Genomic DNA, 81653 nt, shown 5'->3' with positions numbered 1-81653 from the left:
CGACTGTTTGGGGTTGTATAGTCAAGTAATTAAGTGCATGTGGTGGATGCCTTGGCAGTCAGAGGCGATGAAAGACGTAATAGCCTGCGATAAGCTCCGGGGAGGCGGCAAATATCCTGTGATCCGGAGATTTCTGAATGGGGAAACCCACCTGTCATAAGGCAGGTATCGTATGATGAATACATAGTCATACGAGGCGAACGAGGGGAAGTGAAACATCTCAGTACCCTTAGGAAAAGAAATCAATTGAGATTCCCTCAGTAGCGGCGAGCGAACGGGGAAAAGCCCATTAAGTCATATAAGTTCTAGTGGAATGCTCTGGGAAGTGCAACCATAGTGGGTGATAGTCCTGTACACGAAAGGGCTTATATGATGATGTCGAGTAGGGCGGGGCACGTGAAACCTTGTCTGAATATGGGGGGACCATCCTCCAAGGCTAAATACTCCTGACTGACCGATAGTGAACCAGTACCGTGAGGGAAAGGCGAAAAGAACCCCTGTGAGGGGAGTGAAATAGATCCTGAAACCGCATGCATACAAGCAGTGGGAGCCGCTTTGTTTGGTGACTGCGTACCTTTTGTATAATGGGTCAGCGACTTACATTCAGTAGCAAGGTTAACCGCATAGGGGAGCCGTAGAGAAATCGAGTCTTAATAGGGCGTTTAGTTGCTGGGTGTAGACCCGAAACCGGGTGATCTATCCATGAGCAGGTTGAAGGTTGGGTAACACTAACTGGAGGACCGAACCCACTGTCGTTGAAAAGCCAGGGGATGACTTGTGGATAGGGGTGAAAGGCTAATCAAACTCGGTGATAGCTGGTTCTCCCCGAAAGCTATTTAGGTAGCGCCTCGGACGAATACCATTGGGGGTAGAGCACTGTTTCGGCTAGGGGGTCATCCCGACTTACCAAACCGATGCAAACTCCGAATACCAATGAGTACTATCCGGGAGACAGACTGCGGGTGCTAACGTCCGTAGTCAAGAGGAAAACAATCCAGACCGCCAGCTAAGGCCCTAAAATCATAGTTAAGTGGGAAACGATGTGGGAAGGCATAGACAGCTAGGAGGTTGGCTTAGAAGCAGCCACCCTTTAAAGAAAGCGTAATAGCTCACTAGTCGAGTCGGCCTGCGCGGAAGATGTAACGGGGCTAAAACTATATGCCGAAGCTGCGGATTTGCAATTTATTGCAAGTGGTAGGGGAGCGTTCTGTAAGCCGATGAAGGTGTATTGAGAAGTATGCTGGAGGTATCAGAAGTGCGAATGCTGACGTGAGTAACGACAATGCGAGTGAAAAACTCGCACGCTGAAAGACCAAGGGTTCCAGTCCAACGTTAATCGGGGCTGGGTGAGTCGACCCCTAAGGCGAGGCCGAGAGGCGTAGTCGATGGGAAATTGGTTAATATTCCAATACTTCTATGTAATGCGATGAGAGGACGGAGAAGGTTAAGTCAGCCTGGCGTTGGTTGTCCAGGTGGAAGGTTGTAGGCATGTATCTTAGGCAAATCCGGGGTACTCTATGCTGAGAACTGATAGCAAGCTGTACTTGTACAGTGAAGTGGCTGATACCATGCTTCCAGGAAAAGTCTCTAAGCTTCAGTTACATAGGAATCGTACCCGAAACCGACACAGGTGGTCAGGTCGAGTAGACCAAAGCGCTTGAGAGAACTCTGCTGAAGGAACTAGGCAAAATGGTACCGTAACTTCGGGAGAAGGTACGCTGCCGACGGTGATAGGATTTACTCCTTGAGCTATTGGCAGCCACAGAAACCAGGCCCCTGCAACTGTTTATTAAAAACATAGCACTCTGCAAACACGAAAGTGGACGTATAGGGTGTGATGCCTGCCCGGTGCTGGAAGGTTAATTGATGGGGTTAGCGTAAGCGAAGCTCTTGATCGAAGCCCCAGTAAACGGCGGCCGTAACTATAACGGTCCTAAGGTAGCGAAATTCCTTGTCGGGTAAGTTCCGACCTGCACGAATGGCATAATGATGGGGGCGCTGTCTCCAGCAGAGACTCAGTGAAATCGAATTCGCCGTGAAGATGCGGTGTACCCGCGGCTAGACGGAAAGACCCCGTGAACCTTTACTGCAGCTTGACATTGAACTTTGATCTTACTTGTGTAGGATAGGTGGGAGGCTTTGAAGCCGAGACGCTAGTTTCGGTGGAGCCAATCTTGAAATACCACCCTGGTAATATTGAGGTTCTAACTCTGTCCCGTTATCCGGGACGAGGACCATGTCTGGTGGGTAGTTTGACTGGGGCGGTCTCCTCCTAAAGAGTAACGGAGGAGTACGAAGGTGCGCTCAGCGTGGTCGGAAATCACGCGTAGAGTATAAAGGCAAAAGCGCGCTTAACTGCGAGACCCACAAGTCGAGCAGGTACGAAAGTAGGTCTTAGTGATCCGGTGGTTCTGTATGGAAGGGCCATCGCTCAACGGATAAAAGGTACTCTGGGGATAACAGGCTGATACCGCCCAAGAGTTCATATCGACGGCGGTGTTTGGCACCTCGATGTCGGCTCATCTCATCCTGGGGCTGAAGCAGGTCCCAAGGGTATGGCTGTTCGCCATTTAAAGAGGTACGCGAGCTGGGTTTAGAACGTCGTGAGACAGTTCGGTCCCTATCTACCGTGGGCGTTGGAAATTTGAGAGGATCTGCTCCTAGTACGAGAGGACCAGAGTGGACGAACCTCTGGTGTACCGGTTGTGACGCCAGTCGCATCGCCGGGTAGCTATGTTCGGAAGGGATAACCGCTGAAAGCATCTAAGCGGGAAGCCTACCTCAAGATAAGATTTCCCTAGGACTTTATGTCCTCTAAAGAGCCGTTGAAGACTACGACGTTGATAGGTTGGATGTGGAAGCATAGTGATATGTGAAGCTGACCAATACTAATTGCTCGTGAGGCTTGACTATACAACACCCAAACAGTTGGTGTTGTGGTTCAAATCACTGCAAACAACTTGATTTAGTTATAAAGCTAAGTACAATGCGCAATGAGATAAGATAAAGCACTGCTTTAGATTATCGCAAGAAACTCAGATATACCTGTTAATGTATTCTATTTGGAACGAAGTAAGGCATAGACTGTAAGTACAGTTGAAATAAGACCCGAACAAGTCCATAACAGTTGTGCTGGCGACAATAGCAAGAGTGAACCACCTGATCCCTTCCCGAACTCAGAAGTGAAACCTCTTAGCGCTGATGGTAGTGTGGAGTTATCCATGTGAGAGTAAGTCATCGCCAGCTCATTAATTCAAATCCCCCTCCGCTTAAGGCTGAGGGGGATTTTTTTATGCGCGAAAAAGGGAAGAATAATAAGAAGAGTAGAGTGGAGAATGCGCGTTAAATTATAAAAAAATGCATTTATATAAATTAAAATTATGTGAAATATCAATTATTCATCAAAGAATTCGAAAAATGCAAATCATTTTGTGTGATTTTTATACAAATTTAGTTTAGTTTTTCCAAAAAAAAACCATTCCGATTGTTTTATTTATAGACAAAAACTGAATTATGATTCATTTTATATAAAAGTGAATTTGGATTCACTTTTTATAATAAAGCTCACAATTGGAGGTGAGGGAAAAATGACAGCGACAACAATGAATGTAAATGCTGTAATCGATCAGGCTAAGTTTAAGCCTTTTCATTTAACGGTTGTTTTGTGGTGCTTATTCGTCGTCTTGTTTGACGGCTATGATTTAGCAATTAACGGTGTGGCTTTACCGCTTTTAATGAAAGAGTGGGGCATGACGGCTGTTCAAGCGGGAATGCTAGCCAGTACTGCCCTAGCAGGCATGATGTTTGGTGCAATGCTATTTGGGATGCTGGCCGATAAAATTGGCCGTAAAAAAGTCATTATTATCTGTGTCACGTTGTTCAGTGGGTTCACTTTTGCGGGTGGATTTGCATCAAACCCGACTGAATTTGGTATTTTACGCTTTATCGCGGGTCTTGGGATTGGTGGTGTATTACCAAACTTGGTTGCTTTAACTTCGGAATATGCGCCGCAGAAGTTCCGTAGTACCTTGGTGACCGCGATGTTTAGTGGTTATGCAATGGGTGGAATTATGGCAGCACTGCTAGGCGTTGCGTTTACGCCGACCTTTGGCTGGAAGATCATGTTTTTCATTGCGGGTATTCCATTACTGTTTATTCCGATTTTATGGAAATTCTTACCTGAATCAGTCACTTTTTTAGTGAAAGACCAGCAAACAGAAAAGGCTCGTAGCATTATTCAACGTCTGGTCCCTGAAGAGACTGTAACTTCAGATACTGTTCTAGTGCTGAACGAAGCTAAAGTCCCTGATGCATCTGTCGCTGCCTTGTTTAAAAATGGCCGTGGTATGGGTACAGTTTTATTTTGGTGCTGCTTCTTCATGTGCTTATTGATGGTTTATGCCCTAGGAAGCTGGTTACCAAAACTGATGATGGCTGCGGGTTATTCGATGGGCAGCAGTTTAATGTTCCTCCTTTCCTTGAACATTGGTGCGGTGATTGGCACTGCTGGTGGTGGTGTGCTTGCGGATCGTTTCCACTTGAAACCTGTCATTATTAGCATGTTGACTGTCGGGGCATTTGCATTGGTGGGTTTAGGCTTTAATTCACCACAACCTGTAATTTATTTATTGGTTGCACTTGCAGGAGCTGCTTCAATCGGTTGTAGTATTTTACTATATAGCTATGTGGCGCAATATTATCCATTGGCTGTTCGTTCAACTGGGTTGGGTTGGGCATCAGGAATTGGCCGTGTAGGTGCAATCGTGGGTCCAATTGTCATTGGTGTATTGTTGGGCATGGAATTACCACATAAGTTGAATTTTATTGCTGTGGCAATTCCTGCGGTACTTGCTGCGATAGCAGTTTCTTTTATCCGTTTAAATAGTGCTGAAGAAGCAGTTAAAACTCAGGTGAAAGTTTCAAGTTCAATCAAAGCATCTTCTTAGTTAAATCTTAAATAAATAAAAGGCTCTCGTTGTGAGGGCCTTTATTTTTTTCAAAATAGATGTACCGTTGGATGGTATTTGATCGTGTTTGAAGGAGAGTGCTATGCTAAAGGCAGCTTTAAATAGGGCAGTACAATAACAATGATTAAGCAGCAGAAAAAACTCGAACCTGAGCAAAGTGAACGTTTATTCAACATCCTAGAACAGCGTTTTCAGCAGTACACTGAACGTCATATGCAAATTAGTTGGGCATTTGTCCGAGAAAAACTTTTGCAGTCTCCGGAAAAATTATACGCCTTACAACAAATGGAAATGAGTAGAGGTGAGCCTGATGTCGTGGTTTTACCGAATACACAAGATGTGTATTTTTTTGATTGTTCGATTGAGTCACCGAAGGGGCGACGGAGCATGTGTTATGACCGAGAGGCACTATTGAGTCGCAAGGATCATCCGCCTGAAAATACAGTGCTCGATTGGGTACAGGCGTATGGCTTAAGCTTAGTGACGGAACAACAGTATTATCTTTTACAGCAGATCTTTAATTTTGACTTGAAAACATCCAGTTGGGTTGAGACTCTAGCTGAATTACGTCAGCAAGGCGGGGCAATTTTTTGTGATCAGCGCTATGGTCGTACGTTTACCTATCATAATGGCGCTGCTTCGTACTATGCGAGTCGAGGATTTCGGACTTATATTCAGCTTTAACTGTGGAAATATAGATAAAAAGAAACCCCGACATCCTGTCGAGGTTTCTTTGTATTTCAGTGTTTAGATACAACTTCTGTCATATCTCACATCCTGATGCTCAAACTGATTATTGTTGTTTTAAGTTTGGGAAACGTCCTGTTTCCTGATGATTTAAATATACATGGCGATGGCTGTTGTTCATACAGCATTTTAACCACGCTATTTGTAAGCCTAAGCTGACAAAAGTGAATGGCTTATAATTTTTGCTTAGTGCTTTAGATCAGCATCTTTTAAATAGTCTGATGAATGCTGGATTGATCTAGTGAAACTGATGATGTTCTACGCAATGACTGGCTTTGGTGGTTTCTCTTTTAAATATAGAGCATCACTGGTATCGCGCAGTTTTAAATACAACTGCGCGATAAATACAGAACAATATTAAAAAGTTGTATGCATGCATGTGATGTTCATCAGAAAGATGATCAATCTTTCTAGATGGAGTGAATATTTGAATAAAAATGTGAAAAGTAATGTTTTTATGCAGGAGATTGATAGCTTTAGCGTTATTTACATTGATTTTTTCAGTAGGTTGAGTATCGATACAGGATCTTCAAATTTTATGCAAGAAAATAGGCGCAATAAATCATTCCAAAAATTTTGTTAATTTATAACTAATTTTGTACAATAAATAAGCTGATTAATTGAACGGTTGAATCAGCACACATTATAAAAATGGAATATTTGAAGCAGAAATTACAGAATATTTTTATAAAAGTGAGTATTGTTGAACCATATAAAAGGGAAGTTTAATCGACACACTTTAACCAAGGTTTTGTGAAAACTCCTCTGTTTGTCATTTAGAACCTTGCACCCAAAAGGTCGAAGCTAAATCAAACACTCAAGATTAATATTAAATGGTTCTTTTTTGTTGCGAGATAACCAAATAAAAAGCAATTAAAAGGGACCTAGGTTTAGGTGTTTTATGTCAGGAACTCGTGAAAACTGGACATCACGATCTGGTTTTATTATTGCAGCTGTAGGTTCGGCTGTAGGTTTAGGTAATATTTGGCGTTTCCCTTATGTTGCTTATGAAAATGGTGGCGGCGCCTTTCTTATTCCTTATTTATTGGCTTTAATTACCGCTGGTTTACCACTGTTATTTTTAGATTATGCAACGGGACATCGTAGTTCGGGGTCACCACCTAAAGCCTATCGGGCTTTGTTTAAAGGCGGTGAAACGCTGGGTTGGTGGCAAGTCTGTGTGTGTATCATCATTGGTTTGTACTATGCCAGCGTACTGACGTGGGCGGGTAGCTATGTTTACTTCTCGATTGGTCAGACTTGGGGCAGTGACCCTGAAAGTTTCTTCTTTAATACCTACTTACAAACTTCGAAAGCAACAGGTTTCGATTTACAGTTTGTAAGCCATTTATTTTGGCCAATCGTAGGAATTTGGGCGCTGACCTTAATTATTCTGTTTGGCGGGGTTAAAAAAGGTGTTGAATTATCGAATAAGATTTTCATGCCTTTATTGTTCGTTTTATTTACCATTTTAGTAGTGCAATCACTTCGTTTACCAGGTGCCGCAGAAGGCTTAAATGCATTCTTTACGCCAAACTGGTCTGCGATGATGGACTATAAAGTGTGGCTGGCGGCGTATGGTCATACCTTCTTCTCGCTTTCTGTGGGTTTCGGGATCATGGTGACTTATGCATCTTACTTAAAGCCAAAGACCAATTTGACAGGCTCAGGTTTAATCGTTGGTTTTGCCAATGCTTCAACTGAAATCTTGGCGGGTATTGGTATTTTTGCTGCATTAGGCTTTATGGCGCATGCCGCAGGCAAAGAAGTTCAAGATGTGGTGAGTGGTGGTATCGGTTTGGCATTTATTGCTTTCCCGAAAATCATTTCAAGTCTTGGTGCAGGTGCTGATTTATTCGGTCTATTGTTCTTCTCATCATTATTTGTTGCCGGTATTTCTTCTATGGTTAGTATCTTGGAAGTGCCAATTGCAGCGATGCAGGATAAGTTAAAATGGAGCCGTAAAAAAGCAGTTACCATTATCGGTGGTGGTAGTGCACTGGTTTCAGTGATCTTATTCTCAAGTGTGAATGCGATTAAATTGGTAGATATCGTGGATCACTTTATCAATAACATTGGCATTGTGGGTGGCGCGCTTGTTTCTATTCTTTGTATTACTTGGTTTAAGCGTTCAGCATTGATTGAGCTGCGTGATCACGTAAACCGTATTTCTACCATTCAACTCGGTAAGGGTTGGGCATTTACCTTGACCGTGATTACTTCACTCGTGTTATTAACGACGTTGAGTATGACGTTATTTAATTTGGTGAAAAATGGTTACGATACTTATAGCATGAGTCTGCAAGGGCTATTTGGTTGGGGCAGTGTGATTTTCTGTGCCGTCGTCGCAATCGTACTCAGTAAAGTTAAAGATCGCTAGGAGAAAAAAATGAATACTTCAGCAATCGTAATGATGGTGATTTCGATGTTGTTTGTTTGGGGAGGACTTGTGTTGTCTATTCTCCACTTGATGAAAAATCCAGAAGAGCTCGATGATGTTCTTGAAGAAGTGAAAGACCAGCATACGTTGTAATACCTGATATAAAATTTAACCCTGAAAATAGGTATTTACCTATTTAAAATAACGCCCGATGAGCTTCATTGGGCGTTATTTTTTTCTATGGAGGTAAAGTGAGTTGGCAGCTTAGATAAGCTTTTTTTGATGAGTTGATTTGGAGCTTATTGTTCACGTCCATTTGGCTCGAAATAAATAAGAATTTAAACGACCAGAAAGCACAAAAAGTATGCTGTACAAATTTTATCTAATAAATATGCAATCACAATAACAACTATGATACAAAATAGTATAGAGTTGTGACACAGTTTGTATTTTTGCTGGCTAATTCATATGAAAATTAACAAAAAGAAATTTTCTGCTCTGTCGTTTTTATTTTTTTTCATTAGAAGCACATGCATTTCCACAACCGGGAAGCTATATTTCTAACGTTGCATCTGGGGACTATACCGATGAGATGGGGAATGTTTTATTGGTCAATTCCAATCCCGTGGCATTGGAAGTGCAAAAAACGTACTCACTGACTTTAGTACAAAATCAAAACCAATATGGTGTGGTTGGTGGGGCGGTAAATCTGCCACATGTGTTAACCAATACAGGTAATACTGCTGATCGATATACATTGGGTCTAGTACAAAGTAGCACTGATAATTTTGATTTAAGTAATGTGAAGGTCTATGCAGACCGCGATAAAAATGGTTTACCAGATAATACCGAAGACTTATTGGTGGGATCAATTGAGCTCAATGCGGGTCAATCTTTAGCAGTTCTGCTTGTGGGCAGTATCTCGACCAATGTGTCTTTTAATCAGCTCAGTAGTTTAGACCTCATCTACTAGCGTCGAACCTTTGGGTTTCAGGTGGATATAACTTTGTGGGCTATCAAGATAAAGATCTGATTGATAGTGATACAACGATGGATGGAGCATATTTCCGTTTCCGCTTCAAATTTGACGAAAACTTATTTAACAAAAATAAGCCTTCAGTCAATAAAGCCTTGGAGCCTAAATAATGTTGAAACACCATGCTAAACATGTGTTGTGGCTTCTAGCTTTGGGTACTGTGGTGGCGCATGCTGCAGAGGTCCCTGTCAGCTCAAATTATCCAGTTTCGCAGCAGCAGGTGCATGAGCAATTGCACACTGCAATTGAGCAAGCGATGGACGTACGAGACAAGTACCAGTTAGAAAAAGCACGAACATGGCTGAGTTATGCTGACCATGAATATAGTGAAAAAGCGAAGCGTCAAAATATTGATCTGATCTATCAGCAGGTCTTAGACATTGTATATGCAGATCAGCGTGCAACGTTAAGTATAGAAACACCAATGCTACCGTTTTCCCAACTGATGCGCCGCGATTTATGGACGCGTGCCACAACCATAAAAACACAGACTGGATTTCAGTGTGCTTATAAAGAACTTGCATAGGCTGAAGTGAATTTGGTTTGGGCGGCTGCTGAGTACCGTGAATTAGGTTGGCATCATTCGCGTGAGATTTTTGCTTCTGCAGAACGGTTGATGGATCAAGCCACATATTTATCTGAAAACCGTGGCACACTTTAACTTAAAGCAGTTCACTTTTTAGAAAAATTGCAGTAACTGCAATCAGTACACACATGAAAAAAGGAGCCTTTCAGCCACTGCTGTCCCATAGTTAGATTTAAATAAAAAACCTGAGTCCAAAGTAGTTAAAATATAAGTGCGAACAAACACTTCAACTACAAGGATTCAGGTTTTATCACATCAAAATACTGTATTTCATCAATTACTCAAACCCATTTTAAGACAAGATTTTGAACGTCTTGCAAAACAATACCATCAAGGACAAAAATTAAGATCTGCAACACGATGGGATCAATTTATTGCTATTTTGATGTCTCAATTATCATGTCGTCAAAGCTTGAGGGATATTGAGTCTAATCTCGAATCACAACAGGAAAAGCTTTATCACCTTGGTGCCAAAAGAATTGCACGAAGTACGTTGGCAAGAATCAATGAAGAACAACCAGTTAGCTTGTATCAGCAATTGTTTATCCAATTACTTCAACATTGTGAAAATTCCAAGATTGCTCATAAATTTCGATTTAAAAATCCATTATATTCACTTGATGCGAGTCATATTGATCTTTCACTGTCATTGTGTGAATGGGCAAAAGTACATGAGTCCAAAGCCAGTATAAAACTTACAGTTGGGTTAAATCATAGTAATACCATTCCTGAATTTGTTGCGCTTGGTGATGGTATTGAAAATGACATGGTACAAGGTCTACGACTCAAATTCCCACCTGGAAGTATCATTGTATTTGATAAAGGGTATGTTGATTATCAGTGTTTTGTAGAAATGACCAACCAAAAAGTCAGCTTTGTCACTAGGCTGAGACCAAAGACAGTTTATGAGGTGAAATCAAAACAAGATGTGTTAGTCAGTAAGGGGATTCTTGCGGATGAATATATTGAGTTGAGTAGCGATTATGCTAAAAAGCGTGGTGCACCGAAGCGATTAAGACGTATAGAATTTTATGATGAAAAAAAGAAAAGAACGTTTGAGTTTTTAAGTAATAACTTTCATTTAGCTGCATCAACCATTGCTGCAATTTATAAAGATCGATGGAAAGTAGAACTATTTTTTAAAGCGATCAAGCAAAACCTAAAGTTGAAATCGTTTTTAGGCCGTAGTCGCAATGCGATACAAACACAAATATGGATTGCACTAATCGCGTATTTATTGGTGAGTTTTGCGAAACATATGGCGCAGGAAGGATGGAGTGTTCAAAGATTATTAAGAATTATTCAGGTGAATTTATTTGAAAGGAAACCATTGAAGGCTTTGTTTTTACCTGACAAAAAGTGGAATAAACAAGAAGAACCTCAACTGAGGTTCTTCTTGTGATATTTATGGGACAGCAGTGGCCTTTCAGCTCCTTTTATTTTTAAATTTTTTCAATGCGACAATAATAAAAACCATCGCCACGCCCTACTTGTGGGAGTAGTTGGCGACCATGAATCTGCTCAACACCCCAATCGGCATCAATTTTAATTTCTTTCGCATCCGTATGTTCAGCAAAGAAGTCGACCATTTGCTGTTCATTTTCGGCTTTCAAAATCGAGCAGGTGATGTAAAGCAATGTGCCGCCGACTTTGAGTTGTTGCCACATATTTTCAAGAATTTGCTTTTGCAGCTGTACTGTTTTAGCAATATCGCCCGACTGACGCAGTAAACGAATATCGGGATGGCGACGGATTACTCCAATGGCAGAACAGGGTGCATCGAGAACGATACAATCCGCCAGTTCAGGCGATGTCCATTTCACTGCATCGGCAGTGATAATGTCGACATACTTTTCATTTAAAGCCAAACGCTCTAAGTTTTCAGAGACACGTTTTAAGCGCTTTTCATCTTGGTCGAGTGCAATCAGTTTTTTCGGCTGATACATCTCTAAAATATGCGCTGTCTTGCCGCCAGGTGCTGCACAGGCATCAATTACGAATTTGCCATTTAAGTCTGGCAACAAGGTTGCACAGAGTTGCGCATGTTCATCTTGTACTGAAAAACCACCTACTTCAAAACCCGGTAGGCTTGGGATATGCAGACTGTCATCCAACACAATACCGACATTCGAAAGTTCACAGGCGTGTGCTTCAATGCCTTCATCTTCTAAAATTTCAAGATATTCGTCACGGCTGACTTGTAAGGTGTTCACTCTTAAGGTTAAGGGTGCAACTTGTTTAAGCTCATAGCTGATTTCAGCCAATTGCTCGCCCCAGTCTTTTTTCAAACGTTTGGATAACCAACTTGGCAGATTCGAGGCTTGTTCCAAAACATCGTAGAATTGTTCTGTTTCACGTGTTGCACGGCGTAAAATGGCATTCACCACACCACTTAAGCTTTCCATCCCCAATTGTTTGGCTGCTTCTACCGTTTCAGAAATCGCGGCATGCGCTGCAACGCGGGTACACAACAATTGGTATAAACCCACATATAAACAGGTTTCAACGACTTGGTTTTCCAGTGGCTTAGTCAACAACGGTAAAGTCACTTGTTTAAGTGCATGCCATTGGCGTAGGCAGCCAAGAACTAATTCATGGTACAAGGCACGGTCTTTGTCAGACACAATTGCCATGTGTTGCTGAAGCACCGATGCCAGTGATTGACCATTTTGGACAGCCAATAACGTTTTAACAACCTGAGCACGTAAGTTTAGAGTCTTACCTGAGGCGTGGGGAGATTGTTTCATTATAAAATTTGTCCAATATTCAGTTTTTGGGTTTGTAAAATTTGTACGGCATTTAGGGGTTTACCACCTGGCCATTGCAGAGAGCTTAAACACACTGCTTGTTCATCGCCACAAGCCACATGAACACCGTGTTTATCGATGGCTAAAATGGTCCCTGCAGCTTGAGCTTGGGCATTTTCTTGAGACAACATCGAACCCCAAACGCGCAGATTATTGCTTTCATCCAGTGCGATAAATGCGACAGGCCATGGGTTAAATGCGCGAATATTACGGTCAATTTGCACCGCTGTTGAAGTCCAATCAATTTGCGCTTCAGCCTTAGAGAGTTTGTGTGCATAGACTGTCAAAGCTTCATCTTGCACTTCGCGGTTGTCTAAATAGTGCTGCAATGTGCTTTCAGAGGCTAACACTTTGACCGTCGCTTCAGCCCCTTGGAGTGCCAGTTTGTCATGCAAACTTGCAGAGGTATCTGTAGTTTCAATCGGGCAGTAGGTTTTATACATCATATCGCCCGTATCCAAACCTGCGGCCATTTTCATAATGGTGACCCCAGTTTCGGTATCTCCAGTAGAAATTGCGCGTTGAATAGGCGCTGCACCTCGCCAGCGTGGCAACAGTGAACCGTGAATGTTCAAACAGCCATATTTAGGCGTATCCAAAACCACTTGCGGCAAAATCAGGCCATAAGCCGCCACCACCATCACATCTGCATTTAAGGCTTTCAATTCAGCCTGAGCCGCTAAGCCTTCTTCTGTTGAAGACTTAAAATGCAGCGGTTGATAGACAGGAATATCATGTGCTAAAGCCAACTGCTTCACGGCTGAAGCAGTAAGTTTCTGCCCACGACCTGCTTTACGGTCAGGTTGCGTATAGACGGCTACAATTTCATGTTCTGTTTTTAGGAGAGCGTCTAATGCCACAGCCGCAAATTCGGGCGTGCCTGCAAAGATGATTTTCAAGAAATACTCGGAAAAAGGAGAAGATTAAAACAATTATAGCAAAACTCGAGCAGCTACAGATTTATCCTGCATAAAAAGCCGATAGAGTAGTTCTAACTAGATGATGTACTAGAGTTTTATTCAAAGAATAGAGAAAGGACCCTTGATAGCGTATCGCTCAAAATTTGTATTTCATATAAATAAAACTCATGCAAAATTTGTATTTCATATAAATAAAACTCATGCAAAATTTAAAAATTATTCATAGAAGTTTTGTATTGCAAGGTGAGTGAACGGGTTATAGTAGTTTCCATATGCAATTGAATGTCAGCTCATCGGTTAAAATGTAGCGCGCAAACTTACTGCCTTCGGTAATTTAGGTCGAGATGCCTAAAAACGAGATTTACGCAGAATGCGAATATGCTATGTTTAAATTTTTGACAGTTTGACACTCTCAGAACTCAGATTTTAGCCAGAGTGAATGTGGACATTCATCTCAAGCACAACTATGTTGGAAAAGTACAATGCCTGACTATCGTTCAAAAACATCAACACACGGAAGAAACATGGCGGGTGCGCGTGGCTTATGGCGCGCAACGGGGATGAAAGACGAAGACTTTGGTAAGCCGATTATTGCGGTAGTCAACTCATTCACTCAATTTGTACCGGGTCATGTTCATTTAAAAGACTTAGGTCAACTTGTAGCACGCCAAATTGAGGCGGCAGGTGGCGTAGCTAAAGAATTTAATACCATTGCCGTTGATGATGGGATCGCGATGGGCCACGATGGCATGCTGTATTCATTGCCTTCACGTGACTTGATTGCGGACTCGGTGGAATACATGGTCAATGCACACTGTGCTGATGCGATGGTGTGTATTTCAAACTGTGACAAAATTACCCCGGGCATGTTGATGGCGTCTATGCGTCTAAACATTCCTGTAGTTTTTGTCTCTGGTGGGCCGATGGAAGCGGGTAAAGTAAAAATCCGTGGCAATGAACACGCGATTGACCTTGTTGATGCCATGATCGTAGCAGCAGATGACAGCTTCACCGATGAAGAAGTGGCGGAATACGAACGTTCAGCTTGTCCAACGTGTGGTTCATGTTCAGGTATGTTTACTGCAAACTCAATGAACTGTTTAACCGAAGCTTTGGGCCTATCCCTTCCGGGCAATGGTTCAACCTTAGCGACCCATGCGAATCGTAAAAAATTATTCGAACGCGCTGGTCATTTGATCGTTGAAATTACCAAACGTCATTACGAACAAAACGATTACAGCTTGTTGCCACGTTCAATTGCCACTAAAGCAGCCTTTGAAAATGCCATGACGCTTGATATTTCAATGGGCGGTTCAACCAATACCGTTTTGCACTTGTTGGCAGCTGCACACGAAGCTGAAGTTGACTTTACGATGACCGATATTGACCGTTTGTCACGTAAAGTGCCTGTGCTGTGTAAAGTTGCACCTGCAAAACAAGATGTGCACATGGAAGATGTCCATCGTGCAGGTGGCATCATGTCGATCTTGGGTGAGTTAGACCGTGCAGGTTTGCTGGATACGTCTGTACCGACTGTGCATGAAAAAACCTTAAAAGATGCTTTGGATAAATGGGACATCATCCGTACGGAAGACGAAGATGTGTATCAATTCTTCCGTTCAGCACCGGGCGGTGTACCGACGCAAACTGCATTTTCACAAGACCGTTATTATTCACGATTGGATGGCGACCGTAACAACGGTGTGATTCGTAATGCTGCGCATGCCTTCTCTCAAGATGGTGGTTTGGCTGTCCTGTACGGTAACATTGCACTTGAAGGTTGTATTGTGAAAACTGCGGGTGTGGATGATTCCATCTTGAAATTCAACGGCACGGCACGTGTGTTTGAAAGCCAAGATGCTGCGGTAGAAGCGATTCTAGGTGGCAAAATCACTGCTGGTGATGTAGTCGTCATTCGTTACGAAGGTCCGCGTGGTGGTCCGGGTATGCAAGAAATGTTGTATCCAACCAGTTATTTAAAATCGAAAGGCCTTGGTAAAGACTGTGCTTTACTCACCGATGGTCGTTTCTCGGGCGGTTCATCAGGTCTGTCTATTGGTCACGTGTCTCCTGAAGCGGCTGAAGGCGGTGCGATTGGTTTGGTTGAAGATGGTGACTGTATTGAAATCGATATTCCAAACCGTAGTATTCACTTGGCCGTGGATGAAGCAACCATGGCTGCGCGTCGTGAAGTGCAAGAAGCCAAAGGTTGGCAACCTGCTGAACAGCGTCCACGTAAAGTGTCTAAAGCCTTAAAAGCTTATGCAATGCATACTACCAGTGCGTCTAAAGGTGCGGTACGTGACATTTAATTGCTAGTCTTTGAATGATGAGAAAGAGCACTCCATTTGGGGTGCTTTTTTATTGATTGATGAAAATAGCACAGTCGCATTTGACAGTACGGTTTGCACTGTTATTGCGTAGATGAGGTTTTACTTTTGACGACACAAAAGTAACAAAATGCCTTTGTTCCCCTGATATGGCGTCCCTGCCATACAGTGAAACAGCGACATCCATGTCGCTTCATCATTTGACCTGATTTGGGTAGAACCACAATAAATGGGTTCATGTAATTCCCAGTGAGTCGCTTTCATGTCTAGCCTGCTTTCTATACAATAAAAACAGAAAAAATTGCCAAGACTGTAGAGTAATATGCAGCCATCGCTAAGGACAAATACAATGAGTAAAGACAATATCCGCGAACATTCAGCTCCTGTTTATGAAGGCATTGAAAATGCACCCGCACGTTCCATGATGCGTGCCACAGGCTTTAAAGATTCAGACTTTACTCGTCCCTTTGTCGGTATTGCATCTACTTGGGCCAATGTCACGCCGTGTAATATGCATATCGATGGTTTGGCACGTGAGGCTGAAAAAGGGGTTAATCAGGCAGGCGGTAAAGGCATTATTTTTAACACCATCACCATTTCAGATGGTATTTCTAACGGCACCGAAGGCATGAAGTATTCATTGCTGAGCCGTGAAATTATTGCAGACTCGATAGAAGCCGTAGTGGGCTGTCAGGCCTATGATGGGGTGATCGCGATTGGTGGCTGTGACAAAAATATGCCGGGTTGTATCATGGGTTTGGCGCGTTTGAACCGTCCGGGTTTGTTTGTCTATGGCGGGACGATTAAGCCGGGTGCAGGGCATACCGACATGATTTCTGTCTTTGAAGCTGTGGGTCAGCACGCCAAAGGTGAAATCAGTGCCATTCAAGTCAAGCAGATTGAAGAAGTGGCGCTGCCGGGTCCGGGTTCATGTGGTGGCATGTACACTGCAAACTCGATGGCTTCTGCGATTGAAGCTTTGGGCATGAGTTTGCCGGGCTCCTCTGCACAAGAAGCGGTTTCGGATGACAAGCGGATCGACTGTCAAAAAGCAGGTGAAGCGGTGATGAATTTACTGCGCTTAGACCTGAAACCACGCGACATTATGACCAAAGCTGCATTTGAAAACTCAATTAAAGTGCTGATTGCCTTGGGTGGTTCGACCAATGGTGTGCTGCACTTACTGGCGATGGCACATACCGCTGGGGTTGAACTGAGTTTGGATGATTTTGTCCGTATCGGGCAAGATATTCCCGTGGTGGCCGATGTGCGTCCATCTGGCAAATATTTGATGTCTGAGTTGATCGCGATCGGGGGCATTCAACCGCTGATGAAGCGAATGCTGGATGCTGGCATGCTGGATGGTTCATGTTTAACGGTAACTGGAAAGACCTTGGCGGAAAATTTGGCTGAGGTGGAAGACTATCCGGAAGGTCAGCAGATTATTTTACCGTTCGACGCGCCGATAAAAAAAGACTCTCATTTGGTGGTGCTTAAAGGTAACCTGTCTCCAACAGGTGCTGTGGCTAAAATTACCGGCAAAGAAGGTTTGTATTTCGAAGGGCCAGCACGTGTATTTGAGGGTGAAATCGGCGCGATGCGTGGCATTTTGGATGGTGAAGTTCAAGCGGGTGAGGTGGTGGTGATTCGTGGTGAAGGGCCTAAAGGCGGGCCGGGCATGCCAGAAATGTTGAAACCGACCTCAGCGATTATTGGTAAAGGACTCGGTAAATCTGTGGCGCTGATCACTGATGGTCGTTTCTCTGGCGGTAGTCATGGTTTTGTCATTGGACATGTCACCCCAGAAGCCTATGAAGGGGGGCCAATTGGTTTGGTGCAAAATGGCGATAAAATCTCGATTAATGCAGAAACTCGCGAAATGACGTGGCATGTTTCGGCAGAAGAAATTGCAGCGCGTCAAGCCGCGTGGGTAAAACCGCAGCCGAATTATCGTTATGGGGCCTTGGCCAAGTTTGCAAAACTGACCACTGGTGCGGAAAAAGGCGCGGTAACTGATCTAAATTTAGATGTCTAATTGATCATTTTGCTGTGAATTGATATAAACCCTTGTAGTACTTTCAAGGGTTTAATTTAGAGGCTTTGCTCATGTCACTGTTGCGTCGATGGTTCGATCCGATTCGATCGCGTTGGTTTTATCAAAAACCGATTCGTCAAACGGTCGTATCTACAGAACAAGGCTTGAGTATTCATTTACGCCTCGACGATGTATATAGCTATTTAGCGGTTCAGCAGTTACCACAAATTGAAGAAATTTTAGCGGATGAACTGAAGCCATTGAAGGTGGTCATTTCCAGTCAGGCTGCTGAACCTCCGAACCAAATGTCGGCTTTGGAGTGGCAAACTTATTGTTTAAATGATGCCAAAATTCTGTCGCGTCAACATCGTTTTAGCTTTCATGAAACGCCAGAACAACCCAGTCCAGAGGCATTGAGCCAAGCGGAAACCATCCTGCGGCATACCCCGCTGCGTGGGCAGGACTTTTTGTACTTGCTGGAAGATGTATTTCACATGCTGTGGCAAAAACAAGAGGGTAAGCTGCGCACCTTATATGCGATGGCCAGCCGTCATCATCAAGAGCAACACTTTCCAGAACGTATTTTTAATGATGATGCGGTACTGGCCAGTTATTTCCAGCTCGGTGACCGTCAGTATCATGCGGTCGATGATCTGCTGCGTTTAACACGCCGTTTAAAACAACAAAAATTATTTACCGATAACCCCATTTTCTTGATCAATCATATTGATTGGCGTGAGCATTTGATTAGTGATGCTGAAGAGTTAAATGAAATTCAGGCACTCGATCCAGAGTTAGACCTATACGTTGCGCTGGAAGATCCAATTTCATGGTTGTTATTGGCTTATATTAAAGAAGAACTGGCCGATTATTATAATATTCAGCTCAATGTCTACCCGCTCAGTTATCACGGTCGAGACGGGTTTGATTGGAGTTTGGCAACGCGTTTATCCAAACGGACAGAAATCAAATTCACACCGTTTTGCCGTCCGACGCAAGCAGCCACTTTGGCGATGGCACAGTTATTTTATAGCGTGCCTGAAGAGCAGCGCATTGATGCCATGTATCGGATTTTAAAAGCCGTTTGGACCCAAGGCAAAGATTTATCCTTTAAATCGCATTTTGATCAACTGATGCAAGAATTGGAAATTGCAGCATTGATCACCGAAGATGTAGAAGCCAAGCTTCAAGAAAATGACATGCTCTGTGAAATGAAGTCCCAGCCTGATTTCCCTGTGATTGAACTGCGTGTGGATGGGCAGAGCTATGTCTTTAATAGTTTGTATCGCGTCTGGATGATTGAAAGTATTTTCAGTAATGTGCTGGAAGATCAATATAAAACCGACCCTGTGGATGAAAGCGAAGGCTGAGTTTTGGATACCTCTTATTGATCAAAACAGTCCAATAACACATGAAACCTAAAGCCGATGGTGTTTTTAGGCTGAGTTATTAAAGTGCTTATTAATAATGTTAATGAGGTTTAACAATTAAATTCATTGTTAAATTTTATTAATAAATAGGCTTCCAAATGAAAATGATTATAATTGGCATTCTTTCTGTCTGTTGATTGATGTTATGCGTTTTCATATTTCTTCTTTGAGCTTATCCATTCTGGCCGTGATGACTACAGCAGCGTTTGCTCAGGGCGAGACACAGGAAACAGCATCATCCCAAGTTTTACCGACTTTGCAATTTGAAGCCCAAGATGCAGATGAAAAAGCGGCATATGCAGCAAAAACTGCATCAGCTGTTTTGCGTTCAGATGCACCGCTGTTTGAAACTGCGCAATCGATCAGCGTGATTAGTGAAAAACAACTGGAACAGAAACAAGCGAAAACACTGTCTGAAGCCTTGCAGGGTGTAGCGGGGGTCACCGCAGGACAGTATGGTCGCCGTGGTTGGGATGACTTTATTATTCGTGGTCAGGTTTCCAGCGCACAGACCTATGTCGATGGCTTGCGTATTCAAACTTCTGATAATGCCCTACGTTCAGAAGACATCAGTGGTTTACAGTCAATTGAGGTTGTCAAAGGGCCGACATCGACTGGTTTTGGCTTTGCCTTGCCGGGCGGCTTAGTTAACTTAACCACCAAACGTCCTGAGGCAAAGACTTCTTATCGTGGCAGTGTAAGCTATGGCAGCAATGCCTTTGTGGATGGCACATTTGATATCAACTATGCGCCAAATGATAGCGAAAAAGGGGCGTTTCGTGTGGTGGGTCATGTCTCTGACCAAGATGATCCAACCGATTATGTTTATTATAAAAATTATTATATTGCACCGTCTTATAATTTTGACTTAGGTGAAAAAGACGAACTGTCTGTAATTGCCAGCTATCAGCATCGGGATTTTATTCGCCAACAGGGGATTCCCTATAGTAATGGCGCTTATAAAAACTATTCACAGACCTTATTTTTTGGCGCGCCGAATCTAAGCAATACGGTCGATGTTCTGCGCTTAGGGTCGAACTATGCACATTATTTTGATAATGGCTGGAGCTTTAAGCAAAATTTTGCAGTCACTACAACCGATGCAGATAATAATCCTGTATTGGCAGCTAGTGGCGCTTTTTTACCAACCTTCAAACGGACGGTAGAAAGACAGATTAAAGATGATGTAAATTTTGCATTAGATAATAATGTGTCACGTCATTTCGACTGGGGCAAAACCCAATATGATTTGATGGTGGGTTTGGACATGATGCATGAACGCAGTGATTACGAGCGTCGAAGTGATAAAGTGAAGACTCCATTTGATGCGGATAATCCGATCTATACACCTATCGCAAAGGCGACCACGACCAAATCCCATCAAATTACAGATACCCAATATATGGGCGTATATCTGCGTAATAATTTTAAAATTGATGATCATTGGATCTTAGGCTTATCGGGTCGTCATGACTGGACACAGGTCGAAGTCGATGACCTTTTCAATGATACGACGCTGAAAAACTCGGACAATGCTTTCACGGGTAATGCGTCCTTGATGTATCAGATTAATGATAAGTTTGCTCCCTATGTGAGTTATGCAACCTCATTCTTTCCTGTGAGCGACACTGGCGCTGGCGGAACACTATTGGATCCTGAAGAGGGCGAGCAGTTTGAGGTTGGGGTTAAGTTTCAGGGGTTGAATCAACGGTTGCAAGGCTATGTGGCTTATTATGATTTAACCCGTCAGAACGTGACTGAGTCGGATTCTACCCTCGGTTATTCTGTGCAAATCGGTGAACAAAAAACCAAAGGTTTTGAAACGGAATTATCCGCCGCATTGACGGATCAATGGAACTTGACCGCAACCTATAGTTATATTCCTACCGCGGAAACGACAGAAAGTACCACCAGCAGTGATATAGGCAAACGAATTAACCATGTGCCTAAAAATGCCGCCTCTTTATCAACCCAATACTTCTTTGCGGATGAGCAACTGGGCTGGAATGTTGGTGCCAGTGCCAATTATCAAGGCGAGCGTACAGCACAACGTGGAACTTCTTATGTGCCACTATCGAGCTATATGCTGTATGACGTCAGTGCCGGTTATGAGGCGAAAAATTGGGGCGCAAAGTTCAGTGTAAAAAACCTGTTTGATAAAGAGTATTTAGTCGGAACCACACCAAATGCGCAATTGGTCAATTGGGGCGATCCACGTACTTTCCGCTTCAGCCTAAATTTCAAATACTAAGCAGAATCGCACTGCATCACATCTGGATTCAATAAAAGTTGAGTCCAGTCCATTCTTCCCAGTAAGCCTCAATCTTTGGTTGAGGCTTACTTCTAAAAACAGTGATATGAGCCCACATTTAAATTTTATAGCATGGCGCTAAGTGTTTAGAGAGAAGCGTCATGCTTGCTTTTGTTATTTTTGTTTTTGCTGTCGCAGGCATGATTAAGGGTACCATTGGTCTGGGTTTGCCCGCCGTGTCGATGGGACTTTTATCTTTGGTGATTAGCCCATTTCAAGCGGCAACTTTGCTGATTATCCCTTCCATGGTCACGAACTTTTGGCAATTGTTTGCAGAAGGGCGTGTACTGCGACTGGTACAGCGCTTTTGGCCGTTGCTGGTGGGCATGATCATTGGTTCAGTTTGGAGTGTTTTTCCTACACTTGGACATGGCGAATTTCAAAGTGAAGCGCTGTTGGGCGGGATGCTGGCTATTTACGGTCTATATGGTTTGTTTGCCAAAAACATGCCCAACTTAGCCCCGTATGAAAAATATTTATCACCGATCATGGGCTATTTGGGCGGTGCTTTGACGGTGGCGACAGGGGTGGTGGTGATTCCCGTGGTGCCGTATTTGCAGTCCTTGCATTTGAAACGGGATGATTTGGTACAATCGCTCGGCCTTGCCTTTACTGTTTCAACCTTGTGTCTGGCCACGTATTTACATCTAAATCCTGTTGAAGACACCCCAATTGACTATCAGCTGTCGTTGATCGCACTGCTGCCTGCATTGCTCGGAATGTGGTTGGGCACTAAAATTCGCTACCGCATCCCTGAGCAAGCCTTTCGTAAGGTGTTTTTTGTGGGCCTAGTCTTATTTGGCAGTTATATGGTTTTACATCAACTGGGCTGGCTTTAATGCCCAATGAGTTGGTCATGTTGGCTCAAGAGGAATTGACTAAAGCGTTGATAATCTGCGGGGAGCTGATCAAAACACCGTGCTGCTAACAGCAACTTACGGTTGGCCCATTTGCCTAAGAGTTCAATTTGCTGAAAATCATACTGTGCTTTTAAACGCAGTGCTGCCCGTTTGGGAATAATCGCAATGCCGACGCCATTGGCAACGACTTGGGCGATCGCGGCAAAGTTCGGCACCCGTAGACGATACTGGATGTCACAGCCTAAGCGTTTGGCTTGCGCTTCTATTGACTGTTGTAAGGAGTGATATTGCATGAGGCCCACAAATGGATGTTGCAGTAATTCACCCAGTTCTAGTTGTGCCGCAGTGGCAAGAGGGTGTTGGCTTGGGCAGATCAGTACCAAAGGGTCTTCAGCAAACTCTTGAGTTTCAAGCTGTCCCGCATCAAAAAAACCAGAGATCAGTCCTAACTGCGCCGTGCCTGTACTGAGGGCCTGAATGATGTCATTGGTTTCGGCTTCTTTTAATTCAATATGGAGCTTCGGATTTTCCATTAAATACTGCGGTAATAAATGTGGTAAGTACTCACTCTGTGCCGATGAGTTGCACCACAATATAATGTTGCTCGTTGCACTGTGAGCAAAGGGCAGCATGGCTTGTTGTAATTGCTGCTGTTGTTGCAGTAAGTGCTGCGCATGTTCCGCAAAGGTTTGTCCAGCAAGGGTCGCTTTTACACCCGTTGCATGGCGGGTAAATAAACTGACTTCAAAATGGTGTTCTAATTTTTTAATCCGTTCACTGGCGGCCTGTAAAGAAATGGCGGAGCGTTCTGCACCCTTGGTAAGACTGCCTGTACTCAGGATATTGATAAACAATTGCAGATCAAAAAAATCAAGGCGCATGGCAGGGTCAAAGCGGAAAAGGTTACTTTATCTTAGCCCTTTTTGCGTTTAGAGACATCCTTTTAGCGTAGTGGCATGTGTAATCGGAGCCAGAATATCAGACCAAAAAAAGCAGCCCGAAGGCTGCGATCAAAATGGATAATCAAAATATCAGGCAGATTAATCTTTTTGTCCTAAGCTGAAGAACCAGTTTAAGAACAACGCTGCAAACGTAGCAGTACCAATACCACCCAAGTTAAAGTTGCCAATTTGTAAGGCAAAATCACCTGTACCTAAAATGATGGTGACTGCTGCGACCATCAGGTTTTTGTTCTGTGAAAAATCGACTTTGTTTTCAATCCAAATTTTTGCACCCGCGATGGTAATCAAACCAAACACCACAATCGACGCACCGGTTAAAATCGCGGTCGGAATGGTATGGATGATGGCACCAAATTTCGGTGACAGACCCAAGAAAATGGCAAACACACCTGCGATGGCAAAAATGATGGTCGAGTAAACTCGTGTGACGGCCATGACCCCAATGTTTTCACCATAGGTGGTCATGCCTGGTGCGCCGACACCACCCGCTAATGTCGTTGCGACACCATCGGCAACAAACGCTTTACCAATGTGCGGATCAAGGTTTTCACCGGTCATCGCACTCACGGCTTTAATGTGACCGAGGTTTTCTGCCACCAAAATTAACGCAATTGGTGCAATAATCATCATGGCATTGGCATTAAATTCAGGCGCATGAAAAGTCGGTAAACCAAACCAAGCGGCTTGCTGAATTGGTGTAAAATTAATCGCTGTGCCATAGCCCATAACATTGGTCACGATGAAATAGACCAAGTAAGACAGTAGCAAACCAATTAATAATAAGAGACGCTGCAATAAACCACGGGTAAAGACTGCAATCGAGCCCATACATAATACGGTAACTAGTGCCATCCACATATTAAAGGAATTGCCCGCAACGCCTTTGACCGTCACTGGCGCAAGGTTGAGACCAATAATCATCACCACAGCACCTGTCACCACAGGCGGCATCAGTTTTTCAATCCACTTAGTGCCCGTTGCCATGACCATAAAACCAAACAAGGTATAGAGCACGCCGCAGGCAATAATACCGCCGCCCGCCATAGCTAAATTTGGATTGAGTGCGCCTGTGCCCGATGCGGTATAGCCCGTTGCTGCAATCACGACCCCAATAAAGGCAAAACTTGAACCTAAATAGCTTGGAACACGTCCACCCGTCATAATAAAGAACAAGATGGTACAAATCCCGGACATTAAAATAGCAAGGTTGGGATCGAAGCCCATTAAGAAAGGTGCAAGAACCGTTGCTCCAAACATGGCAAAGGCATGCTGCACACCTAAAATTGCACTTTGTGAAGCAGGGAGGTATTCACTTGTGCCAACAGGACGTGCATCGATATTGCCTTCGTACGGGCGCCATTTGGGAAACCAATTGGACATTTTTTGAGCACTCTAAAGATAAATTGTGCACATCATACTCTTGTTTTTTAGAAGATTTAATCAGTGATACAAAAAATTGTTCAAACTAATCTTATGACTTTTCAGAACTTTTTACCGTATGGTAAAACTTTTAATTTTTAAAAATAATGAAAAATCAATGTTTAATTGGTAAATTTAGCCAATCGCTCATTCATAAATATTTATGATTGGATTGATAAAAAATTATAAAAGGTTTGACCATGCGGTCAATAAAAAAGCACATCATGCTGATGTGCTTTAAATGGAGCGGGCTTAAAACTTTATCCTGTGTTACGAAGACCCGCTGCAATGCCGGCGATACTCACCATAAGTGCATGATCTACAGGTGTATTTGTTTCCTGACGCTCTTCTAGGTAGCGGCGACGACGTTTCATTAACTCTGCTTGGAGTAAATGCAGCGGCAATAAATACGGTTTGCGCACTCTCATTGACTGATCTAAAACTTCGTTACTGCTGAGGAGTTTAGACTCACCTTTAAGCGCCAAGAGGGTTTGCACTGCATACTTTAAGCGCTGACGTAGATGTTCACCGAGCACTTTCAAGTCCTCATCATCGGTCAGGTGCGACTCATAATATAGCGCTACATGAGCATCAGACTTTGAGAGCACCATTTCCAACATATCAATCAGGGTTTGGAAATACGGCCAAGCCACCAGCATTTCATCTAAGGTGGCTTTATGCCCTTGATCAATCACTTGGTTAATTGCTGCGCCTGTACCTAACCAAGCGGGTAGCATCAAACGAATCTGGGTCCACGCAAATACCCAAGGAATGGCACGTAAGGACTCAATGCCGCCAGTGACTTTACGTTTTGCAGGGCGTGAGCCAAGCGGTAACATTTGCAGTTCAAGCTCTGGCGTGACTGTACGTAAGTACTTTACGAAGTGCGGGTTTTCTCGCACAGTCTGACGATACACTTGTACCGACAAATCGGTCATGCTGTGCATCAACTCGCGCCACTCAGGTTTTGGGACGGGCGGTGGAAGTAAAGTGGCTTCTAAAGTAGCAGCGGTATAAATCTCTAAGTTTTGTAGCGCAATACCTTCTAGACCAAACTTGAAGCGAATCATTTCACCTTGTTCAGTGACTCGAATTGCACCTGAAATCGAGCCAGGTGGCTGTGAAAACAGGGCTTGTTGCGTTGGCGCACCGCCACGGCTGATGGAACCGCCACGACCATGAAATAGTGTGAGTTGTACGCCATGCGTTTTCGCAATTGCGGTTAATTCTTCTTGCGCACGGTACTGTGCCCAATTGGCTGACATAAAGCCTGCATCTTTTGCCGAGTCCGAATAGCCAATCATGACTTCATGTTTGCCCTGAATATGCTGTTTATACCAATGCATATTGAATAGGGTATTCATGGTGGCTGCGGCGCCATCTAAGTCTTTCAATGTTTCAAACAATGGCACCACACGTAGTGGATGTTGGATCCCTGCTTCTTTTTGCAAAAGCAGTACCGCCAGCACATCACTTGGATATTCAGCCATCGAAATGATGTAGGCACCTAGACTTTCTTGAGGCTGCGCCGCCAAAGTACGCATGGTGGCAAACACTTCTTGTACTTCGGGTTGTTCAATTAAACTTTGCGCAGGTTCATTTAAATGCTTGGGCAACAGCGGACGTTTGCTTTGTAGTTCTTGCAATAAGAAGTTTTGGCGTGCTTGTTCGGTCCACGTTTCAAAATTACCCAGACCCAAATATTCAGTAATGGCCGAAATCGCTTGGCGATGACGTCCTGACTCTTGGCGAATATCCAGTTTCAGCAGTTCAATCCCGAAACAGTTCACCCGATGGATAAAGTCCAGCAGTTTCCCATTGGCAATTTCAGGCAGATTGCTGGCAATTAAAGAGCGATAACACAGCAGTAAAGGCTGTAACAGTTCATCTTTGGCTTTAATCACCAAGCTGTCATCGGCATCGGCACCGCGCAGTTTTTCTGCGAGCCAATGGCGCGTAGCTTTTAAACGTTCGCGGGTATCGCGCAAATATTCACGGTAGGGTTCAGGATGGTCTTGGCCCAAGGCTTGACGCAGTTCATCGCTACAGCTTTGAATCGACAGTTCCCAACGCAAGTCTTCAATGTCACGTAAGTAAAGATCAGCCGCTTTCCAACGCGATAGCCACAGGACTTCTTGAGTAATGTTGTGTGTCACATTCGGGTTGCCGTCACGGTCACCACCCATCCATGAAGCGAAACGTACAGGTGCCACATGTAAAGGCAGACGTTGGCCACAGTGTTCAATCACCATGTCGTCTAGTTCACGCATGAACTTCGGTACGGCATTCCATAAGGTTTGCTCAATGGTGGTGAAACCCCATTTTGCTTCATCGACTGGGGTTGGACGGTGTTGACGAATTTCATCGGTCTGCCACGCCGAACAGATCAGTTGTTTTAAGTCTTCAAGGACTGTTTGGCGTTCGCGAGGGGTCAGTTTTTGCTGATCCATTTTAAATAAGGCATCGTTAATACCATCATATTTTTGGATCAGGGTACGACGGCTGACTTCAGTGGGGTGAGCGGTCAGAACCAGTTCAATATTTAAATCACAGATTTGCTGGAACAGCGTATCGGTTGAAATGTCGTTATTTTTAAATTTAGCAAAGAGGTGGTCGAGCGGATTTGGAGAAGGTGCGGTCTCATCAAATTCACTTTGACGACGGCTACGGACCACATGGTATTGCTCTGCAATATTGGCAAAGTTCAAAAAGTGGGTAAAGGCACGTGTCAGAGGTAAGATTTCATCATCTTCAAGGCTAAAAAACAATTGTTCCAGCTGTTTTTCAGCTTCGACTTGACCATCCCGTGCCCCTTTGGATAAGGCCCGAATTTGCTCGACCTGATTAAACAAATCTTGTCCTGCATGCTCCTTGAGGGTTTCACCCAATAGGTTGCCGAGTAATCGGACATCTTCACGTAGTGGAGCATCAATTTGTTGAATCATGATTATTATTCCCTCGTTGTTCTTAATTTGACTATACCCCGATTCGATGACAATCCAAGTAGGGGCAGACAAAAGTAGGGGATTAATTGCTGAATTTAGAATCAAATGAACAACTTAGGGCAAGCGATTGTTTTAACATAAAGATGATTTTTCATTATAAATATTTGAATTAATTATAAAAATATAAATTTAATTAACCGAATCTTAAGGTTTTTGTAAGGGGTATTTTAATAAAAAAATCGCAATGGCTTCTTGAATCAGTTGCTCGCGTTGTTCGGCATTGGGCACTTCATTCATCCCCAGTAACATTTCTTGGTGACGATATCCAAACAGCAAAGACATTAATAAGGTGATGACCTCGTTGACTTGTTCATACTGAAGCACGCCTAAGGTTTGGGCTTGGTCAAAGAACTGCTCCCAAATCGCCCGCATTTTGAGGTGAGAGGCTTTATAGAAGTTCTCTAGTAATGGGTTTTGTTCAGCGGCCAGCTGTAATAACAGGTGCTCCAGCTTGATGGCCTCAGGCAGGTTAATAATATGCATTGATAACGCACAGATCTGTTTGAGCATAGGCACAAAGTCTTCGGCACGTTGCAATTGAAATGAACGACCCAGCATCAGCTTTTCACAGGTTTCCTCAATTGCACAACTGAACAGATTGGCTTTGTCCTGAAAATGGTTATACACCGTGAGTTTGGTGACGTGCGCTTCCTTGGCAATATGATCCATGCTGGAGCCGTGGTAGCCATGTTGTAAAAACAACTGACGTGCCACCTCCAAAATACGTTGCCGTTTTTCTAAATCCTTGGGACGTCCTGCTGAAGCTTGCACACATTTTCCTAAAAAAAAGTTCAAAAAGTCATTTACATCTGAGCATATCTTTAATTAGTGTACTATGCAGTATAGTAATTAAAAAATAACCAAGTTAAGTCTGGATATTGTGCCTGATTAATTGGTGGTTATGGAAGAAGAGCAGACTTAATGAGCAAAATTCAGACCCTTGTGGCAAGTATGATGGTGGTGTGTAGTATCACCTTGTGGGGATGTAGCAAAGACACGACCGAACCAGAGTCGGTGCCTTTGGTAATGGTGAGCCAGCCGAATACCACGCATCTAGAACAAAAAAGCTATGCAGGCGAAGTGCAAGCCCGCCAACAAACGGCACTGTCCTTTCGTGTTGGGGGACAAGTCACGGAACGTCTGGTCGATGTGGGTGACCAAGTCAAAGTCGGACAAGTTTTAGCACGCTTAGATGTACAGGATGCCCAGTTGCAACTCAATGCAGCCAAAGCACAGTTAGAAAGTGCCCAAGCGGCTGAAAAAAATGCGCAGGATGAACTCAAACGCTTTAAGCAATTATTACCGAGTAATGCGGTGAGTCGTTCACAGTACGACAGCGTTGAAAATCAATATAAAGCCGCACTATCGAGCTTGAAACAAGCACAAGCCAATTATAACGTTACGCAAAACCAAACCAGTTATAACCAATTGATCGCCAATAAAAACGGCGTGATTACCGAGCGTAATATTGAAATTGGGCAGGTGATTTCAGCAGGGCAACCCGCGTTTCAACTGGCTATTTCAGGTGATCGTGAAGTGGTGATTGGTGTGCCTGAACAAGCCATTGCTCAGATTAAAGTTGGACAAGATGCAATCGTCACCTTGTGGTCTAAACCCGATGAACGTTTTGCTGCCTACGTCCGTGAAATTTCGCCTGCAGCAGATCAGTCACGTACTTTTAGTGTCAAAGTGGCTTTGCGTGAAGGGCAAAATACGATCCAACTGGGACAGAGTGCTCGGGTGTTTTTCAGTTCAACTGAAAGCAATGTGTTGAGTGTACCGTTAGCCAGTGTTTCCGCTGCGGGTAAAAATGCTTATGTCTGGGTGGTGAATGCTGACAACAGCATTCGTAAAGTCCCTGTCAGTGTGGGGGAGTATGGTCGAGACAGCGTTACCATTCGTTCAGGTTTACAGCCAAAGGACTATGTCGTGGTGGGTGGGGTGCATTTACTGCGTGAAAAACAAAAAATTCAACCGATTAGCCGTGACAATAAAACGGTCAAGATTGTGACAGGAGGTTAAGCATGAACTATAACCTGTCGGAATGGGCCTTAAAGAATAAGGGCTTGGTCCTTTATTTGATGTTGTTACTGGGCATCGTGGGTGTGGTGTCTTATTCCAAACTAGCACAGAGCGAAGACCCCCCTTTTACCTTTAAAGTGATGGTGGTACAGACCTATTGGCCGGGCGCAACGGCGCGTGAGGTGTCTGAACAGGTGACCGACCGTATTGAAAAAGAGCTGATGACCACGGGTAAGTATGAGCGAATTATGGCCTACTCCAGACCCGGCGAGTCGATGGTGACTTTTGTGGCACGAGATGCCATGCGCTCTAGTGAGATACCTGATGTGTGGTATGACGTACGCAAGAAGGTTGGAGACATCAAACATCAGCTGCCCAATGGGGTACAAGGACCATTCTTTAATGATGAGTTCGGCGATACATTCGGCAACATTTATGTGCTGACGGGTAAAGACTTTGATTATGCAGTGATGAAAGAATATGCCGACCGTCTACAGTTACAACTGCAACGCGTCAAAGATGTCGCCAAGGTCAACTTGGTTGGGCTGCAAGATCAAAAGATTTGGATTGAAATTTCCAACACCAAGTCGGCGCAGCTAGGCATCCCTGTGACAGCGGTACAACAAGCCCTGCAACAGCAAAATACCATGGCCAGTGCAGGTTTTTTTGAAACAGAGTCGGATCGTATTCAACTCCGAGTCACAGGGCAAATTAAGAGCGTTGAAGAACTGCAACGTATGCCTTTATTGGTGAATGGAAAAACCATCCAGCTTAGCGATGTTGCCGACGTCTATCGTGGCTTTAGTGAGCCTGCTCAACCCCGTATGCGCTTTATGGGGGAAAATGGCATTGGCATTGCGGTGTCGATGCGTAAAGGTGGCGACATCTTGGCTTTGGGGAAAAATTTAGAAACTGAGTTTTCCAAGCTGCAAAAAACCTTACCTTTAGGTATGGAGTTGAAAAAAGTTTCCGACCAGCCTGTGGCGGTGAAGCGTAGTGTCAACGAGTTCATGAAAGTTTTGGCGGAAGCGGTGATTATTGTCTTGCTGGTCAGTTTTTTCTCGCTGGGTTTCCGGACTGGACTGGTGGTGGCATTCTCCATTCCACTGGTTTTGGCCATGACTTTTGCAGGCATGAATATTTTTGATGTCGGTCTACATAAAATTTCTTTGGGTGCGCTCATTTTAGCGCTGGGCCTCTTGGTTGATGACGCCATTATTGCCGTGGAAATGATGGCGATCAAAATGGAACAAGGCTACAGCCGACTACAAGCAGCAGGGCATGCGTGGCGAACGACGGCTTTCCCAATGTTGACGGGAACTTTGATTACCGCTGCGGGCTTTTTACCGATTGCCACGGCAGCGTCCAGTACAGGTGAATACACTCGCTCTATTTTCCAAGTGGTGACCATTGCCTTAATTGTGTCTTGGTTTGCAGCGGTGTTGTTTGTGCCTTATTTGGGCGACAAACTCCTGCCCGATTTTAATAAAGAGCTGATTCAAAAAGCGCCGTGGTATAGCCGTTTGTGGGCACGTTTGCGCAAACAGCCAGAACCTCAGCCGATGGTGCATCATGCAGGTGAGCATCACGATCCTTATCAAACTAAGTTCTATCAAGGTTTTCGCCGTTGGGTCGATCTGTGTGTGACCTATCGCAAAACGGTCATTGCTACGACGGTGGCTATTTTTGTGCTCTCGGTGTTGATGTTTAAGTTAGTACCACAGCAGTTTTTCCCGCCTTCAAATCGTGCCGAAATTTTGGTCGACTTAAAGCTTGAAGAAGGTGCATCTTTAACCGCAACTGAAAATGCGGTGAAAAAAGTTGAACAGTTCCTGTCTAAGCAAGAAGGCATAGATAATTATGTGGCATATGTGGGCACAGGCTCGCCACGTTTTTATTTACCGCTCGATCAGCAGTTACCACAAGCCAGCTTTGCTCAGTTTGTGGTCTTGGCTTCTTCACTAGATGATCGTAATGAAATTCGCAAATCCTTAGACACTCAAATCCGTCAGTTATTGCCCGATGTGCGTACTCGCGTCTCTTTACTTGAAAACGGTCCACCTGTCGGTTATCCACTTCAATACCGTGTGTCGGGTGAAGACCTAACCCAAGTGCGTGCTTGGGCGGATAAAGTCGCGGCAATGCTGAGTGCTAACCCCAACACCACCAATGTGCATTTGGACTGGGGTGAACCAAGCAAGATGATCAATTTAGAGATTGATCAAGACCGTGCCCGCCAAATGGGGGTATCGAGTTTAGATTTGGCTAATTTCTTGAACAGCTCAATTTCGGGTGCCACCATTAACCAGTACCGTGAGAAACGAGAACTGATTGAAATCCGTTTACGTGGCGATCAAGCCGAGCGGGTTGAAGTGGCATCATTGGCGAGCCTTGCCGTTCCAACCTCAAATGGTGGAACAGTACCGTTGGCACAAATTGCAAAAATTGAGTATAGCTTTGAAGAAGGTTTGATTTGGCATCGTAACCGCCTACCGACCATTACGGTACGCGCAGATATTCGGACCAAGTTACAGCCTGCCACCGTGGTGGATGAAATGGCTGAGCAGATGAATCAGCTGCGTGCGGAACTGCCGAATGGTTATTTGGTTGAAGTCGGCGGCACAGTGGAAGAGTCTGCACGTGGGGGTAAATCGGTTGCAGCGGGTATGCCTTTGTTCTTGGCCGTGGTCATGACTTTGCTGATGATTCAACTGCGCAGTATGTCTCGTGCCACGATTGTCTTGCTCACTGCACCTTTAGGTTTAATCGGCGTGGTGTTGTTCTTGCTGTTGTTCAATAAACCTTTTGGTTTTGTTGCAATGTTGGGCACCATTGCCTTGTCAGGCATGATCATGCGCAACTCACTGATCTTGATTGATCAGATTGAGCAAGATATTCAAGCGGGGCATGAATCATGGGATGCGATCATCGATGCGACAGTGCGACGTTGTCGTCCAATTGTGCTGACGGCATTGGCAGCTGTTCTGGCGATGATCCCATTGTCTAGAAGTATTTTCTTTGGACCTATGGCCGTTGCGATCATGGGCGGACTAATTGTGGCGACGCTATTAACCCTGTTCTTTTTACCTGCCTTGTACGCGCAGTGGTTTAAAGTAAAAAAAATTAGCCATAAGCTGTAAATTTATGCCAATATCAGGTGCGAAACGTTGAAAATTTCAATATAGTAGCACCTGAAATTTATGGCATTTTTATAAAGCAGTTTTTTGCTACACATTAAAAAACCAACGATGTGGCAAATGGGGTTAAACGCATGATGCAAGACAATGTAACCAAGTATCGCCGCTCTATCGCGATTTCTTATGTCTTCATGTTTTTGGCTTTGTTTACTGTGATTAGTGGCGCATTTTCCTATTGGTATGCCCGAAAAGTCACGCAAATTGATCATGCCGAAGTGTGGTTACAAGCGCAAGCACTCTGGGTCATGCGCAATATTGTGATTTATAGCATTTTGGCTTTATTTGCAGCACTGTGGTTTATTCCTCTTATTTTCTTCACTTGGGACAGCGCATTGTGGGTGACTGGATGCACGGTTGCAGGTGTGGTTTTTAGCTGTATTGCATTTCTCTTCCTTCTAAATGCATGGTTTAAAGGCCTGTCTAAATTTTTGAAAAATAAAGCAGTTTTCTAATTCTACTGATTTTTTTTCAAACACCCCCTTGTAAAACTTGGTTTGAACCCAATTTCAGACCACAGTTAAGTATTAAATAAATTCCGTGAGGAGCATCGCCAGACATGGCTAAACGTGATTATTATGAGGTTTTAGGTGTTGCTAAAACCGCTAGTGATGATGAAATTAAAAAAGCCTACCGTAAGTTGGCGATGAAATATCATCCGGACCGCAACCCTGACAATGCTGAAGCTGAAGAGAAATTTAAAGAAGCGGCTGAAGCTTATGAAATTTTATCTGATGGCGAAAAGCGCAGCATGTATGACCGGATGGGGCATCAAGCCTTTGAAGGTGGTATGGGCGGCGGAGGCGGCTTCGGTGGTGGTTTCAGCGCAGAAGACATTTTCAATCAATTCGGTGACATTTTCGGTGGCGCATTTGGTGGCGGCGGTGGTCGTGGTCAACAGCGTGCACGTCGTGGTTCTGACTTACGTTATGTGATGGAACTGACGTTGGAAGAAGCAGTAAGAGGGGTGAAAAAAACCATTACTTTTACCGCACCAGCGCCGTGTGAAACTTGTGATGGTAAAGGCTCTAAAAACCCGAACGATGTTGAAACCTGTAAAACTTGTCATGGTGCAGGTCAGGTTCGCATGCAGCAAGGTTTCTTCTCTGTACAGCAGACCTGTAGCACTTGTCGCGGTCAGGGTAAGATCATTAAGAACCCATGTAATACTTGTCATGGTTCAGGCGTTAAAGACCGTCAACAAACCTTAGAAGTGACGATTCCTGCGGGCGTCGATAACGGTGACCGCGTTCGTTTAACGGGTAAAGGCGAAGCGATTCGTGATGGTCAGTCAGGCGACTTGTACGTAGAAGTGGTGGTGCGTGAGCACGAAATCTTCCAACGTGATGGTGCAGACCTGTATATGGATGTCCCTGTGAGCATTGCTGATGCTGCTTTGGGTAAAGAAATTGAAATCCCGACACTCGAAGGTCGTGTGAGTTTGAAAATTCCTGAAGGCACACAAACGGGTAAAATGTTCCGTTTACGTGGCAAAGGGGTTAAACCTGTACGCACCAGTATGCAGGGTGATTTGCTCTGCCGTATCGTGATTGAAACGCCAGTCAACTTGACGGCACGTCAACGTGAACTGTTGAAAGAGTTGCAAGAAACTTTAGATGGAGATGATCACAAATCATCACCGAAGAAAAAGTCTTTCTTTGACCGTCTGTTTGATTAATTAAATACGTTACGTCTGAATCAGTGTTGAAAAGAGCGGGAATATTTTCCCGCTTTTTTTTATGTTATTGCGCTTCTGCTGGCAACTCAGGTTGATCGATTTCTTCAACCGACACCATTTCTTCAGCCATAGGTGCAGCGGCTTGTACTTGTTGCTCGGCCTGTGCTTTGGGATGTGTACTGGTGGTGATCTTTACCTGTGACAAACTTTCTAAGGTGTCGCCCGCTTGAACAGCGGGTTCAGCCTGAACTTGTGCCCAACTGCCCCCAAAGGCCATCGCTAGAAAAAGTACCTTTGCTTTCATTCTATTTTCCTCATTTTAAAGTTGTTTTTAAACGCGAACCTAGTCTGCGTAAGATTGATTGCAAATTTGTGAAAAGCTGGAGAAATCATGTTTGAAAATAAAGCGATTTTTTCGATGAAAATGCCCAACAAACCTTAGTCTGTGCAATCAGTTTTGCTATAGTAAGAGCAATTTTGAAGCTAGATTAGGAATATGTTATGTCAGCAGCTCCACGCATTGGTGTCTTAGGTGCCGGCGGTCGTATGGGTCGCATCCTTATTCAAGCGGTACATGAAGCAGGCTATCAACTGGCTGCGGCAGTGGAACGCCCTGAAAGCTCACTGGTTGGTACAGATGCAGGTGAGCTTGCAGGTATTGGCAGCCTAGGCGTGAAGGTGGTGGGTAGTCTGGAAGCGGTAGTGAAAGATTGTGATGTGATCATTGATTTCACTGCACCAGTAGCGACCGTTCAGCATTTAAAAATTTGTCGTGAAGCTGGGGTCGCCATTGTCATTGGCACCACGGGCATGAATGACGAACAAAAAGCTTATTTGGATGACTCTGCGACTCAAACACCTGTGGTCTATGCAGCCAACTATTCTGTGGGGGTCAATGTTTCGATTAAACTGTTGGAATTGGCGTCTAAAGTCTTTGGCGACACAGTGGATATTGAAGTGATTGAAGCGCATCACCGTCATAAAGTCGATGCACCATCAGGCACAGCGTTGATGATGGGTGAGGCGATTGCGGGTGCTTTAGGTCGTGACTTGAAAACCGATGCAGTGTATTGCCGTGAAGGTCATACAGGACCACGTGAGCGTCAAAGTATTGGTTTCCAAACCATTCGTGGCGGCGATATTGTCGGTGAACATACGGCTATGTTTATTGCTGATGGTGAGCGTGTTGAAATTACCCATAAAGCGACCAACCGTATGAACTTTGCTTCGGGTGCGGTACGCGCTGCGGCTTGGGTGGTAGGACGTGAAGCACGTAAATATGACATGAAAGATGTACTGGGTTTTAACGACATTTAAGTTTAAAACCTGTTTCATTCGCCATAAAAACAAGATAAAAAACTAAAATAAGACGAAGAATAGAATGAAAAAAGTCATATATATGGCTTGTGTTGTTGCCGTGATGACGACAGCACAGGCCAAACCTATGGATCAAGCCAAACTCAGTATTCATAAAAATAATATTAAAGTTTGGACCTATCAAAATGCACAAAACCCAGTTTTTTTATATAAGGCTGAAACCACGTTTGATGTGCCGATTGAAAAAGCAGTGTCATTGATCTTAGATGTTGACCATGCGGTGAAATGGGTGCCGTATATGGGCAGTGTGAAAGTCTTGTCGCGCGATGATAAAAAAGGCGAGTTTCAACTGTATATGGTGCTGGATTTTCCTTTTCCTTTAAAAGACCGCGACTTGGTGGTGCAGGGAAAAATGACCAAGGACAGTCAGGGCATTATTAGCATTAAAAATAAAGCGATTGATAAAAACATCCTTAAAAATCCAGATTATGTGCGCCTAAATCATTATGAGGGCGATTGGACCTTTCAGAAACTGGGATCAAATAAAGTCAAGGTTTCGACCTCAGGTTATGCTAACCCTGAGGGGTCGATACCACTGAAGTTTGTGAATATGTTTGTCCAACAACAACCCTATCAAATGCTGCAAAAAATGAAAAATCAATTGCTGGAACAAGAAGACACTCCTGCCCATTTACCAGTTGCCTTACGTTAATTTTAAAGATGAAGAAGCCTGCAATGCAGGCTTTTTTATGTTTTAAAACTTAAGGCTGTTGATAGGCGCTCAGCAGCTCTAAGGTTGAAGCCTTAGGCAGGTCTAACTGGATTAAACTGAGCATGGCATCTCCTTCACCAGCGAGCGAGATCTTGAAGTTTTCAGCACTGCTTTGGTCACATTGGAACTGTAAATTTTTCTGGTGGGGCAAGTTCATCTGCATTTCACGTTCATTGTTCAACCGATATTGATAGGTTCGTTGGGTCGAGGTTTCAGTCAAGCTCGGCGCTAAACTTAAAAACTGATAATCAGTTAAATTTTGCGTTTTCAGAAACCCTTCAATCAGTGCTTTACAAATAAAATGTTGCTGTTGTACCTGCTGTGAAACATGTGGCGGTTGGCAAGCCGATAAGCTCAATAAGCAAAAGAGAGATATGATTATTTTTTTCATAAAAGTGCCTATTTATGGTTGTGAACGAATGACAGAAGCATAATTCTGTTGGCATAATGGATACAGATACATAAAAGTTAAAAAAATAGGTACAGATGAATGGCATTCCAGTATCAAAGCTTGGCTGCACAGTTGCTTGAAAAAATTCAAAATGCTGAATTACCCGCAGGGCAAAAGCTGTTGTCGTTACGCCAGTTTGCCAACTTACAAAAGGTCAGTTTGAATACTGCTAAGAGCTGTTATGAACTACTCGAGTCACAGGGGTATATTCATGTGAAAAATAAGTCGGGCTATTTTGTCAGTTATCAGAAAAATACCAGCCCATCTATTCCTGTACCGCAGCATCCTGATTTTCAGTCTCAAGCCCGTGATATTTCTAATTTAGAGCTACAGCTGGAAATTCAACAGTCTTCCATTAATAGCCGTCTCATCCATTTGGGAGCGATTCAGCTTTCGCCAAAACATGTGCCTGTAGAAGCGCTCCGCCGCTCCATTCAACGCGCCTTAAAACACAGTCAACCTGAAGACTTTTTATATAGCGATAAGCAGGGCCATATTCGCTTGCGGCAGGCCTTGTCTGAGCATTGGGCTGAAGATGGCTTCTATATTTCGCAGGATGATATCTATATCAGCAATGGCTGTATGCCTGCGTTGTCGGTGATGATCCAACACCTCAGCAAGGAGGGCGACAGCGTAATTGTACCGACCCCAAATTTTAATGGTCAGTTGCAAATGCTGGCGGGGTTAAAGCGAAAAATTATTGAAATTCCAGCTGATACTCAAGGCTTTGATCTTGAACGTTTAGAGCAGGTCATGCAAAGTTCAGGCGCAAAAGCGTGTTTACTCACGGCCAATTATCAAAATCCATTGGGGTTTTGCTTAAGCAATGCTGAAAAAGAAAAAATTGCACAACTTGCGGCGCGCTATCAATGTTATGTAATTGAGGATGATATTTATGGTGAATGTAGTTTCAGCTCGAGTCGTCCGCTGCCGATTAAGTATTGGGATCAGCAGGGTTATGTGATTTTCTGTGGTTCGGTTTCCAAGTCACTTTCAACTGCGTATCGCGTAGGTTGGTTCTGCATTCCGCAGCGCTTAGCGCACTTGAAGGCTACGTTACTGATGCAAAATATTACAGTGAATACACCCTTGCAGTTGGCACTGGCCGATCTGATTTATAGTCGTGCTTATCGGGAGCATTTACAGCAGTTAAAGCCGATTTTGAAACAGCAAGTTGAGCAATACCGATACATGATTCAGCATGCCTTTAACGGAGTTGCGTTACGTATCAATCAACCCTTAGGTGGTTATGCGCTGTGGTTACAGCTGCCCGAGTGTATTGATGGTTTAGATATGTACTATTTTGCTCAGCAGCATGGCATCAATATAGTGCCAGGAGAAGTCTTTGGTGAAGGGCAGCGTTATAAAAACTGTATCCGCCTCAATGCAGGTCATGAAATTTCAACAGATATTCGCGCGGCAGTCACTTTGTTGGCCGATTGGGTGAAAGTGCAACTCAGCAGTTCGACGTTGGTCAAACAAGCGGTATAAAAAGCGCCTCTTTTGAGGCGCTTTTGGATTAAAAATCGGCTTTGAGAACGATACGATAACGAGCTTTTCCAGAATGTAACCGTTCCAGTGCTTCATTCAACTGTGACATAGGATACAGTTCAATTTGTGGCGCAATGTTTTTACGTGCAGCGAATTTGAGTAGCTGACGTAATGCCGCAGGTGAGCCAGTGGGTGAACCCGTGATAGACTTTGCTCCACCAATCAGACTACCTGCATTTAACTTGATGGGCTCTAGAGGCAAGCCTAGCAGATGGATCGTGCCATTCGGTGCCAGTGTACTGATATAGGCAGGCCAATTGAGCGTGACATTCACCGTACTGAGCAATAGATCGAATTTGCCTCGCTGGGTTTTAAGCGCATCCACATCACGGCTATTCACCACATGATCTGCACCCATGGCCTTGAGTTCTTCCGTTTTGTCGAGGTTCGAGGTAAACGCCGTAATTTCACAGCCCCATCCTCGAAGTAACTTAATAGCCATATGCCCTAAACCACCGATGCCAATCACGCCAACATGGTGAATGGCTTGAATTTGGTGTTTTAAAATTGGATCAAAAACGGTAATACCGCCGCACAATAAAGGACCCGCGGATTCAGGATCCAGCTCTTCAGGTAAAGGAATAATCCACTGCCAACCTGCGCGGACTTTGTCGGCAAAGCCGCCTGCATGACCGACGATGGTTGCTGTCGGTCCTCCTGTACAGAGCACTTGTTGGCCCGACACACAGGGGTCACAGTGTTGGCAGCTTTCTGCCGTCCAGCCAATACCGACGCGCTGTCCAAGTTTAAGCCCTTTGGCTTCGGAGCCTAAGTGACTGATGGTGCCAATAATTTCATGACCAGCGACAACGGGATAGACCGAAGAGTTCCATTCATTGTTAATGACTGAAACATCGGAATGGCACAATCCACAATATTCGACTTGGACTTCGACCTGATGTGGTTGCAGTTCACCCGCATCGAATTGATAGGGTTGTAGTGCTGCACCTGCTTGCATTGCCGCATAGGCACGAATGGTGTTATCCGTCATATTCGAGATCCTTATTTTCCTGTTTTTTATGTACTTTTATTTAAAATGACAGCTGTTTTCATGATCATTGACCATACCAACCGCTTGCATAAAGGCATAGCAGGTGGTGGGTCCGACAAATTTAAAACCCTGTTTTTTTAAGATTTTAGACATATTTTGGCTTTGAGGAGTCTGTGCAGGTGCTGTACGGTAGTCCGGGACATCATTGTTGATTGCGTGTTGCTCGACAAAGTTCCAGAGCCACTCAACGGGGTTGATGCCTTGTTTTTTCAGGGCTTGCCATGCAAGCGCATTGTCACGAATGGCGGTCAGCTTCCCGATATGGCGAATTAAGCCGATATCTTGGACTTTTTCGGCTAAGTCTGTATCACTCAAAGCCGCAATTTGTTCAATGGAATATTGAAAAAACTGGCGATGATAATGTTCACGCTTTTTCAGGACGGTAATCCATGACAGCCCCGCTTGTTGACCTTCGAGGCAGAGCATCGCAAATAACTGCTTTTCATCATGTAGTGGTTTACCCCACTCATGATCATGGTAGTCGATGTAAAGTGGGTCTGAGGAGCACCATCCGCAGCGTTGAGTGGTCATGAACATGCTCCTGATCTTTTTATAGGGTAAAAGGTGCCCATTGGTCGTGTTGATTGTCCCAATAAAACAATTGGGCGTGTTCGAGGTCGGAAAAGTTAATCCAAACATCTTTTCCTGTTTTTTCAGCAAATCCAGTACTGATTAAAAGCGCATCTTCGGTAATTTCCATGATCCAACCTTGGTGGTTTTGTCCAGCCAAGATGATTTTTTGTTGATTGCCTGATTCAGCAAATTCGACCAGACGGTTGATCAACGCTTCTGACATGAAAAATTCCTAAAGTTAACGTAAATAAGGATAGGGATTTACTGCACCACGGCCTTTACCGTGTAAATAAAGTCCATAATGCAAATGTGGGGCTGTGTGCCGTGCATTGCCTGTATTGCCGACATAGCCGATCAGGTCGCCTTTTTTGACATAGTCGCCGACACTTAAGCCACGTTTATGGTCATCAAGATGAGCGTAGTAATGCCAAGTGCCTGCTGGCCCCATAATCCAAACCACTTTACCACCCAAATTGTTATTGCGTAAGTCTGCAACGAGACCTTCTGTGGCAGAAAAAACTTTTGTTCCACGTGGAGCCAGAATGTCGATGCCTTCATGCGTCCGTCCGCTACTGCGGGACGCTCCCCAAGTATCTGTGAGCCCGTGACGTTTAATGCCTTGGACAGGGACAGGAAGTTGTGTGGCTAAACGCATGTTTTTCAGCTGTTGGACTTGTGAGACAGGTAACTGGCTTCCACTCGGCGCAGGCGGCGTGGTACGGCAAGCTGCGAGTAACAGAATCACAAAACTTAAACTAGCAAGCGCAGAAAGGCGGGGCAAACAATTACGCACGAACAATCCTTTATTATTTCAGTGATCTAATTTTAAAGTGTCAGGGTGAACCCAATGGATCACCCAACTATGTCACAGTTGAATTGCCGAGATCAATTTTTTCATCGCAGTTGGGATGCCCATTTCTGTGACGTTTTGTATGTCTAGCCATGTGCTGGCCAATTCTATACTTAAATGTTCGAGCTGATCGGCATCGACTTCAAAGCAAAGCGCTTCCAGTTGCCAAGTGAAATGGGTGAAACTATGCGAAATGTCAGCGCGTTGCGAGACTTGTTTCAGTCCTAGACTTTGGCACAGTTGCATGAGTTCATCACGATTTTCAAAAATAGGTAAACACCATAAACCGCCCCACAGTCCACTATTGGGGCGCTGTTGCCACAGCCATTGATTGTGATGACGCAGCACCAAAACTTGGGCAGACTTCACAGGCACAGCTTTCTTGGGCTTTTTAAACGGCAATTCAGTTTCTAGCCCTTGTGCATGGGCTTTACAGTGTTGCTGCATTGGGCAGTATAAACACAGCGGTTTTTTAGGGGTACACACGGTTGCCCCCAAATCCATGATGGCTTGGGTATAGTCGTGGTTACGTTCAGTTGGACAGAGTTCAGTGGCCAGTTGCCACATACTGCGTTCATGCACAGGTTTGCTCAGATCATCCTCAATGGCAAAAAAGCGTGCGAGCACGCGTTTCACGTTGCCATCCATAATGACGCCGTACTGACGTAAACCCAAAGACATCAGCGCCCCTGCGGTAGATGGACCAATACCTGGCAGTTCAATCCAGTCCTCTAAAGTTTGAGGAAAGTGCCCCTGACGTGCCACAACCCCTGCGGCTTTATGTAGATTACGTGCCCGGGCATAGTAGCCCAGACCTGCCCAGTAGGGTGCGACCTCATCCCATGATGCTGTCCCTAAAGCTGCAACGGTTGGGAAGCGTTCGATAAAATGCTCGAAGTATTGCAGCACTGTTTTGACTTGGGTCTGTTGCAGCATAATTTCAGACACCCAGACTTTGTAGGGATCATCGGCTACTTGCCATGGCAGGTCATGTCGACCATGAACATCGAACCAAGTCAGTAACGCATCTGAAAAAGAGAAAGGAGACATCTGAGGCACAAGCAAAAAATTCGGCTTAGTATAACTGAATGTCTTTTCTGAGCCCGAGTTTTTGCGCATAAAAAATGGCGCTTATGCGCCATTTAAAACCATAAAAACTTAGTCTTTCGTCATGCCCCAACGTGCATCGAGTTTGAGCTCTTGGTCTTTGTAACGTGGAATAATATGGATATGTAAGTGTTCAGACACATTCCCAAATATTTCACCATCATTAAAACCAATATGAAAGCCTGAAGGCTGATGACGCAATTGGAGTTCATTGCGTGCCAGTTCCAGCAAAGACATTAAGCTTTTACGCTCTTTGTCGGTAATGTCAAAAAATGAGCTCACATGACGTAGAGGGATAATGACACAGTGACCTTTAGACAATGCATTGGGTTCGGGTAAAATCACCCCAAAGTCATTTTTATCAAGCACGTCATATTCATCAAAATTACAATATTGGCAGTGGGTCTCAGTCATTGTTATCTCCTCTAAAATCTAATTATGTATCCTGTTGGATCTGAAAAATCAAATATTTGAATTCTCAGCTCTAGTTAAGCACTGAGATTGCGTTCTAGCAAGTCATACATTGCATCTAGCCCTTGTCTTTCTGCTTCTAGGTTATAGCCCAAGTCTACGCCATTGGCTTTGGCACGCTCATCGGCCAATGGATTGCTAAAACCATGCTTCGCATCTTCAAAAATGATGACTTCATGGTCCACTTTTGCCGCATGCATTTCTTCACGGAAGCTAGCAACATCATCCAAAGTAACCATGCTGTCTAACTCACCATGTAAAACTAAAATTTCACCTTGAATTTGACCTTCGACCGCAGGGGCTTTCGGTGCCAATGTTGCATGGAAAGTCGCCACAGCTTTAAGTGGTGCGCCTGAGCGCGCTAAGTCTAAAACCACTTTACCGCCATAACAAAAACCAATCGCCGCCAGTTGATCTGCATTCACTTCAGGCTGGGCTGCAAGCGTATCTAAACCTGCTTGTGCACGGTTGACGATGGTGTCTGCATCGGCAAAAGTTTGCATCATCCATTCATAGGCTTGTTTCGCATCTGTGGTGACATTTTTGTCGCCGTACATATCAATCGCCAGTGCCGCATAACCGTGTTCAGCCAGTTCGCGAGCACGTTGTTCAGTATATTCATTTCGGCCCCACCATTCGGGTGCAACGATGATACCTGCATGCGGTGTTTGAGAGATTGGTGCTGCAAAATAACCAACTAAGCGTTGTCCATCGGCGGTGTTATATTGAATTTCTCGAGTTTGAATACTGATTGTCATGCTCAAATCCTGATAGATGATCTGCTCTGATTAAAGCATAAAAACTTTTACAAGGATTTGAAAAATATTCCAATGTATATGAGAAGTGTGAGAAATTATTTTTAAAGGCACACATAAAAAAGAAGGATCTGAATCCTTCTTTTTCTTTATTAATAGTCGCGTACTTTAGACTTTGCCACGGGATAAAAATCCGACAATCGCAAGAATCACAGCAATCACCAATAAAATAATCGCAAAGTCTTTGGATAAACCTGCGACACCACCAAAACCAAGTAAACTTGCAATCAGTGCAATCACTGCGAAGATAATCGCCCAACGAAACATAATTTTTCTCCATAGATGTTCTTATTTATTACTCTATTAGTATAGAAAGAAGGTTCGGACACACTGTGTTGCTTTTGTTTAAAAAGTGTTCTGTTTGTATTTTAAGTTTATGAATATGATGTAAATATTGACACTTTAGATAGCTCTGAAAGCCATCTGACTATAGGTTATAATAGTGCATTCAGTTTTATTGGCAGTGGTTATGTCCAACGAATTAAGACCAGAGTTTTGGAAGCATTATGCGCTCACTGAGCTACGTTCAGCAGAGTGGGAAGCGTTGTGTGATGGTTGTGGTCTATGCTGTCTGGTGAAACTTGAAGATGAAGAAAGCCAAGAAGTCGCCTATACCAAAGTGGCCTGTAAACTGCTGGACTGTCAAACGGCCAGTTGTCGGGATTATCCGAACCGCAAGCAGCATGTGCCCGATTGTATCCAGCTCACGCCCGAACTTTTAGACACGATTCATTGGTTACCACCGAGCTGTGCTTATCGCCGTCTGCATGAAGGTAAAAATTTGCCCAGATGGCACTATTTGAATACGGGCTCACGTCAAAGTATTCTGAAAGCCAAAAAGTCTGCAGCAGGACGCTGTATTTCTGAAGAAGAGGTTCAGGATGACGACATCGAAGACTATATTGTGCGTTGGGTTCGCTAGTCGATAAAAGGACAATCAAATTGCATGAAAAGCTTGTGTCATTTGCCTGAATTTGCCATAACATAAGCATTCGATGAACGCATGATAAGTCCTAGCCCTATGTCCGATAGCAATATTCCACTGCCTGAACGTTTACGCCCGCGTGATTTATCTGAAATTATTGGGCAGGATCACTTATTGGGTGAGCAGGCACCGCTCCGCCAAATGATCGATCAAGGGCATTTGCCATCGATCATTTTTTGGGGGCCGCCAGGCGTGGGGAAAACCACGATTGCTTTACTGTTGGCGCAAGCGATTGATCGACCATTTGTCAGTCTATCTGCGCTCAATACGGGGGTTAAAGAGCTCCGTGAGATCATTGCTGATGGCGGAGATTTAATGCCACCTGTGGTGTTTATTGACGAAATTCATCGTTTTAACAAATCGCAGCAAGATGCCTTACTGAATGCAGTGGAGAAAGGCAAAATTACCCTCATTGGTGCCACTACCGAGAATCCTTCTTTTGAAGTGAACAGCGCGCTGCTGTCCCGTTGTCAGGTCTACACCTTAAATGCGCTCGATGCTGATGCGATTCAAACTTTATTATTACAAGCGATTAAGAACGATCCATTTTTAAAAGAGCGTTATATTCAAATTGAAGAATTTGAAGCATTGGTGCAGTTTGCCGCAGGTGATGCCCGCAAAGTCTTGAATTTAATTGAACTGATTGCGGGCACCTTCGAGCCGAACCTTGAAAATATCGTGACCAATGCAATGGTGGTCAAAGTTGCACAGCAAAATATTGCCCGTTATGACAAATCGGGTGAGCAGCATTATGATTTGGTGTCGGCTTTTATTAAGTCAATTCGAGGGAGTGATCCTGATGCCACTTTGTATTGGATGGCACGTATGCTCAAAGGTGGTGAAGATCCCGTTTTTATTGCCCGTCGGATGTTGATTGCAGCCTCTGAGGACATTGGTAACTCAAACCCCAATGCACTGCTGCTTGCTGGAGAATGCTTCCGTTCTGTTCAAGCGGTGGGCATGCCAGAGTGTCGAATTATTCTTGGGCAGTGTGCGGTGTATTTGGCGACCAGTGCCAAAAGTAACAGTACTTATCTTGCGATCAACAAAGCGTTGGATTTGGCCGAGAAAACAGCGAATTTACCTGTGCCGCTGCATTTAAGAAATGCACCGACCAAGTTGATGAAAGAGCAGGGCTATGGCGTCGACTACTTGTATCCGCACAACTATCCAGAGCATTTTGTGATGCAAGAATATTTACCTCCTGAGCTCAAAGGAACCAAACTTTATGAGTCGGCACGCAATAAGCGTGAGGTCGAGGGTGAGCGTTTACAGCAACGCCGTTGGCAACAAGAACAGCAACAGCAGCAGTAATAAAAAGCCTGATGAAAAAATCAGGCTTTTGTTTTTTGAGGCTTAGGATTTAGTCACATTCATTGAGCAGTTTTTTCTTTAAGCACTGTAGCGTTTTATGTTCCGATGTGCGTATTCATCAATTTTAATGCCGCAGGTAACACAGCGGCTAATAAAGCGATTGCCATTGTGATGTTAAAGCTCAAGGCAAAGCGCGGTTTCATCAGATATTGGCGTAAGAAAAGACCACCGACTGCCCAAACCCCGACACATGGAATGGAAACTACCATTAAAATCAGGGCCGCATAAAGAATATCACTGACATGATGGTTTAAAGCAAAATAAGTGGCAATGGTGCTGATGGAGATAATCCACGCTTTGGGATTGACCCACTGAAAAAGAGCCCCTTGTAGAAAACCCATCGATGGTTTTTGTTCTAATTCGATGTTGAGTGGCCCACTGGACGCGATTTTCCATGCGAGCCACAGCATATAAGCCGTACCGATTAAACTTAAAATAAATTGGAGCTGGGGCAGGGCCAGAAACACCTGATTTAACCCTATGCCAATGGCGAAGAGTTGCACAGCCACACCAAAGGCAATACCTAAAACCAGAGTTAGAGTTTTACGGATACCAAATCGTGCACCAGACAGCATGACCAGTGCATTATTGGGTCCAGGCGTGCAGGTCATTACGACACAGAACAGTAGATAAGAGACAAACAGTGAAGCGTTCATAAAGGGGATGGCGTAATCAAATAAATATCATTTTATTGTTGATCTATCACAATTTGGTTGTATATTGATCGTTAATACTGAGTTTCATGCAACAAATGATTGAATTAGATCGATTAGACCGAAAAATATTGTGTGAGCTTGAGCGCGATGCACATTTAACCAATATTAAACTGGCAGAACGCGTGGGTTTATCGCCATCGGCCTGTTTACGACGCGTGCAAGAGTTAGAAAGAGTTGGTGTGATCCGAGGCTATAAAGCGGTGATTGACCGTTCGATTTTGGGTATCGGCTTAACGGTTTATGTGACTATTGGGCTGTCTTGTCACTCAAAAGAAAGCTTGAGTCAGTTTGAGGATGTGATCACTGCAACGGATGAAGTCACAGAGTGTCATACCATTACAGGCTCGGTCGAGTATTTGCTCAGGGTTGAAGTGGCTGACATTAAGTCTTATAAAAAGTTTCATACTGATGTTTTAGGAACGATTCCATCCATTAGCTCGATCACCAGTTTTTTGGTGATGGATACCACTAAAAATCGATATACCAATCTATAAAAGCTTAGGTGGAAAGGTAAAAAACCGAGCGAAATGGCTCGGTTTTTATCTGAGTGCATATAGTTTCGTGGGATCAGATCAAACAAGGCGCTTTATCTTTTCAACTAAGTATTGAATGTTGAATCATTGCTGCATCAAGCTCTTGAAGACTATTCAATTATTTAAAGTTACCCTCTAAAAACTGTTGCAGGCGTTCACTTTTGGGGTGAATCAAAACTTCTTTTGGATCACCTTGTTCTTCAATTTTGCCTTGATCTAAGAAAATGACATGATTGGATACATGGCGTGCGAAGCCCATTTCATGGGTGACCACAATCATGGTTCGGCCTTCTTCAGCTAAACTTTGCATCACTTTCAATACCTCACCCACCAGTTCAGGGTCTAGAGCACTGGTCGGCTCATCAAACAACATCACTTCAGGCTCCATTGCCAAGGCGCGGGCAATTGCAACACGCTGTTGCTGTCCTCCTGACAAAAAAGACGGATATTTCTTTTCGACACTTTCAGCAAGCCCAACTTTTCTTAAGTATTTTCGTGCACGCTCTTCCGCCTCACTCCGCTTTAGCCCCAAGACATGAATGGGTCCTTCAATAATATTTTCTAATACCGTCATATGCGACCACAAATTGAAATGTTGAAAGACCATCATCAGTTGGGTGCGCATTTTTTGCAGTTGTTTGGGATTTGTCGCTTTGAGATCGCCATTTTTATCTAAAGTGGTCTCTAACTGTTCACCATTGAGCTGAATGCTGCCTTGGCTTGGTTGTTCTAGAAAATTGATGCAACGAAGAAAGGTACTTTTACCTGAACCTGAGGAACCAATAATACTAATCACATCACCTGCGCGTGCCTCAAGTGAAACCCCTTTTAAGACTTCATGATCGCCAAAACTTTTACAAAGGTCTCGAATCACCAGTTTTGCTGAATTTTCCATTGTTTCTCCTAATGATTCGATGGTTTTAAAAACGCCAACCAGCGTTGTTCCAATTTACGAAAGATCCAAATGAGGATAAATGCCAGACAGGCATACAGCACAGCGGCAATGCCAAAGGCATCAAACGTGGCATAAGTGGCAGCATTGACATCCCGTGCAATTTTGAGAATATCAGGCACGGTTGCAGTGAAGGCAATGGTGGTTGCATGCAGCATCAAAATGACTTCATTACCATAAAACGGCAATGCTCGACGTAGCATAGATGGAATAATAATGCGGGTATAGCGTTTCCAAGGCGACATTCCAAAGGCTTTTGCCGCCTCAATTTCGCCGTAGGGAATCGAACGTATCGCCCCTGCAAAAATTTCAGTGGTATAAGCTGCTGTATTGAGTGCAAACGCTAAAATGGTGCAATTAAGTCCTTCTCTAAAAAACTCATCGAGCCGTTCATGGGCATGGACAAATTCGAGGCTATAAATCCCGGTATAAATAATCAGTAGCTGCACATATAAGGGAGTACCACGGAAAATATAAGTAAAAAACCAAACAGGTCCACGTACAAAAGCATGCTCAGAAACTCGAGCAATTGACAAAGGCACAGCCAGAACAAAACCAATCGCAATCGATAAGACCAGTAGCCATGCGGTCATGGCGACCCCAGTCATTTGAAAACCATCGGTCCACAGATAGGACTGCCAGTATTGTTGAATAATTTCAATCATAGTTGTCCCTTTTTCACACCAGCAGAATAACGACGTTCCAGCCACATGAGAATCAAATTCGAAAGGGTGGTGATGGCCAGATAAATGACGGCTGCAACAATACTGAAATAGAACACTTGCATGCTGCTTCGACCTGCATCTTGGGTAATTTTGACGATGTCGGTCAAACCAATTAAGGACACCAAGGCAGTGGCTTTGATGAGGACTTGCCAGTTATTGCCAATCCCCGGTAAGGCAAAACGCATCATTTGTGGAAAGAGGACACGCCTGAAGACTTGAAATGGGGTCATGCCATAGGCATATGCAGCTTCAAGTTGACCTTTGGGGACGGCTTGAAATGCGCCACGGAAGGTTTCCGTAAAATAGGCCCCATAAATAAAGGCTAAAGTAATCACCCCTGCCACAAAGGGATTGATGTCAATTTGCTCCATATGAATCGATTCGGTAATCGAGTTCAATCCAAGTTGCAGGCTATAGAACAACAACAACATGATCACCAGATCAGGAACACTACGAATGAGCGTGGTATAGAGGGTTGCAACATGACGTAAGATTTGAATACGAGAAAGTTTGGCACTTGCCCCAAACAATCCAATAATGATCGAAAGTACCAGTGATAACAAAGCAAGCTGTATGGTCATCCAAGTGCCACTGAGTAATACGGGACCATAGCCAGACAGAAACATACTCAGTTTCTCCGAGTAAAAATATAATATTTTATAAATCAGCAATATATATAGGGTGTCGGTATTTAACCGACACCCTATAAATTAATAAATGCTGAAGGAGAAGTATTTTTTCTCGAGTTTCTTATAGGTGCCGTCGGCAATAATTTCAGCTAACGCTTTATCAATATTCTTTTTCAGATCGACATCTTCTTTACGTAAGCCGATTGCAGCCCCCACACCGAGTGTTTTGGCATCGACCACATTATTACCTGCAAAAGCAAAGCCTTTACCTTTCGCCGATTTTAGGAAACCTGCATCGACCATAATCGCATCTTGTAATGTTGCATCTAGACGTCCCGAAACCATGTCTTGGTAAAGCACATCTTGGTTTGGATAAGGAACTACATTGACACCTTTAGGCGCCCAATAGGCTTTTGCATAGCCTTCTTGAATCGTACCTTGTTGTACACCCACACGTTTGCCTTTTAGGGATGCAGGCGTAGGGAGTAAAGGAGAGCCTTTCTTCGCGACCATGCGGGTAGGCGTGTTGTAAATTTTATTACTAAACGCGATTTGTTTTGCACGATCCGTAGTGACCGTCATTGAAGACAGAATACCGTCGAATTTCTTCGCTTTGAGCGCAGGAATCATCCCATCAAAGGAGTTTTCTACCCACACGCATTTGGCTTTTAATTTGGCACAAATAGCATTGCCCAAGTCGATGTCAAAACCGACCAGCTTATTGTCTGGTGTTTTATATTCAAAAGGTGCATATGCGGATTCTGTGCCAAAACGAATGGTTTTCCATTCTTTTGCTTGGACAGTACTGCTCAGTGCTACGGCTACGAATGTAGTAGAAAGTAGTAATTTTTTTTGCCAGTTTTTCATTTTAAATATAGCCATCCGTAAAAAATCAAATCTAGGAAATAAGACGAAGATAGAATTTACCCTACTGAGTACTTTTGAATAAAAGCAACATCTATACCAGCTTTCTGCTCTTAGGGGATCGATGGATCTTGTCGCCATGAGAGATGAGGAAATAAGGGTATTTTTTCGGTTGGAATAATTTTTATCTGAGAACGTCCTGTTCATATGTTTTTATCATATTAAAAAACAAATTCAATACATAGTTGAAATATACCGGAAGTCTTGTGCGCTATGGCGTACAGGAATGTTGTTTTATTCGCAGCAATTTTATGTTCTGGCTAGCTATTATTGGCGCTGAGTCACCTATAAAAAAACCGAGCGATTAAGCTCGGTTTTTTTGAATCTGTAACTGATTAGATATCAGAAAGGTCGATACCTAAACGTGCAGCAACTTCTTCATAAGCTTCAACCACACCACCTAAACCTTGACGGAAACGGTCTTTGTCGAGTTTTTTCTTGGTTTCTTTGTCCCATAGACGACAACCGTCTGGAGAGAACTCATCACCAAGAACAATACGGTCGTGGAATACGCCAAACTCAAGTTTGAAGTCCACAAGTAGCATGCCACCTTGGTCAAATAAGTTTTTAAGAACTTCGTTCACTTGGTAAGTGAGGACTTTCATTTGCTCAAGTTGCTCAGCAGTTGCCCAACCTAAAGCAATCGCTTGAGACTCATTGACCATTGGGTCACCAAGCGCATCATCTTTGAAGAATAATTCGAAAGTCGGCGGTGTTAATTCCTTGCCTTCTTCTACACCTAAGCGACGGCATAAAGAACCTGCTGCATAATTACGAATTACACATTCAACAGGGATCATGCTGAGTTTTTTCACTAGAACTTCTGTTGGAGAAAGAAGTTTTTCAAAGTGAGTCTCAATGCCAGCCGCAGCCAATTTATCCATGATAAAGGCGTTAAAACGGTTGTTCACCTTACCTTTACGATCTAGTTGTTCGATCTTTTCACCATTGAATGCCGAAGCATCATCACGAAAGACTAAAATCAGGTGGTCTGCACTGTCTGTTTCATAGACAGATTTCGCTTTACCAGTATAGAGCAAGGTTTGTTTTAACATGAGGGAACCTTTTTCAAAAAAAAATGCCTAGTACGACTAGGCTGGCCAATTTTGGTAAATCTGGGTTAACAATTCTGTGGCTTTTTCAGGCGCTGCAAAACTGTTATCGGCATTGAACACAGCGAGGTTGTTGCTGCTACCGACCGCGGTCAGTCTTAACACATAGACCTGTTGATCGATTTTAATGGTTGCTTCATAACCATTTTTGCTTTGACCAACAATTTGATGGTTGAGGCTGCTGAGGGTGGCAAGCGTATATTGCCAAATTGTAGCAGAATTTCCCTCAATTTTGAGCAGTGGATTCTTATTTCCGTCAATAATCAATTGAGGGCGGCTCACAGCTGTATCAACTGTTTCCGTTGATTCTGCATTCGACATGACTTGAGCAGCTTGAGGGCGCGGCATTGCAAAACGGTTTCCGCGTTTGTTTTCAAGTACAGGTGCATTTTCAAGAGCGAGCGCTTCAACCGTTGGAGCTGGATACAACGGCGTTGCAGGTCGAACCATAGAGCCTTCAGGGTACTTAAGAGGTTCTAAGGTTGCTGTTTCTTTATAGTCCAAACTACCGTTATTGACTGCAAGGGAACTACAACCCGCTAAACTGACAACTGAAAGTGCGAGAGTAAGACCTAAACGTAATTGCATATTGATGTGCTCTTTATTTAATGACACCCGCCGTTGTGAGTGCTTCACGGAGCGGTGTGCGATATTGTTCTGCAAGTGGTGTTAATGGTAAACGAATACCCGTTTCGATTAACTCCATTTCATGAAGTGCCCATTTCACAGGAATTGGGTTTGATTCGCAAAATAGAATTTCGTGTAAATTTGCAACTTGGGTATTTAGGTTTTCTGCTTTTTCAGCTTCGCCTGCCAGTGCTGCCGCGCAAACATCGCTCATTTCTTTTGGTGCAACGTTTGCAGTCACAGAAATATTGCCTTTTGCTCCCGACAGAATCAGTTGATAAGCTGTTGCATCATCACCTGAATAGACGGTCATCGCTTTACCAGCAAGGCCTTCGAGCAGTGCTTGACCACGAGGGACATCACCTGTGGCATCTTTGATGCCCACAATTTGAGGAATATCGGCCAAACGAATGACCGTTTCATTCGCCATATCGACACCCGTACGACCAGGTACGTTATACAGAATTTGAGGAAGATCAACAGCTTCAGCAATAGCTTTATAATGCTGATACAGGCCTTCTTGGGTCGGTTTATTATAATAAGGGGTAACCAGAAGAGCAGCATCTGCACCGAGTTCCTTGGCTTCTTTAGTCAACTCGATGGCTTCACGCGTTGAATTCGCGCCAGTCCCCGCAATAATAGGGATGCGTTTGTTCGCGACACGAATGATTTCTTTAATCACTTGTGTATGCTCTTTCATGCTTAGAGTAGACGCTTCACCCGTTGTACCGACAGCAACAATGCTATTTGTGCCTTGTGCGATGTGCCACTCAACGAGCTTCTCTAGACCCTTCCAATCTACGCTGCCATCTTCAAACATAGGGGTGACGATTGCGACAATTGAGCCTTGGATGGTCTGTGCTTGCTGAGTCATTTTAAAAAAATATCCTATTTGTCCATCCAGTTAGGCCAGAAAAACATAAGATTGGATGGGTGCGTATTTTAATTTATAGCATTTTCAAAGCGCTGATGCATTGAATAATGCTTATGCAAATTATGAACGAACACAACATGAAGAACAATATGCTTTAGTCAAAGTGTATAAAAACTTTATCTTTCGCTACAAAAATACAGCTTGTTCAAATGGTAGACAAAGAAAAGCATCTTATTTTGCGTCTGAAAAGGGCGTTTTGCATAACCTATGGCCATGGATTGAAGTATTTAATGAAAGGACATTCTTCATCTCAATCGAGTATTAGAAGCCGATCAAATTGAATATTGGGTTATAAACTTCTATAAACGTCAGGATTTTGCATGATTATACGAGTTCTCTAAGTATGTGTGACATCGTCCTTTTAACGTTATAGATCAATGTCCAGTATTTTGTTCTATATTCTATCTTCGCTTCAATTTGCCACAATACCCATTGCACTCAAGGCTGCGGTCATTTAATTTTGACCCGCGAGGATGAATACTGTTTTATAAATTAAGCTAAACTTGGCCTTCGAGCGCAGAACTAAAAGGACAGAGAAGAATGCAGAAGAATATGGCATTGATTGTGGTGGATGTACAAAATGGTTTTACGCCTGGTGGAAATTTGGCGGTAGCAGGATCAGATCAAATTATTCCTAAAATTAATCAGATTGGCGATTATTTTGACACTATTGTACTCACCCAAGATTGGCATCCTGAAAATCACGTTTCTTTTGCAGACAACCATCCCGATCAACAGGCCTTTCAAACGATTGAATTAGACTACGGCACACAAGTACTCTGGCCACGTCACTGTGTACAAGGCACACAGGATGCTGAACTGCATCCCGATCTTGAACTTGCCAAAGCGCAGTTGATCATTCGTAAAGGATGTCATGCGCATATTGATAGTTATTCTGCTTTTTTAGAAGCCGATCATAAGACCCAGACGGGACTCGCAGGCTATTTAAGAGAGCGTGGGATTGATACGGTATTTATTGTTGGGATTGCAACTGACTTTTGTGTGGCATGGACGGCAATTGATGCCTGTAAACTCGGTTTTCAAACCTATGTGATTGCCGATGCGACCAAAGGCATTGATTTACATGGTTCTTTACAACATGCATGGCAAGACATGCTGGCCCATGGTGTGAAACGTCTGTATTGCAGAGATATTGTGCAACAATATGCCGTGAACTGATGCGTTGAACCAATCGGCTCACCTCAATTACCAGTATAGACATTATAAAAACATGCAGTAGGGAAAGGTCATGGGCACTTTTTTAAAATTTACCGCTTGGATTCAAAAAACCTTTGCTCTGTGGGTGGTGTTATTTGCAGGCATTGCGCTCCTGAGCCCTGAAATTTTTGTCTGGCTGAAAGCTTATATCACGTGGATGTTAGGGCTGATCATGTTTGGTATGGGCATGACCATGACAGTAGATGATTTTAAAGGTGTGATGCAAAGTCCTAAAGCGGTTGCAATTGGGGTGGCAGCTCAGTTTGTGGTGATGCCAAGCGTGGCTTATCTGCTGTGTTTATTGTTTAGCTTGCCGACTGAAATTGCGATCGGGGTGATTTTGGTAGGTTGCTGTCCGGGCGGCACCGCATCCAATGTGATTACTTATATGGCGAAAGGCAATACGGCTTTGTCTGTCGCATGTACCACGGTATCGACCTTATTGGCGCCTGTGTTGACTCCCGCGATTTTCTATCTGCTGGCCAGCCAATGGATTGAAATTAATGCATGGTCGATGCTGAGTTCAATTTTGCAAGTGGTTCTGTTCCCGATTATTTTAGGGCTGGTGGTACGTGCTGTGCTGAAACATAAAGTCGAAAGCTATATTTCGGTGATGCCCTTAATTTCAGTGGTCGCGATTGTGCTGATTGTGGCGGCGATTATTGGCGGCTCAAAAGCACAAATTTTAGAATCAGGCTTATTGATTTTAGCTGTGGTGGCATTACATAACGCGATTGGTTATTTACTTGGCTTTGCAGCAGCACGGATGTTTCACTTGCCACATGCTGACTGTAAAGCGGTTTCGATTGAGGTCGGTATGCAAAACTCAGGACTAGGCGTGGCTTTGGCGGCTGTGCATTTTGCAGCTTCACCAATTACGGCAGTACCCAGCGCGATCTTTAGTTTGTGGCATAACATTTCAGGGCCAATATTAGCCAGCTATTGGGCCGCGAAAGCAGACGCTACAGCCAAGAAAAAAAAGTGAAAAGGAACATATGTCGGTTTGAATACTGTACACTGTTGCAGCTTTAAGCATAAAGTCAGGATGAATTTTCTATTTGGCATGAGGTTGTAACTAAACTGTCATAAAGACTACCTAACATCCCTGCCAAACACTTCATAACAGACTGTTGCAAACAGCATTGAGAGGGTATGGATAATTTTCAGCATTCATCGGCGACGTATTTTAACCGAGAGTTATCGTTATTTGAGTTTCATCAGCGGGTTTTAGCACAAGCATTAGATCCGAGTTTGCCAGTGCTGGAGCGTTTAACTTTTTTAATTATTTTTTCACGTAATTTAGATGAGTTTTTTGAAATTCGTATTGCAGGCTTGATGAAACAACGCGATATGAATGTGATAGCACGAACCCCTGATGCTGTTCCCACTGAAGTGATATTAGAAGACCTGTCCCAATCCATTCATCGTGCCGTCAAAAAACAGTTTGAAGTTTTAAATCATTCGATTTTGCCTGAGTTACAAGCGCAAGGTATTCAGTTCATCCAGTTCCAAGACATTTTAGAAAAACATAAAGCATGGATTGCAGAATATTTTGCCAAAGAAATCCAACCGGTTTTGACCCCAATCAGCTTAGATCCGTCACACCCTTTTCCTCGCCTCGTGAATAAAAGTTTGAATTTCATTGTGAGTTTACAAGGTAAAGATGCTTTTGGACGAAGCATTGAGATGGCGATAGTCCCTGCACCGCGCTCATTACCGCGTTTAATTCAGATGCCGAAAAACGTGGCAGGCAATATCGACACGCAGATTTTTTTAACCGCAATGATTCAGCAGCACATCAGTGATCTGTTTCCAGGGATGAAAGCCACGGGTTGTTATGCTTTTCGTGTGACGCGTAATGCTGATCTGATTTTGTCGGAAGATGTTGATGATTTGGCGGTTGCACTCAAAGATGAGCTGTCTTCACGCCGTTTTGGTCGCGCGGTGCGTTTAGAAATTGAAGATGACTGTCCCGAAGCGGTGATTGATTATCTGCTCAAGGAATTTGATTTAACTGAGCAGGAGCTTTATCGCATTGATGGGCCGATCAATCTTTCACGCCTCAGCACCAGTTGTGACCGGCCTGAATTAAAGCATCCAGTTTTTATTCCAGTCATTCCCAAAGTTTTGCGTAAACAAAAAAGTACCTTTGATACCTTAAAAGCACAGGATGTGTTGTTGCATCATCCTTTTGATTCTTTTCAGCCTGTGATTGGTTTATTAAAAGAAGCAGCAAAAGACCCAAATGTGCTGGCGATTAAACAAACGCTTTACCGGAGTGGGCCCGACTCTGAAATTGTACAAGTCTTGGCAGAAGCAGCACGAAATGGCAAGGAAGTCACAGCCGTGATTGAGTTACGGGCGCGTTTTGATGAAGAGTCGAACATTACCGTGGCGAATATTTTGCAAGAAGCTGGGGCGGTGGTGGTGTATGGCATTGTCGGTTATAAAACCCATGCCAAAATGATTTTGATCGTACGCCGTGAAAATGCCCAGTTGATCCGTTATGCCCATCTGGGCACAGGCAATTATCATGCGGGCAATGCCTGTATGTATACTGATTATGGGTTGATGACCACACAGCCTGATATTTGTGAAGATGTACACCGTATGTTCCAAGAACTGACGGGAATGGGCAAAATGGCCAAGTTGAAGGCGTTGTTACATGCGCCTTTTACTTTACACAGTGAACTGTTAAAACTGATTGAGCAAGAAATTCAGTTTGCACAAGCCGGTCAAAAGGCGCATATCATCATTAAAGTCAATGCTTTAACGGAACCTCAGTTAATTGCCGCACTGTATCGTGCGTCACAAGCAGGGGTACAGGTCGATCTGATTATCCGTTCGATCTGTTGTTTGATTCCACAGGTCCAAGGCATGTCTGAGAATATTCGTGTGCGTTCGATTGTGGGCCGTTTTCTGGAACATACCCGCGTGTATTGTTTTGAGCATGGCGGTGAGAAAAAGCTGTACTGTGCCAGCGCAGACTGGATGGGACGTAATTTATTTTCGCGTGTTGAAACCTGCTTTCCAATATTGGATCGCGTTTTGAAAAAGCAGATTTATAAAGACGGATTAATCAGTTACTTAAATGATTGTTTGAATGCTTGGGAGCTACAAGCCGATGGTCATTGGCTTAAAGTGGCCTGTACCGATCCAGAGCAAAGGTATAGTGCGCAGCAACATTTAATTGCACAGAAGCAACTCAAAATTTAACAGTTGCCATAAAAAAAGCCTGACGTAGGTCAGGCTTTTTTTATGATTGGATGTAATTAAGAGGCTTTAGATTGTTTTGCTTTTAAAATTTCCGTTCTTAAGCTTTGCGCCAACTCTGCAGACTCCGCACCCATGCCATTGACCATAAAGGCATGACGGGTCAAGACATTGGTTGGATTAGGTAAATTCACCAATTGGTAACTTTCAGAAATGTCTTTCAATAATTCGTTGCTTAAATGTACGGCACTTTCTTTGGCCGATAACTGTTGGACCAAACGCTCAGCAGCTTGATTTGCAGACAGCTGCATCGCATCGACTGCAGTTGAAATGCCACAACGCGTTTGTAAAACAAAGCGCTTTTCTTCGCGGTAACGTTTATACAAAACCTCAGAAAGCAGTTGGAACACACTGCTGATCATCATTAAACATGGCACTGCATTGGGTGTGTCTGTCGACATGCTGAGGGTGGCACCATGCTCATTAAAGGATTGAACTGTAGTGATGTCCGAGCTGTTGAGTTTGTAGTGTTTTAAACAGAGCTCTGTGCTTTTATTGAGGAAAATCTGACACAAATTAAAGTATGGAATAGACACGGTTGTATTCACCGAGTCCATCAACTGTTTCGGGTCGTAGAATTGAATATTGAGTGCAACCGAATGATTATCCACGATCACGGGTTTTTGTTCTTTAGGTTTCGCACTGGTTTTGATTTGTTGTTGTGCTTGAGCAATCGCGACCGCAGTATGGTGTTTTTCCTGTTCAAGCGTTTGGGTTAAAACTTGAATTTCATGTTTTAAGCGGGATTCGTTATTGATCCGTGCCAAATATTCGGTACGGCTTGGGCGCGCAATGGCGCGATAAGCTAACCACAGTAAACCATGAATCGCTAAGGACAATAAAATCGCTAACCACTGAGTACGTAAAATCTCACCCATACTTGGTTTAATGAGCGTGATTTCAATGCTACCCACTTTCTTTTCATTTTGCAGCGCATCACGGACAAATACTTCACCATCACGTGTTCGAACTTGTCCACCTGTCGCCAAGACTTGATTGTTGGCATCCAAAATACGAATGGAAGCTACGCTTGGGTTGGTCGCATAGCGATCCACCAAAAGCGCAAGGGAAACCGTGTTGGCAGGCTCCAGCTCTGCAAGACTGTCTGTGACCAATTGAGAGGTCATCAGTTGGCCTTGGTTGGCACGGTTTTCATTCAGTTGATGAGTCGTTGCCAATACCAATAAAAAGGTATGTAAAGCAAAACTTACAATTAATAGGCTAGCAAATAGCCCTTGTCTAGGCGCATTCAACGTAAACTTCCAAAGAAAATATATTCAATTTCGATTATGATTCTAACAATAGTCGTAGCTCAGACCCGAGTCAATTCATGCGAGAAATCATTCTTATTTCATTTTTAGGACCAGACCAACCTAATCAGTTCACTCGATTAATGCAGGTTTTGTCCACTCATTCATTACAAATTTTAGATGTCGGACAAGCAGTTATTCATAACCAATTGACCTTAGGTATTGTTATTTCTTCAGACGACCAAACTGCAACAGCTTTGGCGATGAAGGAAATTCTAATTTTAGCACATGATATTGGTTTAACTGTACGTTTTAAACCAATCACTACAACTGAATATGACCAGTGGGTGAGTGAAGGTGGGCGGACGCGTTATATCGTCACGGCTTTGGCGCCAGAGCTTGAGGCGTCTCACTTACAAGCAGTTACAAATATTGTGTCTAACCAAGGTTTCAACATCGAAACCGTGACCCGTTTGTCAGGTCGTCCAGTCTTAAATGGCGAAGTCGATGGACCGAAACGCGCCTGTGTTCAATTCGGTTTAAGTGGTCAAATGCTGGATGCCGCAGCCATGCGTGCAGCCTGTTTACGTTTGTCACATGAACTGAATGTCGATGTAGCTGTACAAGAAGACAATGCCTACCGTCGTAACCGCCGTTTGGTGTGTTTTGACATGGACTCGACCTTAATCGAGCAAGAAGTGATTGATGAGTTGGCGATTGAAGCGGGTGTCGGCGCACAAGTCGCTGAAATTACGGAACGTGCAATGCAGGGTGAGCTAGATTTTCAACAAAGCTTCCGTGCACGTGTCGCACTACTCAAAGGGATGGACGCCTCTGTCCTACCTAAAATTGCAGAACGTCTGACCGTTACAGAAGGTGCTGAACGCTTAATTTCGACTTTAAAAGCGTTGGGCTACCACACGGCTATTTTGTCGGGTGGTTTCCAGTACTTTGCAGAGTATCTACAAGCCAAACTTGGCATCGATGAAGTTCATGCCAATGTCTTAGACGTTGAAAATGGCGTGGTGACGGGCGAAGTTAAAGGTCACATCGTGGATGGTGCACGTAAGGCATTATTATTACGTGAGTTAGCCGATAAGATGGGCATTTCTCTTGAGCAGGCGATTGCAGTGGGCGATGGTGCAAATGATTTACCGATGCTGTCGATTGCTGGCTTAGGTGTAGCTTTCCGTGCGAAACCGCTGGTGAGACAAAACGCCAATCAAGCCATTTCAAGTGTCGGCTTAGATGGGGTGTTGTATTTATTGGGTGTGCACGATAAAGACCTAAATCGTGCTTAAAGCATCTCGGTGTTATCAAAAACGCAGCCTTTGAGCTGCGTTTTTTTGTTGCAAATTTAAGCGAAAAACGATGAGCGGTTAGTGAAAAATGTCGATAAAAACAACGATCAACAGAATTGGAAAAAATATTTTTAAGCGCTGAAAATACGGGTTTTATTTTGTAATGACACGCCAAGACTGAGCGCGTCTTTGTTTTGGAAAAGTTCAAATCTAAAAAAATGTAATGACAATATAATATGGCGACAAGGTATGTCGCATTCTAAAAATACAAGCCTTTTTTTCTTTTCAAAACTGCTCATAATGCATGCATAGAGTTTGAAAGCTACACAATCCATTAATTTTAAACGGTATCGGGGATGAGTTCAGCACAGTGTATCAGTCGCCTGAATTTATCTTAGACGGAGGTTTTTATGGTAACAGCGAATTTAGCAACCATCGTTGGCTTAAGTTTAGTCGCCGCTGCGTTAATTGCTGTTTTCTTTTCGCCTTATCGTCGCTGGTTGAGTTTTATGGTGGCGGGTATGGTGTTTTGGGGAATCTTGGAAGTCATTCGCCTAGGTGTGCAAGCAGTGTTTGAAATGCCGATCACTTATAGCTACTTAACTGCTTTAACTTCAGCGATGCTTATTGTGACGATGTTGCTTCTACGTGAAGACCGTCGCGCAGAACGTGCACTGGCGCAGCGCCGTTGTATTGAACATACACCTGTATATGAAGATGACCAACAGCAGTGTTCTAGCCGCTAAGTCATAACCTCATACCGTAAAAGAAGATGCCTAGAGCATCTTTTTTACGTTCTTACATGATTGTTATACAAAGCCTAGCGGTAAAAATGGCAACTTGTGGTAGCATTGAAAACAGTCAATTTATCAACAATTACAATAGGCTTTCATGTCATGAAACTATCTTCAATTCCTGTGGTTAAACTTCCATTGGTTGATGTCAGCACGGATCCGCTGGATTTAATGGTTACTGGTTTGGCACTTCGTATGAAACAGCTGGCGCGTACCAGTCCAAAATTTATTGAATTAGTTCATGAACGTCAGTTCCGTATTCAAATTGGTACGGATCTGGGTATGGCACGCCAAATTATTGTGAACAATGGTCAGATTGATACCGTTTCAGGTGATGCTGAAAAAGCCGATTTTATTTTACAGTTTGCGGACAGTGAGCAGGGTGTGAAAACTTTAATCAAAGGTGACCCAACCGCATTTATGACGGGCATGCAAAACGGCAGCATTAAAATGGAAGGTGATTTTGGTCTCTTAGTTTGGTTTAACCAAGTTGCAAAATTGGTTCCACCCAAGCTACCAAAGCCTGTGAAAGCAAAAATTAAAGCCGCTCGCGCGTTTTTGAAAGAAAAAACCGGTAAGTAAAAAGATTTTTTAAACATCTCGATTCCGTCTCCTTTATAAAAGGCAGATTGAGCGCAATGAAATCGAAAAAGCCCTCTATCGAGGGCTTTTTTATGCATGGTGTTTTTATTCGATTTCTAAATTGAAAGTTACGGGCCCATCATTGACCAAATGTACTTTCATATCAGCAGCAAAAATACCGGTTTGCACATGCTCAAACTGAGTCTTGGTATATTCAACCAGTTGTTCGTATAAGGCCTCGGCATCATTCGGTGGCATGGCTGGTCCAAAGTCAGGACGTAAACCTTTTTGGGTGTGCGCCATCAAGGTGAATTGAGAAACCAGAAGAATTCCACCACCAGCTTGGCTGACATTCCAGCCCATTTTGCCTTGTTCGTCGTCAAAAAAACGATACTTTAAAATTTTATCGATCAGTTTTTTGCCTTTGTCTAAAGTGTCTTCTTTCCCAAGACCTAAGAAAACCAAGATACCGTGTTGAATTTCGCCTGTGGTTTCACCATCGACCACCACTTTGGCTTCGAGAACGCGTTGTAATAAGGCCCGCATGACTGATTTTATCTACCATTTGATTGTGCAGACTGAAATTGTAGCAAACCAAGTGCAGCACAGGAGAGATATCGATTGAAAAAACAAGGCCGTTGCGTTGATATCCATAGCAATGTTTAAGTAAAAGAACATAGGCCAAGAGCGATACAATAAAGACATCAACACTTGGATTCTGAATCAAGAGAAACAAGAAATGTCCCGAGTAATTGGTCGAATAGCAAGACCGAATTACCAAAACATGGCTATGCAGCTTAAAAAAATGTGCTTTAATGCAATAAGTTGCTAAAAACCGAAAATGATATGTCTGCCATCATCCAATCCTTATTAGATACTGATCTGTACAAATTTACGATGCTACAGGTGGTCCTGCATAAGTTTCCCCAAGCGCATAGTGTGTACCAGTTCCGTTGTCGCAATTTGGATGACACCGTCTATCCTTTGGTCGACATTCTCGATGATTTAAACCACCAATTAGATTTGCTCTGCCAATTACGTTTTCAAGACGATGAACTGCAATACCTGCGCGGTTTGCGCTTTATCAAAAGTGATTTTGTCGATTATTTAGAGTTGTTTCAGCTCAAACGCCGCTTTATTGTGGCCAGTATTGATCATCAAGGCCGTTTAGACATTCGAATTGAAGGGCCGATGGTTCAAGCCATGATGTTTGAAATCTTTGTGCTTGCCATCGTCAATGAGCTGTATTTCCGCCGTATTCGAAGCGAAGAGGTGATGGCTGAGGGCGAACGTCGCTTACAGGCCAAAGTGGCTTTATTAAAACACTATGAAACATCGCAAACGTCAAATGATCCCCCATTTTTAGTTTCTGATTTTGGTACGCGGCGACGTTATAGTTTGGCGTGGCAAAAACATGTGATTGAGGTGTTTAATCAAGCTGCACCACATATTTTCCGTGGTACCAGTAATGTCTTAATTGCGAAGCAATTGGGCCTAACCCCGATTGGCACCATGGCACATGAATTCCTACAAGCATTCCAAGCGTTGGATGTACGTTTACGTAATTTCCAAAAATCAGCACTGGAAACCTGGGTACAAGAGTACCGTGGTGATTTAGGTATTGCCTTGACGGATGTGGTGGGGATGGATGCATTCCTGCGTGATTTTGATTTGTATTTTGCCAAGCTGTTCGATGGTTTGCGTCATGACAGTGGCGACCCGTATGAGTGGGGCGATAAAGCCTATGCTCACTATAAAAAGCTGAAAATTGACAGTAAAACCAAAATGCTGACCTTTAGTGATGGACTGAATTTAGAGAAAGCGTGGGATCTGCACAATTATTTCAAAGACCGTTTCCAAGTCAGCTTCGGGATTGGCACCAATTTGACCAATGATATGGGACAAACTCCTTTAAATATTGTGCTTAAACTGGTCGAGTGTAATGGCCAGTCGGTTGCGAAAATCTCAGACAGTCCGGGTAAAACGATGACGGATAACGACACCTTTTTAGCGTATTTACGTCAGGTTTTTGAGATTGCTGAAGCAGAAGCCAATTAATCCAAAATATATACCATGCCAGAATCTGTTCTGGCATTGTTGTATTAAAAAATTGATGAATAGTGATATCTATAATTCTGCTAAAAGAATGCAAAAAATCAGAATAATTGTAAAAATGAGTTGTGCTAAGATCAAAGCATAATCTGAAAACATACGAAATAATATGACACATTCTGCCTTTGATTTTGGCTTGTTGATAGACGCAGAGCAGTTGGTTCCGCATTTAGGGAATGACAAATTACGCATCGTCGATTTAAGTCGAGCTTCAGTCTATGACCAATTGCATATTCCACATGCTTTACATTTAAAGCCAAAATTTTTGGTGCGCCAAGATGAACAAGCCACCGGTCTACTTCCTGATGTGGAAGGTTTACAAGAGCTGATTCGTTATTTGAATATTTCACCTGAGCATCATGTGGTGGTTTACGATGATGAAGGTGGCGCATGGGCAGGGCGTTTGATTTGGAATTTACACTGCTTAGGTTTTGAAAATACCAGCTTGCTGAATGGTGGAATTCATGCATGGCTTGCAGCAGGACTTCCAACCACTTCCGAAGTGGAGCAGTTTGAACCTGTCAGTGCTTTAGTACAGGTCGATCAAGCCAAAATACAGCAGTATCGAATTGAATATGCTGAGTTATTAGAGAAAGTTCAAAGCAGCCAAGTCCAACTCTGGGACTGCCGCACAGAAGACGAATATACCGGCCTGCGCCTTGCAGCGCGACGCGGCGGTCACATTCCAAATGCACTACATTTTGAATGGAGTACTGCCCTTAACCGTGAAAATCATTTAAGATTGCACCCTTTAGAACGCACGCAGCAACGCTTAGAACAATTGGGTTTTAACTTAAATGAACCTGTGGTGGTGTACTGTCAGTCACATCACCGTTCAGGACTGGCTTATATTTTAGGTCGTTTATTGGGTTGGAATATTCAGGCGTATGACGGTGCGTGGAGTGAATGGGGCAACCGCCTCGACAGTCCTATCATTACCGGAGAGATGCCGTCTTGAGCCTCACATCACGCTTAAAAAAACAAATTTTCATTCAAGCTCAACGTGTTGTACCCCAACATCAGTTATCACGTGTCGTGGGCAGAGTCGCAGCCAGCGAAAATCCGATTGTGAAAAATGCGGTCATCACCGCGTTTAAAGCGCAGTACGGCATTGATATGTCGATTGCTGAGCAGAGCAATGCACTGAAGTTTAAGTCCTTTAATGAATTCTTTACCCGTGCATTAAAAGAGGGTGTACGTGATATTGATACCGATGTGACCAGTATTGTATCGCCTGCGGATGGTGCGATTTCACAGTTGGGTCCAATTGTGGAAGGGGATATTTTCCAAGCCAAAGGACAAAAATTCACCGTTGATAATTTAATTGCAGATCCGCAATTGGCTGAACCGTTTAAAAATGGTCAGTTTGCAACGGTGTATTTATCGCCTAAAGATTATCACCGTGTGCATATGCCATTTGCAGGCACATTGACGGAAACCTTATATGTGCCGGGTGAATTGTTCTCGGTCAATCAAACCACTGCTGAAAACATTCCAGGCCTGTTTGCCCGCAATGAACGTATGGTTTGTTTATTTGATACGGAAATCGGCCGTATGGCCGTGGTTCTCGTTGGCGCCATGATTGTGGCGGGGATTGAAACTGTTGCGACAGGAAAAGTGAAGCCTACTGGCCGTTTAGAGCTAAATCAGCATGACTTGTTCTTGGACAAAGGTGCTGAACTCGGTCGTTTCTACCTAGGCTCAACCGCTGTGGTACTGTTTGAAAAAGACAAAATGACGTGGGATGCAGCCTTTAAAGCCAACTCGACTGTGGTGATGGGTGAAGCGATGGGACATACAGTTTAATCGTGTCAGCTCTAGGTCACCGTCCTTGTTAAACGGACGGTGAGAGACAAAAAAAGCACCGATATCGGTGCTTTTTTCATGCTTTTGAAGAAAGAGGTTTATTCAGGATTATAGGTGCGTTCTTTGGGGAAAATCACTTTAAAAATAGAGCCTTGATTTTCTTTGGATTCAATTTCTAAATGAGCTTGGTGTTGCATTAACACATGTTTCACAATTGCTAACCCTAAGCCTGTGCCACCCGTTTGTCGACTGCGCGCGCTGTCAACACGGTAGAAGCGTTCGGTTAAACGGGGCAAGTGCTTAGGATCAATACCGATACCAGTATCTTCCACGGTAAAATAAGCCTGTTCACCATTGTCATGCCAACCCATGGTCACCGTTCCGCCTTTCGGCGTGTATTTGATGGCATTGGTAATCAGGTTACTAAAAGCACTGGCTAATTCCATATCTGAACCGATTAAGTCGCAGTGACTGTCAATGTCGAGATTGAGCGTATGCCCATAATCAATATTATAGGCATGTGCATCGTCATAAAGTTGGTTCATTAAGCTAGGCATGTCAATGATTTGATTTTTAGCAATTTGCTTGTCATTTTCTAGGCGTGACAGTAAGAGCAAATCATTCACCAAGGCATTCATGCGTTTGGCCTGTGCTTGCATTTGGTCAAAGGCCCGCTTCCAACGTGGGTTGAGGTCTTCTTGGTCTGTAAAGGTTTCAATATAACCACTGAGTACCGTCAGTGGTGTACGTAGTTCATGTGAAATATTATCAACAAAGTCTTTACGCATTTGTTCGAGATTATGCATACGGGTCACGTCATAGGCGACCAGTAAGCGACTTTCTCCACCAAATCGGGTCATTTTGACTTGAACATAATGTTCATCAAAACTGGATGACTTCATTTTTAAGCCATCTGGTGCCGCATCAATATTATTGTAATAATCCACAAAACTCGGTTGGCGTAATAAAGTCAAAATATTACGGCCACGGTCATTTTGTTCGATGCCTAATAACCGTTCTGCGGCAGGGTTCCACCATTCAATTTGTTGCATGTCATCGATCAGCACCACGGCTTCTTGCAAAGCGACCAATGATGACTGCGCCCGATCAATCAACCCGACCATTTCCGCTTGTACAATCCGTTCTTGGCGCTGTGCCCGATAGACATTGAACAATAATGCTCCCCAAATGCCCCCAAGGTTGGGTGGAACTTCGTAGGGACGATTGGAAATCCAGTCATTGACCAAATACAAAGAGCGCATTTGCAGAATGAAAAAAACGGCAAAAGCAAAGGAGATACACGTCCAAAAATAACCGACGCCAAAGCCAATCAAGCTTGCAATCAGCAAGAAAAAGGCAAGGAGACGTAAGTCCTGTTTGGCAAAGCCCCATAAACTGCTGTATCGCGTTTTTTTATGCTCGCGTGCAAGTTCAGGGACCGGGTAGGGTTCATACATAAAACAAAATTAACCTAGGGCGATATCCGCACGTGTAGAGAATCGATAGCCTGTACCCCGAACTGTTTGCACAAAGCGATCTGCAGCATAAGGCTCAAGCACTTTACGTAAGCGGCGAATATGCACGTCGATGGTACGGTCTTCAATATACACGTTTCCGCCCCAGACTTGGTCAAGAAGTTGTGCACGGGTATAGGCACGCTCAGGATGAGTCATGAAGAAGGCTAGTAAACGATACTCGGTTGGCCCCATGTCGAGGAAATTATTGCCAAAGCTGACCCGTTGGCTGACAGGGTCTAAGATTAAGCCATTGGCATCAATCGATTTTTCACCACTGAGCGCGTTAGCGCGGCGTAAAACCGCTTTAATCCTTGAAACCAATTCACGGGTCGAAAACGGTTTAGTCATGTAGTCATCTGCACCAGCGTCCAGACCTTGTACTTTATGGTCTTCTTCACCACGTGCCGTGAGCATAATCACTGGAATTTCAGAGAGATTTTCATCGCGCTTGAGGCGACGACATAAGTCTACACCACTGACGCCACCAGGCATCATCCAGTCGAGCAAGATCAAAGCAGGACGCTGATCCACAATCATTTGGTGGGCTTGTTTTGCATCTTCGGCTTGTAAGCATTGAAAGCCTGCCATATCCAACGAGGTGTGAATCATTTCTCGAATGGGAAGTTCATCATCGACGATTAAAATGTAGTCATCTTTCACAACGCAATATCCTATTGTAGGTAACGGCAGGCCGTTTTAATTTTATGACAGGCTTATTACAAAGATTAATTATGACAGTATCATTGCAAAAAACAGACGATTGATGAAATTTGCAAAAAAATGTGACAAAAAATCGTCATATTGGGATTCAAAATTAATGGAAGTTTAATCTAAATTGCATTCGAAAATGCCGATCTCATCCAAGTGAAAAGTCTTAGACATCCAATTTTGCCCGTGTATTCGGGTCTGAAAAGGTTTCTAGGAGTGAAATAAATACAATACGACTGGAGGTTAAAACTTCTTCAAAGGATTGTTTAAACCCACTGACCACCCAACGGATCGCAATTTGTGTAACATAGCCATTGAGGCCTGTGGCGACCAGCGAAATTTCTCGTTCGGACCGGTTAATTTGCGGCATCATTAGCATGACAAAGGCTTGAATCATTCGGTCAAAACGGGTCATGGTTTCATGAATGGTGGCTTGGTTATGTAATTCTTGGACCAACATCGCATCGATATAAATAATACGCGCCATGCGGGGATTGTCTTTTAAGGTAGTGAGCAGGGCACGCAGTCCTGCATCAATCATTTTGTATGGATCTGAAGAGGCTTGCATGATGGCTTGCATGACATTGTGCTGTAACTCATCGATCAGCTTTAAAAAAATGGTTTGAAACAGCTGCTCACTTTTTTTAAACGACTCATAAAAATAACGTTCAGTAAGTTTGGCTTCATTACAAATATCTTTCACCGTCACGGCAAAAAAGCCGTGAGTACCGTAGGCTTCAATTCCTGCTTCAATGAGTTTTTCACGACGCAGCTGTTTACGTTCAGAAAGCGATAAGCCCTTGAATTGTCTTTCTTTGGTTTTATTATTATCGCTGTTTTTTTGTACTGGTTCAGATGCCGTCATTAGATTTCATCGCCCTATTTGAAAGCCAAGGTTTTGCATAGTTTAGCAATAAACCACGACTCTACCTATGCGTAGGCTTTAATCTCTAGCTGGTTTTCATAGACTTGACACTTTTGGCTATTAAATTTATGACAATTGATATTGTCAATTATAAAAAAAGCATCTACAGTCGATGTACAAAGATAAAGGACAACCACAATCTCATGAAGAATTTTAAAAATAAAGTTGCGGCAATTACAGGTGCAGGATCGGGTATTGGCCAACAATTGGCACTTTTATTGGCCAAGGCGGGCTGTCATGTATCATTGAGTGATGTCAATGAACAAGGGTTGGCGAAAACAGTTGAACTGCTACAAGGCAGCAATGTACGTGTCACCACGAAAAAATTAGACGTCTCAGACCGTTTATCGATGCAAGCGTGGGCTGAAGAAACCGTACAAAATCATGGTTCTGTGAATATGATTTTTAATAATGCCGGCGTTGCTTTGGGTTCAACCGTAGAAGGTGCATCCTATGAAGAGCTGGAATGGATCGTGGGGATTAATTTCTGGGGTGTGGTCTATGGCACCAAAGAGTTTTTGCCTTATATTAAAAAAACAGGCGATGGGCATATCATCAATATTTCCAGCTTATTTGGCCTCACGGCTCAACCGACCCAGTCTGCTTACAATGCCACTAAATTTGCGGTACGTGGCTTTACCGAGTCATTACGCCAAGAGTTAGATATGGAAAACTGTGGCGTGAGCGCGTTGTGCGTGCATCCGGGTGGGATTCGAACCAATATTGCCAATGCTGCCAAAGTGAATGACAGCTTGCGTAGCATCGGGATGAACCCTGAGAAATCTGCGCAGACCTTTAATAAATTATTACGCTGTCCACCCGAAGAAGCAGCGCGTCAAATTTTAGAGGCGGTACAAAAAGACAAGCGTCGTTTGTTGATTGGCAATGATGCGAAAACGCTAGATTTGATTCAGCGTATCTTACCGACGGGCTACCAAAAAGTGACTGCTTTTGCGACCAAATTAAGCCAAAGAAAGTCTTAAAGTCATGATGTAAAAAACCCACCAAGGTGGGTTTTTTTATGCTTTATTTTAAAGAGTGTTATGGTCAAAAACGTGTTCTATCAAATATCCGTTTAGCTTTAAATGAGCGTTTCAATGGTCTTTTTCTTCCAAACAAATTGATAATAAAGCCCTTGCATGATGCATAAGCTGACAAAGGCCAGCGCATAAGCATACCAAATCCCTTGCAGTCCCCACCATTCACTAAATAAGTAGGCACAGGGCACTTCAATCGCAATAATCGCAACGATATTGATCACCATGGGCATGGTGACCGTACCGCTGGCCCGCATAATAGAGGCAAAAATGGCACTGGCACCAAAGAATAAAATGGACCACAGCACAATAAATAACAGCTGTTGCCCTAGCTCGACCACCGCATAGTCCGTGATAAAGAGTGCCATGAGGTATTTGGAGAAAAGATAAGCCAAGACCACCAAGGAGCCCGTAATGATGATATTCATGCCGAGTGCCGTACGCGTGACTTTGGCCAATAACTCGGATTTGCCTGCGCCAATGGCTTGTGCACCAAAAATCGATGCAGCAATGGCAATCGATAGAGCAGGGAATTGAATATAATTCAGAACCTGATTGACCGCGCCATAAGCTGCGGTCGCATCGGCCCCATGGCGGTTGACTAGACCCACAATCACAAGACCTGCAACCGAGGTGGTGATCATTTGAATGCCCGTTGGAACCCCTAAGCGCAGAATAATTTTACTCAGTTGACGGTCAAAGCGAATATGACGTAGCAGTTGTGCATCGAGTCGGAGTGGGTGCTGTTTATAGTTCAAATAGAAATACAAAAAGGTCAGCACGGAAACAAAGCCTAAAATGGTCGCAATAGCAGGCGCAACAATCCCCAGTTTAGGAAAGCCAAAATAACCCGCAATCAGAACTGGCGTGACACAAAGCCCAATCAAGATGGTCATGCCAGAAGCAATTAGAGGTGTCGTACTGTCTCCGACACCGCGTAAAATTGAGGTATAAATAATATATACAAACAGTAGGGGACTACCTGCCAACATCCATTGCACATAAGGTAACGAGAGATGCATGACGTCTTCATCGATACCCAAAGCCGATAAAATTGGTCGCGCAAAAACTACCCCTAAAAATGCAATAAAGCTGCCACCAATGAGAGTTATAAAAATAGTGGAGCCGACCACCGCACGGACTTTTTCAATATTCTGTGCGCCCCATGCTTGACCAACCAAGACGGTAGAACCCGCAGATAGTCCAATTACGAAGGCCATTAAGCAAAATAGGATGGGGAAGAACACCGCAACCGCTGCAATCGCCTGTACACCCATCATCTGTCCGACAAAGATGGTATTAATTGTACCCGACAGATTTTGCAGAATATTGGTGGCAATCAAAGGCATCAGGAAAATAAAAAAGGCTTTCCATAGCTTTTGCTGTTGCACCAATGGGGTGTGTGCTGACATAAGTCATCCTGAGGTTATTTTTATTACATTTCTAAGGCTTACCCTAGCATAGTTCAGTGTTGAAAAGCCGATGTATTTCAGTAAGCGAAGCCTGTTCTTGTGCATAAGCAAAGCTGAAAAAAATTTATACGCTTTGCAAAATTTCAACTGCCTGAGCCAAGGTTTGATCGGTCTTGGCAAAGCAAAAACGAATCATGCGCAAAGCCTCTGGGGCCTGCTGATAAAACACGGAAACAGGAATGCCAACAATGCCATGCTGCTCTGCCAGAAAGCGGCAAAATTCAACATCATTTAAATCGGGACGAATGTGGCTGTAGTCGACATTTTGAAAGTAAGTGCCTTGCGAAGGCAACCATTGAAAGCGTGAACCAGTTAAACCCTCAATAAAACGATCGCGTTTTGCTTGATAAAAGCCCGCTAAGTTTTGAATATGCTCAGGATGTTGCTGCATATAATTGGCCAAAGCCAGTTGTACAGGGGTCACTCCGCAGAAGTTGGCAAACTGATAGACCTGACGGAACAGTTGCATCAGCGCAGGTGTAGCGACGCAATAGCCGGTTTTCCAACCCGTCACATGAAAGGTTTTACCAAAGGAACCCACCACTACACTACGCTCACGCAGTTCAGGAAAAGACAGCGCGGAATAGTGACGTTGGCCATCAAATACCAGATGTTCATAGACTTCATCGGACAGGACTAAAATATTGCTGTCGCGAATCAGTTCAATCAGGGTGAGCCAATCTTGCTTGCTCCAAATGGCACCACTTGGGTTATGTGGCGTGTTGATAATGATCAGTTTGGTTTTGGCCGTGATGGCTGATTTGACCTGCTCCCAATCGACCGAAAAATGAGGGGGCTGGAGCGCAATATGAATGGCTTTGCCCCCAACCAAAGCCACACTTGGCGCATAGCTGTCATAACTGGGGTCGAAAATGATAACTTCATCATCCGCATGGACTACGGCTTGAATGGTGGCATAAAGGCCAATCGTTGCACCTGGGGTGATGGTAATTTCAGTCATCGGGTCGAGCTGAATCTGATCGCGCTGCGCAAATTGCTGCGCCAGTTGCTCGCGTAATAACCAGACCCCATCGCCTGGAGCATACTGATTGAAACCACTTTGAGTGGCCTGTGCTAAAGCATCCAGCAGTTCAGCAGGAGCTTCGAAGTCTGGAAAACCTTGGGATAGATTTAGGGCATTTAAGCGCTGTGCCATGGCAGTCATGGTGCTGAAAATAGTGACGCCTTGTGCAGGCAGTTTAGATGAAGGCAACTGAATCATGAATGCTTAAAAGTGTCTAAATATCAGCCCAAAATAGCATATTCATCCCCTTTTACTTATGCAAATTTTGCATGTAGGACAGGGGTAAAGCATGCATTTTTATGGATTGCTTTTATAAGAGCTGTTCAACTGCCGCGCGAATAATCCCCAGTGCTAAGCCAATAAATGCACCGACTACCACACCATTGACCCGAATCATATGCAAGTCGCCACCGACTTCATTTTCGATCTTGTCAATCATTACACTGGAGTCCCATTCGTGAATACGTTCACTGATAAAACGAATGACTTTTTCGCTGTATTGGTCACTGAGATTGACCGCAATGCCGCTGAGGCGTTGATTAAGCAAGTCTCTGACGGCTTGATTGGAGATGATGTTTTCCCCGATTTGTTGAATGGATACACGGATGTTGTGAGCAATGCCAGAGTCTGGTTTTTGTAAGTCTTGCTTAATGGCATCACATAAAATGACCACTGCACCGCTAATAAAATTCAGGACTTGTGGGCTATCTAGCAGGGCATCTTTGGTTTGGTTTAAACGCTGGCTGGCTTTACTGTCTGTGTCTGCCAGTTCGAGCATGAGCGCGTGCCCTATCGCTTCAATCTTTTGACGCCACGGATGCTCAGGATCGGCCAACATCGACTCGACTCGTTGAATGAGAGAGTCGATGGTTCTTTGCTGCACATCGATGCCAATCCAACTGGCCCCTTTGGCCAGTTTCCAGACCCCGAGTTCTTTGAACAAGGTTCGGGTTAACTCACGACTTTGTTCAGGGTGTTGGGTCATCCAGTCATGCGCCAAGTCGAGTCCGCGTTGTAATACATCTTGATGGAAATCATTTTCTAGCACTGCACGCAGCATTTCACTGGCCAAATGATTGACTTGAGTATTGCGCACCCACTGCACACTGTTACTTTGGATAAAGCGTCCGATTTGTTCTTGGCCCACAAACTCAAAGACTTTAGGCACCGTTTGTTGAATAACTTGAGTGACTTGCAGATTGTTTTGTGGGTTGGCGAGCCATTGGCCAACCGCCAAAGACAGGTCGGTACTTTGCAGGCTTTTTTCCACCACTTGTGGAGAAAGAAAATTCTCTTGTACAAAGCGGCCCATAGACTCTGCAATACGGTCTTTGTTACGGGGAATAATTTCGGTGTGATCGCGTAAAAACTTTGGAATTGGCATTTTCCCAAAGGGATTACGGAACAGCACAGTAATGGCATACCAGTCAGCCAAGCCGCCGACCACACCTGCTTCGGCGGATAACATTAAAATATGAATGACCCAGACTTTGTCTGTGGGGACAAACTTGGCAACGACCATCAGCAGCAGCCATGTCACCACTGCCGTGATTAGGGCAATGGTGGCAAAACGTTTGCTGCGTTTCAGACTCGATGGGACGGCTTGAGGCTCATTCATAGGCAGGCTCTATGCTTTATTTGCTGGTCGACGCTGGACTGCTGGGTTCAGGCGGTGGGAGCACTTCACCAGTTGGACTCAAACCATATTTTCCACCCAGCGATTTTAAAATCAGCGTGGCATCAAAGGCATCGCTTGGTGCCGATTTTTGGTCTTTAAAGCATTGAATGCTGTATGACACTTGTACGGGGTCAATGTCGACTACACGTGGTACATCGTAGAACGGATCAGGCCAAAAGGCTGGATGGCGAGAATAATAACCATATGGGTAGTAAGGCATTGGGTTTGAATACACCACGGCTTGCCTTGGTGGTTGGTTTTGGTTGCTCGGGTCATTCAGTACTTTAAAGAAGTGATAACCATTTTGCACCGTAGTTTGCGCGGCTTTGACCAGGGTAATTTCTTCAGCTGTGCCATAGCTCATATTTGGACGCGCTTGGAAGCTGATGCGATAAGTCGAAGTGTTTAAAGGCGTATTACTAAACCGACCTAACTGGTCGAAGGTTAAGGGCTTTGAGGGGGTAGAGGCACAGCCTACTAAACTCAGACCCGTCGCCAGTGCACAGGCGATTAAAATTTTCTTCATGAGATAGACTCCTTAGCACAGAGGGAGAAGCCGAACAGTTAAAAATGGCTGTTGGGCTGAGTCAAAAAATCCAGTTCTTCTTGGCTTGAGTTGCGGCCAAGGACTTGGTTCCGGTGCGGATAGCGTCCAAAACGATCGATAATCACTTTGTGACGCTGTTCAAAATCGAGGTTAATCGGATTGCCTAAGTCTTCGAACAATTTTAAAGCATATTGATGAATAAGTTTCGATTCACTATGCATAAAGGGCATATATAAAAAACTACGTTGTATGGGTGGCAGTGCTGCATCCAGTTTTAGCGTGATGGCTTCTTGCGCCAAAGCTAAGGCCAAGGCATCTTGAGCAAAGGCCAAAGGACTGTTCCGATACAGGTTTCTCGACAGTTGGTCGAGCACAATAATTTCAGCCAAACGCCCTTCAGCACTACTGCGCCAAGACCATAGCTCAGCATACGCCGCTTGTTGATGAATTGTCTTAAATTTTTCTTCGATGAGTTTATCGAACGCATCATTTTGGCTAAACCACCAGCTTTGGTTTTTGGGATCGAACCAAAAATCTAAAATTTCTTGATAATTCATAAAGTTTACAATTCTTTAGCATTTATTCTTCAATACAATCACACTTTTGACATGTCTAATAGCGTAACTTTGTGATAAATATTTTCCGAAAAAATAGAACAGATGGTTTACTTGAAAATAGGACTGGGTGTAATGTGCCGAATTAAAATCACGTTATACTGATATAAACTGATGATTTTATTTTATTCGTCGTTGTATTGTTTCTTCCAAAAAGTGAGATTGTAATGGGTCAACCCGCATCTAAATCTACAGCTGTGTTACCGACTTGGGTCAATTCATCACTTTTGCAAGGGATGTTACGCGGGATTGAGCGTGAAAGTCTGCGTATGCAAAGTGATGGTTTTTTATCACAAGCCGATCATCCGCAAGCTTTGGGTTCTGCGCTGACTCATCCGCATATCACGACGGATTATTCGGAAGCTTTATTAGAATTTATTACACCGCCCCAGCCTAGCATTACTGAGGCGTTGCATTATTTAAAAGACATTCATAGTGTGGCGCATCGTCATTTGGAACATGGTGAAAAGCTCTGGCCGCTGTCGATGCCATGTATGTTGGATGACAATGACGATAAAATTCGCTTAGCCCAATATGGCAGCTCAAATATCGGGAAGTTCAAGACCTTGTACCGTCATGGTTTAGGGGTACGTTATGGTCGCCGTATGCAAACCATTTCAGGTTTACACTATAACTTGTCTTTTCCTGATCAGCTGTTTGAACAATTACAACAACATGAAACAGATGAGGCACTAAAAGCCTTATCTGCACAAGACTATCGTAGTCACCGCTATTTTGGTTTGATCCGCAACTTTATTCGCCTTACGCCGTTGGTCATGTTTTTGGTCGGGGCAAGTCCATCGGTCTGCCAGTGTTTTATGACAGGGCGTGAACATCATCTGTTGCCATTGCTGCGCGGGACCTTGTATTTACCGTATGCAACTGCTTTGCGCATGGGACGTTTTGGTTATCAAAACTCAGCACAAAAGCAGCTCGGTATTCATTACAACAATATCGATGGTTATCTCGAAGGCCTACAAAAGGCAGTCAAAACCGCTTATGCGCCATTTAGTCGCTTAGGCCTCAATGATGCGCAGGGCGAACCGATTCAAATTAATGATCATGTCCTGCAAATTGAAAATGAGTACTACAGTTTGGTACGGCCAAAGCAAGTACCGCAAGCAGGTGAAACGCCATCACAAGCGCTGAGCAATCGTGGTGTCGGTTATGTGGAACTACGTGCGGTGGATGTGAATCCGTATAGCCCAATTGGGATCAATGAAGATACCGCAGGTTTCTTAGAAGTGCTGGCGCTGTATTGCTTACTGCTGGATAGCCCAGATTTATTACCTGCAGAGCAAGATCAAATCGAGAAAAACCAAGCGGAAGTGGTCAATCGTGGTCGTGCACCGAATGCTGCAATTACTGTGGGTGAGCAATCGTTCCCAATTGAAGCATGGAGTCAGTCTCATTTAGAGGCGATGCAAGAACTGGTTGTGTTGTTAGATCAGTGCTATGGCACCACACTCTATAGCAAAGCGATGACAGTCATGCAACAGAGAGTCGCTGAAGTTGATGATACTTTGTCGGCGCAGATGATCGAAGATACTCTGGAAGCGGGTGGGACATGGGGCTTTGGTAGCCAAATGGCCGCACAACATGCATCGAGTTATGAGCGTCATCAGTTGAGTGCAGAGACATGGGCTTATTTTGACGATTTAGCCACGCAATCACTGCAACAACAACAGCAATTAGAGCAAGACAGTCAACTGAGTTTTGAACAGTACCTTGCACAATTTAGATAAAAAATTAAGAGGATTGACCATGCAATGGAGTTATCGCTTCGTGAGTGGTGTTTTGGTTTTAGCCAGTATCATCGGGATGGCCTTTGCCTTGTATTTAGAGCATGGCCCGCTACAGTTAAACCCATGTCCACTCTGTGTGTTCCAACGTGTGGGACTGATCGGACTGGGGATTATTTCGCTGATTGCCTTTTTGCATAACCCCGCATCGAATGGTTTTAAACGTTTTTATGCATTTTTAGGCAGCCTCTCGATCTTATGGTCCGCAGGTGTGGCAGCACGTCACGTTTGGTTACAGAGCTTACCACCTGATCAAGTGCCGAGCTGTGGCCCAGGCTTGGATTATTGGTTAGACACGTTGCCGCTGCGTGCTGTGTTTGAGCAAGTTTTAACAGGTTCAGGTGAATGTGCACTGGTAGATTGGACTTTCTTGGGTCAGTCTTTACCTGTCTGGTCGTTGGTGTTTTTTGTGGTACTGGCGTTGATTAGCCTGTGGCAACTGTTGCGTAAATATCCAAGCCACGCGAAGAAAAAATAATAAAGATAAAAAAAGCCAACGTCATGTCGGCTTTTTTATTGGATGTATCAGTGGTTTAGGTGAGTGCAATGCCTTCTAAGTCGTCCAGCCCGATCATGTATTCATGCACTTGACCATATTCAGTTTCGGTTGGATTTGGATAGAACCAATTGACGATTTGTTCGGCAACACTGGCATGGGTGTGTAGCTCAAAATGGTTTAAGCCGTAGAAAATAGCTTTATGTGAATCGGGGACTTTTAGTTGAAAGCGTGGATTCATATGCTCGCCTAAAGCACTTTTCACACTGACCAAATAATCCCCAATCACATTGAGCGCACGATATTTGCGATGCTCAAACTCAATCGTACCTGCCACCAAAAAGGTGTTGATATGAGAGGGCAAAGGGGCTGGCTTACGATTGTCATCAACATGACCAATACGCGCTTCATTATGTTCCCAGTCATCATCCCGTACACTACCATGACGTAAGTCTAAAATACCGTTGCTGCGAATGTTGACGATATGCCCAATAATTTTGACAAAAGGGAAACGTCCCAATTTGTCCTGCAAATGAAAGCCAAAACGTTCTAAAGCCGCACCATGATGGGGAGAACCAATACAGACCATGTTTTCCACCACGTGAATCCAGCTTTGCATATTTTGTTTGCCGTAGAACAGCGCACTGCGTGAAACCAGTCCGCCCATACTGTGTCCAATCAGATCAATCGAGCTAATCCGTGGGTTACGGTTGAGTAAATCTTGTAGTGAGTTGGCTAAGCTACGCCCATTGGCTGAAATACGACGACCCGTGTTGTAGTTGAGATATAGCATGGTATTTTGTGCACGTTGCGCCAGCAGTTTTTCCCCTATACCGCCATAACGCGCCGTGCTCCAGTACAAATGGTTCATGCATAGACCGTGGACCATAATCACCACGCGACCAGACAACTCGCCTTGCTGGATAGCACCGTAATGATCATAAAACACCATCGGTAGCGCCACAGGGTTGTGATATTTCAGTAAATAGTCGCCCAAAACGCCGTTGATTGCACCAACTAAATAATGCATGGTTGGGGTTAAGGGTTTGCGATGCAAATTTGGAAATTTTTCAATGATATGACGCAAACTTGGCGCCAATAAATAGCTACCGTAGTTTTGCAAGGTATTGAAGGAAAACTGGTAAATTTTTTCAATTGACCGTGTCGACAGAAACTTCTTGGAACTGGTTTCATTCATCCCAAATATACTGATTAAAATTTCCCGTTGAATGGCCTGAATTAAATCGTGGACGACATCGCCTAAGCGGGTTGTCACCAACTGAGCAATCCCTTCAAGCAGGTCGGCTTGGCTGGGAGGAGTACGATCCCATTTACAATAGGTCTCGTGCAGAGGCGTTAAACTTGGCATTTTTTCTACCCTTGTGTTTCTGTGTCCAAAGGGACTTTATTTTTTTCAACGATCACGGTATAAATTCTTAGCACTCTAGCTTATCTAATTCATCTCGAACAACTTTTACAATAGCGATGAATACACAGATGACCTTATTTTTTTGTCTGACAATTTTTATATCCATACAAAATAATACAGTCGGCTGATGCTATCTCTTTTGAGTTCAATAAAAATGATGTAGAAGAGTAAATGTACAGCATGAATATTATTTATTTACATGGCTTTCAAAGCAGTTCCTTATCGATTAAAGGTCAATTGCTGAAACGCTATTGCGAATCTCGTCCACAGTGGCATGTGCATTTGCCAGACTTGAACATGCCGCCACATTTGGCCTTAGAAAAATTGGCCGCCTTGATTCAGGAGCTGGATCAGGTGGTACTGGTGGGCAGTAGTTTAGGTGGCTTTTATGCGACACAACTGGTCGCGAAGTTAGCAGTGCCGGCTGTGCTGATCAATCCAGCTATGCAACCATGGCACTTGTTCCGAGATCTATTTGGTGCGACTCGACTGCCCTATAAAGTAAATGAGCATTGGACGCTTGATGATGCGCAATTGGACTATTTAGAACAGATTGAACTGCCATTTGTGCAAGATGCAGACAAAATTTTAGTGTTATTGCAACAAGGCGATGAAGTTTTGGATTATCGTGAAGCACAGCGCTATTATAATGGCGCAGCGCTCGTGATCTCGGAAACGCAAGGCAATCATGCGATGGAAGATTTCGCAGACAAAATACCGATGGCATTACAGTTTTTATCGGACTGCTTAAAATAAGGAAACAGTACAACGTGTCTCAATATACGGCTCAATCGCTTGAAGTATTATCTGGTTTAGATCCGGTACGTCGTCGTCCCGGCATGTATACCGATACCACACGCCCAAACCATTTGGCGCAAGAGGTTATTGATAATGCAGTCGATGAGGCACTGGCTGGTCATGCCAACAAAATTACCGTCACCGTTTATAAAGATGGTTCGCTTTCAGTAGAAGACAATGGTCGCGGCATGCCTGTCGATATTCACCCCGAATATGGTCAAAGCGGGATCGAGATCATCCTGACCAAGCTGCATGCAGGTGGTAAATTCAGTACTGACAACTACCAGTTTTCAGGTGGATTGCATGGCGTAGGCATTTCCGTGGTGAATGCTTTATCTAGCCGAGTCGAAGTAGAAGTTCAGCGTCAAGGCAACCTTTACCAAATGGCGTTTGAGCAGGGTGAACCGACTGCACCCTTGACGGTGCTAGAAGGTAAAGCTCCGAAGCGTGCGACAGGGACCACCGTTCACTTTTGGCCTGAAGCCAAATATTTTGATTCACCGAAATTTGCCTTGAAAGCGCTGAAGCACAACTTAAAAGCCAAAGCTGTTTTGGCGGCAGGTTTGCAAATCAATTATGTCGACCAAATCAATGACGAAAAAATCGTTTGGCAGTTTGAAAATGGCCTCGTCGATTATTTGATGGATGAAATTGAGGATCGTGAGATTCTGCCTCATCCAGCCTTTGTGGCAACAGGAGATGCTGAGCGTGCCAGTGCCGAATTTGCCATTTGTTGGAATGTCGATGGCGGTGAGTTGGTTCAAGAAAGCTATGTGAACCTGATTCCCACTGCGCAGGGCGGGACTCATGTGAATGGTTTACGCTCAGGTGTAACTGATGCGATGCGCGAGTTTTGTGAACTGCGTAATTTGCTGCAACGCAATATGAAGCTGTCGGCTGAAGACGTTTGGGATGGTGTGAACTATATTTTGTCGTTGAAGTTCCAAGAGCCACAGTTTTCAGGCCAAACCAAAGAGCGTTTATCCAGTCGTGAAGCGTCGGGGATTGTCCAGAACATTGCCAAAGATGCTTTTGCACTGTGGTTGAACCAAAACTCCGATATTGCCATGCAGTTGGCAGAAATGGCGATCTCGAAAGCAGGTCGTCGTCTGAAAGCTGCGAAAAAAGTTGAACGTAAGAAAATTGTGGCAGGTCCGACTTTACCCGGAAAATTGTCAGACTGTGTTGGACATACCCTAGAAGAGTCTGAACTGTTCATTGTGGAAGGTGATTCTGCGGGTGGTTCAGCCAAGCAGGCGCGTGATAAAAACTTCCAAGCGATCATGCCTATTCGTGGAAAAATCTTAAATACGTGGGAAGTCTCTTCTGATGAAGTCTTGGCTTCGCAAGAAGTGCATAACATTGCCATTGCGATCGGGGTCGATCCGGGGTCGGATGATTTATCAGAATTACGTTATGGCAAGATCTGTATCTTGGCCGATGCTGACTCGGATGGTCTACACATTGCGACGCTGCTGTGTGCTTTGTTTGTGAAACATTTTCCGATCTTGGTTGAAGAGGGACATCTGTATGTGGCGATGCCACCGCTGTATCGAATTGATGATGCAAAAGATGTGCACTATGCCTTGGACGATGACGAGCTCGAAAGCATGTTAAAAAAATGCAAAACCAAGAACCCGCAAATTACTCGATTTAAAGGTTTGGGTGAAATGAACGCAAGCCAACTGCGTGAAACCACACTAGATCCAAACACACGCCGTTTGGTGCAATTAGATTTGGATGACAGTCATTTTACTGCAGGTTTATTGGATAAATTGCTGGCAAAAAAACGTTCGAGTGACCGTAAAGAATGGTTAGAGCAGAAAGGTAACTTGGCCGAGTTAGTGGTTTAATTGTAGATTGTAGGATAAGTTTATAAAATTGTAGGAATAGTCTATAAATTATGTAGGATAAGCTTATAAAAAGACTTATAATTCGAACAGGCTTTGTTGCACAAACCTATCTGTAAAGGGTTTTTCAGCGATATAATTTTCAAATGAAGAAGCCTACACACAAAATCTACCGCACAACCAATTGGCCCGCATATAACCGAGCACTCATGAGTCGCGGAAATATTGCCATTTGGTTTGATCCTGCTACGCAATGGTATGC

The 81653-nt window shown here is 43.9% G+C and carries 73 protein-coding genes, 2 rRNA genes and 2 pseudogenes; 41 read left to right on the top strand and 36 right to left on the bottom strand.

The annotated features are described in order from the left end of the window. The first annotated feature begins 19 nt into the window (after positions 1 to 19). The 11 genes and pseudogenes from F986_RS03345 (at position 20) to F986_RS03310 (ending at position 11118) form a co-directional block, all read left to right on the top strand. Positions 20 to 2913: ribosomal RNA gene (locus F986_RS03345) — 23S ribosomal RNA — on the top strand. A gap of 218 nt (positions 2914 to 3131) precedes the next feature. Further along, a 5S ribosomal RNA gene (gene rrf / locus F986_RS03340) occupies positions 3132 to 3246 on the top strand. A 341-nt stretch (positions 3247 to 3587) separates the two neighbouring features. Beyond that, positions 3588 to 4946, top strand: coding sequence for an MFS transporter (locus F986_RS03335; protein WP_004691886.1), 1359 nt, complete (start codon positions 3588 to 3590; stop codon positions 4944 to 4946). 144 nt (positions 4947 to 5090) lie between these two features. Beyond that, entirely contained in the window at positions 5091 to 5651 is a 561-nt protein-coding gene (locus F986_RS03330) for a DUF4256 domain-containing protein (RefSeq protein ID WP_026056492.1), read from the top strand. Positions 5652 to 6615: 964 nt separating this feature from the next. Next, entirely contained in the window at positions 6616 to 8094 is a 1479-nt protein-coding gene (locus F986_RS03325) for a sodium-dependent transporter (protein ID WP_004691884.1), read from the top strand. A gap of 9 nt (positions 8095 to 8103) precedes the next feature. Continuing rightward, on the top strand, positions 8104 to 8247 hold the full coding sequence (locus F986_RS17730; RefSeq protein ID WP_004691882.1) for a methionine/alanine import family NSS transporter small subunit: 144 nt from the start codon (positions 8104 to 8106) through the stop codon (positions 8245 to 8247). Positions 8248 to 8686: 439 nt separating this feature from the next. Next, positions 8687 to 9067, top strand: coding sequence for a hypothetical protein (locus tag F986_RS03320; RefSeq protein WP_004691880.1), 381 nt, complete (start codon positions 8687 to 8689; stop codon positions 9065 to 9067). Further along, a pseudogene (locus tag F986_RS18195) lies at positions 9058 to 9240 on the top strand (hypothetical protein); the annotation flags it as partial. The gene F986_RS03320 and the pseudogene F986_RS18195, both read left to right, overlap by 10 nt. After that, the gene (locus F986_RS03315; RefSeq protein WP_004691877.1) at positions 9240 to 9656 is read left to right on the top strand and encodes a hypothetical protein; all 417 of its coding nucleotides are present in this window, start codon (positions 9240 to 9242) and stop codon (positions 9654 to 9656) included. The pseudogene F986_RS18195 and the gene F986_RS03315, both read left to right, overlap by 1 nt. A gap of 6 nt (positions 9657 to 9662) precedes the next feature. Next, the gene (locus tag F986_RS18665; protein WP_017396977.1) at positions 9663 to 9791 is read left to right on the top strand and encodes a hypothetical protein; all 129 of its coding nucleotides are present in this window, start codon (positions 9663 to 9665) and stop codon (positions 9789 to 9791) included. A 163-nt stretch (positions 9792 to 9954) separates the two neighbouring features. After that, positions 9955 to 11118: an IS4 family transposase gene (locus F986_RS03310; protein WP_026056493.1), complete on the top strand. Its 1164-nt coding sequence runs from the start codon at positions 9955 to 9957 to the stop codon at positions 11116 to 11118. A 40-nt stretch (positions 11119 to 11158) separates the two neighbouring features. Here F986_RS03310 and rsmB read toward each other — a convergent pair whose 3' ends face one another. Beyond that, positions 11159 to 12463 (bottom strand): 16S rRNA (cytosine(967)-C(5))-methyltransferase RsmB, encoded by a 1305-nt coding sequence (gene rsmB, locus F986_RS03305; protein WP_004691874.1) that lies wholly within the window; start codon positions 12461 to 12463, stop codon positions 11159 to 11161. Next, positions 12463 to 13422, bottom strand: a complete 960-nt coding sequence (fmt, locus tag F986_RS03300) for a methionyl-tRNA formyltransferase (RefSeq protein WP_004691873.1) — start codon at positions 13420 to 13422, stop codon at positions 12463 to 12465. Before fmt ends, rsmB begins: the two co-directional genes overlap by 1 nt. Positions 13423 to 13925: 503 nt before the next feature. On the opposite strand from fmt, the gene ilvD (F986_RS03295) reads away from it, so the two are divergent. After that, the gene (ilvD, locus tag F986_RS03295; RefSeq protein ID WP_017396979.1) at positions 13926 to 15755 is read left to right on the top strand and encodes a dihydroxy-acid dehydratase; all 1830 of its coding nucleotides are present in this window, start codon (positions 13926 to 13928) and stop codon (positions 15753 to 15755) included. A gap of 120 nt (positions 15756 to 15875) precedes the next feature. Here ilvD (F986_RS03295) and F986_RS18190 read toward each other — a convergent pair whose 3' ends face one another. Beyond that, positions 15876 to 16037 carry a hypothetical protein gene (locus F986_RS18190; protein WP_004691871.1) on the bottom strand — a complete coding sequence of 54 codons (162 nt, stop codon included), beginning with the start codon at positions 16035 to 16037 and terminating at the stop codon, positions 15876 to 15878. 85 nt (positions 16038 to 16122) lie between these two features. Here F986_RS18190 and ilvD (F986_RS03290) point away from each other — a divergent pair, with 85 nt between their 5' ends. From ilvD (F986_RS03290) to F986_RS03275, 4 genes are all read left to right on the top strand, one after another. Continuing rightward, complete coding sequence (gene ilvD / locus F986_RS03290; protein ID WP_004691869.1) at positions 16123 to 17808, top strand: dihydroxy-acid dehydratase; 1686 nt, start codon at positions 16123 to 16125, stop codon at positions 17806 to 17808. Between the two features lie 71 nt (positions 17809 to 17879). Then, entirely contained in the window at positions 17880 to 19178 is a 1299-nt protein-coding gene (locus F986_RS03285; RefSeq protein ID WP_004691867.1) for a hypothetical protein, read from the top strand. 205 nt (positions 19179 to 19383) lie between these two features. After that, positions 19384 to 21489: a TonB-dependent siderophore receptor gene (locus F986_RS03280; RefSeq protein ID WP_004691865.1), complete on the top strand. Its 2106-nt coding sequence runs from the start codon at positions 19384 to 19386 to the stop codon at positions 21487 to 21489. A gap of 161 nt (positions 21490 to 21650) precedes the next feature. After that, positions 21651 to 22388: a sulfite exporter TauE/SafE family protein gene (locus F986_RS03275; RefSeq protein WP_004691863.1), complete on the top strand. Its 738-nt coding sequence runs from the start codon at positions 21651 to 21653 to the stop codon at positions 22386 to 22388. On the opposite strand, the gene F986_RS03270 is transcribed toward F986_RS03275, so the two are convergent. The 4 genes from F986_RS03270 to F986_RS03255 all read right to left on the bottom strand — a co-directional run bounded on the left by F986_RS03270 (position 22385) and on the right by F986_RS03255 (position 28566). Beyond that, positions 22385 to 23290, bottom strand: coding sequence for a LysR family transcriptional regulator (locus F986_RS03270; RefSeq protein ID WP_004691861.1), 906 nt, complete (start codon positions 23288 to 23290; stop codon positions 22385 to 22387). The genes F986_RS03275 and F986_RS03270 overlap by 4 nt on opposite strands. 159 nt (positions 23291 to 23449) lie before the next feature. Continuing rightward, complete coding sequence (locus tag F986_RS03265; RefSeq protein WP_004691860.1) at positions 23450 to 24751, bottom strand: solute carrier family 23 protein; 1302 nt, start codon at positions 24749 to 24751, stop codon at positions 23450 to 23452. 299 nt (positions 24752 to 25050) lie between these two features. After that, positions 25051 to 27735 (bottom strand): phosphoenolpyruvate carboxylase, encoded by a 2685-nt coding sequence (ppc, locus tag F986_RS03260; protein ID WP_004691858.1) that lies wholly within the window; start codon positions 27733 to 27735, stop codon positions 25051 to 25053. A 204-nt stretch (positions 27736 to 27939) separates the two neighbouring features. After that, entirely contained in the window at positions 27940 to 28566 is a 627-nt protein-coding gene (locus F986_RS03255) for a TetR/AcrR family transcriptional regulator (protein WP_004691857.1), read from the bottom strand. 150 nt (positions 28567 to 28716) lie between these two features. Here F986_RS03255 and F986_RS03250 point away from each other — a divergent pair, with 150 nt between their 5' ends. From F986_RS03250 to dnaJ, 4 genes are all read left to right on the top strand, one after another. Next, positions 28717 to 29817 carry an efflux RND transporter periplasmic adaptor subunit gene (locus F986_RS03250; RefSeq protein WP_004691855.1) on the top strand — a complete coding sequence of 367 codons (1101 nt, stop codon included), beginning with the start codon at positions 28717 to 28719 and terminating at the stop codon, positions 29815 to 29817. A 2-nt stretch (positions 29818 to 29819) separates the two neighbouring features. Further along, positions 29820 to 32957, top strand: coding sequence for an efflux RND transporter permease subunit (locus tag F986_RS03245; RefSeq protein ID WP_004691854.1), 3138 nt, complete (start codon positions 29820 to 29822; stop codon positions 32955 to 32957). A gap of 131 nt (positions 32958 to 33088) precedes the next feature. Beyond that, positions 33089 to 33466, top strand: a complete 378-nt coding sequence (locus F986_RS03240; RefSeq protein ID WP_004691852.1) for a hypothetical protein — start codon at positions 33089 to 33091, stop codon at positions 33464 to 33466. Between the two features lie 104 nt (positions 33467 to 33570). After that, entirely contained in the window at positions 33571 to 34689 is a 1119-nt protein-coding gene (gene dnaJ / locus F986_RS03235) for a molecular chaperone DnaJ (RefSeq protein WP_004691849.1), read from the top strand. A 64-nt stretch (positions 34690 to 34753) separates the two neighbouring features. On the opposite strand, the gene F986_RS03230 is transcribed toward dnaJ, so the two are convergent. Further along, positions 34754 to 34993: a hypothetical protein gene (locus tag F986_RS03230; RefSeq protein ID WP_004691847.1), complete on the bottom strand. Its 240-nt coding sequence runs from the start codon at positions 34991 to 34993 to the stop codon at positions 34754 to 34756. Positions 34994 to 35190: 197 nt separating this feature from the next. On the opposite strand from F986_RS03230, the gene dapB reads away from it, so the two are divergent. Then, complete coding sequence (gene dapB / locus F986_RS03225) at positions 35191 to 36006, top strand: 4-hydroxy-tetrahydrodipicolinate reductase (RefSeq protein WP_004691846.1); 816 nt, start codon at positions 35191 to 35193, stop codon at positions 36004 to 36006. 64 nt (positions 36007 to 36070) lie between these two features. Beyond that, the gene (locus F986_RS03220; RefSeq protein WP_004691844.1) at positions 36071 to 36718 is read left to right on the top strand and encodes an START domain-containing protein; all 648 of its coding nucleotides are present in this window, start codon (positions 36071 to 36073) and stop codon (positions 36716 to 36718) included. A 49-nt stretch (positions 36719 to 36767) separates the two neighbouring features. Here F986_RS03220 and F986_RS03215 read toward each other — a convergent pair whose 3' ends face one another. After that, a complete protein-coding gene (locus F986_RS03215) occupies positions 36768 to 37169 on the bottom strand; it encodes a hypothetical protein (protein ID WP_004691842.1) in 402 nt (133 codons plus the stop codon). A 99-nt stretch (positions 37170 to 37268) separates the two neighbouring features. On the opposite strand from F986_RS03215, the gene F986_RS03210 reads away from it, so the two are divergent. Then, entirely contained in the window at positions 37269 to 38720 is a 1452-nt protein-coding gene (locus tag F986_RS03210) for an aminotransferase-like domain-containing protein (RefSeq protein WP_004691841.1), read from the top strand. A 28-nt stretch (positions 38721 to 38748) separates the two neighbouring features. Here F986_RS03210 and ahr read toward each other — a convergent pair whose 3' ends face one another. From ahr to F986_RS17725, 8 genes are all read right to left on the bottom strand, one after another. Beyond that, positions 38749 to 39771 carry an NADPH-dependent aldehyde reductase Ahr gene (gene ahr, locus F986_RS03205; protein ID WP_004691839.1) on the bottom strand — a complete coding sequence of 341 codons (1023 nt, stop codon included), beginning with the start codon at positions 39769 to 39771 and terminating at the stop codon, positions 38749 to 38751. A 36-nt stretch (positions 39772 to 39807) separates the two neighbouring features. After that, positions 39808 to 40362, bottom strand: a complete 555-nt coding sequence (locus F986_RS03200; protein ID WP_004691837.1) for a DNA-3-methyladenine glycosylase I — start codon at positions 40360 to 40362, stop codon at positions 39808 to 39810. A gap of 19 nt (positions 40363 to 40381) precedes the next feature. Further along, entirely contained in the window at positions 40382 to 40627 is a 246-nt protein-coding gene (locus tag F986_RS03195; protein WP_004691836.1) for a hypothetical protein, read from the bottom strand. Between the two features lie 15 nt (positions 40628 to 40642). Then, positions 40643 to 41185 carry a M23 family metallopeptidase gene (locus tag F986_RS03190; protein ID WP_171057597.1) on the bottom strand — a complete coding sequence of 181 codons (543 nt, stop codon included), beginning with the start codon at positions 41183 to 41185 and terminating at the stop codon, positions 40643 to 40645. Positions 41186 to 41269: 84 nt separating this feature from the next. Continuing rightward, on the bottom strand, positions 41270 to 42304 hold the full coding sequence (gene mutY, locus F986_RS03185) for an A/G-specific adenine glycosylase (RefSeq protein WP_026056494.1): 1035 nt from the start codon (positions 42302 to 42304) through the stop codon (positions 41270 to 41272). Between the two features lie 108 nt (positions 42305 to 42412). Continuing rightward, the gene (locus F986_RS03180) at positions 42413 to 42775 is read right to left on the bottom strand and encodes an HIT family protein (protein ID WP_004691832.1); all 363 of its coding nucleotides are present in this window, start codon (positions 42773 to 42775) and stop codon (positions 42413 to 42415) included. Between the two features lie 74 nt (positions 42776 to 42849). Beyond that, positions 42850 to 43590: a dienelactone hydrolase family protein gene (locus F986_RS03175; RefSeq protein WP_004691830.1), complete on the bottom strand. Its 741-nt coding sequence runs from the start codon at positions 43588 to 43590 to the stop codon at positions 42850 to 42852. Positions 43591 to 43755: 165 nt separating this feature from the next. After that, positions 43756 to 43914 (bottom strand): DUF1328 domain-containing protein, encoded by a 159-nt coding sequence (locus F986_RS17725; protein ID WP_004647174.1) that lies wholly within the window; start codon positions 43912 to 43914, stop codon positions 43756 to 43758. A gap of 202 nt (positions 43915 to 44116) precedes the next feature. Between F986_RS17725 and F986_RS03165 the strand changes: the two genes are divergently transcribed. Together F986_RS03165 and F986_RS03160 are read left to right on the top strand one after the other, a co-directional pair. Further along, positions 44117 to 44569, top strand: a complete 453-nt coding sequence (locus F986_RS03165; RefSeq protein WP_004691829.1) for a YcgN family cysteine cluster protein — start codon at positions 44117 to 44119, stop codon at positions 44567 to 44569. A gap of 99 nt (positions 44570 to 44668) precedes the next feature. Next, positions 44669 to 45946 carry a replication-associated recombination protein A gene (locus F986_RS03160; RefSeq protein ID WP_017396981.1) on the top strand — a complete coding sequence of 426 codons (1278 nt, stop codon included), beginning with the start codon at positions 44669 to 44671 and terminating at the stop codon, positions 45944 to 45946. A gap of 95 nt (positions 45947 to 46041) precedes the next feature. Here the strand turns inward: F986_RS03160 and F986_RS03155 are convergent, their stop codons facing one another. Then, positions 46042 to 46662 (bottom strand): LysE family translocator, encoded by a 621-nt coding sequence (locus tag F986_RS03155; protein ID WP_004691826.1) that lies wholly within the window; start codon positions 46660 to 46662, stop codon positions 46042 to 46044. An 86-nt stretch (positions 46663 to 46748) separates the two neighbouring features. Here F986_RS03155 and F986_RS03150 point away from each other — a divergent pair, with 86 nt between their 5' ends. Next, positions 46749 to 47216 (top strand): Lrp/AsnC family transcriptional regulator, encoded by a 468-nt coding sequence (locus F986_RS03150; protein ID WP_017396983.1) that lies wholly within the window; start codon positions 46749 to 46751, stop codon positions 47214 to 47216. 157 nt (positions 47217 to 47373) lie between these two features. Here F986_RS03150 and F986_RS03145 read toward each other — a convergent pair whose 3' ends face one another. From F986_RS03145 to dapA, 7 genes are all read right to left on the bottom strand, one after another. Beyond that, a complete protein-coding gene (locus tag F986_RS03145) occupies positions 47374 to 48150 on the bottom strand; it encodes an ABC transporter ATP-binding protein (RefSeq protein ID WP_004691823.1) in 777 nt (258 codons plus the stop codon). A gap of 8 nt (positions 48151 to 48158) precedes the next feature. Beyond that, complete coding sequence (locus F986_RS03140) at positions 48159 to 48872, bottom strand: ABC transporter permease (protein ID WP_004691821.1); 714 nt, start codon at positions 48870 to 48872, stop codon at positions 48159 to 48161. Next, entirely contained in the window at positions 48869 to 49558 is a 690-nt protein-coding gene (locus F986_RS03135) for an ABC transporter permease (RefSeq protein ID WP_004691820.1), read from the bottom strand. Before F986_RS03135 ends, F986_RS03140 begins: the two co-directional genes overlap by 4 nt. An 84-nt stretch (positions 49559 to 49642) precedes the next feature. Next, positions 49643 to 50428: an ABC transporter substrate-binding protein gene (locus F986_RS03130; protein WP_004691819.1), complete on the bottom strand. Its 786-nt coding sequence runs from the start codon at positions 50426 to 50428 to the stop codon at positions 49643 to 49645. A 392-nt stretch (positions 50429 to 50820) separates the two neighbouring features. After that, positions 50821 to 51540 carry a phosphoribosylaminoimidazolesuccinocarboxamide synthase gene (purC, locus tag F986_RS03125; RefSeq protein WP_004691818.1) on the bottom strand — a complete coding sequence of 240 codons (720 nt, stop codon included), beginning with the start codon at positions 51538 to 51540 and terminating at the stop codon, positions 50821 to 50823. Positions 51541 to 51576: 36 nt separating this feature from the next. Next, positions 51577 to 52185 carry a hypothetical protein gene (locus F986_RS03120; protein ID WP_004691816.1) on the bottom strand — a complete coding sequence of 203 codons (609 nt, stop codon included), beginning with the start codon at positions 52183 to 52185 and terminating at the stop codon, positions 51577 to 51579. A gap of 13 nt (positions 52186 to 52198) precedes the next feature. After that, entirely contained in the window at positions 52199 to 53098 is a 900-nt protein-coding gene (dapA, locus tag F986_RS03115; RefSeq protein ID WP_004691815.1) for a 4-hydroxy-tetrahydrodipicolinate synthase, read from the bottom strand. Positions 53099 to 53698: 600 nt separating this feature from the next. Here dapA and pncA point away from each other — a divergent pair. The 3 genes from pncA to ppk1 all read left to right on the top strand — a co-directional run bounded on the left by pncA (position 53699) and on the right by ppk1 (position 57592). After that, positions 53699 to 54337: a bifunctional nicotinamidase/pyrazinamidase gene (gene pncA, locus F986_RS03105; RefSeq protein WP_004691814.1), complete on the top strand. Its 639-nt coding sequence runs from the start codon at positions 53699 to 53701 to the stop codon at positions 54335 to 54337. A gap of 70 nt (positions 54338 to 54407) precedes the next feature. After that, complete coding sequence (locus F986_RS03100; RefSeq protein ID WP_004691812.1) at positions 54408 to 55361, top strand: bile acid:sodium symporter family protein; 954 nt, start codon at positions 54408 to 54410, stop codon at positions 55359 to 55361. Between the two features lie 167 nt (positions 55362 to 55528). Next, positions 55529 to 57592 (top strand): polyphosphate kinase 1, encoded by a 2064-nt coding sequence (ppk1, locus tag F986_RS03095; RefSeq protein ID WP_004691811.1) that lies wholly within the window; start codon positions 55529 to 55531, stop codon positions 57590 to 57592. 56 nt (positions 57593 to 57648) lie between these two features. Here ppk1 and F986_RS03090 read toward each other — a convergent pair whose 3' ends face one another. Next, positions 57649 to 58902: a hypothetical protein gene (locus F986_RS03090; protein WP_004691810.1), complete on the bottom strand. Its 1254-nt coding sequence runs from the start codon at positions 58900 to 58902 to the stop codon at positions 57649 to 57651. A 77-nt stretch (positions 58903 to 58979) separates the two neighbouring features. Here F986_RS03090 and serB point away from each other — a divergent pair, with 77 nt between their 5' ends. The 3 genes from serB (at position 58980) to F986_RS03075 (ending at position 61576) form a co-directional block, all read left to right on the top strand. Next, positions 58980 to 60200 carry a phosphoserine phosphatase SerB gene (gene serB, locus F986_RS03085; protein WP_004691808.1) on the top strand — a complete coding sequence of 407 codons (1221 nt, stop codon included), beginning with the start codon at positions 58980 to 58982 and terminating at the stop codon, positions 60198 to 60200. A gap of 410 nt (positions 60201 to 60610) precedes the next feature. Next, complete coding sequence (aciT, locus tag F986_RS03080) at positions 60611 to 60946, top strand: ciprofloxacin tolerance protein AciT (RefSeq protein WP_004691806.1); 336 nt, start codon at positions 60611 to 60613, stop codon at positions 60944 to 60946. A gap of 150 nt (positions 60947 to 61096) precedes the next feature. Next, on the top strand, positions 61097 to 61576 hold the full coding sequence (locus F986_RS03075) for an SCP2 sterol-binding domain-containing protein (protein ID WP_004691804.1): 480 nt from the start codon (positions 61097 to 61099) through the stop codon (positions 61574 to 61576). Between the two features lie 105 nt (positions 61577 to 61681). Here the strand turns inward: F986_RS03075 and dtd are convergent, their stop codons facing one another. Further along, entirely contained in the window at positions 61682 to 62122 is a 441-nt protein-coding gene (gene dtd, locus F986_RS03070) for a D-aminoacyl-tRNA deacylase (protein ID WP_004691802.1), read from the bottom strand. Positions 62123 to 62422: 300 nt separating this feature from the next. Between dtd and pncB the strand changes: the two genes are divergently transcribed. The 3 genes from pncB to asd all read left to right on the top strand — a co-directional run bounded on the left by pncB (position 62423) and on the right by asd (position 65494). Then, positions 62423 to 63634, top strand: a complete 1212-nt coding sequence (gene pncB / locus F986_RS03065) for a nicotinate phosphoribosyltransferase (protein WP_004691800.1) — start codon at positions 62423 to 62425, stop codon at positions 63632 to 63634. A 163-nt stretch (positions 63635 to 63797) separates the two neighbouring features. Next, positions 63798 to 64646 (top strand): sulfurtransferase, encoded by an 849-nt coding sequence (locus tag F986_RS03060; protein ID WP_004691799.1) that lies wholly within the window; start codon positions 63798 to 63800, stop codon positions 64644 to 64646. Further along, entirely contained in the window at positions 64643 to 65494 is an 852-nt protein-coding gene (gene asd, locus F986_RS03055) for an archaetidylserine decarboxylase (RefSeq protein ID WP_004691797.1), read from the top strand. Before F986_RS03060 ends, asd begins: the two co-directional genes overlap by 4 nt. 98 nt (positions 65495 to 65592) lie before the next feature. On the opposite strand, the gene phoR is transcribed toward asd, so the two are convergent. The 3 genes from phoR to F986_RS03040 all read right to left on the bottom strand — a co-directional run bounded on the left by phoR (position 65593) and on the right by F986_RS03040 (position 68584). Further along, positions 65593 to 66951: a phosphate regulon sensor histidine kinase PhoR gene (gene phoR / locus F986_RS03050; protein ID WP_004691795.1), complete on the bottom strand. Its 1359-nt coding sequence runs from the start codon at positions 66949 to 66951 to the stop codon at positions 65593 to 65595. Positions 66952 to 66960: 9 nt separating this feature from the next. Then, positions 66961 to 67671 (bottom strand): phosphate regulon transcriptional regulator PhoB, encoded by a 711-nt coding sequence (gene phoB, locus F986_RS03045; RefSeq protein WP_004691794.1) that lies wholly within the window; start codon positions 67669 to 67671, stop codon positions 66961 to 66963. A gap of 214 nt (positions 67672 to 67885) precedes the next feature. Beyond that, positions 67886 to 68584 (bottom strand): TetR/AcrR family transcriptional regulator, encoded by a 699-nt coding sequence (locus F986_RS03040; RefSeq protein WP_004691792.1) that lies wholly within the window; start codon positions 68582 to 68584, stop codon positions 67886 to 67888. A gap of 203 nt (positions 68585 to 68787) precedes the next feature. Between F986_RS03040 and F986_RS03035 the strand changes: the two genes are divergently transcribed. Then, positions 68788 to 69627 (top strand): SDR family NAD(P)-dependent oxidoreductase, encoded by an 840-nt coding sequence (locus F986_RS03035; RefSeq protein ID WP_004691791.1) that lies wholly within the window; start codon positions 68788 to 68790, stop codon positions 69625 to 69627. A 98-nt stretch (positions 69628 to 69725) separates the two neighbouring features. On the opposite strand, the gene F986_RS03030 is transcribed toward F986_RS03035, so the two are convergent. The 5 genes from F986_RS03030 to F986_RS03010 form a co-directional block, all read right to left on the bottom strand. Further along, on the bottom strand, positions 69726 to 71093 hold the full coding sequence (locus F986_RS03030; protein ID WP_004691787.1) for an MATE family efflux transporter: 1368 nt from the start codon (positions 71091 to 71093) through the stop codon (positions 69726 to 69728). Between the two features lie 124 nt (positions 71094 to 71217). Further along, positions 71218 to 72375: a methionine aminotransferase gene (locus F986_RS03025; protein ID WP_004691786.1), complete on the bottom strand. Its 1158-nt coding sequence runs from the start codon at positions 72373 to 72375 to the stop codon at positions 71218 to 71220. A 112-nt stretch (positions 72376 to 72487) separates the two neighbouring features. After that, the gene (locus F986_RS03020; protein WP_004691784.1) at positions 72488 to 73795 is read right to left on the bottom strand and encodes a DUF445 domain-containing protein; all 1308 of its coding nucleotides are present in this window, start codon (positions 73793 to 73795) and stop codon (positions 72488 to 72490) included. A 16-nt stretch (positions 73796 to 73811) separates the two neighbouring features. Next, positions 73812 to 74381, bottom strand: a complete 570-nt coding sequence (locus F986_RS03015) for a CC0125/CC1285 family lipoprotein (RefSeq protein ID WP_004691783.1) — start codon at positions 74379 to 74381, stop codon at positions 73812 to 73814. 38 nt (positions 74382 to 74419) lie between these two features. Then, a complete protein-coding gene (locus F986_RS03010) occupies positions 74420 to 74959 on the bottom strand; it encodes a DUF924 family protein (protein WP_004691781.1) in 540 nt (179 codons plus the stop codon). A gap of 224 nt (positions 74960 to 75183) precedes the next feature. Here F986_RS03010 and gshA point away from each other — a divergent pair, with 224 nt between their 5' ends. Beyond that, positions 75184 to 76761 carry a glutamate--cysteine ligase gene (gene gshA / locus F986_RS03005; RefSeq protein WP_004691780.1) on the top strand — a complete coding sequence of 526 codons (1578 nt, stop codon included), beginning with the start codon at positions 75184 to 75186 and terminating at the stop codon, positions 76759 to 76761. A gap of 19 nt (positions 76762 to 76780) precedes the next feature. Then, positions 76781 to 77296, top strand: coding sequence for a disulfide bond formation protein B (locus F986_RS03000; protein WP_004691779.1), 516 nt, complete (start codon positions 76781 to 76783; stop codon positions 77294 to 77296). Between the two features lie 55 nt (positions 77297 to 77351). Here the strand turns inward: F986_RS03000 and F986_RS02995 are convergent, their stop codons facing one another. Next, a complete protein-coding gene (locus F986_RS02995) occupies positions 77352 to 78683 on the bottom strand; it encodes a PGAP1-like alpha/beta domain-containing protein (RefSeq protein WP_004691778.1) in 1332 nt (443 codons plus the stop codon). 240 nt (positions 78684 to 78923) lie between these two features. Here F986_RS02995 and F986_RS02990 point away from each other — a divergent pair, with 240 nt between their 5' ends. The 3 genes and pseudogenes from F986_RS02990 to F986_RS18185 all read left to right on the top strand — a co-directional run. Continuing rightward, complete coding sequence (locus F986_RS02990) at positions 78924 to 79499, top strand: YqiA/YcfP family alpha/beta fold hydrolase (protein WP_004691777.1); 576 nt, start codon at positions 78924 to 78926, stop codon at positions 79497 to 79499. Positions 79500 to 79513: 14 nt separating this feature from the next. Continuing rightward, positions 79514 to 81394, top strand: coding sequence for a DNA topoisomerase IV subunit B (parE, locus tag F986_RS02985; RefSeq protein WP_004691774.1), 1881 nt, complete (start codon positions 79514 to 79516; stop codon positions 81392 to 81394). A gap of 143 nt (positions 81395 to 81537) precedes the next feature. Beyond that, positions 81538 to 81653: pseudogene (locus tag F986_RS18185) on the top strand (IS5/IS1182 family transposase); the annotation flags it as partial.

It is taken from the genome of Acinetobacter johnsonii CIP 64.6 (assembly GCF_000368045.1).
GTDB classification, from domain to species: domain Bacteria; phylum Pseudomonadota; class Gammaproteobacteria; order Pseudomonadales; family Moraxellaceae; genus Acinetobacter; species Acinetobacter johnsonii.
The sequence above is the reverse complement of the archived record's forward strand: the minus strand, read 5'-3'. Positions and strand labels throughout refer to the sequence as shown.

Coding starts and splice junctions, on each gene's coding strand:
- F986_RS03015 (WP_004691783.1), bottom strand. CDS start 74,381: ATGAAGAAAATTTTAATCGCCTGTGCACTGGCGACGGGTCTGAGTTTA.
- gshA (WP_004691780.1), top strand. CDS start 75,184: ATGGGTCAACCCGCATCTAAATCTACAGCTGTGTTACCGACTTGGGTC.
- F986_RS03245 (WP_004691854.1), top strand. CDS start 29,820: ATGAACTATAACCTGTCGGAATGGGCCTTAAAGAATAAGGGCTTGGTC.
- F986_RS03335 (WP_004691886.1), top strand. CDS start 3,588: ATGACAGCGACAACAATGAATGTAAATGCTGTAATCGATCAGGCTAAG.
- phoR (WP_004691795.1), bottom strand. CDS start 66,951: ATGTATGAACCCTACCCGGTCCCTGAACTTGCACGCGAGCATAAAAAA.
- ppk1 (WP_004691811.1), top strand. CDS start 55,529: ATGGATAATTTTCAGCATTCATCGGCGACGTATTTTAACCGAGAGTTA.
- F986_RS03220 (WP_004691844.1), top strand. CDS start 36,071: ATGAAAAAAGTCATATATATGGCTTGTGTTGTTGCCGTGATGACGACA.
- F986_RS03040 (WP_004691792.1), bottom strand. CDS start 68,584: ATGACGGCATCTGAACCAGTACAAAAAAACAGCGATAATAATAAAACC.
- F986_RS03150 (WP_017396983.1), top strand. CDS start 46,749: ATGCAACAAATGATTGAATTAGATCGATTAGACCGAAAAATATTGTGT.
- F986_RS18190 (WP_004691871.1), bottom strand. CDS start 16,037: ATGAAAGCGACTCACTGGGAATTACATGAACCCATTTATTGTGGTTCT.
- aciT (WP_004691806.1), top strand. CDS start 60,611: ATGGTAACAGCGAATTTAGCAACCATCGTTGGCTTAAGTTTAGTCGCC.
- F986_RS03130 (WP_004691819.1), bottom strand. CDS start 50,428: ATGAAAAACTGGCAAAAAAAATTACTACTTTCTACTACATTCGTAGCC.
- ppc (WP_004691858.1), bottom strand. CDS start 27,735: ATGATTCAACAAATTGATGCTCCACTACGTGAAGATGTCCGATTACTC.
- F986_RS03145 (WP_004691823.1), bottom strand. CDS start 48,150: ATGGAAAATTCAGCAAAACTGGTGATTCGAGACCTTTGTAAAAGTTTT.
- F986_RS03315 (WP_004691877.1), top strand. CDS start 9,240: ATGTTGAAACACCATGCTAAACATGTGTTGTGGCTTCTAGCTTTGGGT.
- F986_RS03215 (WP_004691842.1), bottom strand. CDS start 37,169: ATGAAAAAAATAATCATATCTCTCTTTTGCTTATTGAGCTTATCGGCT.
- rsmB (WP_004691874.1), bottom strand. CDS start 12,463: ATGAAACAATCTCCCCACGCCTCAGGTAAGACTCTAAACTTACGTGCT.
- F986_RS03325 (WP_004691884.1), top strand. CDS start 6,616: ATGTCAGGAACTCGTGAAAACTGGACATCACGATCTGGTTTTATTATT.
- F986_RS03155 (WP_004691826.1), bottom strand. CDS start 46,662: ATGAACGCTTCACTGTTTGTCTCTTATCTACTGTTCTGTGTCGTAATG.
- F986_RS03075 (WP_004691804.1), top strand. CDS start 61,097: ATGAAACTATCTTCAATTCCTGTGGTTAAACTTCCATTGGTTGATGTC.
- F986_RS03135 (WP_004691820.1), bottom strand. CDS start 49,558: ATGTTTCTGTCTGGCTATGGTCCCGTATTACTCAGTGGCACTTGGATG.
- F986_RS03030 (WP_004691787.1), bottom strand. CDS start 71,093: ATGTCAGCACACACCCCATTGGTGCAACAGCAAAAGCTATGGAAAGCC.
- F986_RS03250 (WP_004691855.1), top strand. CDS start 28,717: ATGAGCAAAATTCAGACCCTTGTGGCAAGTATGATGGTGGTGTGTAGT.
- F986_RS03120 (WP_004691816.1), bottom strand. CDS start 52,185: ATGCAATTACGTTTAGGTCTTACTCTCGCACTTTCAGTTGTCAGTTTA.
- F986_RS03285 (WP_004691867.1), top strand. CDS start 17,880: ATGTCACTGTTGCGTCGATGGTTCGATCCGATTCGATCGCGTTGGTTT.
- F986_RS03180 (WP_004691832.1), bottom strand. CDS start 42,775: ATGACTGAGACCCACTGCCAATATTGTAATTTTGATGAATATGACGTG.
- F986_RS02995 (WP_004691778.1), bottom strand. CDS start 78,683: ATGCCAAGTTTAACGCCTCTGCACGAGACCTATTGTAAATGGGATCGT.
- mutY (WP_026056494.1), bottom strand. CDS start 42,304: ATGTCTCCTTTCTCTTTTTCAGATGCGTTACTGACTTGGTTCGATGTT.
- ilvD (WP_004691869.1), top strand. CDS start 16,123: ATGAGTAAAGACAATATCCGCGAACATTCAGCTCCTGTTTATGAAGGC.
- dapA (WP_004691815.1), bottom strand. CDS start 53,098: ATGACTCAGCAAGCACAGACCATCCAAGGCTCAATTGTCGCAATCGTC.
- F986_RS03275 (WP_004691863.1), top strand. CDS start 21,651: ATGCTTGCTTTTGTTATTTTTGTTTTTGCTGTCGCAGGCATGATTAAG.
- F986_RS03010 (WP_004691781.1), bottom strand. CDS start 74,959: ATGAATTATCAAGAAATTTTAGATTTTTGGTTCGATCCCAAAAACCAA.
- ilvD (WP_017396979.1), top strand. CDS start 13,926: ATGCCTGACTATCGTTCAAAAACATCAACACACGGAAGAAACATGGCG.
- F986_RS03280 (WP_004691865.1), top strand. CDS start 19,384: ATGCGTTTTCATATTTCTTCTTTGAGCTTATCCATTCTGGCCGTGATG.
- F986_RS03210 (WP_004691841.1), top strand. CDS start 37,269: ATGGCATTCCAGTATCAAAGCTTGGCTGCACAGTTGCTTGAAAAAATT.
- F986_RS03240 (WP_004691852.1), top strand. CDS start 33,089: ATGATGCAAGACAATGTAACCAAGTATCGCCGCTCTATCGCGATTTCT.
- pncA (WP_004691814.1), top strand. CDS start 53,699: ATGCAGAAGAATATGGCATTGATTGTGGTGGATGTACAAAATGGTTTT.
- F986_RS03020 (WP_004691784.1), bottom strand. CDS start 73,795: ATGAATGAGCCTCAAGCCGTCCCATCGAGTCTGAAACGCAGCAAACGT.
- F986_RS03200 (WP_004691837.1), bottom strand. CDS start 40,362: ATGACCACTCAACGCTGCGGATGGTGCTCCTCAGACCCACTTTACATC.
- F986_RS03000 (WP_004691779.1), top strand. CDS start 76,781: ATGCAATGGAGTTATCGCTTCGTGAGTGGTGTTTTGGTTTTAGCCAGT.
- F986_RS03160 (WP_017396981.1), top strand. CDS start 44,669: ATGTCCGATAGCAATATTCCACTGCCTGAACGTTTACGCCCGCGTGAT.
- dnaJ (WP_004691849.1), top strand. CDS start 33,571: ATGGCTAAACGTGATTATTATGAGGTTTTAGGTGTTGCTAAAACCGCT.
- F986_RS03025 (WP_004691786.1), bottom strand. CDS start 72,375: ATGATTCAGTTGCCTTCATCTAAACTGCCTGCACAAGGCGTCACTATT.
- F986_RS03100 (WP_004691812.1), top strand. CDS start 54,408: ATGGGCACTTTTTTAAAATTTACCGCTTGGATTCAAAAAACCTTTGCT.
- F986_RS17725 (WP_004647174.1), bottom strand. CDS start 43,914: ATGTTTCGTTGGGCGATTATCTTCGCAGTGATTGCACTGATTGCAAGT.
- dapB (WP_004691846.1), top strand. CDS start 35,191: ATGTCAGCAGCTCCACGCATTGGTGTCTTAGGTGCCGGCGGTCGTATG.
- F986_RS03035 (WP_004691791.1), top strand. CDS start 68,788: ATGAAGAATTTTAAAAATAAAGTTGCGGCAATTACAGGTGCAGGATCG.
- ahr (WP_004691839.1), bottom strand. CDS start 39,771: ATGACGGATAACACCATTCGTGCCTATGCGGCAATGCAAGCAGGTGCA.
- F986_RS17730 (WP_004691882.1), top strand. CDS start 8,104: ATGAATACTTCAGCAATCGTAATGATGGTGATTTCGATGTTGTTTGTT.
- F986_RS03265 (WP_004691860.1), bottom strand. CDS start 24,751: ATGTCCAATTGGTTTCCCAAATGGCGCCCGTACGAAGGCAATATCGAT.
- F986_RS03230 (WP_004691847.1), bottom strand. CDS start 34,993: ATGAAAGCAAAGGTACTTTTTCTAGCGATGGCCTTTGGGGGCAGTTGG.
- F986_RS03320 (WP_004691880.1), top strand. CDS start 8,687: ATGGGGAATGTTTTATTGGTCAATTCCAATCCCGTGGCATTGGAAGTG.
- pncB (WP_004691800.1), top strand. CDS start 62,423: ATGTCTGCCATCATCCAATCCTTATTAGATACTGATCTGTACAAATTT.
- F986_RS03175 (WP_004691830.1), bottom strand. CDS start 43,590: ATGACAATCAGTATTCAAACTCGAGAAATTCAATATAACACCGCCGAT.
- F986_RS03140 (WP_004691821.1), bottom strand. CDS start 48,872: ATGATTGAAATTATTCAACAATACTGGCAGTCCTATCTGTGGACCGAT.
- F986_RS03060 (WP_004691799.1), top strand. CDS start 63,798: ATGACACATTCTGCCTTTGATTTTGGCTTGTTGATAGACGCAGAGCAG.
- serB (WP_004691808.1), top strand. CDS start 58,980: ATGCGAGAAATCATTCTTATTTCATTTTTAGGACCAGACCAACCTAAT.
- F986_RS03165 (WP_004691829.1), top strand. CDS start 44,117: ATGTCCAACGAATTAAGACCAGAGTTTTGGAAGCATTATGCGCTCACT.
- F986_RS03195 (WP_004691836.1), bottom strand. CDS start 40,627: ATGTCAGAAGCGTTGATCAACCGTCTGGTCGAATTTGCTGAATCAGGC.
- F986_RS02990 (WP_004691777.1), top strand. CDS start 78,924: ATGAATATTATTTATTTACATGGCTTTCAAAGCAGTTCCTTATCGATT.
- dtd (WP_004691802.1), bottom strand. CDS start 62,122: ATGCGGGCCTTATTACAACGCGTTCTCGAAGCCAAAGTGGTGGTCGAT.
- purC (WP_004691818.1), bottom strand. CDS start 51,540: ATGTTAAAACAAACCTTGCTCTATACTGGTAAAGCGAAATCTGTCTAT.
- F986_RS03270 (WP_004691861.1), bottom strand. CDS start 23,290: ATGCGCCTTGATTTTTTTGATCTGCAATTGTTTATCAATATCCTGAGT.